A 115,343-nucleotide genomic window follows, 5' to 3' on the forward strand; every position below is an offset into this window, starting at 1 on the left:
CGACCTCGGGCGCACGGTGCTCAGCCTGGTCGTGGCGATCGTGGTGGTCGGCGTCGGCGTGTACATCGTGGGCTACCGGGGAGCGACCGGTCCGGCCCTGGCGTCGGCGGGGCTGATCACCGGTCTGGGCGTGGCCGCGATGCACTACATCGGCATGGGCGGCATCCGCGTCAACGGCCGGATCGAGTACGACCCGGTGTCCGTCACCCTGTCCGTGGTGATCGCGGTCGCCGCGGCGACGGCCGCACTGTGGGCCGCCGTGTCGGTCCGCGGTTTCCTGCCGAGCCTGGGGGCCAGCCTGATCATGGGTGTGGCCGTCACCGGCATGCACTACATGGGCATGCGCGGCATCGCCGTGCATCTGCACACCATCGACGTCACGCAGGCGGACCTCGGCCGGTCCCCCTCCTCGCTCCTGCTGCCGATGCTGATCGGCCCGGTGGTCTTCCTGCTGCTGGCCGGTGTGGTCGTGATGTTCGACCCGCTCCTGGTGCTGGGCGAGGGCGAGTGGTCGGCCCCCGCGAGCGGTGCGGGCCACCGGGGCGTGTCCCCGGCGCCCCCGGCGTCCCCCTCCCCCTTCGTCGGCCGGACCCGCACCGGCCGGACGCCTCCGGGAGAGCCGTCGTCCTGGAACGACGGCCGCGACGAGCGGACCTGGTGAGCGGACCTGGTGAGCGGACCTGGTGAACGGACCCGGTGAGCGGACCCGGTGAGCGGACCCGGTGAGCGGCGGCGTCAGGCGCCGGTGGCGCCGGACTCCTCCGCCGACCGCTCGGCGATCCGCTCGTGGTGCCGGATGACCTCGGCGACGATGAAGTTGAGCAGCTTCTCGGCGAACGCCGGGTCGAGCTTGGCGCTTTCGGCGAGCTGGCGCAGCCGGGCGATCTGACGGCTCTCGCGGGCCGGGTCGGCGGGCGGCAGGTGGTGCCGTGCCTTGAGGAGGCCCACCTGCTGGGTGGCCTTGAAGCGCTCGGCGAGCATGTGGACGACCGCGGCGTCGATGTTGTCGATGCTTTCGCGCAGGCGGTTCAGTTCCGCTCGTACGGGCTCGTCGATGTCGTTCATGGTCATGGTCCGGAGCTTAGACGCAGTGGCCGGGGCGCGGTCACGGGTGTCCGGGGTACGGGGCGCGGCCGGGCGGCCCGTCCGGGGCGCCGCGTCCCTGCTGTTCGCGGAAGCGGACCGGGGCGATGCCCACGCGCCGGGCGAACAGCCGGGAGAAGTAGGCGGGGTCGTCGTAGCCGACCCCGCGGGCCACGGCGGCCACCGGGAGGTCGGTGGCGGCGAGGAGTTCCTTGGCGCGGCCGAGGCGGATGTTCAGCAGGTACTCCTTGGGGCCGACTCCGGCTCCGCGGCGTACGGCGGTGCGCAGCGCGGCGGGTGTCATCCCGTGCCGGGCGGCGTGTTCGGCGACGGTGAGCGGGCGGAACGCGTCGCGGGCGAGGGCTCCCAGGACCGGGTCGCCGTCGGGTGCGACGTCGGCGCGGGAGCGGCGCAGGGAGACCAGCAGTTCGTGGACGGCGGCTCCGGCCTCGACCTCTTGCAGGGGGCGGGCGCGGTGGGCGGCCTGGACGATGCGGCCGATGGCGGCGCGCGGGGCCGAGGTGTCGGTGAGGGGGACGAGGGGGCGGTCGGGTTCGATGTAGCCGAGTTCGGTGTAGGTGGTGGTGGCCGGGCCGGTGAAGTCGACGAAGTTCTCGTCCCATCCGGACGGGCCGGGACCGTAGTGGTGCGGGGTGCCGGGGGTCAGCCAGATGAGGCTGGGGGCGGTGACGGCCAGCCGGCGGCCGTCCGGGGCGGCGAACCAGCCGCTGCCGGAGTTGATCACGACGGCCACGTGGTGGTCGAGGGTGCGGGGCCCGACGGTCGGCAGCGCGCCGTGCTGGAGGCCGACGCCGAGACAGGCCAGGCCCAGGCGCTGGTGGAGTGCGCTGGGGGTGAAGAAGCGCATCCAGATGTGGTGCACCGGTGGTACCCCTTCCTGCGGGACTCTGTGTGTCCAAGCAGGGGTGATCTTTCTCCATGGACGGGCGGGACGCCAGGGGCGAGCCTGGGCACCTGGCAGGCGAGCGGACACAGGAGCGTGGGCACGATGACCGGTTTCTCGGTGGTGGACGACCGTTTCGCTCTCGACGGCAGACCGGTGCGGCTGTTGTCGGGGGCGATGCACTACTTCCGGGTGCACGAGGCCCAGTGGGGGCACCGGTTGTCGATGCTGCGCGCGATGGGCCTCAACTGTGTGGAGACGTACGTGCCGTGGAATTTCCACGAGCGTTCGCCGGGGGTGTTCCACGACGTGGGGGCGCTGGGCCGGTTCCTGGACGCGGCGCACGCCCTGGGGCTGATGGCGGTCGTCCGGCCGGGTCCGTACATCTGCGCGGAGTGGGAGAACGGCGGGCTGCCGTCCTGGGTGACGGGGCGGTTCGGGCGGCGGGTACGGACCCGGGACGCCGGGTACACGGCGGCGGTGGAGCGCTGGTTCGGTGAGCTGCTGCCGCAGGTGGTGGGGCGTCAGATCACGGCCGGCGGTCCGGTGGTGATGGTGCAGGTGGAGAACGAGTACGGGAGTTACGGCTCGGACCAGGCGCATCTGCGGGAGCTGGCGGGGCTGTTGCGGCGCGGCGGGGTGAGTGTGCCGCTGTTCACGTCGGACGGCCCGGAGGACCACATGCTGACGGGCGGTTCGGTGCCCGGGGTCCTGGCGACGGTGAACTTCGGTTCCGGGGCGCGGGAGGCGTTCCGGGTGCTGCGCCGGCACCGGCCGAAGGGGCCGTTGATGTGCGCGGAGTTCTGGTGCGGCTGGTTCGAGCACTGGGGTGCCGGGCCGGTGGCGCGCGATCCGGCGGACGTGGCGGGCGCGTTGCGGGAGATCCTGGAGTGCGGGGCGTCGGTCAATGTGTACATGGCGCACGGGGGGACGAACTTCGGCGGCTGGGCGGGGGCGAACCGGTCGGGTCCGCTCCATGAGGGGCCGCTCGCGGCGACGGTGACCTCGTACGACTACGACGCGCCCGTCGACGAGTACGGGCGGGCCACCCCCGCGTTCTGGGCGATGCGGGAGGTGCTGGCCGGGTACGCGGACGGTCCGCTGCCCGATCCGCCGCCGTCGCCGTCCGGGCCCGCGCGGTCGGTGCGGGTCGCGTTGACGGAGGGGGCGTCGCTGGCGGCGACGCTGGAGGCGCTGGGTGATCCGGAGGGCGGGCCGTACGGTGTTCCGCCGACGTTCGAGGAGTTGGGGGTGGACCGCGGTGTGGTGCGCTACCGGGTGGCGGTGCCGGGTCCCCGGCAGCCGTATCCGCTGACCGTGGCGGGGTTGCGGGACCGGGCCGTGGTGTACGTGGACGGGGTGCGGGCGGGGGTGCTCACCGAGGAGGACCGCACGCTCCCGGAGCCGGTCGCGGGTCCGGCGGAGGTGGAGCTGTGGGTGGACGCGCTGGGGCGGGTCAACTACGGGCCCCGGCTGGGCGAGGCGAAGGGCGTCACCGGCGGTGTGCTGCACGAGCGGCAGTATCTGCACGGGGTGCGGGCGCGGGCGCTGCGGCTGGACGCGTTCGAGGAGCCGGGCGCGGTGGCGGCCCGGGTGCCGTTCGGGGAGGTGCCCGGGCCGGGTGGCACGGGGCTGTTCCGGGGGTTCTTCGAGCTGGCGGACCTGGTGGACGGGCCGGAGACCGGTCACGCGGGGCTGGAACTCCCGGGCTGGACGAACGGGTTCGTCTGGGTCAACGGTTTCTGTCTGGGCCGCTACCGGTCGGTGGGGCGGCGGCGGACGCTGTACGTCCCGGGTCCGGTGCTCCATGAGGGCGCCAACGAGGTGTGGGTGCTGGAGCTGGAGGGGGCGGGAGCACCGTGGGTGGAGCTGGGCCCGGGGGCGCCGGTCAGGACGGGCGCCCCCGGGCCCGGGGCCGGGTGAGCGGTCAGAGGGTCGCGGCGGCCGACGCGATGGCCGAGGCGAAGGTGGAGACCTCGGTGTAGACACCGGGGTACCCGGGGCGCGCGCAGCCCTGGCCCCAGCTGACGATGCCGACCTGTATCCACGCTCCGGCGTCGTCCTTGCGGAACATGGGGCCGCCGGAGTCGCCCTGGCAGGTGTCGGTGCCTCCGGTGCTGACGTATCCGGCGCAGAGTTCCTCGGCGGGTACGAGGTCGCTGCCGTAGGCCTGCCGGCAGACGGCGTCGGAGACGTAGGGGACGGTCGCCTTGAGGAGGTAGCGCTGCTGGCCGCCGCCCTCGGTGGCGGCGCCCCAGCCGGCGATGGTGAAGGTGCCGGTGTTGTACGCGGTGGTGGTGGCGGTCTTCAGGGTGGGCTGGTTGATGGGCTGGGCGAGCTTGATCAGCGCCCAGTCCTTGCCCCAGCCGTTGTAGCCGGGTGCCTGGAGGACCTTGGTGGACTTGACCTTGACGGCGCTCGGGGACTGGAGGTCGACGGCTCCGGCGGTGGCGGTGATGGAGGTGTTGGTGCCGGAGCCGTCCACGCAGTGGGCGGCGGTCAGCACGATGTTCGGCGCGTAGAGGGCGCCGCCGCAGCCCATCGAGAGGCGGACCATGAACGGGAACTCGCCCTGGGCGGCCCGGGTGCCGCCGACGACGGGGGCCGGGGCCGCCGAGGCGGAGGGCTGGAGGCTCAGCGCGGCGAGGGCGACGGCGGCGACGACGGAGTATCTCTTGAGGGCGCGGAGAAGCTTCATCTGACTGCCTGCTTTCGGGTGGGGGGTGACCGGAGGGCGCCGCGAGCACGACGGGTGCCCGGAACCGGGAAACTAGTCATGCTCGCGACAAGTCCGGTCCGATTATCGGGATCGGATCACCGCTGTCACAAGGCCTGCGTTCCGGCCAAGATCGGCACCCGGCCAACCCCCACGCCTCCGCCCGCGTCCCCCTTTACAGTGAGGTGCGCGCCTTGCGGTCGAAGGGGGTCCGGACATGAGCGGAGCCGGTGGCGGCGGCGGCCCGGTCGAGCGTGGTTTCCCCCACCTGGAGACCGTACGGGCCGCGATCACCGCGCTCTACCGGCGGCTGTCGCCCGACGGGGTGCGCGCGTACGCCACCAGCCTGGCCCCGGCCGACGCCGCCTTCGCGGACACCGACGACCTGTACCCCGGCGCCCAGCGGGTGGCGGGCGCCCTGGTCGAGCACCTCCGGCTGCCGAGGGCCCGGATCGTCGTCGGCTTCCGGCGGATGGAGCACGCCGCCGCGGTCGAACTCACCGCGGGCCCGGAGTACTTCGTCGAGCTGAACGACCGGTTCCGTACCCACCGCAGAGACATCGCGGCCGCGCTGTCCCACGAGATCACCCATGTCCTGCTGCACCGGCTGGGCCTGGAGTTCCCCGGGACCCGGGCCAACGAGATCCTCACCGACACGGTGACGGCCTATCTGGGCGCGGGCTGGCTGCTGCTGGACGCCTTCCGGCAGGACGCGCTGTCCAGTCAGAAGCTCGGCTACCTCACACCGGAGGAGTTCGGATACGTCCTCGCCCAGCGGGCGCTGGACTTCGACGAGGACCCCTCGGTGTGGTTCACCAGCCCCCAGGCGTACACGGCGTACACCGAGGGCCGGGCCAGGGCGCTGGCCGACCGACGCCGCCCGCCGCTGGCCGGAGCGGGCTGGACGGCCCGCCACCGCTACGCCCGGGACCGGCGCCGCGCCCTGGAGCACCCCGGCGCTGTCACCGGACCGGGTGACGGGTACGCCTTCCGGGACGGCCCCGGCGGCCCGCGCGTCGAATTCCCCTGCCCGGTCTGCCACCAGCGGATCCGGGTGCCGGTCCGAGGCCGGACGCGGGCCCGGTGCGGGCTGTGCCGCACGGTGCTGGAGTGCGACACCTGACCTGCGGGGACCGCTCCGGACCGCCGTAGGGTCGTTGCATGAACAACGAACCTGCTGGTGACGCGGCCGGCCTGGTCGAGGCGCTGTACGAGGGCGAGAGCGCCGTCGTACGGGCGTTGCGCGCGGGCGCGCCGGTGGAGGGCCGCGCCGGGGACGGGACGACCGTCCTGTACCTGGCGGCCGTCGAGGATCTGCCCGGTACGGTGCGGCTGCTGCTCGCCGCGGGGGCCGACCCGGACCGGCCGAGCGGGCCGGACGCGGCCGATCTGCCGTTGTGCGGGGCGGTCTGCGGCGGCCACACCGAGGTGGTGGAGGCGCTGCTGTCCGCAGGGGCCCGGCCGGACCTGCGGGAGGGCTTCGGTTTCACGGCGCTGCGCTGGGCGGCCGGGCTGGGGCACGCCCGGATCGCGGAACTGCTGCTGGCCCGGGGCGCGGATCCCGGGCTGCCGGGCCCGGAGGGCGAACCGCCGCTCGTGGTCGCGGCCCGGCGCGGTTCCGCCGGGACCGTGCGGGCGCTGCTGCGGTACGGGGCGCCGGGGCTCGACGGGGCGCTGGAGGAGGCCCACCGGATGCTGGCGGTGGACGTGGTGGCGGAGCTGCGCCGCGCCCTGGAGGCGCTGCACGGTCCGGGCCACCCGAGCGTGGTACGCCGTACACCGGTGCCGGGCGGGGTGCTCGTCACGGTCGAACTGCTGCGGGACGGGCGCCCGTTCGCGGGTCAGGACCGGGAGACGGGGCACGCCGCGGTCGCCACGCTGCTGGAGGAGGCGCTGGGGCTGGTCACCCCGTCCGAGCACCTGGCCGTCCGGGCCCTGCGCGGCCGGGACCCGGGCCGGGACGCCTGGCGGGAGTCGGTGCGGGTGCTGCGGCTGCGCGGCGACGAGGAGACGTTCCGGGCGGCCGCGGCGTGGACGGCGAGCGGGGACACGCTGCGGCGGGCGCTGGGCGCCGACGTGCTGGCGCGGCTCGGCTTCCGTGACGGGGTGCGGCCGTTCAGGGTCCGGACGCTGCCGCTGCTGCGGGAGCTGGCCGGGGACGCCGCCCACCCGGTCGCGGCCGAAGCGGCGGTCCGCGCCCTGCGCGAGCACGAGGCACCGGCCTCCCCGTCCTGACGCGGGTGGGGTGCGGGAACGCCCGAAGGGCCCGGCCGGGTGCGGCCGGGCCCTTCGGGGCCGTGCGGGATGCCGGGGCGCCGGTCAGGCGGCCCTGCGGCCACGCGTGGGAGCGCCGTCGGCGCGCCCGGAACCGGCGCGGCGGGCGGAGCCGCCCGCCCCGCCGCGAGCCGCGCCACCACGGCCCGTACCGCCCGCGGCGCCGCCGCGGCCCGTAGCGCCGCCGGTGCGGGGGGCGCCGGCGGCCTGGGCGGTGGAGCCGCCCGTACCGGTGCCCGTGCCGCTCGTACGGCGGCGGCCGCGGCCCCGGCTGCCCGAGCGGGCGGCACCGGACGCGCCGGAGGCCCCGCCCCGGGTGCGCGGTGCCGGCTGGGCCGGCTGCGGCACCTCGATGACGATCGCGACGCCGGACGGCTCACGGGCGCCCGTGATCCGGCTCAGCTCCTCGTCGCTGGACCTGACCCGGGTGGTGCGCGGCGCGATGCCCGCGTCCGCCATCAGCCGGGTCATCTCCCGCTTCTCCTCCGGCAGCACCAGGGTGACGACGCTGCCGGACTCACCGGCGCGCGCGGTGCGCCCACCGCGGTGGAGGTAGTCCTTGTGGTCGGTCGGCGGGTCCACGTTGACGACCAGGTCCAGGTCGTCGACGTGGATGCCGCGTGCCGCCACGTTGGTCGCGACCAGCGCGGTGACCTGGCCGTTCTTGAACTGGTCCAGGGTCCGGTTACGCTGCGGCTGGGACCGGCCGCCGTGCAGGGCGGCGGCCCGGACACCGCTGGCGAGCAGCCGCTTGGCGAAGCGGTCGGCGGCGCGCTTGGTGTCCACGAACATGATCACCCGGCCGTCGCGGGCGGCGATCCGGGTGGCGACGGCCTTCTTGTCGGTCTCGTCCGCCACGTGCAGCACATGGTGCTCCATGGTGGTGACGGCACCGGCGGACGGGTCGACGGAGTGCACGACCGGGTCGCTGAGGAACATCTTGACCAGCCGGTCGATGTTCTTGTCGAGGGTCGCGGAGAACAGCATCCGCTGTCCGTCCGGCTCGACCTGCTTGAGCAGGGCGACGACCTGCGGCATGAAGCCCATGTCGGCCATCTGGTCGGCCTCGTCGAGCACGGTGATCGCGACCTCGTCGAGCCGGCAGTCGCCGCGCTCGATGAGGTCCTTGAGCCGGCCCGGTGTGGCGACGAGCACCTCGGCGCCACGGCGCAGCGACCCGGCCTGGCGGCTGATCGACATCCCGCCGACGACGGTGGCCACCCGGAGGTTCACGGACGTCGCGTACGGCGTCAGCGCGTCGGTCACCTGCTGGGCCAGCTCACGGGTGGGGACGAGGACCATGGCCAGCGGGGCGTGCGGCTGGGCGCGCCGGCCCGCGGTACGGGCGAGCAGGGCCAGGCCGAAGGCGAGGGTCTTGCCGGAGCCGGTGCGGCCCCGGCCGAGGATGTCACGGCCGGCCAGCGAGTTCGGCAGGGTGGCGCCCTGGATCGGGAACGGCTCGGTCACCCCCTGCGCGACGAGGGTCTTCAGGAGCGCGGCCGGCATGTCCAGCTCGTCGAACAGGCCGACGGCGGGCAGCGCGGGGGTGAGGGTCTCGGGCAGGGCGAACTCGCCGCCCTGGGCGGGCGCGGCCTTCCGGCGGGGGGTGCCCCGGCCGGATCCGCGGGGGTTCGACGCGGCCCGGTCCGTGCCGCGGCCCTTGGCCGGGCGGTTGCGGTTCGGTCGGTCCTGGCGTTCGAAACGGGTCATACGGAATTACCCTCCTGGGGGATTCCTGGGTTTCTGCCGACTGCTGCGGACTGCTGGATGTGCGCCCCAGGATGCGAGCACGGAGCAGTTGTCCCAGGGCGCGAGGGCACCGGGACGGGAGTGAGCCGGGAGACAGCACAAACCGGGGCCCGCACCGTGAAGGTGCGAGCCCCGGTTGCGAGGTACGCGTCCGGAGATCAGGCCGGGACGATGTTCTCCGCCTGCGGGCCCTTCTGGCCCTGCGTGACGTCGAAGGAGACCTTCTGGCCCTCCTGGAGCTCACGGAAGCCCGAGGTGGCGATGTTCGAGTAGTGGGCGAAGACGTCGGCGCCGCCGCCGTCCTGCTCGATGAAGCCGAAGCCCTTTTCCGAGTTGAACCACTTCACGGTTCCAGTAGCCATGTCATTCTCCTAAAAGAGGTGCAGTGCCGGAAATCCGCACTTCACGGATTCCAAGTCGCCGCATTGAGCCCCATCCGGAGAAAGCCGGAAAACAATAAAGCGCCTGAAGGAGGTTCCCGTCAGGCGCACATAAAGTTCATGGGTACCAAAACTGCAACTCGGCAACCGTAGCACGTTCTGCGGCCGTGCGGTGGATCATGACGCGCCGGGTGCGGCGCGGCGCGGTGTCCGGCCGCGCGCCACGGGCGTCAGACCTCGCGGGGCGGCGTGTCGTCCCCGGTCCTGCGCAGAGTGCGCAGGGGGCGTCCGGGGCGCCACACCTGGAGGACGATCTCCTCGCCGTCGAGCCCCGTGCGGACGACCTCGTCGGGTTCGGCGCGGAAGAGGAGGAAGGGCTCCGGGGGCGAGGTGTCCTCGGCGTAGCCGGCCCGTACGGCGGGGTCGGTCACCTCGAACGCCCGGCCGGAGACCCGGACGTCCCCGTCGGCCATCTCGGCACCGGCGCCGGGGTTGGCCTGGAGGGAGAAGCGGGGGTCGCGGCGCAGGTCGAGCGCCTTGCGGGAGTTCGGCATCATGCCGAGCCACAGCTCTCCCCGCCCGAAGGCCACCTCCAGACCGGTGACCCTGGGCGAGCCGTCCTTGCGCAGGGTGGCCAGGACGTGGTGGCGGTACTGCTGGAACCGCTCCCGGGCGGTGTCGGCGAAGGCCGGCTGCTCGGTGCGGAAGTCTTCCCACGAACGCGTTGTCATGGGTCCATGGAACCCGGTAATCCAGACACCTTCTGTCGGTGTTTCCGGGCGTGTCACGGCGGCCGGGAGGGGCCGGGGGCGGCGCGCGGGGTCAGCGGACGATTCCGGCGGCCCTGGCGGCCGCGAGCCAGTGCGGGAACTCGGCGACGATCCGGTCGTACAGTTCGGCGTCGGGCAGGGCGCGCGGGTCCCGGCCCGCGGCGAAAAAGCCCGCGTTGTCGACCTGGCGCGCGGCGGGGACGGCGAGTTCGTCGAGTCTGCGCAGGAAGTCGAACTGGTGGCCGCGCTCGCTCCCGAAGCCGACGAACTGCCAGAACAGGGGCAGTCGCGCCGCCTTGCAGAGGTAACGTTCCGCCGCGTGCCTGCTGAGCGGCCCGCCGTCGGTCTGGAAGACGACGAGCGCGGGCGCGGTCGCACCGCTGTCGAGGTAGTGGTCGATGACCGCGTCCATGGCCACGTGGTAGTTGGTCCGTCCCATGTGCCCGAGGCCGTCCACGATCGCCCCGACGCGCCCGTGGTGGTCGTCCAGGCCTATCTCGTCGACCGCGTCGATGTCCGTGGAGAAGAACACGACGGGTACCCGGCCGTCGTCGTCGAGGTGGGCAGACAGCCCCAGCACCCGGTCGGCGAACGCCTGCATGCTGCCGTCGCGGTAGTACCGCCGCATGGAACCGGACCAGTCCAGCACCAGGTAGACCGCCGCCCTCTCCCCGCTCATCCCGTGCCGCTCCAGGGACGCCTCGGCGCTCTTGTAGAGGCTGACGAGCGCGGGGGCCCGTTCGCGCACCTTGGCCAGGCTGATGGCCGGGCCGGCGGAGGTGGACGGTGTGCGGGCCATGGCTGTACCCCGATCAGCTCGACGGACAAGCGGCTGGGGACCGAGGGTACGTGCCGGGCGTACGGGAGACCCAGGTGCGGGCCCGTCCACCGCGGTTCGCTATCTTGAGCGCCGCCGCCCCGCGGCCCCTTCCAGCCCGTCCACGAATGAAGGAGACGGCCATGGAGGCCGCCGCCACCATGTGTTACCGCCATCCGTCGTACGAGACGTATGTGCGGTGCGTCCGTTGCGACCGCTACATATGTCCGGACTGCATGCGGGAGGCCTCCGTCGGCCACCACTGCGTGGAGTGCGTGAGGGAGGGTCAGCGCTCCGTCCGCCAGGCGCGTTCGCTGTTCGGCGGCACGGTGCCGCGGGCCGCGGCGCCCGTGGTGACGTATGTGCTGATGGCGCTGAACATCGTCGCGTACGTCGTCGAGGTGGTCCGGTCCGAGACGGTGGACCGGTTCGGCATGGTGGGCGCGGTCCTGGTCGATGTCTCGGGCGAGCGGTACTACTACCCGGGCGAGACGTATCCCGGGTTCGAGCTGAGCGGGGTCGCGGACGGGGAGTGGTACCGGCTGCTGACCGGGGCGTTCCTGCATCTGCCGCCGGACACCTCGTTCGGCGTGATGCACCTGGTGTTCAACATGCTCGCGCTCTGGAACCTGGGCCGGGCCGTGGAGGGCCAGCTCGGCCGGGCGCGGTACCTGGCGCTGTACCTGCTGTCCGCGGTGGGCGGTTCGGTGCTGGTGTACCTGATCTCGCCGGAGACACCGGTGGTCGGCGCGTCCGGCGCGATCTTCGGCCTCGCCGCCTCGTTCTACGTGATCAACCGCCGTCTGGGCCGGGACATGCGGGCGGTCAACCGCTTCCTGGCCGGGTTCCTGCTGTGGATGGTGATCTCCGCGGTGTTCACCTCGTGGGAGGGCCACCTCGGCGGTCTGCTGACCGGTGGCCTGGTGACGTACGGACTGGCCTACGCGCCGGCCCGGTTGCGTACCTCGGCGGCACAACTGGCGGGCGGGGCGGTCCTGGTCGTGCTGCTGGCGGTGGTGGTGGCCGTGCGTACCGCCGCCCTGGCCGGGGGCGGCTGACCGCCCCCGGCGGCCGCCCGGTGTCCGGGCGGCGCGGCCGGACACGCCGCGGCGCCCGCCGGTCCTTGGTCGGGGACATGGCGGGCGCCGTGTTCAGTTCCGTACGCCGTTGTACGGGACGTCTGTGTGGCCCGGGTCAGACCATGAGCGACCGGTCCGTCGGGCGGATGGGGGCGTGCAGCGCGCTGGCGCCGGTGAGGTAGCGGTCCACTCCGCGGGCGGCGGACCGGCCCTCGGCGATGGCCCAGACGATGAGGGACTGGCCGCGCCCGGCGTCGCCGGCGACGTAGACGCCCTCGACGTTGGTCGCGTACTCCTCGTCCCGGGCGATGTTACCGCGTGCGTCGAGCTCCAGGCCGAACTGCTGGACGAGGCCGTTGGCCTGGTCGGTGCCGGTGAAGCCCATCGCCAGGGTGACGAGCTGGGCGGGGACGCGCCGCTCGGTGCCGGGCTTCTGCTCCAGCTTTCCGTCCGTGAACTCCACCTCGATCAGGTGCAGGGCCTGGACGTTGCCGTCCTCGTCGCCCTCGAAGTGGGTGGTGGAGACGGAGTAGATCCGTTCGCCGCCCTCCTCGTGCGCGGAGGTGACCTTGTAGAGCATCGGGAACGTCGGCCAGGGCTGCCCGGCGTGACGCTCCTCGCCCGGCCGGGGCATGATCTCCAGCTGGGTGACGGAGGCCGCGCCCTGCCGGTGGGCGGTACCGACGCAGTCGGCGCCGGTGTCGCCGCCGCCGATGACGACGACGTGCTTGCCCTCGGCGGTGATCGGGGAGACCGTCAGGTCGCCCTCGCGCACCTTGTTGGCGAGCGGCAGGTACTCCATCGCGAAGTGCACGCCGTTCAGTTCACGGCCGGGGACCGGCAGGTCCCGGGAGACCGTGGCACCGGCGGCGATGACGACCGCGTCGTGGCGGCGGCGCAGCTTCGTGGCGTCGATGTCCCGGCCGATCTCGGTCTCGGTGCGGAACTTGGTGCCCTCCGCGCGCATCTGCTCGATGCGGCGGTTGATGTGCGACTTCTCCATCTTGAACTCGGGGATGCCGTAGCGGAGCAGGCCGCCGATGCGGTCGGCGCGCTCGTAGACGGCGACGGTGTGGCCCGCCCGGGTGAGCTGCTGGGCCGCGGCCAGTCCGGCGGGGCCGGAGCCGATGACGGCGACGGTCTTGCCGGAGAGCCGGTCGGGCGGCTGCGGGGTGACGTCGCCGTTGTCCCAGGCCTTGTCGATGATGGAGACTTCGACGTTCTTGATGGTGACGGGCGGCTGGTTGATGCCGAGCACGCACGCCGATTCGCAGGGCGCCGGGCAGAGCCGCCCGGTGAACTCCGGGAAGTTGTTCGTGGCGTGCAGGCGCTCGGACGCGGCGGTCCAGTCCTCGCGGTAGGCGAAGTCGTTCCACTCGGGGATGAGGTTGCCGAGCGGGCAGCCCTGGTGGCAGAACGGGATGCCGCAGTCCATGCAGCGGCTCGCCTGCTTGCTGATGATCGGCAGCAGGGAGCCCGGGACGTAGACCTCGTTCCAGTCCTTGACGCGCTCGGCGACGGGGCGGGTCCGCGCGACCTCGCGTCCGGTGGTCAGGAAGCCCTTGGGGTCAGCCATGGGTCGCCGCCTCCATCATCTTCTCGGTGGTCTCCTGCTCGGAGAGACCGGCGAGCTCGGCGGCGTCCTTGGCGGCGAGCACTGCCTTGTACGTGGTCGGGATGATCTTGCTGAACCGGGTCACCGCGGTGTCCCAGTCGGCGAGCAGCTTCTCGGCGACCGTGGAGCCGGTCTCCTCGTGGTGGCGGCGCACGACGTCGTGCAGCCACTGCCGGTCGGTGGTGTCGAGGGGCTCGACGGCGCCGAGGTTGCCGGTGTTGACGTTGTCGGGGTCGAGGTCGACGACGTAGGCGATGCCGCCCGACATGCCGGCGGCGAAGTTGCGGCCGGTCTCGCCGAGGACGACGGCGTGGCCGCCGGTCATGTACTCGCAGCCGTGGTCGCCCACGCCTTCCGAGACGACCGTGGCACCGGAGTTGCGGACGCAGAAGCGTTCGCCGGTCCGGCCGCGCAGGAAGATCTCGCCGCCGGTGGCGCCGTAGCCGATGGTGTTGCCGGCGATGGTGGAGTACTCCGCGAGGTGGTCGGCGCCCCGGTCCGGGCGGACGACGACGCGGCCGCCGGAGAGGCCCTTGCCGACGTAGTCGTTGGCGTCGCCCTCCAGGCGCAGGGTCACCCCGCGCGGGACGAAGGCGCCGAAGGACTGGCCCGCGGAGCCGGTGAAGGTGAGGTCGATGGTGTTCTCGGGCAGGCCCGCCCCGCCGAACTTCCTGGTGACCTCGTGTCCGAGCATCGTGCCGACGGTGCGGTTGATGTTGCGGATGGCGATCTGCGCGCGGACCGGCTGGGCCCTCTCGGCGCTGTCGGCGCCGAGCGCGTCGGCGGCGAGCCTGATCAGCTCGTTGTCGAGGGCCTTGGCCAGACCGTGGTCCTGCTCGGCGATCCGGTGGCGGACCGCGCCTTCGGGCAGTTCCGGCACGTGGAAGAGGGGCGCGAGGTCGAGTCCCTGGGCCTTCCAGTGGGTGACGGCCCGCTCGGTGTCGAGGAGTTCGGCGTGGCCGACGGCCTCCTCGATCGTACGGAAGCCGAGCTCGGCGAGGATCTCGCGGACCTCTTCGGCGATGAACTCGAAGAAGTTGACGAGGTGTTCGGCCTTGCCGGAGAACCGCTCGCGCAGGACGGGGTTCTGGGTGGCGATGCCGACCGGGCAGGTGTCCAGGTGGCAGACGCGCATCATGACGCAGCCGGAGACGACGAGCGGCGCGGTCGCGAAACCGAACTCCTCGGCGCCGAGCAGTGCGGCGATGACGACGTCCCGGCCGGTCTTGAGCTGGCCGTCGGTCTGTACGACGATGCGGTCGCGCAGGCCGTTGAGCAGCAGGGTCTGCTGGGTCTCCGCGAGGCCGAGCTCCCAGGGGCCGCCCGCGTGCTTGAGCGAGGTGAGCGGGGAGGCGCCCGTGCCGCCGTCGTGGCCGGAGATCAGGACGACGTCCGCGTGGGCCTTGGAGACGCCGGCGGCGACCGTGCCGACACCGACCTCGGAGACCAGCTTCACGTGGATGCGGGCCGCCGGGTTGGCGTTCTTGAGGTCGTGGATCAGCTGGGCGAGGTCCTCGATGGAGTAGATGTCGTGGTGCGGCGGGGGTGAGATCAGGCCGACCCCGGGGGTGGAGTGGCGGGTCCTGGCGACCCACGGGTAGACCTTGTGGCCGGGCAGCTGGCCGCCCTCGCCGGGCTTGGCACCCTGGGCCATCTTGATCTGGATGTCGTCCGCGTTGACCAGGTACTCGCTGGTGACGCCGAAGCGGCCGGAGGCGACCTGCTTGATGGACGAGCGGCGCGCCGGGTCGTACAGGCGCTCGGCGTCCTCGCCGCCCTCACCGGTGTTGGACTTGCCGCCCAGCTGGTTCATGGCGACGGCGAGCGTCTCGTGCGCCTCCTGGGAGATGGAGCCGTACGACATGGCGCCGGTGGAGAAGCGCTTGACGAGGTCGGCGACGGGCTCGACCTCGTCGAGGGGGACCGGTGTGCGGCCCGAGGCGAAGCCGAACAGTCCGCGCAGCGTCATGAGGCGCTCGGACTGCGCGTTGACCCGGTCGGTGTACTTCTTGAAGATGTCGTACCGGCGGGTGCGGGTGGCGTGCTGGAGGCGGAAGACGGTCTCCGGGTCGAACAGGTGCGGTTCGCCCTCGCGGCGCCACTGGTACTCGCCGCCGATCTCCAGCGCGCGGTGCGAGGCGGCGATGCCGGAGACGGGGTACGCCTTGGCGTGCCGGGCGGCGACCTCCTCGGCGACGACGTCGAGTCCGGCGCCGCCGATCTTGGTGGGGGTGCCGCTGAAGTACCGGGCGACGAAGGTCTCGTCGAGGCCGACGGCCTCGAAGACCTGGGCGCCGCGGTAGGAGGCGACGGTCGAGATGCCCATCTTGGACATGACCTTCAGGACGCCCTTGCCCAGCGCGTAGATCAGGTTGCGGATGGCCTGCTCGGTGTCGACGCCCTCGATGAAGGTGCCGGCCCGGACGAGGTCCTCGACGGACTCCATCGCCAGGTACGGGTTGACGGCGGCGGCGCCGTAGCCGATCAGCAGGGCGACGTGGTGGACCTCGCGGACGTCACCGGCCTCGACCAGCAGGCCCACCTGGGTGCGCTGCTTGGTGCGGATGAGGTGGTGGTGGACGGCCGAGGTGAGCAGCAGCGAGGGGATCGGCGCGTGCTCGGCGTCGGAGTGCCGGTCGGACAGGACGACGATGCGGGCGCCGTCCTCGATGGCGGCGTCGGCCTCGGCGCAGATCCGCTCGATCCGCTCGGCCAGCGCGTCGGCGCCCCCGCCGACCCGGTAGAGGCCGGCCAGGGTGGCGGCCTTCATCCCCGGCATGTCGCCGTCGGCGTTGATGTGGATCAGCTTGGCCAGCTCGTCGTTGTCGATCACCGGGAACGGCAGGGCGACGCTGCGGCAGGACGCGGCGGTCGGCTCCAGGAGGTTGCCCTGGGGGCCCAGCACGGAGCGCAGCGAGGTGACGAGCTCCTCGCGGATGGCGTCCAGCGGCGGGTTGGTGACCTGGGCGAAGAGCTGGGTGAAGTAGTCGAAGAGGAGCCGGGGGCGCGCGGAGAGGGCGGCGATCGGCGAGTCGGTGCCCATGGAGCCCAGCGGTTCGCCGGCGGTGCGGGCCATCGGGGCGAGGATGACGCGGAGCTCTTCCTCGGTGTAGCCGAAGGTCTGCTGACGGCGGGTGACCGAGGCGTGGGTGTGGACGATGTGCTCGCGCTCGGGCAGGTCCTCCAGCTCGATCTCGCCGGTTTCCAGCCACTCGGCGTAGGGGTGCTCGGCGGCGAGGGACGCCTTGATCTCCTCGTCCTCGACGATGCGGTGCTCGGCGGTGTCGACGAGGAACATCCGGCCGGGCTGGAGGCGGCCCTTGCGGACGACCCTGGCCGGGTCGATGTCCAGGACGCCGACCTCGGAGGAGAGGACGACGAGGCCGTCGTCGGTGACCCAGTAGCGGCCGGGGCGCAGTCCGTTGCGGTCGAGGACCGCGCCGACCTGGACGCCGTCGGTGAAGGTGACGCAGGCCGGGCCGTCCCAGGGCTCCATCATCGCGGAGTGGTACTGGTAGAACGCGCGCCGGGCGGGGTCCATGGAGGCGTGGTTCTCCCATGCCTCGGGGACCATCATCAGCACCGAGTGCGGCAGCGAGCGGCCGCCGAGGTGGAGCAGTTCCAGGACCTCGTCGAAGGAGGCGGAGTCGGAGGCGTCCGGGGTGCAGACGGGGAAGATCCGGTCGAGCCGCGTCCCGTCGTCCGGTCCGCCGTCGGCGGAGCCGAACAGGCCGGAGGCGAGCTGGGACTCGCGGGCCTTCATCCAGTTGCGGTTGCCCTTGACCGTGTTGATCTCGCCGTTGTGCGCGACGAAGCGGTACGGGTGGGCGAGCGGCCAGCTCGGGAAGGTGTTGGTGGAGAAGCGCGAGTGGACCAGGGCGAGGGCGGTGGCGAAGCGGCCGTCGGAGAGGTCCGGGAAGAACGGCTCCAGCTGCCCGGTGGTGAGCATTCCCTTGTAGACGATCGTGCGTGCGGAGAGGGAGGGGAAGTACACCCCGGCCTCCCGCTCGGCGCGCTTGCGCAGGACGAACGCCTTGCGGTCGAGCGCGATGCCGGTGCTCCCGCCCTCCCCCGCGCGGGCGCCTCCCGCGACGAAGAGCTGGCGGAACTCGGGCATGGTGGCGCGGGCGCCCTTGCCGAGGATGTCCGGCGCGACCGGCACCTGGCGCCAGCCGAGGACGTCGAGGCCCTCTTCGGCGGCGATCTCCTCGATCCGCCGGACGGCCTGGGCGGAGTCGTCCGCGGGCAGGAAGGCGATGCCCACGGCGTAGGAACCGGCCTCGGGCAGGGCGAACGCGGCCTCCTCACGGAGGAAGGCGTCCGGGACCTGGAGGAGGATGCCCGCGCCGTCACCCGAGTCGGGCTCGGATCCGGTGGCACCGCGGTGTTCGAGGTTACGCAGCACGGTCAGCGCCTGCTCGACCAGCTCATGGCTGGCGATGCCGGTCAGAGTGGCCACGAACCCGACACCGCAGGCGTCGTGCTCGTTACGGGGGTCGTACATCCCCTGCTGGGCGGGGCGACCGTCCATGGGCGACCAGGCGTCGAAACGCATCGGCTCTCCCGTCGTCGTCGTGGCATGTGCGGTGCCGAGGGACGACGTTGGCCCTCTGCGAAAGTTGCTGAAGATTACATGATGGAGCGCTTCTCACACAGCGGATAGGCCGTTCCATCATGCGGACGCCATGGAAGCGTGGCGACGGGGTCGTGACCGGACGATCCGGGTGGCGGATGACTGTCCGGGAGACCGCAGGGAGCAGGCGTCGTTGCCTGCGGTGTCTACGGCTCTTGCCCGGCGGCCAGGAAATTGAAACCGCCGAGTAATGACTACTTATGCGCATTCCTGCATGGCGGCTCATCCTAGGGCCGCACCGCCGTGCCCGCCCAGAGGCGCGCGCCACGACGAATGTCACATCCGCGCACCGGCGGGCGGGGGCCTCCGCACCGTGGGACGGGGGCCGCCTCGCCGTAGGGCCGGGGCCGCCGCGCCGTAGGCCGGGGGCCGTCAGCCGCCCACCGCCACGCCGAACAGCGTGCCCAGACCGTAGGTGAGGGCGGCGGCCGTCCCGCCGAGGACGAGTTGCCGCAGTCCGCTGAACCACCAGGTCCGCGCGGTCACCCGGGACACGATCGCGCCGCAGCCGAACAGTCCGAGCAGGGCGAGCAGCACGGCGGGCCACAGCTCGGTGGCGCCGAGCAGGTAGGGCAGTACGGGCAGCAGGGCGCCCAGCGCGAAGGCGCCGAAGGACGAGACGGCCGCGAGGAGCGGCGAGGGCAGGTCTCCGGGGTCCACGCCGAGCTCCTCGCGGGCGTGTATCTCCAGCGCCTGCTCGGGGTCCTGCGAGAGCTGCCGGGCCACCTCCCCGGCGAGCTCGGGTTCGACGCCGCGGGTCACGTACAGGGCGGCCAGCTCGTCCATCTCGTCCTTGGGGTGCTTGCGCAACTCCTGTCGCTCGACGGCGAGTTCGGCCTCGACGAGTTCACGCTGCGAGGCGACGGAGGTGTACTCGCCGGCCGCCATGGAGAACGCGCCCGCGGCCAGTCCGGCGAGGCCGGTGATGACGATGGTCTGCTGGGAGACGGCCCCGCCCGCGACGCCCGTCATCAGGGCGAGGTTGGAGACGAGCCCGTCCATGGCCCCGAAGACCGCCGGCCGCAGCCAGCCGCCGGTCACATCGCGGTGCGTGTGGTTGTCACGGTGCGCCTCGTGCAGGTCGGCGCCGGTCTCGACGACGGACACAGTTCTCCCCCTCCTCCGGGGGCGGACTCCTTGTGCCGTACCCCCGCTCCAGGCTCGAAAGTACGCGCGGAAAACATTGCCCGCCAGCAAGGAAGGCCGTACTTACCGGTGGTTTGGAGCCCTTTCGGCGGTGTCCCCCGAGTGGCCCTTTTGTCAGCGTTGTCCGCCAGGCACGGGAAGCCGCGTGGGAGAGATCGCAGCGGGGTCCGGGGCAGCGGCGGACGGCCGGGCGGACGGCGCGGCACGAGCGGGAGGTCGACGCGATGGAGCGGAAGACGGACGAGGGGACGGAGCCCGGCGAGGGCATCCGGCCCGGTGGGGGCACCCGGCCCGGCGGACCGGAGGTGCGCCGCGGGCCGGCGGGGGACGGCGGCCCGGCGGGGCGCGGCGGGCCCGCCGGGGGCGGGGGTTCGCCCGCCGAGATCGCCGACCGGGCTCGGGGGGCGCTGCTGGGGCTGGCGGTCGGGGACGCGCTCGGCGCCCCGGCGGAGAACATGAGACCGTCCGAAATCCGCCGTCGCTGGGGCCGGATCACCGGGTTCGTCAGCGACGACCCGGCGGGGACCGACGACACCGAGTACGCGATCTTTTCGGGGCTGCTGCTGGCCCGGCACGGTTCGGCGCTGACGGTCTCCCATGTGGAGCGGGCGTGGCACCACTGGATCGCGGATCTGGACGAGGGCCCGTTCCGGGGCGCGGGTTTCAGTGAGCGCGGGACGCTGGAGAACCTGCGGCGCGGCCTGGCCGCCCCGATCTCGGCCCAGCACCGGCACGCGTGGAGCGACGGCCTGGCGATGCGGGCCGCGCCGTTCGGGGTCTTCGCGGCGGGCCGGCCCGCCGAGGCGGCCCGGCTGGTGGCGGTGGACGGCACGATCAGCCATGACGGGGAGGGCATCTACGGCGGCCAGGCGGTGGCCGCGGGGGTGGCCGCCGCGATGGTGGGCGCCGGGCCGGCCTCGGTGGTGGCCGCCGCGCTCTCGGCCGTACCGATGGACTCCTGGACGGCGCGTTCGCTGCGGCGGGCGGTCACCGCCGCGCGGCGCTCGTACCCGGACCGGCTGACGGCGGAGCGCGCGGTGCGCTCGGCGGTGGTGATCGGCGGCTACCCGTGGACGGACCTGGCACCGGAGGCGGTGGGCCTGGCCTTCGGCGCGTTCGCGGCGGCGGGCGGCGACTTCCGTACGGCGGTGCTGACGGCCGTGAACATGGGCCGGGACGCCGATACGACGGCCGCGGTGGCGGGAGCGCTGGCCGGGGCGCTGCACGGGGCGTCCGCGATCCCGGCGGACTGGGCGGCGGCGATCGGCCCGGTACGCGGCAGCTGCCTGCCGTCGATGCGGGGGTACCACGTCCTGGACATCGCCGGACTGCTGACGCCGGACACCCCTGACGCCCCGGACACCCCGGGCGTGCCGGAGGAGGCGCGGGCCCTGCCCGGCGGGGACCCGTCCGGGGAGCCCTCGTGGGAGCCCGCCGGCGCGTCCTTCGCCGAGCCCGGACCACGGACCGGCGCGGCGGGGACGACCGTGCCGGTCACCGCTCCGGGGACCGCCCGATGAGCGCCCTGGGCCCGCCCTCCGCCTCGGGATCCGAGGCCGTGCCGGGGGCCGCGCCCTCCGGCCCGGCGGCCGGACGCGCCACCCGCCCCGACCCCGTGGCCCCGCCTGCGGGCTCCCCCGGACGCCTGGCCGCCCCGGGGCTCCCCGGGACCCAGCACCCCCTGGTCGCCCCGGCTCCCCCGGCCGCCGCCCCCGGACGCCCCGCCCGGATCGAGGGGCTGCTGCTGGGACTGGCGGCCGGGGACGCCGCCGGGTGGCCCGCCGCGCGGCACCGGGCGGCGCGGATGCCCGAGTGGACCCGGCGGCTCACCCGCGAGCTGGACACCTTCGCCGAGCAGAACGCCACCACCACGCTCCCCGTGCCGATCGCGCTGAACCAGCCGCCCGAACCGCTCCGGCTCGGGCCCTCGGACGACGCCGAGTGGGCCGCGTTCACCGCCAGGACCGTGCTGGCCGCCGCGGCCGACGACACCCCGGGCCTGCCGCCCGGACGCCGCGTGCGGGACGCGATCGACCGGTCCTGGAACGCGCTGGCCGCGACGGTCGCCGCCGCCAGCGCACGGGCCCCCGAGGTGGAGTCCGCCGTACTGCCGCTCCGGGCCCGGATCTCCGTACGGGCCGGACTGGGCAACCTCGCCGCGGGGCTGCGCCCGCCCGCCACCGGCCACGACAATCCGCACTACTTCGACGACGCGGCCTGTGTGCGGGCCGCCGTCCTCGCGGTCCTGCACCCCGGGGACCCGGTCGCCGCCGCCAGGCTCGCCGAGTTCGACGCCCGGTACACCCAGGACGGTGACGGGGTGCACGGTGCCCGCGCGGTCGCCGCCGCCGTCGCGCGGGCGCTCGCGGGGGCGGACGTGGACACCGTCGTGAACGCCGCGCTCGAACAGCTCCCCGAGGGCACCGAGATCGCCCGCAACGCGGCCCACGCGGTGCGGCTGGCACGGGAGTTCGCGGGCGAGGCATGGGGCGCGTTCGCCCTGGTCCCCGTGCTGGAGCACCAGATCGTCGACCATGTGTACAGCTACGGGATCGCCGCCGCCGAGACCGTGCCGGTCGCCCTCGCCCTGACGACCGCCGCCCGGGGCGAGATCGCGCAGGCCGTGCCCGCGGCGGCCTGCCTCTCCCGGGTCGCCGACTCGGCACCCGCCCTGGCCGGGGCGCTCACCGGCGCGCTGGGCGGGAGCGGCGGCGTGCCGGCGGGCTGGCGCGAGGCCTGCCGCACCCTGGCCGGCTGCGCGCTGCCGCGCCTCGCCGGGACCGACCTCATCGAACTCGCCGGGCGGCTGGCAGCCACGGAACCGGCCCCACCGGAGGGACAATTCAGTCATGACACCCAAAACATCCACAGCGACCGGACCGGACACCGTCACGGCACTCACCCTGGATGACCGCGTCACCGGCGCCCTGGTCGGGGCCGCGGTCGGCGACGCGCTCGGCGGCCCGGTCGAGGGCTGGACCCCGAAGCAGATCGCGGAGCGCCACGGGGGCCGGGTGACCGGTGTGGTCGGCCCCTGGTACGGCGACGACTGGCGCACCGCGCGCCCGATCGCCCCGTACCACAAGGGCGACGGGCACGTCACCGACGACACCCTGATGACCCATGCGCTGGTGCGGGTGTACGAGGCCGTGCGCGATCACCTCGACGCGTACGCGGTCGCCGACCACCTCGTCCCGGACCTGATGTCCCGCCCCCGCTGGATTCCGGAACTGGAGGCCGAGGCGCTGCCGCTCCAGCGGATCTTCCTGGCCGAGAAGTGGATCGTCACCCGGCTGCACTACGGCCACGCGGACCCCCGCGAGGCGGGCTGCGGAAACATCGTCAACTGCGGGGCCGCGATGTACATGGCGCCGGTCGGCCTGGTCAACGCGGCCCGCCCGGAGGCGGCGTACGCGGAGGCGCTGGACGTCGCCGGGGCCCACCAGTCCTCGTACGGACGGGAGGCGGCCGGGGTCCTGGCCGCGGCGGTGGCCGCCGCCTGCGCACCCGGCGCGACGCCCGCCTCCGTCGTGGAGACCTGCCTGGCGCTCGCCAAGGACGGCACCCGTACGGCGATCGAGGCGGTGTGCGAAGTCGCCGTACGCCACCAGGACTTCGAGTCCGCGCTCGGCCCGCTGCGCGCCGCCGTCGCCCCCTTCGACACGGTCGGCCCGCACTACCGCGACCCCTCGCTGGGTGCCCGGCGGCCCTCCCGGCTGCACGCGATCGAGGAGTTGCCCATCGCGCTCGGCATGCTGCTGGTCGGCGGCGGCGACTACCGGCGGACGGTGCTCGGCGCGGTCAACTACGGCCGGGACTGCGACTCGATCGCCACCATGGGCGGGGCGATCGCGGGCGCGCTGCACGGCGAGGGGGCCGTCCCCGGCGCCTGGGCGAAGACGGTCGCCGACGCCAGCCGTCTCGACCTGCACGCACCGGCCCGCGCCCTGGCGGAGGTGGCCCGCGAGGTCTTCGTACGGGACACCGCCCGCCGCCGGATCCAGGACGCGGCGTTCGCCGAACTGGCCGGCCCCCGATGACCGTACGGCTGACCTGGGCGCAGCCCGAGGACCTGGTGGGCCATGAGCTGCGCCAGGCCGAGCAGGACGGCCGGGACGCCCGTGCCGTCGCACGCCGCTGGTCGGATGCCGGTGGCGCCCCGGCGCCGGAGCGCGCCGGAGTCTCGAAGGCGCCCGCGCCGCCCCGGCTGCGGGCCCTTGCCGAGCGCCTGCTCGACGAACTCGCGCTGATCGAGAGCCCGTCGGCGCGGGACGAGCCGACGGACCTGGCCGCGATCCGGGCCGCGTGCCCCCGGTGGCCGGCCCCCCGCGCCCGGCCGGTGGCCGTCGGCCCCGAACGGCTGCACGCCGCCTGGCTGGGCCGGGCCGCGGGCTGCCTGCTCGGCAAGCCCGTCGAGAAGCTGCCCCTGGACGGCATCCGCGCGCTGGCGCGGGCCACCGGCAACTGGCCGCTCACCACCTGGTTCACCGCCCGAGGGCTGCCCGCGGACCTGGCCGCCGCCCATCCGTGGAACCGCCGTTCGGCCGCCACCTCGCTGGCCGAGAACATCGACGGGATGCCGGAGGACGACGACCTGAACTTCCCCGTGCTGGGACTGGTACTGCTCCGCCGCCACGGCCGGGACTTCTCCACGGACGACGTCGCCCGCCTCTGGCTCGGCACACTGCCCGCCGGGCGGATCTTCACCGCCGAGCGGATCGCGTACCGCAATCTGCTCGACGGGGTCGAGCCGCCGCACACCGCCCGGCGGCGCAACCCGTTCCGCGAGTGGATCGGCGCCCAGATCCGGGCCGACGTGCACGGCTGGACCCGTCCGGGCGACCCGGCCGCCGCCGCCGAACAGGCGCACCGGGACGCGGTGCTCAGCCACACGGCCAACGGGGTGTACGGGGCGATGTTCACCGCCGCAGCGCTCGCCGAGGCGGCGGGCGGCGAGACCGATGTGCACGGCTGCCTGGCGGCCGGTCTGCGCGTGGTACCGCCCCGCTCCCGCTACGCCCGCGCGGTGCGCCTCGGCATCGAGGCGGCCCGCGCGGAAGGGGACTTCGACCGGGTGGTGGACCGGCTGCACGCCGTCTACGCCGGCACCCACCACTGGGTGCACGTCCTGCCCAACGCGGCGCTGCTGGCCGCCGCCCTCACCCACGCGGACGGTGACTTCGGCCGCTCGCTCTGCGCCACGGTGTCCGGCGGCTGGGACACCGACTCCAACGGCGCCACCGCCGGTTCGCTCGCGGGCCTGCTGGCCGGGCGGCCCGCCGCGCTGCCTGAGCACTGGACCGCGCCGCTCAAGAACCGGCTCACGACGTCCGTGCCCGGTTTCGACGGCGTCGGCTTCGACACCCTCGCCGAACTGACCCACCAGGAGGTACACCGCCCATGACAGCGATCGCGGTGCTCGGCAGCACCCACATGGACCTGGTCGCCTACACCTCCCGGGCACCCGGGCGCGGGGAGACCGTCACCGGGCGCGCGTTCCTGACCGTGCCCGGCGGCAAGGGGGCCAACCAGGCCGTCGCGGCGGCCCGCGCGGGCGGCGAGGTGGTGATGATCGGCGCGGTCGGCACCGACGCCTACGGACCGCTGCTGCGGGCGAACCTGGAGGACGCGGGCGTCGGCACCGGCCTCCTGCGCACGGTGGACGGCCCCAGCGGCACGGCGCACATCGTCGTGGAGGACGGGGGCTCCCACGCGATGGTGGTGGTCCCCGGAGCCAACGCCACCCTCACCGCGATCGGGCCGGACGAGCGGGCCGCCGTCGCCGCGGCCGGACTGCTCCTGCTCCAGCTGGAACTCCCGCTGGGCGTGGTGACCGAGGCGGCACGCGGCGCGCGGTCGATGGGCGTACGCACGATCCTCACCCCCTCCCCCGCGCGACCGCTGCCGGACGCGCTCCTGGACGCGGTGGACCTGCTGGTCCCCAGCGAGCACGAGGCCGCCGCGCTCTGCGGCCACGACGACCCGCACGCCGCGGCCCACCTGCTGCTGCGCCGGGTCCCGGAGGTCGTCATCACCCTCGGCCCGAAGGGCTGCCTGTACGCGGCCCGGGGCGGCGGGGCCGTGCTGTTCCCCGCGCCCGAGGTCACCGCCGTCGACACGACCGGCGCCGGGGACACCTTCGTCGGCACCCTGGCCGTGGCGCTGGCCGAGGGACGGGCGGTCCCCGAGGCGCTGGCCTGGGCGTCGGCGGCGGCGGCGCTCAGCGTGCAGAGACCCGGGGCCTCGACGTCGATGCCCTACCGCGGCGAGATCGATGCCGCATGAACACACCGACCGCGCCCCCGGACCCCTCCGCCGTCCCCGCTCCGGCCGGACCGCTGCACGGCCTGCGGGTCCTGGATCTCGCCACCCTGTTCGCCGGGCCCCTCGCGGCCACCATGCTCGGGGACTTCGGCGCCGAGGTCGTCAAGATCGAGCACCCGCGCAGGCCGGACCCCTCACGGGGCCACGGCCCCGCGAAGGACGGCGTCGGGCTGTGGTGGAAACTGCTCGGCCGCAACAAGCGGACGATGACCCTGGACCTGTCCGGGCCCGGCGGCCGGGAGGTTCTGCTCCGGCTGGCCGCCGGGGCGGACGTGGTCGTCGAGAACTTCCGGCCGGGGACACTGGAGCGCTGGGGCCTGGGCTGGGAGGAGCTGAGCGCCGCCAACCCCCGGCTGGTGCTGGCCCGGGTCACCGGCTTCGGCCAGTTCGGCCCGTACGCGCACCGGCCCGGCTTCGGCACGCTGGCCGAGGCGATGAGCGGGTTCGCCGCCGTCACCGGGGAGCCGGACGGTCCGCCGACCCTGCCGCCGTTCGGGCTCGCGGACTCGATCGCGGCGCTCGCCACGGCGTACGCGGTGATGACGGCCCTGTCCGGGCGTGAGCGCACCGGCCGGGGGCAGGTGGTCGACCTGGCGATCATCGAGCCGATCCTGACCGTGCTGGGGCCGCAGCCGCTCTGGTACGACCAGCTCGGTTACGTCCAGCCGCGCACCGGCAACCGCTCCCGCAACAACGCCCCGCGCAACACCTACCGGACCTCGGACGGCCACTGGGTGGCGGTCTCCACCTCGGCCCAGTCGGTCGCGGAGCGCGTGATGCGCCTGGTGGGCCGCCCGGAGCTGACCGAGGAACCGTGGTTCGCGGCCGGGACCACCCGCGCCGAGCACGCCGACGAGCTGGACGAGGCCGTCGGCCACTGGATCGCCCGGCGCACCCGGGAGGAGGCGGTGTCCGCGTTCGAGAAGGCCGAGGCGGCGATCGCCCCGATCCAGGACGTACGGGACGTGCTGGAGGACCCCCAGTACCGGGCGCTCGACACCGTCACCGAGGTGGCGGACCCGGAGCTGGGGCCGCTGCGGATGCAGAACGTGCTCTTCCGGCTCTCGGAGACACCGGGGTCGATCCGCTGGGCGGGCAGACCGCACGGCGCGGACACCGAGGAGATCCTGACGGAGCTGGGCCTGTCGCCGTCCCGTATCGCCGCGCTGCGCGCCGAGGGCGCCCTGTGAGCGGCCCGTCCGTGGCGCGGAAACCGGACAGCGGCGGGACGGCGGTGGCGCTGACCTGGCTGTACGCGCCCGGAGACCGGCCCGAGGTGGTACGCAAGGCGCTGGAGGCGGGCGCGGACGCGGTGATCGTGGACCTGGAGGACGCGGTCGCCCCGGACCGCCGGGAGTACGCCAGGGCGGCCACGGCCGAGCTGCTCGCCGGTCCCCCCGCCCCGGACGGGGCCGGTGTCCCGGTGCACGTCCGGGTGCACGGGGAGGCCGACGTACGGGCCCTGGCGGGGCTGCCCGGACTGGCCGGGATACGGCTGCCGAAGATCACCCACGCGGCGTCGGTGCACCATGTCGCCGCGCTGGCCCCGGGCGTGCCGCTGTACCCCCTGCTGGAGTCGGCCCTGGCGATCGAGCACGCGTACTCGATCGCCGGGGCCCACCCCGAGGTGCGGGGCATCGCCCTGGGCGAGGCCGACCTCCGCGCCGATCTGGGGGTACGGGACGACACCGGGCTGGACTGGTCGCGCGGCCGGGTGGTGGTGGCCGCGCGGGCGGCCGGGCTCGACCCGCCCGCGATGTCGGTGTTCCCCGACGTACGGGACCTGGCGGGGCTCTCGGCCTCCTGCGCGCACGGCCGGGGGCTGGGCCTCCTCGGCCGGGCGGCGATCCATCCCCGGCAGCTACCGGTCATCGAGCGGGCGTTCCGGCCCACGCCCCGGGAGGTCGAGGCGGCGCGGGAGGTCGTCGAGGCGGCCCGGTCCGAGGAGGGCGCGCTGGCCCTGCCGGACGGGCGGTTCGTGGACGCGGCGGTGGTGGCCACGGCCCGCCGGACCCTGGCCCTGGCACACCGCGACGACTGACTCCCCGGCGCACCGGGAGGGCCGGCGGGCGGGCCCGGGAAGGGGCGGGCGGGAACGGAGAAGGCGGGCGGGTCCGGTGCGTCGTACCGGACCCGCCCGCCTCGAAAACCCGTGGGTCAGCTCTTCTCGGCCTTCTGCGGGGTGGCGTCGGCGTCGTCCTCCGGCGCCTTCGCCTCCGCACCGGGAGCGTCCGGGACGGAGGCCTTGGTCTCCTCGGAGGCGGCGGATCCCGTGGAGTCCGTGGCGTCCGTGGAGCCCTTGGCGTCCGTGGAACCCTCGGATGCCTTGCCGTCCTCGCCGTCCTTGCCGTCGGCGCCCGCCGCCTCGTCCTTCGGCGCCTCGACCGCGGCCGGTTCGACGACCTCCTCGCGGCCGGGCCGCAGCTTCGCGGAGATGACCATGTAGACGACCGCCAGCACGAAGACGACGATCGCCGTCCAGACGTTCAGCCGGAGGCCCAGCACGTGGTGCGCCTCGTCGACCCGCAGGTACTCGATCCAGCCACGGCCCGCGCAGTACGCGGCGACGTACAGCGCGAACGCCCTGCCGTGCCCGAGCTTGAAGCGGCGGTCCGCCCAGATGACCAGCAGGGCCACGCCGACGCACCACAGCGACTCGTACAGGAACGTCGGGTGGTAGGTGCCCGCGACCCGGTTCGCGCCCTCGCTGATCTTGACCGCCCACGGAAGGTCCGTCTCCTTGCCGTAGAGCTCCTGGTTGAACCAGTTGCCCCAGCGGCCGATCGCCTGGGCGAAGGCGATTCCGGGCGCCAGCGCGTCGGCCCAGGCCGGCAGCGGGATCCCGCGGCGGCGGCAGCCGATCCAGGCACCGACCGCGCCGAACGCGACCGCGCCCCAGATGCCGAGGCCGCCCTGCCAGATCTTGAAGGCGTCCACCCAGTTCTCACCGTCGCTGAAGTACAGCTGGTAGTCGGTGATGACGTGGTAGAGCCTGCCTCCGACCAGGCCGAAGGGGACCGCCCAGACGGCGATGTCGGCGACGGTGCCGGCTGTGCCGCCCCTGGCGACCCAGCGCTTGTTGCCGAACCAGACGGCGACGAAGACACCGATGATGATGCAGAACGCGTAGCCGCGGAGCGGGATCGGGCCGAGCTCGATCACGCCGGTCGACGGGCTGGGAATGTAGGCAAGATTCATGACGAGGTCGACGCTACCCTGCCGGACGGGACGTACGGCAAGCCGTCCGGCAACTTCTGAGTAACGAGCCCCGGAAAGGGCGCCCGCTCACCCGCCCTTCCGCCCGGTCTCACGAGCTGCTCACCGTGCCCGGCTTCTTGCCCTTGTTGGCGTCGGCCACCCACTTCTTGATGTTCTCGGCCGAGATCTCCTCGTCCCCCTTCTTCGGGAAGATCGACTCGCCGTTGAGCAGGGCGGTGGGGGTGCCCTGGAAGCCGCCGTCGCGGAAGGCCCGGTCGGACTTCCCGACCCAGCTGTCGTGCGTGCCGTCGTTCACACAGGTGCGGAAGGCGGACGTGTCCAGGCCCTTCACCTCCCCGGCCAGGTCGATCAGCTTGCTGTTCTTGGCGAAGGCGTCGTCGTTCTCGGCGGGCTGGTTGCGGTAGAGGACGTCGTGGTACGCCGGGAACTTGCCGAGGTCCTGGGCGCACGCCGCCGCGTTCGCCGCCCGCAGGGACCCGCTGCCGCCGAGGTTGCCGTCGATGATCGTGGCCAGGTGGTACTCGACCTTGATCTGGCCGTTGTGGGCCAGGTCCGCGATCGTGTCCCGGAAGGCGTTCTCGAACTGGGCGCAGACCGGGCAGCGGAAGTCCTCCCAGATGGTGAGGGTGGACGGGGCGTCGTCGGCGCCGACCTGGAGGGCGAGGCCGTCCTTCCCGGTCGCCCCGGAGGGGGTGACGACCGGAGCGGCCTCGCTGTCCCGCCCGCTCTCCCCGACGTCGATGGCGACCAGGCCGACGACCGCGGCCAGCGCCAGCACCCCGACGACCGCGGCCGAGACGATCAGGGTGCGGCGGCGGCGGTCGCGTGCCCGGTCCTGCTCACGCTGCTGGGCGAGCCGCTCACGCGCGGCCCTCTTCGGCTCTTGGTTCTCGCTCACACCCGCGCAAACGAACCAGGGAGGCGCCTCAGCGCCTCCCCGGTCCCAGGTCCACCCGTACGGGTGACGATCATGGTCAGCGCTTTCGAACACCTTCGGCGAGTTCGGCCGCGAGCGCGCGGACGGCCTCCAGGCCCGCGGCCTCGTCCGGCGCGTCCAGCATCCGCTTGACGAAGGCCGAGCCGACGATCACGCCGTCGGCGAAGCCGGCGACCTGCCGGGCGTGCTCCCGGGTGGAGACGCCGATGCCGACGCAGACGGGCAGCTCGCTGGTGGCACGGGTGCGCCGCACCAGCTCCTGCGCCTGCTCGCCGACGGACTCCCGGGTTCCCGTGACGCCCATCAGCGAGGCGGCGTACACGAAGCCGGAACCGGCACCGGTGATCTCGGCGAGCCGGGCGTCCTTGCTGCTCGGCGCGACGACGAAGACGGTGGCCAGGGCGTGCTTCTCGGCGTGCTCGCGCCACAGCGCGGACTCCTGGACCGGCAGGTCGGGCAGGATGCACCCGGCGCCGCCCGCCTCGGCCAGCTCGGCGGTGAAGCGTTCCACGCCGTAGCGGTCGATGGGGTTCCAGTAGGTCATGACGAGGATCGGGGCGCCCGTGGCCTCGTGCGCCTCGCGGACGGTGCGCATGATGTCGGCGATCCTGACGCCGCCGCGCAGCGCGATGTCGTCGGCGGTCTGGATGACCGGCCCGTCGAGCACCGGGTCGCTGTGCGGCAGACCCACCTCGACGACGTCGGCGCCGCCCGCGACGGCCGCCTTGACGGCCGCGATGCCGCCGTCCACGGTCGGGAAGCCGCCGGGCAGGTAGGCGATGAGCGCCGCCCTGTCCTCGGAGGCCGCCTTCGCCAGGGTCGTACTCAGCAGTTCACGGTTGCCGCTCACTTGGTGACCTCCACGTCTCCGTCGGCCACGTCGGCCTCGACGACCGCGTCGGCACCGTCGTACAGGCCGAAGTACCGGGCGGCGGTGTCCATGTCCTTGTCGCCCCTGCCGGACAGGTTGACCAGGATCAGCCCGTCCTCGCCGAGCTCCTTGCCGATCTCCAGGGCCCCGGCCAGCGCGTGGGCGCTCTCGATGGCCGGGATGATGCCCTCGGTGCGGGACAGCAGACGCAGGGCCCGCATGGCGGCGTCGTCGGTCACCGCGCGGTACTCGCCGCGCCCGCTGTCCTTGAGGTAGGCGTGCTCGGGCCCGATGCCCGGGTAGTCCAGGCCGGCCGAGATGGAGTACGGCTCGGTGATCTGGCCCTCGTCGTCCTGGAGGACGTAGGAGCGCGAACCGTGCAGGATGCCGGGCTCGCCCGCGGTGAGGGTCGCCGCGTGCTCGCCGGTCTCCACCCCGTGTCCGGCGGGTTCGCAGCCGATGAGCCGCACACCGGCGTCGGGGATGAAGGCGTGGAAGAGGCCGATGGCGTTGGAGCCGCCGCCGACACAGGCGACCGCGGCGTCGGGCAGCCGGCCGGCGCGTTCGAGGATCTGACGGCGCGCCTCGACGCCGATCACCCGGTGGAAGTCGCGGACCATCGCCGGGAAGGGGTGGGGGCCCGCGACGGTGCCGAAGAGGTAGTGGGTGCGGTCCACGTTGGCGACCCAGTCGCGGAACGCCTCGTTGATGGCGTCCTTGAGCGTCCGGGAGCCGGACTTCACGGCGACGACCTCGGCGCCGAGCATCCGCATCCGCGCCACGTTCAGCGCCTGCCGCTCGGTGTCGATCTCACCCATGTAGATGGTGCATTCGAGGCCGAAGAGGGCGCAGGCGGTCGCCGTGGCGACGCCGTGCTGGCCCGCTCCGGTCTCCGCGATGACCCGGGTCTTGCCCATGCGCCGGGTGAGGAGCGCCTGGCCGAGCACGTTGTTGATCTTGTGGGAACCGGTGTGGTTCAGGTCTTCGCGCTTGAGGAAGATCCGGGCCCCTCCGGCGTGTCCGGCGAAGCGCGGGACCTCGGTCAGCGCGCTGGGCCGGCCGGTGTAGTCGGCCATGAGCGCGTTCAGCTCGGCGGCGAAGGAGGGGTCGGCCTTCGCCTTGGCGTATTCGACGGCGACCTCGTCCACGGCGGCGACCAGCGCCTCCGGGATGAACGCGCCACCGAACGCGCCGAAGTAGCCTTCGGCGCTGGGGATCAGACCCTCGGGGTCCGGGATGAAGAAGTCGGACGACATGGTTCGGCGTGCTCCTTGGGCGTGCGGCGGATGGCTTCACCGTATGCGCCGTGCGCGGAGCGCCGCACCGGCCCGGAACGGTCGGTGCGGCGGGACGTGCGGGGCCCGCCGGTCACCAGGAAGGTGGTCACCGGAGGGCGGTGCGACGGCCGGGGCTCGCTACGGCGCGGACCCCGTGCGCCATCGCATGCCGTTGACCTGTCCCGGCTCGTCCCCGATCACGTACCGCACGCGCCGCCCGTGCACCCGCCGGGCCGGGGCGCGGCAGCCACGGGGGCGGCAGCCACGGGCCAGCGGGGCGTGCGGGTCCGGGGCCGGTGCGGGGCACAGGCCGCGGATCCGGGGCGCGGGGCGGACGGTGGGCACGGTGCGGGTCAGCCCCGTCCGTGCCGGAGCGCGGGGTGGGCGCCCGCGGCGACCAGGTCGGCGACGGCGGTGCGGGGGGTGCGGCCGGTGACCAGGGACTCGCCCACCAGCACCGCGTCGGCGCCGGCGTTGGCGTACGCGATGAGGTCGTGCGGGCCGCGGACACCGGACTCGGCGACCTTGACGATGTGGTCGGGGATCTCGGGGGCGACCCGCTCGAAGGTGGAGCGGTCCACCTTGAGGTCCTTGAGGTTGCGCGCGTTGACACCGACGATCTTCGCCCCGGCGTCGACGGCGCGCTCCGCCTCCTCCTCGTCGTGCGCCTCGACGAGCGGCGTCAGGCCGATCGACTCGGCGCGCTCGATCAGCGAGACCAGGGCCTCCTGGTCGAGGGCGGCGACGATCAGCAGCGCGAGGTCGGCGCCGTACGCGCGCGCCTCCCACAGCTGGTACGAGGTGACGATGAAGTCCTTGCGCAGGACCGGGATGTCCACCTTGGCGCGGACGGCCTCCAGATCGGCGAGCGAACCGCCGAAGCGGCGCTCCTCGGTGAGGACCGAGATGACGGAGGCGCCGCCGGCCTCGTAGTCCGCGGCGAGCGCGGCCGGGTCGGCGATGGCGGCCAGGGCCCCCTTGGAGGGGCTGGAACGCTTGACCTCGCAGATGACGGTCACGCCCTCGCCGCGCAGCGCGGCGACCCCGTCCTTGGCCTCGGGAGCGCGCGCCGCGCGTTCCTTGAGCTCGTCGAGGCTGACGCGCGCCTGTCGCTCCGCGAGGTCGGCGCGGACGCCGTCGATGATCTCGTCGAGCACACTCACGCGAGAGGCCCCCTTCCGGAACGGTGATGGAACAGGATCAGCCCTGCCGATGGTATCCGCAGGAGGGCCCTGGGCCCGCATCCGGCGTCGGTACGTCCCATCAGCTGGGCGTTCACGGGGCCAGCGCGGACCCGAACGGCAGGTTCCGGACGACGGAGAAGACCAGCAGCAGCGCGCCGACGCCCCACCAGTAGCCGGGCGCGAGGCCGATGCGCGGGGGCGGGCCGCCGCGCGCGGCGCGGACCGTCCAGAGCAGCCACACGGCGGCGAACACCAGGTATCCGGCGACGGCCACGGCGTTGGCGCCGAGGGCCGTGACGAGGTCGCCGTGGGCGAAGGCGTGGGCGCTGCGCAGTCCGCCGCAGCCGGGGCAGAGCACACCGGTCAGCCGGAGCATGGGGCAGACCGGGTAGTGGCCGGGCTCGTTCGGGTCCACCGTGGCCACGTAGCCGAACGCCGCCACGACGGCCGCCATGACGCCGACGGGCGTGAGCAGGCGCCGGAGGCGGGAGGCCGGTACGGGGGCGGCGGGGAGGCCCGGGCCGCCCGGCCGCGGCGGGCCGTCCTCCACGGCGGCGGGCGTGTCCGGCGTACGGGGCGCGGGCTCCCGGGCGTCGGGCGCGGCCGCCTTCACGGCGGGGCCGTGTGCACGGCGCGCGGGGTCCGGGGCGGCGGGGGGAGGGGCTGAGGCGTCCACCCGGTGATTGTCCCCGCTGACGTGGAAAGGCGCAGCCCGCCCGGGGCTGCGCCTTGTGCGCGTCGTGTCGTACCGGCGCGGTCCTCGTGCCGTCAGGTCGTGATCTGGGCCTCGCCGGCCCGGGACCGGGCGCCGGCCATCTCGTCCGACTCCTTCGGCATGCCGAGGCCCGCGGTCTTCATGGCGAAACCGACGATCCCGCCGAGGAACACCACGCCGAGACCGGCCCAGAAACCGACCGGGTTCGCGGCGACCATGAAGACTCCGGCGACACAGAAGCCGATGAAGGAGATGATGACACCGGTCCAGGCGGCCGGGGTGTGTCCGTGGCTGCTGCCCGCCATGAGTTGCTCCTCGTTGGTGTTGCGCTGAAGGTATCGCTGTACAGAAAGCTCACCGCCATTGTCCCGTACGGGCCGGTAGGGCGTGAGGTGGGGGTCATACCTCGCGCGTCGGGTCCTCGCCGCGGTCGAGTGCCTTCCAGAGGTCCTCGGGGCGGTCGGGGTCCGGGGCGGTGCGGGGGGCCTTGCGGGGGCGCGGGGTCCCGTCGCGTTCGTACCGTCCCGACATGGCGGGCCAGTGACGGCCGTAGCGCAGGGCGAGCAGCCCGGCGAGCAGGATCAGCAGTCCACCCGCGGCGGTGAGGTAGGGCCAGGCGGTGTGGCTGAGGGCCTCGACGGTGGCGGCCGTGTTGCCCGTGGTCTGCGCGGCCTTCTCGTCCAGGGCGGCGCTGTCCGAGGCTCCGGCGAAGGCGCTCAGTCCGGCGCCGAGACCGCTGACGGCCAGGAGACCGGCCACCAGCAGACGGCCGGCGCCCCGGACGGCGAAGACGGCCACGAGGGCGGCGAGGCCGACCACGGCCAGGGCGGCGGGCAGGCCGGTGACGTCCCGGCCGTCGGCGCTCAGGGGCAGCGTGCCGCCGCCGACGGCCGCCCTCCCCTCGGCCCAGGTCCGGCCGGAGGCCAGGAGGACGACGGTGGCACCGGCCGCGCCGAGCAGCAGGCCCGCGGCCAGGCTGCGGCGGCTTCCGGCGCTGTCGGGCGCCGAGGCGGCTCGGGTACGGGGCTGGGGTACGGGGACGGCACTCACGTACTCCACTATCCCTCACGGCCTCCGCCGGAGCGGAGGCGGTTCGCCGTGTGCACCGCGCGCAGGACCGCCGCGGCCTTGTTGCGGCACTCGGTGTCCTCGGCGACGGGGTCGGAATCGGCGACGACACCGGCCCCGGCCTGGACGTATGCGGTGCCGTCGCGCAGCAGTGCGGTCCGGATGGCGATGGCGGTGTCGGAGTCCCCGGCGAAGTCGAGGTAGCCGACGCAGCCGCCGTAGAGCCCGCGGCGGGTGGGTTCGAGCTCCTCGATGATCTGGAGGGCGCGGGGCTTGGGGGCGCCGGAGAGGGTGCCGGCGGGGAAGCACGCGGTGAGCACGTCGAAGGCGCTGCGGCCTTCGGCGACGCGGCCGGTGACGGTGGAGACGATGTGCATCACGTGCGAGTACCGCTCGACCGACATGAAGTCGACGACCTCGACGCTGCCGGGCGCGCAGACGCGGCCCAGGTCGTTGCGGCCGAGGTCCACGAGCATCAGGTGCTCGGCGCGCTCCTTGGGGTCCGCGAGCAGTTCCTCGGCGAGCGCCTGGTCCTCCCGCGGGGTGGCGCCGCGGTGCCGGGTCCCGGCGATCGGGTGGACCATGGCCCGGCCGTCCTCGACCTTCACCAGCGCCTCGGGGCTGGAGCCGACGATGTCGAACCCGTCGAGCCGCAGGAGGTACATGTACGGCGAGGGGTTGGTGGCGCGCAGCACCCGGTAGACGTCCAGCGCGCTTGCCGTGCAGGGGGTCTCGAAGCGCTGGGAGGGCACCACCTGGAAGGCCTCGCCGGCCCGGATGCGCTCCTTGACGTCCTCGACGGCGTCCTGGTAGTCGGGGCCGCCCCACCGGGCGGTGTACGGGGGCAGCTCGGAAGGCGGCAGGGCGGCGGGGGCGTTCTCCACCGGCCGGGACAGGTCGCGCTCCATGGCGTCGAGCCGGGCGACGGCGTCCGCGTACGCCTCGTCCACGCCGGTGTCCGTGTCGTTGTGGTTGATCGCGTTGGCGATCAGCAGGACCGTGCCGTCCTGGTGGTCCAGGACGGCGAGGTCCGAGGTGAGCAGCATGGTCAGTTCGGGGAGCCCGAGGTCGTCGCCGCCGTGCTCGGTGATCTTCTCCAGCCTGCGGACGACGTCGTATCCGAGGTAGCCGACCATGCCCCCGGTGAAGGGCGGCAGCCCCGCGTCCGCGACGAGGTCGCGGGGGGTGTGGAAGGTCTCCACCGTGGCGCGCAGGGCGTGCAGCGGGTCCCCGTCGAGGGGGACGCCGACGGGCGGGGTGCCCAGCCAGTGGGCCTCGCCGTCGCGGACGGTGAGGGTGGCGGCGCTGCGGACCCCGATGAAGGAGTAGCGGGACCAGGTGCGGCCGTTCTCGGCGGATTCGAGGAGGAAGGTGCCGGTGCGCTCGTCCGCGAGCTTGCGGTAGAGCCCCACCGGGGTGTCGCCGTCCGCCAGGAGCCGGCGGCTGACGGGGATGACGCGCCGGTCGACGGCGAGCTTGCGGAAGGTCTCCAGATCCATGGCGGCAGACCTTACCGGGGCCCGGTGAGGGGGAGGACGTCCTCGTCGAAGCAGGTGCGGTCGCCGGTGTGGCAGGCGGCACCGGTCTGGTCGACCTTCACCAGGACGGTGTCGGCGTCGCAGTCCAGGGCGACGGACTTCACCGTCTGGGTGTGACCGGAGGTGTCGCCCTTGACCCAGTACTCCTGACGGCTGCGGGACCAGTAGGTGCAGCGGCCCGTGGTCAGGGTGCGGTGCAGCGCCTCGTCGTCCATCCAGCCGAGCATGAGCACCTCACCGGTGTCGTACTGCTGCGCGATGGCCGGTACCAGTCCGTCGGGGCCGCGCTTGAGGCGGGCGGCGACGGCCGGGTCGAGGCTGCTGGCGGGCGTGGGGCCGGGCGTGCTGGTCATGCGTCCATTGTGCCGCGCCCGGGAGTTCCCTCCGGGCGCGCGTCCACTGGGCGGACGGCGGCCCCCGGCCGTACGCTGGCGGGCATGTCGACCCATGCGAAGCGTGAACGTCTTCTGCTCGCCGACCTGTTGGAGGCGGCGGGCCCCGAGGCCCTGACCCTGTGCGACGGCTGGAAGACCCGGAACCTGGCGGCCCATGTCGTGGTGCGCGAGCGCCGGGCGGACGCGGCGGGCGGGATCCTGCTGGGCGCACTGAAGAACCGGCTGGAACGGGTGCAGGCCGAGTTCGCCGAGAAGCCGTACGAGGAACTGATCCAGCTCATCCGCACCGGCCCGCCGAGGATGTCGCCCTTCGGGCTGAAGCAGATCGACGAGGCGGCCAACACGGTGGAGTTCTACATCCACACGGAGGACGTGCGCCGGGCCCAGCCCGACTGGTCGCAGCGGGAGCTGGACCCGGTCTTCGCCGATGTGCTCTGGTCGCGTACGGAGAAGACGGCCCGGCTGATGGGGCGCCGTGCCCCGGTGGGCCTGGTGCTGCGCCGCCCGGACGGCCAGACGGCGGTGGCCCACAAGGGCACCCCGGTGGTGACGGTGACCGGGGAGCCGGGTGAACTGCTGCTGTTCGCGGCCGGCAGGCAGGACGCGGCACGGGTGGAACTGGACGGCGACAAGGACGCGCTGGCGCGGCTGCACACGGCGGAACTCGGGCTGTAGGCGCCGCGGGGCCCCCGGCCCGGTCGCCGGGCGCGGTACGGGCCCCCTTCGGGCGGCGGCCGGGACGGTGCACGGTCCCGGCCGCTCCCCCCGGGCCGTCAGCGCACCGGGTGACCGGCCTCCCGCAGCGCGCCCTTCACCTCGGAGATCCGCAGGTCACCGAAGTGGAAGACGGACGCGGCCAGGACCGCGTCGGCGCCCGCGGCCACGGCTGGCGCGAAGTCCTGGAGACGGCCGGCGCCACCGGAGGCGATGACGGGGACGGTGACGCGTGCCCGTACCGCCTCGATCATCTCGGTGTCGTAGCCGTCCTTGGTGCCGTCGGCGTCCATGGAGTTGAGCAGGATCTCCCCGGCGCCGAGCCCGGCGGCCCGGTGCGCCCACTCGACGGCGTCGATCCCGGTGCCCCGGCGCCCTCCGTGGGTGGTCACCTCGTAGACGCCCTCAGGGGTGCGGCGGGCGTCGACGGAGAGCACGAGGACCTGGCGCCCGAAGCGTTCGGCGATCTCCCGGATCAGCTCGGGGCGGACGACGGCCGCGGTGTTGACGCCGACCTTGTCGGCCCCGGCCCGCAGCAGTTTGTCCACGTCGTCCGAGGTGCGGACGCCGCCGCCGACGGTGAGCGGGATGAACACCTGCTCGGCGGTGCGCCGCACCACGTCGTAGGTGGTCTCGCGGTCGCCGCTGGACGCCGTGATGTCCAGGAAGGTCAGCTCGTCGGCGCCCTCGGCGTCGTACAGCTTGGCCATCTCGACGGGGTCGCCCGCGTCGCGCAGGTTCGTGAAGTTGACGCCCTTGACGACGCGTCCGCCGTCCACGTCCAGGCACGGGATGACCCGTACGGCCAGGCTCATCGTGTCTCTCCCCGGTAGGCCTCGACCTCGACCTCGACGACCAGGCCCGGGTCGACGAACCCGGACACGATGATCATGGAGGCGGCGGGGCGCACGTCGTCGAACTGCTCCTTGTGGGCGCGGCCCACCTCGTCCACGTCCCGGGCGTGCGTGAGGTACATCCGGGTGCGGACGACGTCCTCACGGCCGAGTCCGACCTGCTTCAGGGCGTCGAAGGCGAGCTGGAAGGAGGCGACGGCCTGCTCGTACGGGCCGCCCGCGGCGATCTCGCCGTCGACCACGGACGTACAGCCCGAGACGAGGACGAGTCCGTTCGGCAGCCGCACCGCGCGGGAGTAGCCGAACTTCTCCTCCCAGGGCCCGCCCGAGGAGACGCGGCGTACGGAGTCCGTCATCCGGAGACCGCCTTGAGGGCCTCTTCGAGGGTGAACGCCTTGGCGTACAGCGCCTTGCCGACGATCGCGCCCTCGACGCCCTGGGGGACGAGTGAGGAGATGGCGCGCAGGTCGTCGAGCGAGGAGACGCCGCCGGAGGCGACGACCGGCTTGTCGGTGGCGGCGCAGACGTCCCTCAGGAGCTCCAGGTTGGGGCCCTGGAGCGTGCCGTCCTTGGCGATGTCGGTGACGACGTAGCGGGCGCAGCCCTCGGAGTCGAGGCGGGCGAGCGTCTCGTAGAGGTCGCCGCCGTCGCGGGTCCAGCCCCGGCCGCGCAGGGTGGTGCCGCGCACGTCGAGGCCGACGGCGATCTTGTCGCCGTGCTCCGCGATGACCTTGGCGACCCACTCGGGGGTCTCCAGGGCGGCGGTGCCGAGGTTGACGCGCCGGCAGCCGGTGGCGAGGGCGGCGGCGAGCGAGGCGTCGTCGCGGATGCCGCCGGAGAGCTCGACCTTGATGTCCATGGCCCCGGCGACCTCCGCGATCAGCGCGCGGTTGTCGCCCGTCCCGAAGGCGGCGTCCAGGTCGACCAGGTGCAGCCACTCGGCACCGGCGTTCTGCCAGGCGAGGGCGGCCTCCAGCGGGGAGCCGTAGGAGGTCTCGGAGCCGGACTCACCGTGCACGAGGCGGACGGCCTGGCCGTCGCGGACGTCGACGGCGGGGAGCAGTTCAAGCTTCGGCATTACAGCGTCTCGATCCAGTTGGTCAGCAGCTGGGCGCCGGCGTCGCCGGACTTCTCGGGGTGGAACTGGGTGGCCCACAGCGCGCCGTTCTCCACGGCGGCCACGAACCGCTCTCCGTGTGTCGCCCAGGTGACCTTGGGGGCACGGATCTTGGCGTTGGTGACTTCGAGGGACCAGTCGTGCGCCGCGTAGGAGTGCACGAAGTAGTACCGGGCGTCGGCGTCGAGGCCCGCGAAGAGCTGGGAGCCCTCGGGGGCTTCGACGGTGTTCCAGCCCATGTGCGGGACGACGTCGGCCCGGAGGGGGCCGACGGTGCCGGGCCACTCGTCCAGGCCCTCCGTCTCGACGCCGTGCTCGACGCCGCGCTCGAAGAGGACCTGCATGCCGACGCAAATACCCATGACGGGGCGCCCTCCGGCCAGCCGGCGGCCGATGATCCATTCGCCGCGTGCCTTCTTCAGTCCCTCCATGCAGGCGGAGAAGGCGCCGACGCCGGGGACGAGGAGCCCGTCGGCGTTCATCGCGGTGTCGAAGTCGCGGGTGATCTCGACGTCCGCGCCGACCCGGGCCAGGGCCCGCTCGGCGGAACGGACGTTGCCGAAGCCGTAGTCGAGGACGACGACGGTCTTCTTCTTGTCGCTCACAGGTGTGGCCTCAGTCCCAGAGTCCCTGGATCCGCATGATGCCCGCCACGAGGCACATCACGGAGCCGATGGAGAGGAGCACGACGACGCCCTTGGGCATGCCCTGCTTCCAGAAGGAGTAGACGCCGCCGGCCAGGAAGAGGCCGACGACGATCAGCACGGTGTTCAGGCCGGTCACAGCGCGCCCTTCGTGGACGGGATGATGCCGGCCGCGCGCGGGTCGTGTTCGCTGGCGTAGCGCAGGGCACGGGCCAGCGCCTTGAACTGGCACTCCACGATGTGGTGGGCGTTGCGCCCGTACGGCACGTGGACGTGCAGGGCGATCTGCGCCTGGGCGACGAAGGACTCCAGGATGTGGCGGGTCATCGTCGTGTCGTACTCGCCGATCATCGGCGCCATCTTCTCCGGCTCGGTGTGCACCAGGTAGGGGCGGCCGGAGAGGTCGACGGCGACCTGGGCGAGCGACTCGTCCAGCGGGACGGTGCAGTTGCCGAAGCGGTAGATGCCGGTCTTGTCGCCGAGCGCCTGCTTGAAGGCACCGCCGAGTGCGAGGGCGGTGTCCTCGATGGTGTGGTGCGAGTCGATGTGCAGGTCGCCGTCGGTCTTGACCGTGAGGTCGAACAGCCCGTGCCGGCCGAGCTGGTCGAGCATGTGGTCGTAGAAGCCGACACCGGTCGCGACATCGACCTTGCCGGTGCCGTCGAGGTCGATCTCGACGAGTACGGAGGTCTCCTTGGTGGTCCGTTCCACCCTGCCTACGCGGCTCATGCGTCGTGCTCCTTCTTCAGTTCGCGCACCGCATCGAGGAACGCGTCGTTCTCTTCCGGGGTCCCCGCGGTCACCCGCAGCCACCCCGGTACGCCGTTGTCCCGGACCAGGACGCCCCGGTCGAGGATGTGCTGCCAGGCGGTGTGGCTGTCGGCGAAGCGGCCGAACTGGACGAAGTTGGCGTCCGAGTCGGTGACGTCGAAGCCGAGTGCCCGCAGTCGGTCCACCAGCCGGTCGCGCTCGCCCTTGAGGCGCTCGACGTACCCGAGCAGCGTATCGGTGTGCTCCAGGGCGGCGAGCGCGGTGGCCTGGGTGACGGAGGAGAGGTGGTACGGCAGCCGCACCAGCTGGACCGCGTCGACGACGGCCGGGTCGGCGGCGAAGTAGCCGAGGCGCAGTCCGGCGGCGCCGAACGCCTTGGACATGGTGCGCGAGAGCACCAGGTGGCGGCGGCCCTCGGTCAGCGGGAGCAGCGAGGGGCGGTGGCTGAACTCGCCGTAGGCCTCGTCCACGACGACCATCGACGGGCCCGCGGCCTGCGCGGCGTCGTACAGCTCCACGACGGTGTCCGCGTCCACGGCGGTACCGGTGGGGTTGTTGGGCGAGGTGATGAAGACCACGTCGGGGCGGTGCTCGGCGACGGCCTTCTTCGCCGCCTCGACGTCGATGGTGAAGTCCTCGTGGCGGGGCCCGGAGATCCAGCCGGTGCCGGTGCCGCGGGCGATGAGGGCGTGCATCGAGTACGAGGGTTCGAAGCCGATCGCGGTGCGGCCGGGGCCGCCGAAGGTCTGGAGGAGCTGCTGGAGGACCTCGTTGGAGCCGTTGGCGGCCCAGACGTGCTCCGGTCCGACCGGGCGCCCGGCGGTGCGGGTGAGGTAGCGGGCCAGCTCGGTGCGGAGCTGGACGGCGTCCCGGTCGGGGTAGCGGTTGAGGCCGCGGGCGGCCTCGCGGACCCGTTCGGCGATGCGGTCGACGAGCGCGTCGGGCAGCGGGAAGGGGTTCTCGTTGGTGTTGAGCCGGACCGGTACGTCGAGCTGGGGCGCCCCGTACGGGGACTGGCCGCGCAGTTCGTCGCGGATGGGCAGCTCGTCCCAGGGGTTGTCGTACGTCACCGCTGCGGCACCTTCCACCCGAACCTGGCCTTGATCGCGGCGCCGTGGGCGGGGAGGTCCTCCGCCTCGGCGAGGGCCACCACGTGGTGGGCGACGTCGGCGAGCGCGTCGCGGGTGTAGTCCACGACGTGGATGCCGCGCAGGAAGGACTGCACGGACAGGCCCGAGGAGTGGCAGGCGCAGCCGCCGGTGGGCAGGACGTGGTTGGAGCCGGCGCAGTAGTCGCCGAGGGAGACGGGCGCGTACGGGCCGACGAAGACCGCGCCGGCGTTGCGGACCCGGTCGGCGACGGCGGCGGCGTCGGCGGTCTGGATCTCCAGGTGCTCGGCGGCGTAGGCGTCCACGACCTTCAGGCCGTCCTCGACGCCGTCGACCAGGACGATCGCGGACTGGCGGCCGGCCAGGGCGGGTGCGATCCGGTCGGTGACGTGCTTGGACGCGGCGACCTGGGGGGCCAGCTCGGCCTCGGTGGCGGCGGCCAGCTCCTCGGAGTCGGTGACGAGCACGGCGGCGGCCATCGGGTCGTGCTCGGCCTGGCTGATCAGGTCGGCGGCGATGTGCACCGGGTCGGCGGTCGCGTCGGCGAGGATCGCGATCTCGGTGGGTCCGGCCTCGGCGTCGATGCCGACGCGGCCCTTGAGGAGGCGCTTGGCGGCGGCGACGTAGATGTTGCCGGGGCCGGTGACGAGGTCGGCGGGCGGGCACTCCTCGGTGCCGTACGCGAACATCGCGACGGCCTGGGCACCGCCGGCCGCGTACACCTCGTCCACGCCGAGCAGGGCGCAGGCGGCGAGGATGGTGGGGTGCGGGAGGCCGCCGAAGTCCTTCTGCGGCGGGGAGGCGACGGCGACGCCCTCGACCCCGGCCTCCTGGGCGGGGACGACGTTCATCACGACGGAGGAGGGGTAGACCGAGCGTCCGCCCGGGACGTACAGCCCGACACGGCCGACCGGCACCCACTTCTCGGTGACCGTGCCGCCGGGGACGACCTGGGTGGTGTGTGTGGTGCGGCGCTGGGCGCGGTGGACGAGGCGGGCGCGGTGGACCGACTCCTCCAGCGCCGCGCGCACGGCCGGGTCGAGCTCCGCCAGGGCGGCGGTGAGCGCGGCGGCCGGGACGCGCAGCGCCTCGACGCGGACGCCGTCGAACTTCTCTCCCCACTCGATCACTGCCGCGGAGCCTCGATGGCGTACGTCCTCGCAGATGGGCCGCACCGTCTCCAGGGCGGCTTCCACGTCGAACTCGGCACGGGGCAGCAGGTCGCGCAGGTCGCCGCCCTCGGGGAGGGCGGTGCCGCGCAGATCGATTCGAGAGATCACACGCCAATTCTCTCAGACCGCCCATGCCGCCCGGCCGCCCGTATCACTGGCTGATACATCTCCCGGGGGCCCTTGCTGACCAAGAGTGTTCAGTTCGTCACACAAAGGGAAGAACGGCTCTACGGGGCGCGGGAGGTTCCGCGCACGTGGAGGTGAGGCAGTGACCGAGCCGCACGACGGAGAGATCCCCAACGGCCTCAGCGCGGCTGAGCTGGGCATGTGGCAGTCCTTCCGGAACGGTACGACCTACGACCTGCGCGCGAACGACCCGGTGCGCGACGATCCGTTCACCCCGCACATCTGGGGCCCCGAGCGCAGTGTCGGCGCGCGCACGGTGGCCCGCCTGCTCCTGGACGGTCCGCCCGCGCGTCCGGGCCGGGTGGCCGCGCTCAAGCTCCGGGGCGTGCGGATCACCGGGAAGCTGGACCTGGCGGGCGGCAGGGTGGCGCCGTACGTGGAGCTGACGGGGTGCCGTTTCGAGCAGGAGGTCGTCCTGCCCGAGTGCCACTTCACGACCCTGCGGCTGGTGGGCTGCGCGGTGCCGAGGCTGGACGCCGCCCGGCTGCGCACCGAGGGTGACCTGCATCTGCCGCGCTGCCGGGTCGAGCGGGGCATCCGGCTGACGGACGCCCAGATCGGCACGGATCTGCTGCTCAACCAGCTGGTCGTGGGGCCCGACCGGCGGGGCCGCGCGTTCGTCGGGGACGGGATGTCGGTGGCGCAGGACCTCCAGGCCGAGATGGTCGAGGCCCGGGGCGAGCTGAGCCTGCGCGGGACCACCGTGGGCGGCTCGCTGAGTCTGCGCGGCAGCAGGCTGCGGGCCACGGACGGGCGGCGGGCGCTCAACGCCCCGCAGCTGACCGTGGAACGCACGCTGTACATGACCGAGGCCTGGGTGAGCGTGGAGACCGGGAACCAGGGCACCACTCCCCCGTACGGCATCGCCCACGGCGGGGGTCCGGTCCCCGGGACGCGCGCCCAGATCTTCGAGTGCCGGGGCGCGGTGCGGCTGGACGACGGGCGGTTCGGGGACGCGGTGGACCTCCACAAGGCCCGGTTCGTCCTGACCGGTCCGGAGGAGCTGTCGATGCGCCGGATCGTCACACCGGAGCTGCGCTTCAACGCGGAGCGCCCGGAGCAGGGACGGGTGGTGCTCAACGGGGCGCGGGTGGTGACGCTGATCGACGTCTCGACCAGCTGGCCGGGTCCGGGCGGGCTGGCCATGGGCGGTTTCGTGTACGAGAACCTCGTCCCGTACGGCCACTTCCCGCTCTCCCGCCGCCTGGAATGGGTACTGGCCGCGACCCCGGAGTACGTGCCGGAGCCGTACGAGCGCCTGGCGACCGTCCTGCGCAACTGCGGGGAGGACGCGGACGCCCGGGAGGTCCTGCTCGCCAAGCAGCGCCGCCGCCGCGAGACCCTGCCGGCGGCGGGCCGGGCCTGGGGCTACCTCCAGGACTGGGCGGTGGCGTACGGCTACCGGCCGGGGCGGGCGCTGGTGTGGATGGCGGTGCTGTGGGCGGCGGGCACGGTGGCGTTCTCCCACTACCACCCGGCGGCGATCAAGGGGGACGAGCATCCGCAGTGGAATCCCGCGCTGTACGCGCTGGACCTGCTGATCCCGGTGATCGATCTCGGTCAGGTCCCCTACTGGCGGGTGGAGGACGGCTGGCAGTGGACGGCGTCCGGGCTCGTCCTGGTGGGGTGGATACTGGCCACCACGGTGGCGGCGGGCGCCTCCCGGCTGCTGCGCCGGAGCTGACCGGGTCCCCCTGGCCTCCCTCCCGGGAGGGAGGCCACGGCCCTCGAAAGGCTGGTCGAGGCCCGGCCGGCAGACCGGGCCGGGGCGGCGCGAAGGTCGGATTCAAGCCAGCGGACGCCGCTTCCTTTGCCCTTTCTTGAATCTTTCCAGGGCAACCCTCGTACTCGCCACAGAAGCTTCACAGAGGCCCCCTGGCGCCGCCTCCACCAGCGCTTTTCAATGGTCTGCACCATGGCATTCCTCCGTGCACTGCTGAGCCGCGCGCGCACGTTCCGGTACGGGCCGGGGCTGGCGGCCGCGCTGCCGGCCGACGACGCCGTGCTGCTCGACGCCCCGGACGAGCGGCTCTCCCCCGCGCTCGTGGCGGCCGCCCTGGGGGACTTCGAACCCGCCGCCAAGCTGCTGGCCACCACCCGGGACGCGGCGGACTGGGAGGCCCGCGACCGTGGCCTGACCCGCCTGGTGGCGTTCGCCGACAGCCGCGAGGACTGGCTGACCCACTGGCTGGCGGCGGCCCCGGCCGACCCGGACGCCCTGCTCGTCAAGGCCGAACTGGCCGTCCGGCGGGCCTGGTCCTCGCCCGCCCACGCCGAACTCCTGCGCGAGGTCGGCCCGCTGATCACGGCCGCGGCGGAGGCCGATCCCCGGGACCCGGTGCCATGGCGGCTCGCGCTCGACCACGCCCGCGGCACGCACGCCTCGCACACCGTCTTCGAATCGCTGTGGGAGCAGGCCCTGCTCCGCTCCAGGCACCACTACGGCTGCCATGTGGCGGCGCTCCGGTACCTCTCCGCCGCCTGGTACGGCTCGCACCGCGAGTGCTTCGACTTCGCCGAGCGGGCGGCCGAGGACTCCGCCGCCGACTCCCTGGTGCAGGCGCTGCCCGTACGGGCGGCGTTCGCCCTGCTGAGCGACGCCGGTGCCGCCGGGCGGACCACGTCCGTGCAGGAGGACCGGATCGACGCGGCCGCGGACCTCGCGATCACCCTCTCGTCGGGCTTCCCCGCCGGGGACCCGTGGCCCGCCGAGGTCCGCAACCTGCTCGCCTGCGTGCTGGCGGCACGGGGGCGCACGCACGAGGCGCTGGAGCAGTTCCGGCTGATCGGGCCGTACGCCACCTCGTTCCCCTGGGCCTCGGTGGCCGACGACGCGCTGGGCGGATTCCTCGACACCAGGGCGTCGGTACGCCTGCGGGTGGCCTCTTCCACCCCCTTGCGCGGGCGGGCCGGACACGGCGAGCCGCGAGGCCATTACGCTTGAGCGTTGTGACCACCGCTCGACTGCCCCTCTTCCCGCTGAACGCGGTGCTGTTCCCCGGCCTCGTGCTGCCGCTCGACGTCTTCGAGGAGCGCTATCGCGCCATGATGCGCGAGCTCGCGGCGACCGACGAGGACGAGCCACGCCGCTTCGTGGTCGTCGCGATCCGCGAGGGCCGCCAGACGGCCCGTACGGGCAGGGGGATGCCGGACACCGCCCCCGCTCCGGACGCCGGCGAACGCGCCCCGGGCGACGGTTTCGGCCCCGACCCGGCCCAGGCCTTCCACCGGGTGGGGTGCGTCGCGGACGCGGCGAAGATCCGCGAGCGCGCCGACGGCAGCTTCGAGGTCCTGGCGACCGGCACCGTCCGGGTCCGGCTGCTCTCGGTGGACGCGAGCGGCCCGTATCTGACCGCCGAGGTGGAGGACCTCCCGGAGAACCCCGCCGCCGAGGGCGACGAGACCGGGCGGACATCGGCGGACGAGGAGGCGGCGGCCCTCTCCGAGGGCGTCCTGCGGGCCTTCCGCAGCTACCAGAAGCGGCTCGCCGGGGCCAGCGAGCGCTCCCTGACCACCGGCGCGGACCTGCCGGACGACCCGTCCGTGGTCTCGTACCTGGTGGCGGCGGCTGCCGTACTCGACGTGCCGACGAAGCAGCGGCTCCTCCAGGCGCCGGACACCGCGACGCGGCTGCGGGAGGAGCTGGCGCTCCTGCGCAAGGAGACGGCCGTCATCCGGCATCTCCCGTCGCTGCCGGCCATCGACCTGACCCGCGCCCCCACCCACCCCAACTGACCGAGGACCCCGGCCGTGGCGAAGAAGCCGAAGAAGCACCAGCAGCCCGGCGGCACCCCGGCGACGGTCGCGCTGACCGCGTCGGGCACCGCCTTCACGGTGCACTCCTACGACCACGACCCCTCGTCCCCGTCGTACGGCTCGTACGGCGAGGAGGCCGCCGAGGCGCTCGGTGTCTCCCCGGACCGGGTGTTCAAGACGCTGGTCGCCGACGTGGACGGCGAACTGGTCGTCGCGGTCGTCCCGGTGGCCGGTTCCCTGGACCTGAAGTCCCTGGCCTCCGCGGTGGGCGGCAAACGGGCCGCGATGGCGGACCCCGCGGCCGCGGAACGCACCACGGGATACGTCCGGGGCGGCATCTCCCCCCTCGGCCAGCGCAAACGCCTGCGCACGGTCCTGGACGCCTCGGCGGAGAAACACCCCACGATCTGCGTCTCGGCGGGCCGCCGCGGCCTGGAGGTCGAACTCACCCCCACCGCCCTGACCACCCTGACCCAGGCCACCCTGGCCCCGATCGGCCGCACGTGACCGGCGGCGCCCCTCCCGGCCGGTCCGGCGACTGAGGACCGGGGGCCAGGGCCGGACACACGTTCCGGAGGGCCCACTCCAGCCCGTCCGGCGCTTGAGAACCGGGACCCGGGGCGGAGCCCCCCACTCCAGCCCGTCCGGCGTTTGAGGACCGGGGCCCGGGGCGGAGCCCCGTTCCGGAGCCCCCACTCCAGCCCGTCCGGCGATTGAGGACCGGGGCCCGGGGCGGAGCCCCCCACTCCAGCCCGTCCGGCGATTGAGGACCGGGGCCCGGGGCGGAGCCCCGGTTACGGGAAGGGGCGGGTAGGGGACAAGCCCGCCGCAGGCGCCCCCCGCACCGCTAGGACCGCCGCGGCGGCCACCCCTCCGCCCCACCCTTCTCGCCCGCCCCGGACCCGGACCCGGACTCGGACCCGGACCCGGCCTCGGCCCCCGACCCGCCCAGGAACCCTGAACCGTGCCCGGACCCCGGCACCGCCCCCGGACCGGACCCGGCCCCCGACACCGCCCCGGCCCCGGAACCGGCCCCCCAGAACTCCTCCCAGTCCGGCTCAGGATCCCGCGGCCCCCACACCCACGTCAGCACCAGATGCGCGAGCATCGCCGCGATCGGCCAGGCCAGCACCGCGGCACCCACCGCGTGCAGCTCCAGCGGCGCGTCGAACGTCACGCCCTTGCCGGCCTGCTTGGCGTGGGCCACCACGTCCGACGTGGGCCCGAGCCACGTCCCGACCCGCCACGCGAGCAGCGAGCCGAGGAGTCCGCCCACGGCGAGACCCACCACGAGCGAGATGCCGCCGCGCCGGCGGAGCAGGAAGACGGCCACGGCCGAGAGCAGACCGAAGGCGAGGGCCAGCAGCACGAACGTGCCGTCCGCCCCGATCGCCTCCTCGCCCTCGCTGTTCTTGAGGAAGACGGCCGTGTCGTCGGAGACCAGGGGCACACGCGGCGCCAGCCACAGCCACAACAGGCCGAGCAGGAACCCGGTGACGGCGACCAGCACGGCCGTCGCGGCTCCCTGCGCCAGCTCCGCGCGGCGCTCCGCCGCCGTCGGCGGGGAGGCGGGGCCGCCGGGCGCGAGACGGGACCCGGAGGGCGGGGCCGCCCACGGGTCGTGGGGGTCGGGCTCATGCGGCGGAGTCAACGGTGCGGTCACTGTGACATGGTGCCAGGCCGCCCCGGCCCCCGCCTCACCGGACCGGCGCCACCCCCGGCACGGCGCCGGAAGCCCACCGCAGACACACCCCACTCAGCGCACCGCACGGCGCCGCACCGCACGGCGCCGCACCACCCGGCTCAGCGCACCGCGCCGCCCCACCCCCGCTCAGCGCACCGCGGCCCGCCGGTACGCCCACGTGGCCACCGCCAGCGACAGCACCCCCACCGCCGCGCACACCCCGAGGTCGAGGGCCACCACCGCCCAGTCCGGGTGGGCGTCGAACGACCGGGACAGCGCCTCCACCCCGTACGTCGAGGGCAGCAGGTCCCGGGCCCATCCCACCGGCCCCGGCAGCCGCTCGGCCGGCAGGACGCCCAGCAGCAGGGCTGCCGACATCCCCAGCTGGCCCAGCAGCGTCGCCAGCTCGGCCCGCGGCGCCAGCAGCCCCAGCGCCGCCCCCAGGCCGGACAGCGCGGCCCCGGACAGCGGGATGACGGCGACGAGCACCCAGAGGTGGGTCAGCGGCAGGCCGAACAGCACGCTGCCCGCCACCGCCGTGACCACCGTCCCGGGCACGGTGAAGGAGGCGTACGCGCCCGCCGCCCCCAGCACCACGGCGGCCGGCGGCACCGGCAGCGTGGCGTAGTGGTCGAGGCCGCCGCCCGCCCGGAGCTGGCCGAAGTACTGCGCGAGCAGGTTGAGCGCGACGAAGGCCACGACCAGCACGCTGGAGCCCGCGACGACGGCCCGTGCCTCGTTGCCGCCGTCCACGACCCCGCGCATCAGGACCATGATCCCGACGGACTGGAAGGTCGCGACGAACAGCAGGGGGATCCGGGCCACCCGTGCCCGGGAGAGCTGCGCCCGGTAGACCGCCGCCAGTGACGGCAGCAGCCTGGCGCGGGGGGCGAGGGGCGCGGGCGCGGTGGCGGAGGAGGGACCCGGCCGCCCGGAGGTCCGGGCCGGGCCGGACGCCTTCCGCGCGGCCTCCGCGGAAACGATGCTCGTCACCTGGCGCTGCTCCCCTTCGACTTCGGACACTTCGTGTTCACGCCTTCACCAGTCCTCCGGCGGTCCCCGCCGCCCGTGCCGCGTCCCCGCCGAGCGCCAGGTAGACGTCCTCCAGGCTGGGTGTGGCCAGCGTGAAGTCGTCCAGCGAGGAGAACGCCGCCCCGCCGGTCACCGCCGCGACCGCCGCCCGCGCCTCGTCCGGCCCGAGCCGCAGCACCCAGCGGCGCCCCGACTCGCGGGCCGACGCGCGGAGCGCCGCCACCTCCGGCACGTCCAGCGGCGCCCGCTCGCGCCACACCAGCTCGACCCGGACCTCTCCCGCCACCCGCTCCTTGAGCCCGGTGGGGGTGTCGCAGGCGATGACCTTGCCGCGCTCCATGACCGCGACCCGGTCGAGCACGGTCTCGGCCTCGATCACATTGTGGGTGACGAGCAGGACCGTCGTACCGTGTTCGGCCCGGCGCCGGTCGACGGCGGACCAGACGGCACGCCGGGCGACCGGGTCCATCCCGGTCGTCGGTTCGTCCAGGACCAGGAGAGGCCGTTCCCCGACCAGCGTGGCGGCGAAGCAGGCGAGCCGCCGCTGGCCGCCGGACAGCTTCTTCAGGGGGCGTCCGGCCAGCTCCGTGAGGCCCAGCTCCTCCAGCACCGCGTCGCGGGCGGCCCGCGCCTCACCGGCCGGCAGCCCGCGCAGCCGCCCGGTAGTCTCGGCGGCGAGGGACACGGTCAGTTCGTCGAGCGCGGTGGACTCCTGCCCGAGGTAGCCGAGGAGCCGGGAGGCCCGCTCGGGGTGGCGCACGAGGTCGTGCCCCAGCACCTCGACACTGCCGGAGTCGGGCCGCATCAGACCGGTGAGCTGCCGTACGAGCGTGGACTTCCCGGCGCCGTTGGGTCCGAGCAGCCCGAAGATCTCACCGCGCCGGACGTCGATGCTGATCCCGTCGGTGGCACGCACCTCGGGAGTGGCGACACGACCGCGCCGGCCACGGACGCCGGGATAGGTCTTGACCAGATCACGCACCGCGCACACGGTCCCGGTCCCCGCCTGTGCCTGTGCTGTGCCCGTACTCACGAGGTACTACCCTACAGGCCGTCTTTTGGCGTCCGTAGGCGTCCAGGGTTTACGTGTCTTCCCAGGTCAGCACCACATTTTCCCTACAGTCCCCGACATTCCGCGAGAGCGGCGTGAGAGGACGTGAGACGGCGAAGCCCCGGCCGAGTGAGGTTCACCGGCCGAGCTTCACCCATCCCTGGGTCAGCTCCGCTCCCCGTCCTCCGGCTCGTCACCGCCGGGAGCGGCGTCCAAGGCTTCACCGGCTGTGGCGGGGTCGTGGGTGGTCCTGACCTGTAGCCACCCGTCCGTACCGAACATCTCGATCAACCGCGACAGGTGGGCTCGGGCCATGCTGCGGCCGGGCATCTCCGCGGTGGTCACCCTCGCTCCTCCAGGTCCGCCCACACGTGCTTGCCCCACGGCAGCGGGTCGGTACCCCAGTCCGCCGCCAGCTTCTCCACGAGCGCGAGGCCACGCCCGCCCTCGTCCTCGGGGCCCGAGTCCCTACGTACGGGGTATCGCTGGGAGAAGTCCAGGACGGCAACACGTACCCGGTCCTCTGCGGGCCGATCGATCGTGATCCGGATGGATTCCCGCCGAGCGTGCCGCACGGCGTTCGCCACCAGCTCGGTGACGATGAGGGCCCCGTCGTCGGCCAGCTCCTCCAGGCCCCAGACGGATAAGGCGACGCGGACCAGACGGCGCGCGGTGGCGGCGCTTCCCGGCTCGCGCGGCAGGGTCTCGGTGTACCCGGGGTGCCCGGTCGGGCGTGGAGAGGCGGCCATGCTCACCGGACACCCTCCCCCTGCCTGTGCCCCCGGCCCGGGGCTCTGCGAGGCGGGGGCGGGCAGACGGCGCGGCGTACGAAAGGGGTCATGGTCTCAACCGTGACGGCACCGCTCCGCCGGTTCAATGACAGTCTGGCGGGCCGTCAGCCCGAAGTGTCAAAGGTGTAGTTCAGAGCGGTAGACCCACCAGGTCGGCAAGTTGACGCGTCTCGGTGGTGAGGGTGCGCCGACGGGTGATCGTGTCGGCCAACGTGTCCCGGGCGTAGGGCTGCTCCGCGATCCACTCCGGGGCCTCGGCCGCGACCTCCCCCAGCACGTCGAGCGCGCGGCCGTGCTGACGCGTCATGGTGTACGCCTTCGCCACATCGAGCCGGTGACGGTGGTACTCGGACCCGGTGCCGCCCTTCAGTCGGGGGGCGATCTCCAGCACCTCGTCCGGCCGGTCGGTCACGACGCCCTGTTCGGCGGCCTTGTACGCCACCGTGGACGGCCCCCAGGTGGCGATCCGTACGTCGCCGTGGCGGAGCGGTCCCGTGGCGACAGCCGCCGACCGGGCAAGGCGCAGCATGTCGGCGGCCTCCCCTCCCCGGTTGTCCCGGAGGGCCGCCGCGTGCCCCTGGATCAGCAGCCACCCCCACGCGGCGATCTCTTCGGCGGTCGCCCGGGACATGCGGGGCTCGGCGTCGTCGGCCCACTTCACCGCCATGGCGCGGGCGGCGTCGAAGCGTCCCTGACGCACCAGCAGCCACGTCCAGGTGGTGACGACGCTGGCGGCCCGCAGGCGGTCCGGGGCTTCGTCCAGGGCCCGGCGCAGCGCGGTCTCGGCGGCGGAGAACTGCCGGGCCCCGGTCAGGGTCGATCCGGCGATCTGGAGCAGTTGAGCGCGGGCCGCCCGTGCGGCCGGGGTGTCTCCGAGGGCTTCGGCGTCTCGCAGCAGCGGCACCAGGAGGTCCACGGCCTCCCGCATCCGCTTGCCGAAGTGGGCCGCCCTGACGGCTTCCAGACCGTCCTGGACTCCCCGGGTCGTCGGTTCCTCGTCGGGCTGCTCGGCGGGGCGCTCCACGGCACGCTGAAGGGCTTGCCACGGCTCGGGCGCGGGGTGGGGCTCGGCGGGCGCACGCTCCACCAGCGTTGTGGTGGGCACCCGGAGGGCGGCGGCCAGCTTCCGGGCGGTCTCCATGCGGGTATCGGCCACCACGCCTTGTTCCAGCTTCGTGATCAGCGAGTGGCTGACCTTCGACGCTTTCGCCAGTTCACGCTGCGAGAGGCCGCGCCGCTTGCGGATCTCCCGCAGTCGGTCCCCGAGGCCGTGTTCGTCGGACATGGGCCCTCCTTCGGTGCTCCCTCCCGACGATACCCAGGCCGCATGGCCCCCGTACGGGGTCCGCCGCCCCGTACCGCCTCCGGGTCCGGCGGGCACCGTCACGCCCGGGGCCGTGCTACTCGCCCGCGGGGGCGTGTTCGGCGGCCGCCGTCACGTCGATCTCGCGCCAGAATCCCGCCCGGATGGCATAGCGGTCGTGCTCGTCGATCTGGTCGTCCTTGTGCGCGAGCAGCCCGAACCGGGCCGCGTAGCGCAGGAGTTCGCCGTCGATGCGGTGCGGGATGCGGGGGTACATGGTGGACAGCCGCTGGAGGTGGACCGCTTCCGGGAGGCGTTCCATCCAGCGCCGGGCGAAGACCTGGCCCACCTCGAAGGGGTCGCCGCCGACGGTGGTGATGTCCTCCTCCCGGTCCGCCCAGCGCTGTTCGGCGCTGGTGAGCTGCGCCAGGGTGGGCAGGGACGCGGTCTCGGACGGTTCGCCGAGCGGTCCGCCGCGCTCCACCCATCCCTTGTCGGACGACCAGCGCAGGGTGGCGTTGCCGGCGGGCTGCTGCTGTACGGCGGAGGGGGCGGCGCGGTCCACGGGCGCGCGCAGGGCGGCGAGGTCCTTGGGGGTGGGGACGCCCTTGGGGCCGGGGGCGGGCTGCGGGGGCGCGGTGGTGCGGGCGGCCGGTTCCACGGTGCCGTTGCGGGCGGCGGCCTGCGCCTCGGACGCCCGTTCGACCGAGGCGGCGAGCGCGGCCTCGGGCAGCGGGGCGGAGAGGATCGCGGCGATCTCCGGGCGCGGGACGGGCGCGGGCGCGCAGACGGCCCCGGTGTCCTTGGCGCGTACCGCCTGGGTGATCCACGCCCGGTCAAGCACCCGCCGTTCGTCGGCCTCGGCGACCAGGTCCTCGGACTGGTTGTAGTCGCCGTCGGCGGCCTGGACCGCCCAGAGGTGAACGGCCACCCCGTGTTCCTTGGCGGACATCAGTCCGGGCAGCAGATCGCCGTCGCCGGTCACCAGCACCACGTCGGAGCAGGCGCGGTTCCTGGCCAGTTCGGTGAGTTCGGCGTGCATCGCCGCGTCGACGCCCTTCTGCGCCCACCGTCCGTCACTGCGGGTGAGGGCTCCGAGCCGGACGGTGACCCGGGGCATCACGCGCAGCCGCCGGTGTTCGGGCTGCGGTACGCGGTCGGGGGCGCCGTCGAACCAGTAGATGCGGAGGAGGGGTTGTTCCGTGTCGGCCTCGGCGCGCAGCCGCAGGCCCCGGATCAGGGCGGCGTGATCGACGGTGATGCGGGACCGGGCGGGCTCCCCGGCCAGCAGGCTGGCGGCTGCGCCCAGCAGATAGCCGGCGTCCACCAGGACGACGCAACGGTCCACGCGTTCCACCCTCTTCCAGGAATTCGGGAACGGATCAGCGGACCTGGTCGTGGGGGGTGGGTCCGCTTGTTCGGGGTTCGCTTACTCAGGGTTTCCTTCGAGTCTGCCCGACGGAACGGGCGTTAACGTCCGGAACTCGATCATCGGCGTGGCGGATCGGGAAAATGGCGCATGATACAACCCGAATCACACTGAGTGATGATCCAACATGCGGCTTATCGGGTGCTATGTGAATCTGACAGCGGTCCTGGCCCGCACGATTCCGCACAGGAGGCACCACCGATGGCCAAGAACAAGAACCGTAAGCAGGGCAGTCGGCATGATCGCGTGTCCACCGCCGAGCGCGGCAACGAGGACGCCAAGTCCACCTCGTTCGAGGCGCGGGCGCAGGACAGGGCGCAGACCCAGGACACCTCTTCGGACGTCTCCCGCAAGCACCAGCGCCGCTTCGGCCACAACTGACCCGTCCCGCCCGCACGAGAGGGGCGCCCCGCTGTCCGCGGGGCGCCCCTTTCGTGGTGGTGCGGTACGGGGCCGGGCTCAGCCGGCCAGGCAGGACGGCCCGAGCAGCACCTTCAGATCGCCGAAGAGGGCCGGGTCGGGCTTGACCCGGTGGCGGTCCAGCCGCAGGACGGTGGTCTTGCGGGGGCCCTGGAGCCTGATGCGCACCTCGGTGTCGCCCCGGTGGTTGCCGAGGACCTCGCCGAGCCGGCTCACCATGGGCGGGGTGACCCGGACCGTGGGGATGGTCAGCACGACGGGCGCGTTGGTCCCGGCGTTGGAGATGTCGGGGACCTGCATCTCCATGGCGACCAGGCGCGGCACGTCCTCGCGCTTGTCGAGGCGTCCCTTGACGAAGACGACGGTGTCCTCGACGAGCTGGGTGGAGACCAGCTGGTAGGTGGCCGGGAAGAACATGCACTCGATGGAGCCCGCCAGGTCCTCGACGGTGGCGATGGCCCAGGCGTTGCCCTGCTTGGTCATCTTGCGCTGGAGGCCGGAGATGATGCCGCCGACGGTGACGATGGCGCCGTCGGCGTGCTCGCCGCCGGTGAGCTGGGAGATCGAGGCGTCCGACTTGTCGGAGAGCACGTGCTCCAGCCCGAAGAGCGGGTGGTCGGAGACGTAGAGGCCGAGCATCTCCCGTTCCTGGGCGAGCAGGTAGGACTTCTCCCACTCGACGTCGGAGAACTCCACGTCGAGTCCGAAGCCCGGCTCGTCGCTCTCCTCCTCGCCCATGCCGCCGAAGAGGTCGAACTGGCCCTCGGCCTCCTTGCGCTTGACCTGGACCACGTTGTCAATCATCGGCTCGTGGTGGGCGACGAGACCCTTGCGGGTGTGGCCCATCTCGTCGAACGCGCCCGCCTTGATGAGCGATTCGACGGTGCGCTTGTTGCAGACGACCGCCTCGACCTTGTCCAGGAAGTCCGGGAAGGAGGAGTACTTCCCCTTGGCCTTGCGGCACCGGATGATCGAGTCGACGACGTTCTGCCCGACGTTGCGGACGGCCGTGAGCCCGAAGAGGATCACGTCGTCACCCTGGGCGGCGAAGTTGGACTCGGACTCGTTGACGTTCGGCGGGAGGACCTTGATGCCCATGCGGCGGCACTCGTTGAGGTAGACCGCCGACTTGTCCTTGTCGTCCTTGACGGAGGTCAGCAGCGCCGCCATGTACTCGGCCGGGTAGTTGGCCTTGAGGTACGCGGTCCAGTAGGTGACCAGGCCGTACGCCGAGGAGTGCGCCTTGTTGAACGCGTAGCCCGCGAAGGGCACCAGGACGTCCCAGAGCGCCTGGATCGCCGTGTCCGAGTAGCCGTTCTTCTTGGCGCCGGCCTGGAAGAGGACGAAGTTCTTCGCCAGCTCCTCGGGCTTCTTCTTGCCCATCACGCGGCGCAGGATGTCGGCTTCGCCGAGCGAGTAGCCGGCGATGATCTGGGCGGCCTTCTGGACCTGCTCCTGGTAGACGATGAGGCCGTACGTCAGGCCCAGCGTCTCCTTGAGCGGCGCCTCCAGCTCCGGGTGGATCGGGGTGATCTCCTGGCGGCCGTTCTTGCGCTCGGCGTAGTTCGTGTGCGAGTTCATGCCCATCGGGCCCGGCCGGTAGAGGGCCGAGACGGCGGAGATGTCCTCGAAGTTGTCGGGCTGCATCTGGCGCAGCAGCGAACGCATGGGGCCGCCGTCGAACTGGAACACCCCGAGCGTGTCACCGCGGCAGAGCAGTTCGTAGGTCTTGGGGTCGTCCAGCGGCAGGGAGAGCATCTCCAGGTCGATGCCCTTGTTGGCCTTCACCATCTTGATGGCGTCGTCCATGATCGTCAGGTTGCGCAGGCCCAGGAAGTCCATCTTGAGCAGGCCGAGCGACTCGCACTGGGGGTAGTCCCACTGCGTGATGGTGACGCCGTCGGTGTGCCGCACCCAGACCGGGGCGTGGTCGACGATGGGTTCGCTGGACATGATCACGCCTGCCGCGTGCACGCCCATCTGCCGGACCAGGCCCTCGACGCCCTTGGCGGTGTCGATGACCTTCTTGACGTCCGGTTCGCTCTCGTACATCCCCCGGATCTCGCCCGCCTCGCCGTAACGCGGGTGCTTGGGGTCGGTGATGCCGCTGAGGTCGATGCCCTTGCCGAGGACGTCGGCGGGCATGGCCTTGGTGAGCCGGTCGCCCATCGCGTACGGGTAGCCCAGCACACGCGCGGAGTCCTTGATCGCGTTCTTGGCCTTGATCTTGCCGTAGGTGCCGATCATGGCGACCTTGTCGGCGCCGTACTTCTCGGTGACGTACCTGATCACCTCGACGCGCCGGCGCTCGTCGAAGTCGATGTCTACGTCGGGCATGGAGACGCGCTCGGGGTTGAGGAACCGCTCGAAGATCAGACCGTGCGTGATCGGGTCGAGGTCGGTGATGCCCATGGCGTACGCCACGATCGAGCCGGCCGCCGAGCCTCGCCCGGGGCCGACCGCGATGCCGTTGTTCTTGGCCCACATGATGAAGTCGGCGACGACGAGGAAGTACCCCGGGAACCCCATCTGGATGATGATGTCCATCTCGTACTCGGCCTGCTTCTGCCGGTCCTCGGGGACACCGCCGGGGTAGCGGCGGCCCATGCCGACCCGGACCTCCTCCTGGAACCAGGTGACCTCGGTGAAGCCCTCCGGGATCTCGAACTTCGGCATCAGGTCGCGCTTCTCGAACATCCCGGTGGTGTCGATCTGCTGCGCGACCAGCAGGGTGTTGTCGCAGCCCTGCTGCCAGGCGTCCGAGGAGTCGACGGCGTACATCTCTTCCGTCGTCTTCAGGTAGTAGCCGGTGCCGTCGAAGCGGAAGCGGTCCGGGTCGGAGAGGTTCTTGCCGGTCTGGATGCAGAGCAGGGCGTCGTGCGCGGTGGCCTCGTGGGCGTACGTGTAGTGCGAGTCGTTGGTGACGAGCGGCGGGATGTCCAGCTTCCTGCCGATCTCCAGCAGCCCGTCGCGGACCCGGCGCTCGATCTCGATGCCGTGGTCCATCAGCTCCAGGAAGTACCGGCCCTCGCCGAAGATGTCCTTGTAGTCGGAGGCCGCCTGGACCGCCTCGTCGAACTGCCCGAGCCGCAGCCGGGTCTGCACCTCACCGGAGGGGCACCCGGTGGAGGCGATCAGGCCCTCGGACCACTGGGAGATGGTCTCCTTGTCCATACGCGGCCACTTCTGGAGCCAGCCCTCGGCGTACGCGTCGGAGGAGAGCTTGAAGAGGTTGTGCAGACCGGTGCTGTTCGCCGCCCAGATCGTCTTGTGGGTGTAACCACCCGAACCCGAGACGTCGTCGCGCTTCTGGTGCGGCTGCCCCCACTGGATCTTCCGCTTGTGCTTGCGCGACTCGGGGGCGACGTACGCCTCGATCCCGATGATCGGCGTCACCCCGGCCTTCTGCGCCGAGTGGAAGAAGTCGTAGGCGCCGTGGAGGTTGCCGTGGTCGGTCATCGCGATGTGCGACATGCCCATCGTGTTCGCCGCCTCGAACATGTCCTTGAGCCGCGCGGCACCGTCCAGCAGCGAGTACTGGGTGTGGACGTGCAGGTGCGTGAAGGGCGGCTTGCTCACGGCGCTGTGCCTCCGGGGAGAACGGGCGAGGGCGGAGTGGGGGGACAGCGTCGAAGTCTACGTCCTGGCACCGACAGGCGGCGGGCCCTGGTGAGGCGACCGCGCGCCGGGGGGACGGGACCGGCCGCCCCGTCCGTCGTGCCCGGCCGGGCCCCCGGATCGACGGTCCTTAGGGCCGGTTTACAGGTTCACATGGCACACTCTGCGGCGATGGACGTATCAGGGACACCGATCAGAGCGGTACGCGCGGCGCTGTTCACCGCGCTCGTCGTCACGCTCTCCTCCGCGTCCCACGTACTGCTCTCCCGGGTCCCGCTGCCGGCGGCGTCGATAGCGCTGCTCGCGGCCGTGGTCTTCGCCATGGCGTTCGCGCTGGCCGGCCGGGAGCGGGGCTTCGGTGCCATCGCCGGACTGCTGGTTCCGCTGGAGCTGGCCGCCGACACCGTCTTCACCACCGGACAGCACCTCTGCTACGGGGCGGCGGGCGGCCCGATCGCCGGTCCGCTGCGCTCCGTGGGCGTGGACGTGCTCTGCGGCGGCGGCGCCCACACGGGCCCCGACGCGCTCTCCGGTGTCGCCACGGTGGGCACCCCGCTGGCGGGGGTGACCGGCACCGGCGACCGCGCCGCGGCCCTGCTGGCCTCGCCCGGTCCGGCCGTGCCCTGGCTGCTGCTCGCCGCCCACGTGGCGGTGGGGCTGCTGGCGGCCGCCTGGCTGCGGCACGGCGAGTCGGCCCTGGCCGCCCTGCTGCGCGCGGCGGCCGCCGTCGCCTTCCGGCCGCTGCTCACCGCGGTCGCCGCGGTGGGCGCCACCGCCCGTCCCGAGCGGCCGGGCCCCCGCCCGGCCGGACGTCCGGGCCCGCTCGGCCCGGCCCGCCTCCTCGTGCACTGTGTGGGACGGAGGGGACCTCCGCGCTCGGCCCGTGCCTTCGCCTGAGTACGCGGTATCCCCGCTCCACACCCCCACGCACCTACGGAGAACACCCATGAGCAAGCGCAACAGCCAGGCCAACAAGTCCGCCGCGCGCGAGCGGCTGCGCGCCGAGCGCGAGCGTCAGGCCAAGAAGGACAAGACGCGCAAGCAGCTCGTCGTCGGCGTCTCGGTGGTCGCCGTCCTGGCGATCGCGGGCGGTGTCAGCTACGGCGTCATGCAGCTGAACAAGCCCTCCGCCTGGGAGGCCGCCGCGGACGCGAAGAACGTGACCGCCCCGAAGAACACCTCGGGCGACGACGGCACGACCGTGGTCATCGGCAAGGACAGCGCCAAGAAGACCCTGGAGCTGTACGAGGACTCCCGCTGCCCGGTCTGCGCCACGTTCGAGCAGGCGGTCGGCGAGAAGGTCGCCAAGGACGTCGAGGCCGGCACGTACAAGATCAAGTACGTCGGTGCCACCTTCATCGACAACATGTCCAACGGCGAGGGCTCCAAGAACGCCCTCAGCGCCCTGGGTGCCGCGCTCGACGTGAGCCCGGAGGCCTTCCTCGACTACAAGGCCGCGCTGTACTCGGCCGAGTTCCACCCCGAGGAGACCGACGACAAGTTCGCCAAGGACGACTACCTCATCGAGGTGGCGAACTCGGTCGACGCCCTCAAGGGCAACAAGGCGTTCGAGAAGGCCGTCAAGGACGGCACGTACGACGCCTGGGCGATGAAGATGTCCAAGGCCTTCGACAAGAGCGGGGTGCAGGGCACCCCCACGCTGATGATGGACGGCAAGAAGATCACCGCCGAGGGCAGCGACAACTCCCCCATGACGGAGGCCGAGTTCACCACGGCGATCACCGCGGCGCTGAAGGGCTGACCGGGGCGCCCCCGGGACCGGGGGCGGAATTCCGGCCGTCGAACGGCCGACAGGCGGGCGAACTTCCTCTGTTCGCCCGCCTGTTCGCTCTACTCGCCAGTAGTGTCATGGGCCGTGACCAGACGACACCTTTCCGCACCCACCCGCCGCACGGTCGTCAAGGCAGCCGCCGCCACCGCGGTCGCCGGCCCCGTGCTCGTCGCCGCGACCGGCGCCCGCGCCGCCGACGGCCCGGCCTTCCTGCACGGGGTGGCCTCCGGTGACCCGCTGCCGGACGGCATCCTCCTGTGGACCCGCGTCACCCCCTCCCCGGACGCCGTGCCCGGTTCGGGCCTCGGGGCCGACACGGCGGTCTCCTGGGAGGTCGCCGAGGACAAGGAGTTCACCCGGATCACCGCCCGGGGCACGGCGCTCGCCCGCGCCGCCTCGGACCACACCGTCAAGGCGGACGTGCGCGGGCTGAGCCCGGCCACGGCGTACTGGTTCCGCTTCTCGGCGGCCGGCGGACAGGTCGTCTCCCCCGCCGGACGCACCCGCACGGCACCCGCGGCCGGAGCGGCGACGCCCGGAATCCGCTTCGGCGTGGTCTCCTGCGCCAACTGGGAGGCCGGCTGGTTCTCCCCGTACCGGCACCTGGCGGCCCGCGCCGACCTGGACGCCGTGCTGCACCTGGGCGACTACGTCTACGAGTACGCCTCGGGCGACTATCCCACCCGGGGCACCGTCGTACGCCCCCACGCCCCGCTCCACGAGATCGTCACCCTGGCCGACTACCGCACACGCCACGGCGCGTACAAGACGGACACCGACCTCCAGGCGCTGCACGCCGTCCACCCGGTGATCGCGATCTGGGACGACCACGAGTTCGCCAACGACGCCTGGTCGGGCGGGGCCGAGAACCACACCCCTCAGACCGAGGGCCCCTGGGCGGCCCGGGTGGCGGCGGCGAAGCAGGCGTACTTCGAGTGGATGCCCGTCCGCGCCTCCACCGAGGGAACCGTCTACCGGCGGCTGCGCTTCGGGAACCTGGCCGATCTGCTCCTGCTGGACCTGCGCAGCTTCCGCTCGGAGCAGGTCTCCGTCGGCGACGGCGCGGTCGACGACCCGGGGCGTTCGATCACCGGGCGGGCCCAGCTGGACTGGCTGAAGGCCCAGCTGGCCGGTTCGGACGCCGCCTGGAAACTGGTCGGCACCTCCGTGATGATCTCACCGGTGGCCTTCGGGTCGGTCCCGGCCCATCTGCTGGGGCCGCTCACCGGGCTGCTGGGGCTGCCGGCGGAGGGGCTCGCGGTCAACGTCGACCAGTGGGACGGCTACACGCACGACCGCAAGGAGCTGATCACCCATCTCCGGGACCGGGCGGTCACCAACACGGTCTTCCTGACCGGTGACATCCACATGGCGTGGGCCAACGACGTACCGGTGAAGGCGGCCACCTACCCGCTGTCGGCCTCCGCGGCCACCGAGTTCGTGGTGACGTCGGTGACCTCGGACAACCTGGACGACATCCTGCGGGTCGCGCCCCAGACGGTCTCGGTGGTCGCGGCCGCCGCGCTCAGGGCGGCGAACCGGCACGTGAAGTGGGTGGACCTGGACTCGCACGGCTACGGCGTCCTCGACGTGACCGCCGAGCGCTCGCAGATGGACTACTACGCGGTCTCCGACAAGACCCGCCGGGACGCGACGTCCTCGTGGGTCCGCTCGTACCGCACGCGCAGCGGCACCCAGAAGACCGAACGGGCCGACGCCCCGGTGCGCTGAGCGGTCACGGGAGGGGCCGGACGGGAGGGGTCGGGCGGGAGGGGCCGGGCGGGCCCGTGCGCGCCTTGCCGGGGCGCCCCGTGCGCGCCTCCGCCCCGGCGCTCCCTACAGCGTGGCGAGGAAGCCGAGGGCGACCCTCCAGGTCAGGTCCGCGGCGGGCTTGTCGAAGTCGGGCAGGTCCGGGTCGGTGTACAGGTGCCCGGCCCCCGGGTAGCGGTAGACCTCCACGTCGGCGCCGGTCCGCTTCATCTGGAGGTACCAGCTGTTCAGCCAGTCCGCCGGCTCGAACGCGTCCGGGTCCGCGACGTGCAGCTGGACCGGCAGCTCCTCCACCGACGCGTTCTCCGCGATGTCGGAGGTACCGTGGAGCAGCAGCAGCCCGCGCGCCTTCGCGTCGCCGAGCGCCAGCGTCTGTGCCACCGACGCCCCGAACGAGAACCCGGCGTACACCAGGCCCTGGTCCGAGTAGGGCGCCGCCGCCAGCACGGCGCGCCTGAGCAGCTCGTCCTTGCCGACCTCGTCCTTGAAGGCCATTCCCTCCTCGACCGTGTCGAAGGTGTGGCCCTCGAAGAGATCGGGCACGCGCACCTCGTGCCCGGCTGCGCGCAGCCGGTCGGCCGCCATGTGCACGGCCGGCCGCAGACCGTAGGTCGAGTGGAAGAGCATGATGTTCATGCCTCCATCGTGCCAGCTGGGCCCGAAGACTTGGAGGAAGAGTTCGATGGAGAACGTACTGCGACCGCTGCTCGTGGTGGGCGGGTCGCTGGTGTTGACGCTGGTGCTGGGCTGGCTGGTCGACGTGCTGCTGCGTCGGGCCGACGCCCGGCACAGCGAGACACCGCTCTGGGGTCTCCTGCGCCGCTGCCGGCCGCCCTTGCAGGTGGTGCTCGGCACGGCGCTGCTCGGGGCGACCTACACGCAGATACGTGTCGACGCCGTACGGGACCACCGGGCCGTGATCGGTCAGACCCTCACGCTGGTGCTGATCGCGGCGTCCGCGTGGCTGGTCCTGCGCGTGGCGGCCACGATCGTGGAGTCCTCGTACGCCCGTTACGCCGCGGCGTCCCGCGACGCGGCCCGGGTCCGCCGGGTCCGCACCCAGGTGACGCTGATCCAGCGGGTGGTGACGGCGGTGGTGGCGACGGTCGCGATCGCGGCGATGCTGCTGACGTTCCCGGAGATGCGTACGGTCGGTACCTCGATGCTGGCCTCGGCCGGTGTCGTCGGCATCGTCGCCGGTGTCGCCGCCCAGTCGACGCTCGGCAACCTCTTCGCCGGGTTCCAGATCGCCTTCGGGGACATGGTGCGGCTCGGGGACACCGTGGTGGTGAACGGCGAGTGGGGCACGGTGGACGAGATCACCCTGACCTTCCTCACCGTGCGTACGTGGGACGAGCGGCGCATCACCATGCCGGTCTCGTACTTCACCAGCCAGCCGTTCGAGAACTGGTCGCGGGGCGGAGCCCAGATGTCGGGCACCGTCTACTTCCAGCTCGACCACTCGGCGCCGGTCGCGGAGATGCGGGACGCGCTGCGCGACATCCTCGGCGAGTGCGCCGCCTGGGACGGCCGCAACTGGTCCCTGGCCGTGACGGACACCACCCCCACGACGATGGAGGTCCGGGCGGTGGTCACGGCCAAGGACGCGGACGACATCTGGACGGTGCGCTGCGCGGTGCGCGAGCAGCTGATCGTCTGGCTGCGCGCCCACCACCCGTACGCGCTGCCGCGGGTCACCACGGCCCCCGCCTCGCTGCCGCCCCAGGAGCACTGGGCGGCGCTGACCGGTGCGGACGCGGTCCGGAGCCCGGCCGGCAACGGCAAGGTCCCCGACCGGGACAGGAACCCGCGCACGGGCCGCGGCTGACCCGGTAGGCGCCTCGCGCCGCGTACGTCAGCGCAGGCTGCGTACGTCCAGGTACCGCAGCACCCGGTCCACGACCTCCGGGTCCGCGCCCGGCTCGTTGCGGGCGGACAGCACCTCGTGGCGTGCGGCCGACAGCATGTCCCGCTGGACGCGGCTGACCGCCGCGAAGCGCTCCGCGCGCCGGGCGTACGCCGCGCGCCTCTCCTCGTCGACCATGTCGGGGCTGATCCGCGCCCCGATGTCGTAGGCGGCGCGGTGGAGGCGTTCGAGGACCTCGTCGGGGAAGTCCTCCCGCTCCTCGATCTCCTTGAGGCGGCGTTTGGCCGCCCCCGCCGCGCGCATCGCGAGGTCCCGCTCCAGGGCCTGGTCGGCGTCGGCGTCCGCGCGGACACCGAGCTTGCGCACCAGCCAGGGCAGGGTCAGTCCCTGGATGACGAGGGTGGCCATGATGACGACGAAGGCGATGAAGACGATCTCGTCCCGCCCGGGGAACGGCTTCCCGTCGTCGGTCTTCAGCGGGATGGCGAGGGCCAGCGCGACCGAGGCCACTCCGCGCATGCCCGCCCACCACATGACGACGGTCTCCCGCCAGCTGGTGGGGATCTCCTCGTCGTAGTCGCGCCGGGTGTGCAGCCGCTTGGCGAGCCAGGTCGCGGGCAGCAGCCACATCAGCCGGACGCCGACGACGACGGCCACGACCGCGAGCCCCCAGCCCAGCAGTTCCGGCAGCCGTTCCCCGGCCGTGCCGAAGACGTTGTGCAGTTCGAGCCCGATGAGGCCGAAGGCGACCCCGGTGACGAGGGTGTCCACGATCTCCCAGAAGGAGCGGCCGGTCAGCCGCCCCTGGACGTCGTCGGCGTCCGCGGTGTGCTCGGCGAGGAAGAGGGCCGTGGTCAGGACGGCCAGGACGCCCGAGCCCATCAGCTCCTCGGCGAGCACGTAGCTCACGAAGGGCACCAGCAGGGTCAGGCCCACCTGGAGGGTGGCGTCGCCCAGCAGGCCCATGAGCTTGATGGTGAGCCAGCCCAGCACCAGCCCGACGACCACGGCCACGACGGCGGAGAGGACGAGCAGCCCGAAGGCCTCGGGCAGCGAGAAGGTCCCGCTGACGGCCGCGGCGATCGCCACGTGGTAGAGGACGATGGCGGTGACGTCGTTGAACAGGCCCTCGCCCTCCAGGATGGAGACCAGCCTGCGGGGCAGACCGAGGGAGCCGGCCACGGCCGACGCGGCGACGGGGTCGGGCGGGGCGACCAGGGCGCCGAGCGCCACGGCGGCGGCGATGGGCAGCCCCGGGACGATCGCGTCGGCGACGGCGGCGACGGCGGCCGTGGTGACGAAGACCAGGGCGACGGCCAGCAGGAAGATGGGCCGTTTGTTGGCCGCGAACTGCCGCCAGGAGGTGCGTTGCACGGAGGCGTAGAGCAGCGGGGGCAGCAGGGCGGGGAGGATGATCTCCGGCGGGATGTCCACGTCGGGGACGAAGCTGGCGAAGGCCATCGCGACCCCGACGAGGGTCATCAGCACCGGCGCCGGCAGTCCGAGCCGCTCCCCCAGGGGCACCGTGACCACCGCTCCGAGCAGCAGCAGGAGCAGCAGTGCCATCTGGTCCACGAGGGTTCGCCTTCCGCAGCGGGCCGGGCCCGGTGATCAGCCGATGAGGGCGTCCAGCCTGCCACGCGGATCCCCCGGCCGGTGCGGCGCCCCCGCGCGGCACACGGTCAGAACGTCCGCCGCATGGCCCGGTGCGGAATGCCGGCGTCCGGGAATTCGGGCCCGTACGCCACATAGCCGAGGCGTTCGTAGAACCCGAGGGCGTGGGTCTGGGCGTGCAGGTCGACGCCGGTCAGGCCCAGCGCGCGCGCCTCGTCCTCCACGGCCCGTACGAGCGCGGCGCCGACCCCGAGCCCGCGGGCCTCGCGGGTCACGGCGAGCCTGCCCAGCGAGCCGACGGTGAGGTCCCCGCCGGTCCGGCCGGCCGCGTCCGGGCCGTGCAGCAGCCGTCCGGTGCCGAGCGCGGAGCCGTCCGCCGCGACGGCGAGGACGTGCACGGCCGTGGCGTCGTGCTCGTCGTACTCGATCTCCTCGGGGACGTTCTGCTCACCGACGAAGACGTCCTTGCGGACCTGGAAGCAGGCGGCGCGGTCGTCCGCGCCGACGGCCCTGCGGGTGCCGCCGAGGACGGGCGGGGTCACCGGCTCTCCGCGGCGATGGTCTCCAGGGCGTGCCGCAGGTCGTCCGGGTACGCGCTGGAGAACTCGACCCAGCCGCCGTCGGCCGGGTGCTCGAAGCCGAGGCGGACGGCGTGCAGCCACTGCCGGGTGAGCCCGAGCCGCTTGGCCATCGTGGGGTCCGCGCCGTACGTCAGGTCGCCGACGCAGGGGTGGCGGTGGGCGGCCATGTGCACCCGGATCTGGTGGGTGCGCCCGGTCTCCAGCTTGATGTCGAGGAGGCTGGCGGCGCGGTAGGCCTCGATGAGGTCGTAGTGCGTCACGGAGGGCTTGCCCTCGGCGGTGACGGCCCACTTGTAGTCGTGCTGGGGGTGGCGGCCGATGGGGGCGTCGATGGTGCCGCTCATCGGGTCCGGGTGGCCCTGGACCAGCGCGTGGTACTTCTTCTCGACGACCCGGTCGCGGAACTGGGCCTTGAGCAGGGTGTAGGCGCGCTCGGACTTGGCCACCACCATCAGGCCGGAGGTGCCGACGTCCAGCCGGTGCACGATGCCCTGGCGCTCGGCGGCGCCCGAGGTCGAGATGCGGTAACCGGCCGCGGCCAGCCCGCCGATGACGGTGGTGCCGGTCCAGCCGGGGCTGGGGTGGGCGGCGACCCCGACCGGCTTCATGATGACGACGATGTCGTCGTCGTCGTGGACGATCTCCATGCCCTCGACGGGTTCGGCGACGATCTGGACGGGAGCGGGCGCCTGCGGCATCTCCACTTCCAGCCAGGCCCCGCCGTGCACCCGCTCGGACTTCCCGGCGACCGCGCCGTCCACCTGGACCTTCCCGGCGGCGGCCAGCTCGGCGGCCTTGGTGCGGGAGAAACCGAACATCCGGGAGATGACGGCGTCGACTCGCTCGCCCTCCAGGCCGTCGGGTACGGGCAGGGTGCGGACCTCGGGATACGTACTCACCTGTCGAGTATGCCTTGCGGCACCTAGTCCTTGTGAACGGTCCCGTCGGGGTCCAGGCCCTTGAAGGAGAGGATCACGACCAGGAAGCCGCCGCAGACGATGGCGGAGTCCGCGAGGTTGAAGACGGCGAAGTGCGCGGGGGAGATGAAGTCCACCACCGCGCCCTGGAACATGCTGGGCGCCCGGAAGATCCGGTCGGTGAGGTTGCCGAGCGCCCCGCCGAGGAGCAGCCCGAGGGCGATGGCCCAGGGCAGGCTGTAGAGCTTGCGGGCGAGGCGGATGATCACGATGATCACGACCGAGGCGATGGCCGTGAAGATCACGGTGTACGCCTCGCCGAAGCTGAACGCGGCACCCGCGTTGCGGATCACCTCCAGCTTCAGCCAGTCGCCGAAGATCTCGACGGGCGCCCGGTGCTCCAGCTCCGCGACCACGATCGTCTTGCTGACCAGGTCGAGCAGATAGGCGAGGACGGCCACGCAGAGGAGGACGAGGATCTTCTTCCGGCGCCGCCCGCCCACCGCCGCGTCACCGCCGGTCGCGGCTTCGCCACCGGTCGCGGCGTCACCGGTCGCCGCGTCACCGGTTGCCGGGCCGCCCTCGGCCGGCTCCGCGCCTTCCGCGTCACCACGGGCCGGCCCGGCGCCCTTCGCGTCGCCACGGGGCTGCTCGGTGCCCTCGGAAGGCCGCTGGGGCTCCGCCCCGTCGGCCCCCTCGGCATCGGGGATGTCCGGCGTACCGATGATGCGCTCCGCCTCTGCCACGTGAGTCCCTCAACCTAGGTGCCTGATTGAGGACGAGGGTACGACAACCCCGGGACGCTCAGCCTCGCCGCTCCTGCTTCTGCTTGTCCTCCACGCAGAGTGTGGCCCTGGGGAAGGCCTGCATCCGTGCCTTGCCGATCGGCTTGCCGCAGATCTCGCAGAGTCCGTAGGTCCCGGAGTCGAGCTTCGCGAGCGCGCGCTCGGTCTGCTCCAGCGTCTCCTGGGCGTGGGCCGCGAGCGACAGTTCGTGTTCCCGGGTGATGTTCTTGGTGCCGGTGTCCGCGTCGTCGTCGCCCGCGCCGTCCCCGGAGTCCCGCATCAGACCGGCCAGCGCCGCGCCCGACGTCTCCAGCTCGCTGCGCAGCCGCAGGACCTCCCCGGTCAGCTCCGTCCGCGCCTCGGCGACCTCCTCCGGGGTCCAGGGGTCCTCCCCGGGCCTGACCGCGAGGTCTGCCGGATCGGCGGCGCTGGCCGGGGGCGCCGTCGTGGCGACGCCCTCCCCCGCGGCCGTGTTCCGGTCCGCGCTCTTCTTGGCTACCACCGTGTGGGCTCCTGTCTGCTCGGCGGACTGTGCCGCCCCTGTGGCCTTCGACGCCCTCGCGACCCGCTCCGGGGGCGTCCCGGCCGTGCTCCTGCCGGCCGCGCTCTGCTCAGCCGTACGTCTTGCGCGCCGTGCTCTTCCGAGCGGCACCCCGTCTCCGCGGCACCCTTCCGCGCGGTCACAAAGCGTGCTCTTGCACCCGAATCGTCCTGGGACGATAAATCGACTCCGGCTCCGCGGCAACGGGGCACGCCGCCGGACGGCCCCTCCCCGTGCCGGGCGGCGCGGCGCCCGCAGAGGTTGTGCCCAGCTCCCCGCCGGGTAATCCGCCCGGTCACCCGCCCGGCGGCCCCGCTCCCCGGCCGCCCGGCGTTCCGGGGCGCGGGCGGCCCCGGAACAAACCGGTCGGCCGTCGCCCGTACGGGCCCGTACAATGAGCGCAGCGAAAGGCATGGATGGGACGAGTAGCGTCGTACGCAGCCGGCAGCGACCCGGGGACGGTGGAAGCCCGGGGGCGAGCGCGTCGTGAAGATCACCCCGGAGCCGCCGGAAGAACGCTTTGCGCCCGTGGGGTCCGCCCGGGGGCGCAAGGCCGGTAGACCCGGTGTCGCGACCCCAATGAGGGGGCCACGGGCGTGTGCCCGGGGCCAAGGAGGGTGGTACCGCGGGAGCCGGCCGGTTCTCGTCCCTCCGACGGAAGTGGAAGTCGTCCGCCGGAGGAAGCCCGCACATGACATCGCCGCAGTACCGCCAGGTACCCGCCCAGGTCGACCTGCCCGCCCTCGAGCACGCCGTGCTCGACTTCTGGCGCGAGAGCAAGGTCTTCGCCAAGAGCCTCGACCGGTCCGAGGGGCGCCCCGAGTGGGTGTTCTACGAGGGCCCGCCCACGGCCAACGGCATGCCCGGCGCCCACCACATCGAGGCCCGCGTCTTCAAGGACGTCTTCCCGCGCTTCCGCACCATGCAGGGCTACCACGTCGGCCGCAAGGCGGGCTGGGACTGCCACGGCCTGCCGGTCGAGCTGGCGGTGGAGAAGGAACTCGGCTTCAACGGCAAGAAGGACATCGAGGCGTACGGCATCGCGGAGTTCAACGCGAAGTGCCGGGAGTCGGTGACCCGCCACACCGACGCGTTCGCCGAGCTGACGACCCGCATGGGGTACTGGGTCGACCTGGACGACGCCTACCGCACGATGGACCCGGAGTACGTGGACTCCGTGTGGTGGTCGCTGAAGGAGATCTTCAAGAAGGACCTCCTGGTCCAGGACCACCGGGTCGCCCCCTGGTGCCCGCGCTGCGGCACCGGCCTCTCGGACCACGAACTGGCCCAGGGCTACGAGACGGTGGTGGACCCCTCGGTCTTCGTCCGCTTCCCGCTGACGAGCGGCCCGCTGGCCGGCGAGGCCGCGCTGCTGGTCTGGACGACCACCCCGTGGACCCTGGTCTCCAACACCGCCGTCGCCGCGCACCCGGACGTCACCTACGTCGTCGCGACGAACGGCGAGGAGAAGCTGGTCGTCGCCGAACCGCTGGTCGGGAAGGCGCTCGGCGAGGGCTGGGAGCTGACCGGCCGGACCTTCACGGGCCGCGAGATGGAGCGCTGGACCTACGAACGCCCCTTCGACCTGGTCGACTTCCCGAGCGAGGCGCACTACGTCGTCAACGCCGAGTACGTCACCACCGAGGACGGCACGGGTCTGGTCCACCAGTCCCCCGCCTTCGGCGCCGACGACCTCACCGTCTGCCGCTCCTACGGCCTCCCCGTCGTCAACCCGGTCCGCCCCGACGGCACCTTCGAGGAGGATCTGCCCCTGGTCGGCGGCGTCTTCTTCAAGAAGGCCGACGAGGCGCTGACCGAGGACCTGGCCGCGCGGGGCAAGCTCTTCCGCCACGTCCCGTACGAGCACAGCTACCCGCACTGCTGGCGCTGCCACACCGCGCTGCTGTACTACGCGCAGCCGTCCTGGTACATCCGTACGACCGCCGTCAAGGACCGGCTGCTCCAGGAGAACGAGAAGACCAACTGGTACCCGGACTCGGTCAAGCACGGCCGGTTCGGCGACTGGCTCACCAACAACGTGGACTGGGCGCTCTCACGCAACCGCTACTGGGGCACCCCGCTGCCGATCTGGCGCTGCGAGGACGGCCACCTCACCTGTGTGGGCTCCCGCGCCGAGCTGACCGGGCTCACCGGCACCGACCAGTCGGACCTGGACCCGCACCGCCCGTTCATCGACGAGATCACGTTCACCTGCTCGCACGAGAACTGCCAGCTGGAGGCGTACCGCGTCCCGGAGGTCATCGACGCCTGGTACGACTCGGGTTCGATGCCGTTCGCGCAGTGGGGCTACCCGTTCAAGAACAAGGAGGTCTTCGAGAGCCGCTACCCGGCGCAGTTCATCTCGGAGGCCATCGACCAGACCCGCGGCTGGTTCTACACGCTGATGGCCGTCGGCACCCTGGTGTTCGACAAGTCGTCGTACGAGAACGTGGTCTGCCTGGGCCACATCCTCGCCGAGGACGGCCGGAAGATGTCCAAGCACCTGGGCAACATCCTCCAGCCGATCCCGCTCATGGACCAGCACGGCGCCGACGCGGTGCGCTGGTTCATGGCGGCGGGCGGCTCCCCCTGGGCGGCACGCCGGGTGGGCCACGGCACGATCCAGGAGGTCGTCCGCAAGACGCTCCTGACCTACTGGAACACGGTCGCCTTCCAGGCCCTGTACGCCCGTACGTCGAACTGGGCGCCCTCCGCGGCCGACCCGGCCCCGGCCGAGCGCACCGTCCTGGACCGCTGGCTGCTGAGCGAACTGGGCACCCTGGTCGAGCAGGTCACCGAGGCGCTGGAGGGGTACGACACCCAGCGCGCCGGCAAGCTGCTCTCCGCGTTCGTCGACGACCTGTCCAACTGGTACGTCCGCCGCTCCCGCCGCCGCTTCTGGCAGGGCGACAAGGCGGCCCTGCGCACGCTGCACGACGTGGTGGAGACGGTGACCCGGCTGATGGCGCCGCTGACCCCGTTCATCACGGAGCGCGTCTGGCAGGACCTGGTCGTCCCGGTGACGCCGGACGCCCCGGAGTCGGTGCACCTGTCCTCCTGGCCGAAGGCGGACCCGGCCTCCGTCGACCCGGCGCTCTCCACTCAGATGGCGCTGGTCCGGCGCCTGGTGGAGCTGGGCCGGGCCACCCGCGCCGAGTCGGGGGTCAAGACCCGCCAGCCGTTGTCGCGCGCCCTGGTCGCGGCCTCCGGCTTCGCGTCCCTCTCGCCCGAACTGCGCGCCCAGATCACGGAGGAGCTCAACGTCTCCTCCCTGGCCTCGCTCTCGGAGGTCGGCGGCTCGCTGGTCGACACGACGGCCAAGGCCAACTTCCGGGCGCTGGGCAAGCGGTTCGGCAAGGGCGTCCAGGCGGTGGCCAAGGCCGTCGCGAACGCGGACGCGGCCGCGCTCTCCCTGGCCCTGCGCGAGGGCACGGCGTCGGTCGAGGTGGACGGCGAGCGGATCACCCTCTCCCCGGAGGAGGTCATCGTCACGGAGACCCCGCGTGAGGGCTGGTCGGTGGCGTCCGACTCCGGCGCGACGGTCGCCCTGGACCTGGAGATCACCCCGGAACTGCGGGCGGCGGGCCTGGCCCGTGACGCGATCCGGCTGATCCAGGAGGCCCGTAAGAACAGCGGCCTGGACGTGGCGGACCGGATCGCGGTCCGCTGGACGTCGGCGTCCCCCGCCACGACCGAGGCCCTGACCGCACACGCCTCCCTGATCGCGGAGGAGGTCCTGGCCGTGGACTACGCCCAGGGCGAGGCGGATTCCACATACGGCGCCCCCTTCGAGGACGAGGGCCTGAACCTCACGTTCCGCCTCCGCAAGACCCACGCCTGACCACCCCGGAGGCCCGCCCGGACCAACGGTCCCGGCCGGGCCTCCGGCATATACGGAGCACCCCGCCCCCAGACACGCAGGCCACCCCTCCCAGACACGCAAGCCGCCCATTCCAGCCCCTCCGGCACCCCCATTCCAGCCCCTCCGGCGCTTGAGGAGCGGGGCCCGGACCGACAGGCCGCCCATTCCAGCCCCTCCGGCGCTTGAGGAGCGGGGTCCGGGGCGGAGCCCCGGTTACGGGAAGGGGCGGGTAGGGGAACAGGCCCCGCGCAGCGGCACCCCACCCGCAACCCCCACCCGCCCACGGCAAAGGGCCGGGCCCCAGGAAAACCCCGGGGCCCGGCCCTTTGCCTGCCGACGGCTACGCGCTCAGCGAGCGCACACCGCTCAGTTGTCGTCCTCGTCGATCAGGAACCCCCGCATCGGCGACGGCGCCTGCTGCATCGGCTGCGGCGCCTGCGGCCGCACCGGTGCCATCGGCTGCGTCATCGCGGGCGACATCTGCTGCTGCCCGCCGTACGACGGCGCACCGCCCATCGGCTGGTTGCCGCCACCCATCTGCTGGTTGCCGTGACCGCCGTGGCTGCTCCCCATGGAGTGCCCCATCGCACCCGCGCCGGCCGGGGCCAGCGAAGGCGACGGCGGCAGGGAAGCGGCCGCGGGCGTACGCGGCGGGGCCAGCGAGTCGTCGGCCTGGGTCTCCAGCTGACGCAGCTGGCTCTCCAGGTACGACTTCAGACGGGTCCGGTACTCGCGCTCGAAGCCGCGCAGGTCCTCGACCTTGCGCTCCAGCGTCGCGCGGGCCGACTCCAGCGAGCCCATCGCCACGCGGTGCTTCTCCTGCGCGTCCCGCTCCAGCGCGTCCGCCTTGGCACGGGCGTCACGCTCAAGACCCTCGGCACGGCTGCGCGCCTCGCCGACGATCTTGTTGGCCTCGGAACGCGCCTCCGCGATCGCCTGGTCGGCGGTCTGCTGGGCGAGCGAGAGGACACGGGCGGCGCTGTCGCCACCAGGTCCCTGACCGGGCTGCTGCATCTGCTGCTGCTGCATCTGCGGGGGCATCTGCTGCTGCTGCGGAGCGTGACCACCGGGGCCGCCCATCGGGCCGCCCATGGGTCCGCCCTGCATCGGGCCGGGGCCGTGCGGGCCCTGCGGACCGGGGCCGTGACCGCCCTGCATCGGGCCGGGGCCGCCCTGGGGACCATGGCCACCCTGGGGGCCGTGCCCGCCCTGCGGACCGTGGCCGCCCTGCGGACCGTGCGCGCTGGGACCGGCAGGCAGCTGCGGAGCACCACCGGGCAGTTGGGGGGGACCCATCTGCGGGGGCTGCTGCTGCACCGGCGGGCCCGATATGGCGGCGGGTACCGGAGCGCCGGGCCGTTCCTGCTGCTCCGGTGGTTTGCGCATACCCTGCTGCTGTTGGTTCTGCTGGTTCTGCGCGGCCGCGCGCGTGGCGGCGGCCAGCTTGGCCCGCAGGTCCTCGTTCTCACGGAGGAGACGGGTCAGTTCCGCTTCGACCTCGTCGAGAAAGGCATCGACCTCGTCCTCGTCATAGCCTTCTCGGAGGCGGACGGTCGTGAACTGCTTGTTCCGCACGTCCTCAGGGGTCAACGGCATCTCTTCTTCACCTCTACGTAGTCGTCGGCAGTCGGCAAGACCGTATCGTTCACACGCTGCTCGCTAGCTTGCCCACGATGTTGAGCAGAATGTAGACGATGATCATCAGAACGAAGAAGGACAGGTCAAGTGCCACGCCCCCGAGACGCAACGGCGGTATGAACCGCCGCAGAAGCTTCAGCGGTGGATCGGTGACAGTGTAAGTGCCCTCCAGGACGATCACCATCGCCTTGCCTGGCTGCCATGAACGTGCGAACTGGAAGACGTAGTCCATGACCAGCCGGAAGATCAGCACGATGAGGAAACACATCAGCGCGATATAGACCACATCCAGTGCGACGCCCATGTCCCGCGCTTCCCTCTCCCCTGGCTTCCGTAAGCCCCGGCCTCCCGGCCGGTTTGTACCCGGTGTCCTGTATCTCAGCTCTGGTTGAAGAACCCGCCCTCTGCGATGCGAGCCTTGTCCTCCGCCGTGACATCGACGTTAGCAGGCGACAACAGGAACACCTTCTGCGTCACGCGCTCAATGCTGCCATGGAGACCGAAGACGAGTCCCGCGGCAAAGTCGACAAGTCGCTTCGCGTCGGTGTCGTCCATCTCCGTGAGGTTCATGATCACCGGAGTGCCCTCGCGGAAGTGTTCCCCGATGGTACGGGCCTCGTTGTACGTCCTGGGGTGCAGCGTGGTGATGCGGTACGGCTCCCGCTCGGACACGACCTTGGGCATGATCACCGGTGCGTTCTTCTCCAGGTTCGGGCGGTCAGGTGTGATGGATGCCACGGGCGCGATCCGGGCGGGTCGCCCGCTGTCCGCCGGCAGCTGAACCGGCTCGCGCGGCGCGGGCGGCTGCACCGCGCGCACCGGCTCGTCGCGTTCCCGCTCCACCTGGTGCGCGGGCTGGTGCCGCCGCCGGTCCCGCTCGGGCTCCGGCTCGGGTTCGAATTCGTCGTCGGGGTCGAACCCCGGACCGTCGTACCCATCGTCCTCCACGAGGCCGAGGTAGACCGCCATCTTGCGCATCGCGCCGGCCATGCTCCGAGTCCTCCGCTCTGTGGTGGATCGGCATTCGCGTCACCAAGTGCCCGAGATCCACTTCGGTCTTGCCCGCATCGGGCGGCAATGACCATATTTTCTGCTGTGGTCCGACCTGCTTCGCGACGTTACCCGAGCCGGGGTCGGTCTCCGAGCACCGCCGTACCGACGCGTACATGTGTCGCTCCGGCAGCCACGGCGTCCTCGAGGTCCCCGCTCATTCCTGCGGAGACCATGTTCGCAGCCGGATGGTTCCCGCGCAGGCGGGATGAGAATTCCATCAGCCGGTCGAAAGCGGCGCGTTGGCGTCCGGCGTACGGGCCGGCGAGCGGGGCGACGGTCATCAGGCCGTCGAGCCGGAGACCGGGCGCGGCCTCCACCGCGGCGGCCAACTCCTCGATGTCACCGGGCGCGACGCCTCCGCGGCCACCGCGTTCGCCGCTCTCCGCGTCCAGGGCCACCTGAAGCAGGCAGCCCAGTTCGCGACCGCGGCGCCCGGCCGCCGCCGAGAGGGCGGTGACCAGCTTGACCCGATCCACCGACTGTACGACATCGGCATAACCGACCACAGAACGGACCTTGTTGGTCTGCAACTGGCCGACAAAATGCCATGTGAGCGACAGATCCGCGCACGCGGCGGCTTTCGGCGCCGCGTCCTGGTCGCGGTTCTCCGCGACGTGACGTACACCCAGTTCGTGCAGGATCCGCACATCGCTCGCGGGATAGGTCTTGGTGACCACGATGAGGGTCACCTCGTCCCGCCCACGTCCGGCCGCCGCGCAGGCGGAGGCGATACGCTTCTCCACCCGCGCCAGATTCGCGGCGAGTTGTTCCCTACGGTCCGTCATGTCCTATCCGTCCAACCAGACATATCCCGCGAGCCGACCCGTGGTGCGGTCGCGGCGGTACGAGAAGTGGTCGCCGGACTCCCGGGTGCAGTACGGCGAACTGTGCCGGTCCCGCACCCCCAGCGCCTCCAGTTGGGCGTGGACCCCGGCGACGACGTCCACGGCCGGAGTGCCCCAGCCGGTGGTGGCCCACGACTCCGGGACGGTCCGGGCCACCTCGGCCCGCATCGCCTCGGGGACCTCGTAACACCGGCCGCACACCGACGGTCCGGTGTGCGCGGTGATCCGGGACGGTTCGGCGCCCAGCGCCACCATGGCCTCGACCGCGGCCGGTACGACCCCGGCGACCAGGCCGGGCCGGCCCGCGTGGGCGGCGCCGGCCACACCGGCCACCGGGTCGGCGAGCAGGACGGGGACGCAGTCGGCGGTGAGCACCGCGAGCGGCAGTCCGCGCCGGGCCGTCACCACCGCGTCCACGGCCGGGATGTCGCGGCCGTCGCCCCACGGGGCGTCGACCACGGCCACGTCACGGCCGTGCACCTGGTTCATCCAGACGACCCGCTCCGCGCCCAGGCCGAGGTGGCGGGCGACGAGAGCGCGGTTCGCGAGGACGGCGGCGGGGTCGTCACCGACCGCGCCGCCGAGGTTGAGCCGCTCGTACGGAGCGGCGCTCACCCCGCCCCACCTGTCGGTGAAGGCGAAGTGGGCGCCGCCCGCCGAAGCCACCGCGGTCCGCACCGCGTGCTGCGGAACTATCACTTCAAGAAGTCCGGTACATCCAGCTCTTCGGCCTGGGTGTCCTGGTAGGGACGGGCCGTCGGGACGTGCGGCGGGCTGACCGGCGGGAGCGAACTCTCGCTCGCCACCGGTGCGGGCTGCTCGGCCGGGGCCTGCGAGGACTCCTCGCGCGAGGGCACGGAGCCCAGCGGACCGGACGAACGCACCGGCTCGGTGTTCCGCTGCGGCGCGGCCGACTCCTCACGCTTGCCGGCGCTCGCCCCGAGGACGTTCTCGCGGCGGGTCGGCGGCTGACCGCCGTCGAAACCGGCGGCGATCACGGTGACCCGCACCTCGTCGCCCAGCGCGTCGTCGATGACCGCGCCGAAGATGATGTTGGCCTCCGGGTGCGCCGCCTCGCTCACCAGCTGCGCGGCCTCGTTGATCTCGAAGAGACCGAGGTCGCTGCCGCCGGAGATGGAGAGCAGGACACCGCGGGCGCCGTCGATGGACGCCTCCAGGAGCGGCGAGGAGATCGCCATCTCCGCGGCGGCCACCGCGCGGTCGTCGCCGCGTGCCGAGCCGATGCCCATGAGCGCCGATCCGGCCTCGGACATGACCGACTTGACGTCGGCGAAGTCGAGGTTGATCAGCCCGGGGGTGGTGATGAGGTCGGTGATGCCCTGGACGCCCGAGAGCAGCACCTGGTCGGCCGACTTGAACGCGTCGAGCACGCTCACCTGGCGGTCCGAGATGGACAGCAGCCGGTCGTTGGGGATGACGATGAGGGTGTCGACCTCTTCGCGGAGCTCGGCGATGCCGTCCTCCGCCTGGTTCGCCCGGCGCCGGCCCTCGAAGGTGAACGGGCGGGTGACCACACCGATCGTCAGGGCGCCCAGCGAGCGGGCGATGTTGGCCACGACGGGCGCGCCGCCGGTGCCGGTACCGCCGCCCTCTCCGGCGGTGACGAAGACCATGTCGGCCCCCTTGAGGACCTCCTCGATCTCCTCACGGTGGTCCTCCGCCGCCTTCCGGCCGACGGCCGGGTTGGCCCCGGCGCCGAGGCCGCGGGTGAGTTCACGGCCGACGTCGAGCTTGACGTCGGCGTCGCTCATCAGCAGTGCCTGCGCATCGGTGTTGATCGCGATGAACTCGACGCCCTTGAGGCCGACCTCGATCATTCGGTTGATGGCATTGACACCACCGCCGCCGACACCGATGACCTTGATGACTGCGAGGTAGTTCTGCGGTGCTGCCACGTCGAAGGCCTCTCGCCTCGAGTTACGTGTCGTCGCTCTGCGGTGGCTCCGCCGCGACGACGAATGTCGATGGGGACGGTCCGAACGCCGACCCAAACCCTAACGTTCAACTTTAGGGTTACCAGTGTGTCTGCTTCATGGACTCTTCCGAACAGGACACTAAGTCGACAAGCGGCGCACGTTCAACGAACACGCCGAACCTCCCGTTTTTCTTTTCACCCTATGTGATCACCCGTAGCGCTGACCAACCAGGGTGCTGGCCAGGCCATATGACCGTCAACTCTTCGAAGCGGCCGGGGCGGTGGGGGCACTCACGTCGAAGTGTCCCGCTTTGGGGGCGGCTTTCATGAGCGCCGTGAGCACCCGCGCCTTCACGGGCCCGCGTTCACCACTGCCCCACATCACCGTGCGCCCCCGTGTCAGTTCCAGGACGACGGAGTCGTACGAAGTGATCCGTACCGTCTCCGTCTCCCTGGCCACCTTCCCCGGGAGATCGCCCGCAACCCGAACCGCTTCCCGCAACAGACGGTCACTTCCGTAGCGTTTCAGGCTCGCCGATCCCTCGGGCGTCAGTTCCAGCAGCGGGACATGACCGGGGCGTTTGTCCACCGTGGCGAAACGCACACCCTTCGCGTCCACTTCGATGAACTTCCCGCCCTTTTCCACCACCAGGACCGGCTTTCGTTCGGTCACTTTAAGGCCGATACCGTGCGGCCATGACCGTACGACATCCACGGAGTCGATACGGCGCACCTTCTGGCGCAACCGGGCCTCGATCGCGTCGGTGTCCACGGACACCAGCGGGGAGCCGACCGGGACCGCCGCGACGGCCTCCACCTCGGCCCGGGTCAGGACCTCGGTGCCGGTGGTGGTGACGTGTTCGACCCGGAGCCAGGACGACCCGTAGAGCACCCACACCGTGGCGGCGGCGCACAGGACCATGGCAACCGCGGCCAGAACCAGTCGTGTACGACCGGTCAGCCGGCGCCCCTCGGGGCGGATGCGGGGAGGTCCGGCAGGGGTGTCGGCCCGCTTGGCTGCGCCGCGCTGGGCGGTCGTCGGTCCGGCCACGCTCGCTCCTTCACCGGGCCCGGGGCGCACGCCCCGGGCCCGCACCGCCTCACGCCTGGCGGCGTGCGGCAATCGCCTCGTACACCATGCCGACGAGCAGGTCGTCGGCGTCGCGCCGCCCGAACTCCGCGGCGGAACGGGACATCTCGTACAGCCGGTGCGGATCCGACAGCACCGGCAGGACGTTGCCCTGCACCCATTCCGGGGTGAGCGCCGCGTCGTCCACCAGCAGGCCGCCGCCCGCGTTCACCACCGGCTGGGCGTTGAGCCGCTGTTCGCCGTTGCCGATGGGCAGCGGGACGTACGCGGCGGGAAGCCCGACGGCGGAGAGCTCGGCGACGGTCATCGCGCCCGCGCGGCAGAGCATCATGTCGGCCGCCGCGTACGCGAGATCCATCCGGTCCACGTACGGTACCGGGATATAGGGCGGCATCCCGGGCATGTTGTCGATACGCGGCAATTCGTTCTTCGGTCCGACCACGTGCAGGATCTGGATCCCGGACCGCTGGAGCACCGGCGCGACCCGCTGGACGACCTCGTTGAGGTGGCGGGCGCCCTGCGAACCGCCGGAGACCAGCAGGGTCGGCAGGTTGGGGTCCAGACCGAACGTGTCGCGTGCCTCCGGGCGCACCCGGGCGCGGTCGAGGGTGGCGATGGTGCGGCGCAGCGGGATGCCGATGTAGCGGGCGCCGCGCAGCTTGCTGTCGGGGGTGGAGACGGCGACGCCGTGGGCGTACCGGGAGCCGATCTTGTTGGCCAGGCCCGGGCGGGCGTTGGCCTCGTGGACCACGATCGGGACGCCCGCGCGCTTGGCGGCGAGGTAACCGGGCAGGGCCACGTATCCGCCGAAGCCGACCACGCAGTCGGCCTTGGTGCGTTCGAGCACCTGCTCGGCCGCCTTGATGGTGCCGCGCAGCCGTCCGGGCACGGTGATCAGCTCGGGTGTGGGCTTGCGCGGCAGCGGTACGGCGGGGATCAGCGCCAGTTCGTACCCCCGCTCGGGTACGAGCCTTGTCTCGAGTCCGCGTTCCGTGCCGAGGGCAGTGATTCCCACGGCCGGGTCCTGCCTGCGCAGGGCGTCTGCGAGGGCAAGCGCGGGCTCGATGTGGCCGGCGGTCCCCCCGCCGGCGAGTACGACATGCACCGAAATTCACCGCTCTCCGGACGGACGCTTCGTGATGCGCCGTCTCATCGTCTTCCATCTGACCCCGGGCCTCCGCATGGCCAGGGCCGCTTTCGCGGCGGGATCCTCTCGCGCGAAGGCGATCAGGAGCCCGACCGCGAACATGGTCGGCAGCAGGGCCGAACCTCCGTAGGAGAACAGCGGGAGCGGGACTCCGGCGATCGGCAACAGGCCGAGCACCGCACCGATGTTGATCACGGCCTGCACCATGATCCAGGTGGTCACGCCTCCCGCTGCGTACCTCACGAAGGGGTCCTCCGTGCGTCCGGCCACGCGGATACCCGCATAGCCTAGAGCCGCGAACAGGGCGAGCACCGACAGCGTCCCCGCCAGGCCCAGTTCCTCCCCGGTGATGGCGAAGATGAAGTCGGTGTGAGGTTCCGGCAGTTGCCCCCATTTTTCCACACTCGCGCCGAGCCCGGAACCGAACCATCCGCCGGAGGCCAGCGCGTAGATTCCGTGCACGGCCTGCCAGCAGCCGCCGTCGGCGGTCGGTTCGCTGGCGCCCATGCACGCGAGCCGGCCCATCCGGTTGGGGCTGGTCTTGATCAGCAGGAAGGCGATGGCCGCGGCGATGCCGAACACCCCGGCGAACAGCCGGGTGGGCGCTCCGGCCAGCCAGAGCAGCCCGAACAGGATCGCGGTGAGGATGATCGCGGTGCCCATGTCGCCGCCGAGCATGATGAGCCCGAGCAGCAGGAAGGCGCCCGGGACCAGCGGCACCAGCATGTGCTTCCACTGGGTGAGCAGCCGTTTCTCCTGTTTACGGGCGATCAGGTCGGCGCCCCAGAGGATGAGGGCGAGCTTGCCGAACTCACTGGGCTGGAGCTGGAAGGGGCCGCCCAGGTAGATCCAGTTCTGGTTGCCGTTGACCGACATCCCTATCCCCGGCACCTGGACCAGGACCATCAGGAAGACGGTGGCCAGGAGCAGCGGATAGGCGAGCGCCCGGTGGAGCTTCAGCGGCATCCGGCAGGCCAGCAGCATCAGTCCGGCCCCGATGACGGCGGCGAGGAACTGCTTGCGGAAGAAGTAGGTGCTGGGCCGCGAGAGTTCCAGCGCCTTGATCATGGAGGCGGAGTAGACCATCACGAGGCCGAGCACGGTGATCAGCAGGCCGGCGCCGAGGATCAGGTAGTACGCGGTCAGCGGGCGGTCCCAGGCCCGGCGTGCCCGCTCGTAGGCGCGCCGGAAGGCGGCGCCGCGGGGCGGCCGGGACGGCGGCCTGGCGGCGCGGGCGGAGCTGCGGGGGGCCGCCGCCGGGGGTCTGTGGGGCCCGGTGGCGGGGCGGCCGCGCAGGGCGATGCCCGCGTGGGCCGGCCGGGCGAGCGGACCCGGGCTGAACGCCCGGCCGATCGCCGCGGCCGCCCGTGAGCGGCCCGCCGCGCATGTGGCCGGGCTCTCGTCGGCCGGCATTGTCGCTGTCCCCTCCACTGCTCGTGCCCGGGGGCTGGTGCCGGGTCCCGGGGCCGACGGCGGGCACCGCTCTCGTGCCCGTCCGCCGCACGGTTGTGTGGCCGGGGCCGTCAGCCGCTCTCGCCGGCGAGTTCGCGGACCGCGTCCGCGAACGCCTCGCCCCGCTTGTTGTAGTTGACGAACATGTCCATCGAGGCACAGGCCGGTGCCAGCAGTACGGTGTCGCCGGGCCGGGCGAGGCGCGCGGCTTCCCGGACCGCTTCGGACATCGCCCCAGTGTCGGTCCGGTCCAGGTCGACCACCGGTACCTCGGGGGCGTGTCGCGCCAGTGCTTCGCGGATCAGCCCCCGGTCGGCGCCCATCAGCACGACGCCCCGCAGCCTCTTCGCCGCCCCGCTCGCGAGTGCGTCGAAGGTCGCGCCCTTGGCGAGGCCCCCGGCGATCCACACGATCGGGTCGTAGGCGGCGAGGGAGGCCTCGGCGGCGTGCGTGTTGGTGGCCTTGGAGTCGTCGATGTACGCCACCGCGTCGATGTCCGCGACGTGTTCGATGCGGTGGGCGTCGGGGCGGAAGGCCCGCAGCCCGTCCCGTACCGCCGCGGGCGGCACCCCGAAGGCGCGGGCGAGCGCGGCGGCGGCCAGGGCGTTGGCGATGTTGTGCGGGGCCGGCGGGCTGACGTCCCCGACCTCGGCGAGTTCCTGGGCCTGCTTCTGCCGGTCGGGGACGAAGGCCCGGTCGACGAGGATGCCGTCGACCACGCCGAGCTGGGAGGGCCCGGGGGTGCCGAGGGTGAAGCCGATCGCCCGGCAGCCCTCCTCGACGTCGGCCGCGCGCACCAGGTCCTCGGTCGCCGTGTCCTGCGCGTTGTAGACGCAGGCGACGCGGTTGCCCTCGTAGACCCGGCCCTTGTCGGCGGCGTAGGCGTCCATGGAGCCGTGCCAGTCGAGGTGGTCCGGTGCCAGGTTGAGGACGGCCGCGGAGTGGGCGCGCAGCGAGGGTGACCAGTGCAGTTGGTAGCTGGACAGCTCGACGGCGAGTACGTCGTACTCCTCCCCGCCGAGCACCGCGTCCAGCAGGGAGACCCCGATGTTGCCGACCGCGGCCGTGCGCAGGCCCGCCGCTTCGAGGATCGAGGCGAGCATCCGTACGGTCGTGGTCTTGCCGTTGGTGCCTGTGACCGCGAGCCAGGGTGCGGCGTCCGGCCCCCGGAGCCGCCAGGCGAGTTCGACGTCGCCCCAGACGGGGACGTCCGCCTCGGCGGCTGCCCGGAAGAGCGGTTTGCCGGGCTTCCAGCCGGGGGCCGTGACGACCAGTTCGGTTGACTCGGGCAGGGTGTCGCCGTCCCCGAGGCGCACGGTGAGGCTCCCCCGCCGTTCGCCGCCCCCGGAGGCGCCGCGCGCGGCGGCCCATTCCTCCAGTTCGGCGGCCTGGGCGCGGGAGCGCTCGTCGTCGCCGTCGTTGACGACGGTGACCAGCGCACCGCGCTCGTACAGGGCCCGGGCCGCGGGGATTCCGCTGACGCCGAGCCCGGCGACCGTGACGTGCTTGCCCTGCCAGTCCACGTCGTTCACTTCTTGGCTGCCCATCCCGCGTAGAAGAGGCCGAGTCCGACGATCACGCACATGCCCTGGATGATCCAGAAGCGGACCACCACAAGGACTTCGGACCACCCCTTGAGTTCGAAGTGGTGCTGGAGCGGTGCCATCCGGAAGACCCGCTTGCCGGTCATCTTGAACGAGCCGACCTGGATGACCACGGACATGGTGATCATCACGAAGAGGCCGCCGAGGATGGCGAGCAGGAACTCGGTGCGGGAGCAGATCGCGAGGCCGGCGAGCGCGCCGCCGAGGGCGAGCGAACCGGTGTCCCCCATGAAGATCTTCGCGGGCGAGGTGTTCCACCACAGGAAGCCGAAGCAGGCGCCCATGAGGGCCGAGGCGACGACCGCGAGGTCGAGTGGGTCACGTACCTCGAAGCAGGCGCTGGGGTTGGTCAGCGTCTGCGCGTTGGCACAGGACTCCTGGAACTGCCAGAGACCGATGAAGGTGTAGGCGCCGAAGACCATCACCGAGGCGCCGGTGGCCAGGCCGTCCAGGCCGTCCGTGAGGTTCACGCCGTTGGACATGGCGAGGATCATGAACAGCGCCCAGACGCAGAACATCACCGGGCCGATCGACCAGCCGAAGTCCTCGACGAACGAGAGCCGGGTGGAGGCGGGGGTGTTGCCGCTGGAGTCGGCGAACTGGAGCGAGAGCACCGCGAAGGCGATACCCACGATCAGCTGGCCCGCCATCTTGGCCTTGGCCCTCAGGCCCAGCGACCGCTGCTTGACGATCTTGATGTAGTCGTCGAGGAAGCCGACGAGCCCCATGCCGGCCATCAGGAACAGCACGAGGACGCCCGAGAAGCGCATGTCCTCGCCGGTGATCACCTTCGCCAGGACGTACGCGATGATCGTCGCCAGGATGAAGGCGATGCCGCCCATGGTGGGCGTGCCCTTCTTGCTGCCGTGCGTGCGCGGGCCGTCGTCCCGGATGAACTGCCCGTAGCCCTTGCGGGCCAGAAGTTTGATCAGCAGCGGAGTGCCGACCAGGGTCAGGAAGAGCCCTATGGCTCCCGCGAAGAGGATCTGCCTCATCGGACGGCGACCTCGCCCTCGGTCGCGTTCTCCAGCAGTGCCAGGGCGACCTTCTCCAGGCCGACCGACCGGGACGCCTTCACCAGCACGACGTCTCCCGGGCGCAGTTCACTGCGCAACAGGTCGACGGCCGCCTGTGCGTCGGACACGTGCACCGACTCCTCACCCCACGAACCCTCGTTATATGCGCCCAGTTGCAGCCAGGAGGCCTCTTGCCCTCCGACCGCGACGAGCTTGCTGACGTTGAGCCGGACGGCGAGCCGTCCGACCGCGTCGTGCTCGGCGAGCGACGCGTCACCCAGCTCGGCCATCTGACCGAGCACCGCCCAGGTGCGCCCCCCTGTTGCCCGTGCGGCTCTGCCCATGGCGGCCAGCGCACGGAGTGCGGCCTTCATGGATTCGGGGTTCGCGTTGTAGGCGTCATTGACGACCGTCACACCGTCCGGACGCTCGGTGACCTCCATGCGCCAGCGGGAGAGGGTGCCCGCTTCGGAGAGCGCCTCGGCGATCTCGGTCACGGACATGCCCAACTCATGGGCGACGGCGGCCGCGGCGAGCGCGTTCGACACGTGGTGCTCACCGTACAGGCGCAAGGTCACGTCGCTGCACCCGGTGGGTGTGTGAAGCGCGAACGCGGGCCGTCCGTCGTCCGTCAGCCGGACGTTCTCTCCCCGTACGTCCGCATCCGCGGCCTCTCCGAAGAGGACGACCCGCGCACGCGTGCGGGAGGCCATGGCCCGCACCAGCGGGTCGTCGGCGTTGAGCACGGCCACGCCGTCCTCGGGGAGCGCCTCGACCAGCTCGCCCTTGGCCTGGGCGATCGCCTCGCGGCTGCCGAACTCCCCGATGTGGGCGGTGCCGACGTTCAGCACCAGCCCGATCCTCGGCGGGGTCAGCTCGGCGAGGTAGCGGATGTGGCCGACGCCGCGGGCGCCCATCTCCAGGACCAGGTGCCGGGTCTCGGCGGTGGCGCTCAGCGCGGTGAGCGGCAGGCCGATCTCGTTGTTGAGGGACCCGGGGGTCCAGACCGTGGGTGCCTTGTGCGCCAGGAGCTGGGCGATCAGGTCCTTGGTGGAGGTCTTGCCCGCCGAGCCGGTGAGCGCGACGACGGCGGTGCCCAGGCGCTCGACGACGGTGCGCGCCAGGGCGCCGAGCGCCGCCACGACGTCGTCCACGACGATCGCCGGGACTCCGACGGGGCGGGAGGCGAGCACGGCCGTGGCGCCCGCCTCGACGGCGCGGCGCGCGTAGTCGTGGCCGTCGACGCGCTCGCCCGCGAACGCCGCGAACAGGGAGCCCTGCCGCACCTCCCGGGAGTCGATGACGACGGGGCCGGTGACGGTGAGGGACCGGTCCGGCATGTCGTGCGGCTGCCCGCCGACGATGTCGGCGATCTCGGCGAGGGAAAGGGCGATCACTTGGTCATCCCTGACTGTTGTTCTCGTGGGTGTGTGCGCGGTGCCCGGCGCCGGTGCGCTCCAGGGAGCGCTCGATGGCCTCGCGCAGGACCTGGCGGTCGTCGAAGGGGCGTACCACGCCGTGGACGTCCTGGCCCTGCTCGTGCCCCTTGCCGGCCACCAGCACGACGTCGCCGGGTTCGGCACGGGCCACCGCGGCGGCGACGGCCGCGGCGCGGTCCGCGTCGACGAGGACGTCCCCGCGCTCGTGGACGGGCACCTCGGCGGCGCCGGAGAGCATCGCGGCGAGGATCGCGAGGGGGTCCTCGGAGCGTGGGTTGTCGGAGGTCAGTACGGCCGTGTCGGCGAGCCGTGCGGCCGCGGCGCCCATCGCGCCGCGTTTGGTGGTGTCACGGTCGCCGCCGCAGCCGAGCACGATGTGCACCCGGCCCTCGGTGACCTTGCGCAGCGAGCGGAGCACCGATTCGACGGCGTCGGTCTTGTGCGCGTAGTCGACGACCGCGAGGTACGGCTGTCCGGCGTCCACGCGTTCGAGCCGGCCGGGGACGCCGGGGACGGACGCGACGCCGTCGGCGGCGGTCTGCGGGTCCACTCCGGCCACGGCGAGGGTGACGATCGCGGCCAGCGTGTTGGCGACGTTGAAGGGGCCGGGCAGCGGCGCGCGGGCGGCGATCCGCTCGCCCTGGGGGCCGAGGACGGTGAAACGGCTGTCCCGGGGGCCCACTTCGACGTCCGCGGCCCGCCAGTCGGCGTCCGGGTGGCCCTCGGCGGAGAAGGTGACGACGGGGACGGTGGCCTCGTCGACGAGCCTGCGGCCGTACTCGTCGTCGAAGTTGACCACACCGAGCCGGCTGCGCCGCGGGGTGAACAGCTGCGCCTTGGCCTGGAAGTAGTCCTCCATCCCGGAGTGGAACTCCATGTGCTCCGGGCTGAGGTTGTTGAAGACGGCGACGTCGAAGACGCAGCCGTCCACCCGTCCCAGCACCAGGGCGTGGCTGGAGACCTCCATGGCGACCGCCTCGACACCGCGTTCGCGCATCACCGCGAACAGGGCCTGGAGGTCGGTGGCTTCGGGCGTGGTGCGCTCGGACTTGATGCGCTCGTCGCCGATCCGCGTCTCGACCGTGCCGATCAGCCCGGTGCTGCGGCCCGCTCCGCGCAGGCCGCCCTCGACGAGGTAGGCGGTGGTGGTCTTGCCGGACGTCCCGGTGATGCCGATCTGGAGGAGGCCGGCGCCGGGCTGTCCGTAGATCTCGGCGGCGAGTTCGCCCATGCGGCCGCGCGGGTCGTCGGTGACGAGCACCGGGACGCCGGTGGCGGCGGCGCGTTCGGCGCCCGCCGGGTCGGTGAGGACGGCCACGGCTCCGAGGCCCGCGGCCTGGGCGGCGAAGTCGGCGCCGTGGAGGCGGGCTCCGGGCAGGGCCGCGTAGACGTCCCCCGGGCGCACGGCCCGCGAGTCATGGGTGATTCCGGTGACCTCGCCGGTCTCCCGCGGTGCGGCGCCGAGCCGGGCCGCCAGCTCTTCGAGGGGTGTCGGCCGGAGCCGATCCGGCCGAGGCGCTCCTGGGTAGGTCACAGGCGCGTCCTTCTGCGTGGTTTGGAACTGATCAGCGTGGGGCACGGCGGTGAGCGTACCGGGCCGGGGCCGCCTCTCGCGAAGCGAGGGGCCGGGGTCGCGGTACTTCTCGTTCCGGTTCCCGGGATCGGGGGTGATGGTGGTCACTGAGGTTCCCCCGAGTCACTCGCCGGGCTTGAAGGAGACCGGCAGCCGGGCGGGATCGCTGCCGGACGGCGGGGTCTGGAGGGTCTTCAGGGCGAACTCCATGACCTCCTTGTAGATCGGGCCGCAGATCTGGCCGCCGAAGTAGCTGCCCTGGGTGGGGTTCTGGATCGCGCAGTACACGGTGATCTGCGGGTCGTCGGCGGGGGCGAAGCCGGCGAAGGAGGCGGTGTAGCCCTTGTAGACGCCGCGTACGGGATCGACGCGGTTGGCCGTGCCCGTCTTGCCCGCGACCCGGTAGCCCTCGATGTGGGCCTTGGTTCCGGTGCCCTCCTGGTCGTCCACCACGGACTCCAGCATCTTCGCCAGGGTCTTGGCGGTCTTCTCGCTGACCACCCGGGTCTTCTTCGGTTCCTCGGCCGCCGAGTACCGGCCGTCGGCGTCCTTGGTGCCGCGCACGAGGCTCGGTTCGATCCGGACCCCTCCGTTGGCGATGGTCTGGTAGACCGAGGCCGCCTGCATGGCGTTGAGGGAGAGGCCCTGGCCGAACGGGATGGTGTACTGCTGCGAGGTCGACCAGTCGCCGGGCGCGGCGAGGATCCCGGGCGACTCCCCCGGGTAGCCGAGCCCGGTGGTGCTGCCCAGACCGAATTTGCGCAGGTAGGAGTAGAGCACCTTGTTGGCCTCGGGCTGGGTCTTGCCGAGCTGGCCGGTGGCCAGGATGGTGCCGATGTTGCTCGATTTGGCGAGTACGCCGTTGAGCGTGAGGTACCAGGTGGGGTGGTCGATGTCGTCCTGGAACTGCCGGTCGCCCCGGTGCAGCCGGTTGGGGACGACGACGTGCGTGGCGGGGGTGGCGGCGCCCTCCTCCAGGACCGCGGCCATGGACATGACCTTGCTGGTGGAGCCGGGCTCGTAGACGTCCTGGAGCGCCGGGTTGCCCAGGGTGGCCGCGTCGGCCTTGGAGAGGTCGTTGGGGTCGTAGCCGGGGGCGTTGGCCATGGCCAGCACCTCGCCGGTCTTCGTGTTCTGGACGATCACATAGCCCCGGTCCGCCTTCGACTTCTTCACCTGGTCGGCGATGGCCCGCTGGGCCGCCCACTGGATGTCGCGGTCGATGGTCAGCTCGACGTCGGTGCCCGCGACGGCCGGGATCTCCTTGGAGCCCGCGGTCGGCACCGGCCGTCCGCCGGCCTGGGCGTACCTGATCGTGCCGTCCTCGCCTTCCAGCCGGCTGTTCAGCTGCGCCTCCAGGCCGCCGCCGCCCTTGCCCTCGGCGTTGACGAATCCCAGTATCCCGGCGGCGAGGTCGCCGTTGGGGTAGACGCGGGTGGTGGTGGGTTCCTGGAGGACCCCGGCCAGCACGTTGGCGCCCGGTCCGCCACGGGCCTTGTCCGCGGCCGCCTTCTCGGCGAAGGCGGACTTGAGGTCCTTGATCTGCCGCCAGACCTGCGGGGTCTGACGCCGTGCCAGCACGGTGTAGCGGCTGTCGGGCGTGGAGAGCTGTTTCGTCAGTTCCGCCGCGTCCTTGCCGAGGATCGGGGCGAGCAGCGCGGCGGCCTGCTGGGGGGCGTCGGGGGCGTTGCTCTCCTCGGGGGTGAACAGCTTCGGGTCGGCCGTGATGTCGTGCGCGTCGACGCTGGTGGCCAGGGCGATGCCGCTGCGGTCGGTGATCTCCCCGCGCTCGGCGGCGATCGTGTACTCCAGGTAGCGGTTCTTCTCGGCCTTGGCGGTGTACGCGCCGGCGTCGACCGCCTGTACCTGGAGGAGCCGGACGACGAACGCGATCATCACGAGCGTCAGGCAGAGGCTGACCAGGCGCAGTCTGGGGCGCGGGTTGCCAAGCCGGAGGGACTGCCGGGAGCCGCCGCGTGGCGCGCCCTGGCGCGGCCGCGACGACGGGCGGGGGCGCCGGGCGTCGGGGCGTCCGGCGGACCGGGGGCGCCCCGAGCCGCCGGCCGCGTTACGGGGGCGCGCCGGGCCGGGTACGCGACGGCGCGGCGGTTCCTTGGACGGCACTGCGTCACCTGCCGGGGCTGGTCGGGGTCGATGGGGCGCCGGGCGCGGGCGAGGCCGTACCGGTGGGCGGGGCCGCCGCGGAGGCGGTGGGCGAGGGGGTCGCGGAGGGGTCGGCCCCGTCCTCTCCACCGGCCTCGGGACTCGTTTCGGGTGCGGGACTCGTTTCGGGCGCGGTGGGGGTGGGCGACGGTTCGGCGGTCGCCCGCTCGGGCACTCCGCGTACCGTGCCGTCCGGGTCCAGGAAGGCGGGGCTGCCGCCGGGCACCATGCCGAGCTGCCGGGCGCGGCGTTCCAGGGCGTCCGGCTCGGAGTAGCTGTCGACGTCGTGCTGGAGGGCCTGCTGCTCGTCGGTCAGCTCGGTCGTCTCGCGCTCCAGCCGGCTCAGCTTGAACGAGCCCTCGTTCAGGGCGGAGTTCAGCAGGAGGAGCGAGATCAGGCCACCGGCGAGGAGCAGCACGACCAGCAGGACGAAGGGGGTGCGGGCCGCGGTGCTCGGCCCCGACGGCATCAGCCGGGCGAGCCGCCCGGCCCGCCCCTTCGCCTGCTGCCCGGCCGTACCCGTCACCTCGGCGCCCCTGCTTTCCCCGGCTTCCGGCCGGCCCGTCGGCGGGTGTTCACCGTTCGTCCTCGCGGATCCGCTGGGCACCGCGCAGCCGGGCGGGGGCGGCCCGGCGGTTCTCGGCCACCTCCTCCTCGGTGGGGAGTTCGGCGCCGCGGGTGAGCAGCTTCAGCCGGGGCTGGTAGCGCTCGGGCACCACGGGCAGTCCGGGGGGTGCGGTGTTGGCCGCGCCGGCCGCGAGGACCTGCTTGACCAGCCGGTCCTCCAGCGAGTGGTACGAGAGGACGGCGATCCGGCCTCCGACGGCGAGGCTGCGCACGGCGGCCGGGATCGCCCGTTCCAGGACGGTGAGTTCGCCGTTGACCTCGATGCGCAGGGCCTGGAAGGTGCGCTTGGCCGGGTTGCCCCCGGTGCGTTTGGCGGCCTGCGGCAGGGAGTCGCGGATGAGCTCGACGAGGCGGGCGCTGTTGCTGAACGGCTCCTTCTCGCGCTCGCGGACGACGGCGGAGACGATGCGCTTGGCCTGCTTCTCCTCGCCGTACGCGCGCAGGATCCGGACGAGCTCGCCGGGCGGGTAGGTGTTGAGGACCTCGGCGGCGCCGATGCCGGCCGTCTGGTCCATCCGCATGTCCAGCGGGGCGTCCTGCGCGTACGCGAAGCCGCGGTCGGCCTCGTCCAGCTGCATGGAGGACACACCGAGGTCGAACAGGACGCCCTGCACCGCGGGGATCCGGAGCCGGTCGAGCACCTCGGGGAGCTCGTCGTAGACGGCGTGCACCAGGGTGGCCCGGTCGCCGTACGGGGCGAGGCGTTCACCGGAGAGGCGCAGCGCCTCCTTGTCGCGGTCGAGCGCGACCAGCCGGACGTCGGGGAAGGCGGAGAGCAGGGCCTCGCTGTGCCCGCCGAGCCCGAGGGTGCAGTCCACGACGACCGGGGGCGGCCCTCCCGTCGTCTCCAGAGCCGGGGCCAACAGGTCCAGGCACCGCTGGAGCATCACCGGGACATGTCGGGTCTGACTCAAAGCGCCCTCTCAGGCTCAGTCCCGTGAGGCCGCACACGCGGTCTGGTCCCCGCCCGCTCGGAAGGGGAGGTCCGCCGGCGCCGGGGAAGGGGCGTCGGCCGACCGACGAGCGGGCAAGGGCCGGGCCGCGTGTACGCCGCACATCACGGGGAATTCGATACATGCAAAAATATGCAGAATGTACAGGCGTGTCGGTAACTTCGTGTCACTTTAGTCCACCCTGCCATTCGATCGATTCCCGATCAACGAACCGGGCAGCGCGTACCACCACGGACCCCGACATCACCCGAGCAGGGGAGGCCGTGTGAGGCTTGTGGGTTAGCTCACAACAAGTCTCGTTGACGTTCTTTGTCCCCTTCCATGACACGCCTGGGGCCCTCGCGAGGTCTAACGTCATATCCATGCCGACTTCCGCGAAGCCTTCCGCCGAGACCGATTCCGCCTCCGCCGGGTCCCGCCCCGCCGGCGCGGTCACCGACCGGCTCGTCCGGGCCAACACCCACTACGCCGAAGAGTTCACCGACCCGGGCATGGACGCGCGCCCGGTGCTCCAGGTCGCCGTGGTCGCCTGTATGGACGCCCGCCTCGACCTCCACGCCGCGCTCGGCCTGGAACTCGGCGACTGCCACACCATCCGCAACGCCGGCGGAGTCGTCACCGACGACGTCATCCGCTCGCTGACCATCAGCCAGCGGGCGCTCGGCACCCGCAGCATCGTCCTCATCCACCACACCAACTGCGGCCTCGAAAGCATCACCGAGGAGTTCCGGCAGGAGCTGGAGCACGAGGTGGGCCAGCGGCCGGTCTGGGCGGTGGAGGCGTACAAGGACGCGGACCAGGACGTGCGGCAGTCGATGCAGCGGGTGCGCACCTCGCCGTTCCTCCTGCACAAGGACGACATCCGCGGTTTCGTCTTCGACGTGACCACCGGCCTGCTGCGTGAGATCACCCCCGCGTCCTGACTTTCCACAGGCCCCGTCCTCCGATTTCCCCTCGACATAGGGGCTGGAACCGACATTTCGCCCTCACTTGTCCACAGGCGAGTGACACGAAGCGGTAACGGCAACCAGAATGCGTGAGTGACATCTCCCCGGGCTCTCCGGGGAGTGTCCGCATTTCGGGGCGGACCGGGGCATCTGTGTGCCGCCGGTCCGTGCACAAGGGGCTGAGGAGGGCCGGGTGACGACCTATGACGAGCGAGCGAGCCTCACAGATCTGACGACCACAGCGGAGCGGGTGCGCAGGTCGGTCGAGGGTGTGATCGAGGGCAAGCCCGAGGTCGTACGGCTTTCGCTGACCGTACTGCTGGCGGAGGGGCACCTCCTCGTCGAGGACGTGCCCGGAGTCGGCAAGACCATGCTGGCCAAGGCGCTGGCGCGATCGATCGACTGCTCGGTGCGGCGCATCCAGTTCACGCCGGACCTGCTGCCGTCGGACATCACCGGGGTGTCGATCTTCGACCAGCGGCGGCGCGAGTTCGAGTTCAAGCCGGGAGCGATCTTCGCCCAGATCGTGATCGGTGACGAGATCAACCGCGCCTCGCCGAAGACCCAGTCCGCGCTGCTGGAGTCGATGGAGGAGCGGCAGGTCACGATCGACGGCCGGACGTACGAACTGCCGGACCCGTTCATGGTGGTGGCCACCCAGAACCCGGTGGAGATGGAGGGCACCTATCCGCTGCCCGAGGCCCAGCGGGACCGTTTCATGGCCCGGGTGTCGATGGGCTACCCCAGCGCGGAGGCCGAGCTCAGGATGCTCGACGTCCACGGCGGCCTCCCGCCCCTGGACGACCTCCAGCCGGTGGCGCACGCCCACGACATCGCGAAGCTGATCGACGCGGTGCGCACCGTGCACGTCGCCGAGTCCGTGCGGCGGTACACGGTGGAGCTGGTGGGGGCCACCCGGCACCACCCGGAGCTCAGGCTCGGGGCCTCGCCGCGCGCGACCCTGCACCTGCTGCGCGCGGCCAAGGCCTCGGCCGCCCTCAGCGGGCGCGACTACGCGCTGCCCGACGACGTGCAGGCGCTCGCGGTGGCGGTGCTCGCCCACCGGCTGCTGCCGACGGCGCAGGCCCAGCTCAACCGCCGTACGGCGGAGCAGGTCGTCCTGGACATCCTCCAGCACACCCCGGTCCCGACGTCGGGCACCGCCGCGGCCGCCCCGGCAGCCCCGGCGCGGCCGCGGCACCCGGGCCACCCCCCGGTGCACGGCGGTGGCCCCGGCGTACGGCGGCTGTGATGGCCACCGGGGCGCCCGGCCCCGTGGACAGCGGCGACCGTCCGGGCGGCCTGCGGGTGGCCCTGGGCGGGCTGACGACCCGGGGCAGGTCCTTCCTCGCCGCCGGTGTCGCCGCCGCCGTCTGCGCCTATGTGCTGGGGCAGGGGGACCTGTTGCGGGTCGGGCTGCTGCTCGCGGCGCTGCCGCTGGTCTGTGTGACCGTGCTCTACCGCACCCGCTACCGGGTCGCGGGCAGCCGGCGGCTGTCGCCGTCCCGGGTGCCGGCGGGCTCCGAGGCGCGGGTGCACCTGCGGACGGACAACATCTCCCGGATGCCCACGGGACTGCTGATGCTCCAGGACCGGGTGCCGTACGTGCTGGGCTCCCGGCCGCGGTTCGTGCTGGACCGGGTGGAGGGGGGCGGCAGCCGCGAGGTGTCCTACCGGGTCCGCTCCGACCTGCGGGGCCGCTATCCGCTGGGGCCGCTGCAACTGCGGCTGAGCGACCCCTTCGGGATGTGCGAACTGACCCGGTCGTTCAGCGCGTACGACACCCTGGTCGTCGTACCGCGCACCCACGCGCTGCCGACGCTGCGGCTCACGGGCCAGGCCTCCGGGTACGGCGACGGCAGACGGCGTTCGCCGGCGCTGGCCGGTGAGGACGACATCATTCCGCGCGCCTACCGCCACGGGGACGACCTGCGCCGGGTCCACTGGCGCTCCACGGCCCGCCACGGGGAGCTGATGGTGCGCCGTGAGGAGCAGCCGCAGCGGGCCCGGTGCACGGTGCTGCTGGACTGCCGACGCGTCGCCTACCAGGGCGACGGGCCGGACTCCGCCTTCGAGTGGGCGGTGTCGGGCGCGGCGTCGGCCCTGACGCACCTGCTGGAACGCGGCTTCTCCGTCCGTCTGCTGACCGACGACGGGAGCGTGGCGCCGGGCGGCGGCTCGGACGGGTACGCCGCGCCGGCCCAGGAGTCCGCGGACTCGGCGGCCCTGATGATGGACACCCTCGCCGTGGTCGAGCACTCCGCGGGCGGCGGCCTCTCCCGGGCGTACGAGGTGCTCCGGGCGGGCGCGGACGGGCTGCTGGTGGCGTTCTTCGGCGACCTCGACGAGGAGCAGGCGGTGCTGGCGGCCCGGATGCGGCGGCGCAGCGGTGCCGCCGTGGCCTTCGTGCTGGACGGCGCCGCGTGGGCGCGGGGTGACGAGGCGCGGGCCTCCGGTCGCGCCGACGACCGGCTGCGGACGCTGCGCGAGGCGGGCTGGACGGCGGTGGCGGTTCCTCAGGGTGCCGCGCTGACGGATGTGTGGCAGCAGGCGGGCGAGGCGCACTCCGGCGCACTGCCCGGGGCGGCGAACGGGTTCTCGGGGGGTTGGTCGTGAGCGGGCGTACCCGGCTGGCGCTGTGCGCCTTCGTGGCGACGATGTCGGCGTCCTGCGCCCTGCTGCCCCTGGTCGGGACGTCGCGGTGGATCGCGCAGGCCGCGTTCCTGCTGGCGGTGCAGGGCGGGGCGGGAATGCTGGCCCGACGGCTGTGGTCCGGCCGGGTCCTGACGGTGGCTCTCCAGGCGCTGGTCACACTGCTCTCGCTGACCGTGGTGTTCGCCAGGGAGGAGGCTCTGTTCGGTGTGCTGCCCGGCCCCCGGACGGTCCGGTGGCTGGCGGAGCTGCTGACGGCCGGCTCCGAGGACATCGGCCACTACGCCACCCCCGCGCCCGCGACGGACGGCATCCAGCTGATCCTGGTCGGCACGGTGCTGCTGGTCGGCCTGGCCGTGGACGCCCTCGCGGTGACGTTCCGCGCCGCGGCCCCGGCGGGGCTGCCGCTGCTCGCGATGTACTCGGTCGCGGCGGGGCTGGCCGAGGAGGGATCGGGCTGGCTCTGGTTCCTGCTCGCGGCCGCCGGGTACCTGCTGCTCCTGCTGGCCGAGGGCCGGGACCGGCTCGCGCGGTGGGGCCGGGTCTTCGGCGGGGCGTCCCGGTCGTCGGGCGGACTCGCGGCGGGGCTGGACGGAGCGCCGGGGCGTGCCCCGGTCCGTACCGGGCGTCGCATCGGAGCGGTGGCACTGGGGGTCGCGCTGGTCGTCCCCGCCGTGCTGCCCGCCATGGACGGCGGACTGCTCGGGGACGCGGGCGGCGGGGGGAAGAAGGGCGGCGGGGGCACGATCTCCGCGGTGAACCCGCTGGTCTCGCTCCAGAACAACCTGAACCAGCCGGAGAACCGGGAGGTGATGACGTACTTCACCAACTCCTCGGCCCCACGGGACTTCTATCTGCGCATCCTCGCCCTGGACGAGTTCGACGGCACCGAGTGGCGGCCCTCCACCCGGCGGCTGCGGGACGTGCCCGACCGGCTGCCGCGACCGGAGGGCCTGGGTCCGGACGTGGCCGTCACCGAGATCCGGACGAACATCTCGGCCGCCGCTTCCTACGGCCAGACCTATCTGCCGCTCCCCTATCCGGCCAGCGAGGTGGACATCAAGGGCCGCTGGCGGTTCGAGCCCGAGGGGCGCACCCTCGTCGGCGACGGCGGCCAGACGACGAGCGGCGTCCGGTACGAGGTCGGCAGCCTGGTGGTCGAGCCGACGGCCGACCAGCTCGCGGGGGCGGCGCCGCCGCCTGGGGACCTGGCCCGTGAGTACACCCGGGTCCCCCGTTCGCTGCCGCGTGTGGTCCTGGAGACCGCCGAGGAGGTGACCGCCGGGGCCCGCGACGACTACGAGCGGGCCGTGGCGTTGCAGGACTGGTTCTCCTCCGGGGGCGGCTTCCGCTACGACACGACGGTGGCGTCGGGGACGGGGACGGAGGCGATCGCGCGGTTCCTGAAGGACCGTGAGGGTTTCTGCGTCCACTTCTCGTTCACGATGGCCGCGATGGCCAGGACGCTGGGCATTCCGGCCCGGGTGGCGGTGGGCTTCACCCCGGGCACGGCGCAGGCGGACGGGTCCGTGTCGGTCGGGCTGCGCGACGCCCACGCCTGGCCGGAGCTGTATTTCGAGGGTGTCGGCTGGACGCGGTTCGAGCCCACGCCGTCCCGGGGCAACGCCCCCTCGTACACCCTGCCGGACACCCCGTCGCCGGACGTGAGCGGTCCGGCCCTGCCGGCACCGGGCGACAGCGCGGAGCCCTCGGCCGTTCCCTCGGCCTCGGAGAGCTGCCCGGTGCAGATGCGGCGCCAGGGCGAGTGCGGGGAGACGGCCGCTCCGGGCCTGGCCGCCCCGTCCGGCCCGAAGACGTCGGCGGGCACGGTCACGCTGTGGGTGCTCGGCGCGCTGCTGGTGCTCGTGCTGCCGCCGCTCCCGATGCTCTGGCGGGCACGCGTCCGCGGACGGCGGCTGGGCTCCTCGGGCGGTCGTACTCCGCCCGACGCGTCGGCCCGGGTGCTGGCGGCCTGGCGGGAGGTCTCCGACACGGCCTGGGACCACGGGATCGCGCCGGACGAGTCGCGGACCCCTCGTAAGGCGGCGGAGCGGCTCGTGCGGCTGGGCGGTCTGGACGGCACCGCGTCGGCGGCGGTCCACCGGCTGGCGGGCGCCGTGGAGCAGGTGCTGTACGCGCCCGAGCCCCGGCCGGTCGTCGGGCTGTCCGACGACGTGGCGGTGGTGCGCGCGGGCCTGCGGGCCTCGGCGGGCCGGTCGGGCCGGCTGCGGGCGACGGTGGCGCCGCGTTCGGCCGTCCGGGTGATGTGGGCTCTTTCGGACCGCCGGGCGCGGATGGCCCGGCGCTGGACGAACCGCCTCGGCCGTGCCCGGTGGACCGCGCTCGCCACCCGCCTGCGGCGACCGCTCCGACGGGCCTGAGCCGCCGTGCCGTCACGGCGCGGTGTCATGAGACCGGTCTCACGACACCGCGCCGTGAGGGCAGGTCCGGGACCGGGCCCCTCGGAGCGGTCTGCGGGACGCCCCTGCGGGCGGAGGCAACCACCGGGTCCCCGGCACGGCCCGACGGGCGACCAACCGAAGGGACGACAAGCCGGACGTCTGACCGGCCGAGACGGGTGACCAGCCGAGACCGGTGACCAGCCGAGACGGGTGACCAGCCCGAAGCGGGCCGGACGGGCGACCCGCCGGACCAGCCGAGGCGGACAGCCGACCGGACGACCGGCCGGACAGCCGCCCGGACGAGCAGCCGACCGGACGGTCAGCTAGACGTGCAGCCGGACCGAACGGTCAGCCGGGCAGGTGGCTCGAAGGGCGACGGGCCGGGCAGAAGCCCGGACAGACAGGCAGCCGGACAGACAGGCAGCCGGCCGGACAGAGAGTCGGCCGGACCGGCAGTCGGCCGCAGGGGTGACACCCGTAAGCAGGCGGCCGGTCGGGCGAGACGCGGCCGGGCGGATGACGGCGGGCGGATGACGGCGGGCGGCGGACCAGGGACGGCGGCGGACAGCGGCGGCATGCAGCAGGCGGTATGCGGTCGGCGGCAGCAAGCGGCAGGCCCGAGGCGACGGCGGGCGGCTGCGGGCATGGGTGAGGGGCGGTCGCACACGTGCGACCGCCCCTCACCCATGAGGTCTGCGATGTACGGCCCGAGCCGCCAGGGCCGACCGGTGCCACCAGGGCGGCGGCACCGTGCTTACTGGCCCTGTCCGTCCCGACGGCGCTGCCACCGCTGCTCGATGCGGTTCATCATCGAGCGGCGCTGCCGGGGATGTCGGCTGTCGCCGCCGCCCCCGCTCGCGGCCGGCTGCGGCTGCTCACCCGGCTTGGGCGCCTTGCGCCACCCGGTGACCGCCAGCACGGCACAGCCCAGCATGACGAGGAACCCCACCACGCTGATCCAGATCTGCTGGGCGACCATTCCGGCCATGAGGAGCGCGATACCCACCAGAAAACCGGCCACCGCCTGGTAGACCCGTCGCCGGGTGTACCTGCGCAGCCCGCTTCCCTCAAGCGCTGTCGCGAACTTGGGATCTTCGGCGTACAGCGCTCGCTCCATCTGCTCGAGCATGCGCTGCTCGTGCTCCGAGAGCGGCACGGAGTCCTCCTCGTCGTCGGCCGCGGGGGGCGACCGTTATGCGGCCTTTCCAGGATAGGCAGGGATTCGCCCCCGTGAAACCCGCCCTCTAGCCCAAGCCAGCCCGGACCGTCATGTCGGCGCGGCTGCTGAGGCGTAGATTCCCCGACCGCCGATCCGTCATGCCGGATGGTGTCCTCCGATCATACGGGGCCCGAGCGCCGATCGGGTGTTCCGGACCGTACTCCGTCTGCGGCTGCGTCGCTGATCAGCCGCGCTCCCGCCGTCCCGTGGCCACACTCCGGCCGTCCCCTCGGAAGGGATCAGGCGCGCTTCTCCCCCAGAACGTGCAGCTGGGTCGCCACCGAGTGGAAGGCGGGCAGTTCCGCGACCGCCGCCTCCAGCGCGAGGAGCGCTTCCACCGCACCCGGTTCGGTGTCCACCAGGACACCCGGAACCAGGTCGGCGAAGACCCGGACGCCGTGCACGGCTCCGACCTCGACGCCCGCGGCGTCGACCAGTTCGGACAGCTGCTCGGCGGTGAACCTGCGGGGCACCGGGTCGCCCTCGCCCCAGCGCCCGGCCGGGTCACTCAGCGCCTGCCGGGCCTCCACGAAGTGGCCGGCCAGCGCCCGCGCCAGGACGGCACCGCCGAGCCCCGCGCCGAGCAGGCTGAGCGCGCCCGACGGACGGAGCGCGTCCACCGCGTTGCGTACGCCCTCGGCGGGGTCGTCCACGTACTCCAGGACGCCGTGGCAGAGCACCGCGTCGTACCCGGCGCGGTCGGCCACCTCGAACAGGCCCAGGATGTCCCCCTGGAGACCGCGGACCCGGTCGGCGACCCCGGCCTCGGCGGCGCGGCGCTCCAGGGCGAACAGGGCGTTGGGGCTGGGGTCGACGACGGTGACCCGGTGGCCGAGCCGGGCGACGGGCACCGCGAAGTTCCCGGTGCCGCCGCCCGTGTCCAGCACGTCCAGGGAGTCCCTGCCGGTCGCCTCGGCCCTGCGGTCGAGGGCCTCCTTGAGGACCTCCCAGACCACGGCGGTACGGAGGGAGGCTCGGGGGCGCAGCTGGTCCGACACGGCAGTTGACTCCTCGGCACGGTGCCGCCGGTACGGCGGAGCGTGAACGGTGCAGGTGGTAAGGGTGGCACTCCACCCTATTGCCTCCCACCGCCGCCCCGGCCCGCCGTGGCCGGACCGCGTCCCGGAGACGGGGTGCGGTTACGCGGGCCGGTCGTTCCGGGGCCTCGGCAGGACCGGCCGCAGCTCCAGCATCCGCTCGACGAGCCGCAGGAACATCGCCGCGTGGCGCACCAGCTCGTCCGCGTCCCGGCTGTCGGCGGCTCCCGGTATCCCCGCTTCCGCGCGGGCCCGCCGCTGGGCGCCGGAGGCGAACAGGGCGCTCCATTCCGCGAGTTCGGGTGCTATGTCCGGAAGCACCTCCCAGGCGCTGCGGATCCGCTCCCGGCGCCGGCCGGTCTCGGGCCGGCCCCGGGCGGCCAGCACGGCGGCGGCCGTGCGCAGGGCCGCGAGGTGGGCGGTGGCGTACCTCTCGTTGGGCACGTCGAGGGAGCGCGCCTCCTCGATGCCCGCGCGGGCCTGGGAGAGCAGGTCGAGCGCCGCGGGCGGTGCCGCGCGGCGCGGTACGGGGTGGACGTCGGTTGCCGGACCGTTCAGTGAGGGGGCAGGGCTGCCTGCGCGGCGCCGCGGGGCGGCGGCTGCGGACGAGCTGGCCATGACGAACCTCCTGTCGTCGGGTGACGGCCGCGTGGCCGTATGTGTCCATCGTGGGGGACACCACTGACAATCCCTCAGAAAACCGCGCTGACCTGCGCCTTTGCTTCACGGGCGAGTTGCCGCTAACTTTTTGAACTGACCAGTCAGTTCAAAGAAGGGGGTGGGGGCCGTGGACAGCCCGCACGGGGCGGCGGTGAGCGCGGAGGGCTTCGGGCTGAAGGGGCCGCGCGGCTGGGTCTTCCGGGGGGTGGGCCTGACGGCTCCTCCCGGATCGCTCGTCGCGATCGAGGGCCCCTCGGGCTCGGGCCGCACCTGCCTGCTGCTCGCGCTCACCGGCCGGATGCGGCCCACGGAGGGCCACGCCGAGGTGGCGGGCGCGCGCCTGCCCGGCCGGGCGGCCGCCGTCCGCGCGTTCAGCGCGCTGGGGCCGGTCCCCGGGGTCAGCGAACTCGACCCCGCGTTCACGGTCGCCGAGCACCTGCGGGAGCGGGCCCTGCTGCGACGCCGCTTCGACGGTTCGCCGCGCTCCCTGCTGCGTCCCGGTGCGGCACGCGCGGCGTCCAGGGCCGCGATCGACACCGCTCTGGACACGGTCGGACTGGACCTCGCCTCGCTGCCCAAGGCCGAGCGGACCTCCGTACGCGACCTGGAGCGCCTGGAGGCGCTGCGGCTCTCCCTGGCCCTGGCCCTGATGGGCCGTCCTCGGCTGCTGGCGGTCGACGACACCGACCTCAAGCTCTCCGGCCCGGAACGCGCCGAGGCCTGGCGGCTGTTGCGCGGCCTCGCCGACGGCGGCACGACCGTGCTCGCGGTGTGCAGCGAGGCCCCGGAGGGCGCGCTCACCGTACGGACCGAGGACCGCCAGGAGCGCGCGGACGCCACGGACGCTCCGGGCACCCCGGACACCTCCGTCACCGAAGACGCCCCGGCCACCACGGACACCCCGGCCGCCACCGCCACCACCACGACCGGCTCCACGACGAACGGGAAGGAGACGGCCGATGCGTTCACCGGGACTGGCCGCGCTTGAGCTGAAGCGGTTCGGCAGGGGGCGGATGCCGCGTGCCGCCCTGGTGGCGCTCCTCCTGCTGCCCCTGCTGTACGGCGCCCTGTACCTCTGGTCGTTCTGGGACCCCTACGGCCGGCTCGACCGGATACCCGTCGCCCTCGTCAACGAGGACAAGGGGACCCAGGCCGACGGCGAACGGCTGGCCGCGGGCGACGAGATCGCCGGCCGGCTGCTCGACTCCGAGGTCTTCGACTGGCACGAGGTCAGCGGCGACGAGGCACGGAAGGGCCTGGAGGACGGGACGTACTACCTGACGCTCACCATGCCGTCCGACTTCAGCGCCCGCATCGCGTCCAGCGGTGGCGACTCCCCCGAGACCGGCGCCCTCCAGGTCCGCACCAACGACGCCAACAACTACATCGTCGGGCAGATCTCCCGGTCGGTGTTCTCCGAGGTCCGCAGCGCCGCGTCGGCGAAGACCTCACGCGGCTTCCTGGACCGCATCTTCATCAACTTCTCCGATCTCCACGACGCCACGGCGAAGGCCGCCAAGGGGGCCGACGACCTCGAAAGCGGCATCACCAAGGCGAAGAAGGGGTCCAAGGATCTCGCCGACGGGCTCAAGGACGCCCAGGCGGGCAGCGACCGACTGTCCACCGGCCTGGACGGGCTCGGCAAGGGGGCCGCCGAGCTCAAGACGGGATCGCGGCAGGTGGCCGAGGGCACCGAGCTGCTCGCCGACAAGGTGAACCGGGCGGCCGCGGACGTACGGCCCTTCCTCAAGGACAACGGCAAGGCGATCGGGGACACCGCCCGGCTGGTCGCCGACTCCTCCAGGACCGTGCGGGACGACCTCGGCCGGCTCGTCGAGGCCGCTCCCACCGCCGCGGCCGCCGCCCGCACGGCCTCCGACGAGCTCACCGAGGTCCACCGGGTCCGCTGCGAGGCGGAGGCCGAGCCCGACGCCGCCGTCTGCCCGGACCTCGAACGCGCCAAGACCGCGGCCCAGGACGTCACGGCCGTGGCCGACGACGTGAACGCGCTGGTCACCGACCAGAACGGGAACCTGACCGAACTCCGCGCCCAGTTGGCCACCCTGGAGAAGCAGGCCGACGCCCTCGCGAAGCGTGCCCCGCACCTGGACGAGGACCTGGAGTCGGCCGTCGCGAAGATCAACGCGCTCGACACGGGCGCGAAGAAGGTCGCCACGGGCGCCGCCACCCTGCACACCGGGCTCGGCACCGCCAAGACCGGCGCCGGGAACCTGGACGACGGGATCACGAAGCTCAGGACGGGCGCCACCGACCTGGACGGCGGGCTGTACCGGCTGGGCGACGGTTCGGCCACGCTCGCCAAGGGGCTGAACGACGGCGTCGGACAGATCCCCGACTACGACGAGAAGGACCGCGACGCCCGCACCGGGGTCATGGCGGACCCGGTGCGGCTGGCCTCCTCCTCGCTGCACGCGGCCCCCAACTACGGCACCGGCTTCGCCCCGTACTTCATCCCGCTCTCGCTCTGGGTGGGCGCGATGGTGGCGTACATGCTGATCCAGCCGCTCAACCGGCGGGCGCTCGCGGCCGGGGCACCCGCCTGGCGGATCGCCTTCGCGGGCTGGCTGCCGGTCGTCGCGATCGGACTGCTCCAGGTCGTCGCCCTGATGTCCGTACTGCACTGGCGGCTCGGGCTGCAGATGACGCACGCGGCCGGGACGATCGGTTTCCTGGCCCTGGTGACCTGCTGCTTCGCCGCGATCGTGCAGTGGCTCAACGCCCGTTTCGGCGCGGCGGGCCGGATCCTGGTCCTGGCGGTGCTGATGCTCCAGCTGACCTCGGCGGGCGGGACGTACCCCGTCCAGACCAGTCCGGGCTTCTTCGAGGCGATCCACCCCTACCTGCCGATGACCTACGTCGTGGAGGGTCTGCGCAGACTGATCACCGGCGGCGGGCTCGGCCCGGTGTGGCAGGCCTGCGCCGTGCTGGCGGCCTTCACCGCGGGGGCGCTGGCGCTGACCGCCCTGGCCGCCCGCCGCAAGCAGATGTGGACCGTGGAGCGGCTGCACCCGGAACTCAGTCTGTGAGCGCGCCGCGACCTGTGAGAATCAGGCACATGGACAGCAGCAGCACCACGCGCCGCCAGGCGACCCGGCAGAAGCTCTACGAGGCGGCGGTGACCCTCATCGCGGAGAAGGGGTTCTCGACGACCACGGTGGACGAGATCGCCGAGCGCGCCGGGGTCGCCAAGGGCACGGTCTACTACAACTTCAAGAGCAAGACCGAGCTGTTCGAGGAGTTGTTGCGGCACGGCGTCGGGCTGCTCACCGAGTCGCTGCGCACCGCCGCCGAGGAGACCGACGCGCGGGGCGGCAGCCGGGTGGAGGCGCTGGACGCCATGATCAGGGCCGGTCTGGTGTTCATCGACCGCTACCCGGCCTTTACCCAGCTCTACGTGGCCGAGCTCTGGCGCACCAACCGCGCCTGGCAGTCCACGCTCCTGGTGCTCCGTCAGGAGGCGGTCGCCGTGGTCGAGGGCGTGCTCCGGGACGGCGTCGCCGGCGGGGAGCTGAGCGAGGAGATCGACATCCAGCTGACGGCCGCCGCGCTCGTCGGAATGGTGCTGGTGGCCGCCCTGGACTGGCAGGCGTTCCAGCCGGAACGCACCATCGACGACGTGCACTCGGCCCTGTCGCTGCTGCTGCGCGGGCGCGTCAGCGGCCACTGAGGCGAACGGCCCCCGCGCCCCGGACACTATGCCCCGGACACCGCAGCCCCGGGGCCGGTCACCGGCCGGGGCCACGACGACGCCGGGCCGGTGGTACCCGATCCCCCTCGGGTACCACCGGCCCGGCGTCCGTGCTCCCCGGAGAACCCTCCCCCGTGGCCCCGATTCCCCCGTGGCCCGCGGGCTCTCCGTCGTGCACCCCCGTTACGTCCGGGTCCGTGCCGTTCCGCCGCCCCGTGCCGGCGGTCCGGGCACCGCGCCCCGTCCGTGGCCTCCACTCTTCCCCCTCCACGGGCGGGGGCCCATCCGCTGACCTACTCATCTGTGTACCTAGGTAGGGATACTCAGGACCGGGCCCGAACGCGCCCCGAGCGCCGTTCGAGTGACTACGATCGCCTCCGTGTCCGTACTCCCCCTGGTGTTCACGAGCGGCTGGGCGAGCGGGATCAACGCGTACGCCGTGGTCCTGCTGCTCGGCCTCTTCGGAGCGACCGGTTTCGCCGACGACGTGCCCGACGCCCTCCAGCGCCCCGATGTCCTCGTGGTCGCCGGGGTGCTCTTCCTCTGCGAGGTGGCGGCCGACAAGATCCCGTACGTGGACTCCGCCTGGGACGCCGCGCACACCGTGGTGCGCCCGGTGGCCGGGGCGGTCGTCGCCGCCCTGCTGGCCGGGGAGAGCGGATCGCTGCCGGAGCTGGCGGCCGGGGCGCTGGGCGGTACGACCGCGCTGATCAGCCATCTGGTCAAGGCGGGCACCCGGATGGCGGTCAACACCTCACCGGAGCCCTTCAGCAACATCGGTGTCAGCATCGTGGAGGACCTCGGGGTCGCCGGGGTCATCACCTTCGCCGTCTTCCACCCGGTGGCGGCCGCCGTCGTCGCCGGGACGCTGCTGGTGCTCGGTGTCGTCCTCGTGCTCTTCCTGGCCTCCCGCATCCGCCGGTTCGTGCGCCGCAGGGCACGGCGGCGGGCGGAGAAACGGCCGGTGGCGGCGGGCGGCGGTCCGCCCCCGGTCTGAGCCGCCGGGGGCGCCCGTCCACCGCCGCCCCCGGTCACCGGACGGTCTAAAGTCACTGGCATGGCACGAATTGCGGTGATCGGCGCCGGTGCGGGCGCCATGGCGGCCGCCGCCCGGCTCGCCGTGGCAGGCCACCGGGTGACGGTGTACGAGCGGTCCGGGACCTACGGCGGCTCGCTCGGCAGGCACGCCCGCGACGGCTTCGTCTTCGACACCGGCCCCTCGCTGCTCCACCTCCCCGCGGTCTACCGCGACCTGTTCGTGAAGACGGGCAAGGAGCCGCTGGAGCGGTGCGTCACCCTCCGGCAGGTCGATCCGGCGAGCCGTCACCACTTCGCGGACGGCACCGCGGTGTCCCTGCCGAACGCCAGCCGGGCCGGGGTGGTCCAGGCCCTGGACGGGGCTCTCGGGTCGGGTGCGGGCACTCGCTGGGCCGCGTTCCTGGACCGGGCGGGCACCGCCTGGGACCGCTCGCGCCGCCCGCTGCTGGAGGAACCCCTGGACGAGGACCGCGGGGGGCTGGACCGCGACCCGTACCCGGCGCTCCGCCGGCGCCGGCTGCTGCGGCCGGCCCGGCAGGCGACGACGCTCGCGGAGGTCGGCGGGTGGGAGCTGGCCGATCCCCGTCTGGCGGCCCTGCTCGACGGGTACGCCCTGTCGTACGGTCTGGACCCGCGCCGCGCTCCGGCCGCCGCCGCCCTTCTGCCGTACATGGAGCAGACGTTCGGCAGCTGGTACGTCCAGGGAGGGATGCGGGAGCTCGCCGGTGCGATGTACGAACGGTGCCTGCTCCGCCGGGTGACGTTCGTCTTCGACGCCGAGGTGGTGCGGGTGGCGGAGAAGGACGGCCGGGCGTCGGGCGTCGAACTGGCGGACGGGACGTACGCCGAGGCCGACCACGTGGTCCTCGGCGCCCGGCCCGCCCCCGGGCTGATGCCCGGTCAGGCGTGGGGCGGGGACGGGGATCCGGCGGCCCGGCGGGCCCCGCTGCCCGGCCGCTTCGTCGTGCTGCTGTCGCTGCGCGGCGCCCGGGACGCCGGGGCCGCGCACCGGACCGTGGTGCACTGCGCGGACGGACCGGCCGAGCAGGCGGCGGTGTTCGGCGGCCGGATCGCCGACCGGCCCACGGTCACCGTCCTGCGTCCCGACGACCCCTCCACCCGCCCGGACGAGGCGCACGAGGCGGTGACCCTGACGGCGACGGTGGCCCCGCACGGGCCGGTGGACTGGACGGACCCGGCGCTCCGCAAGCGGTTCACCGGCACGCTGATCGACCGGGCGGCCGAGGCCGTCCCCGGACTGCGCGAGCGGATCCTTCGCACCGAGACGCGCACCCCGGCCGAGACGGCGGCCGAGACCGGCGCCGAGGGCGGCTCGGTGCCCGCGCCCGCGCTGGCCGGGGCGGGCGGAGCCTTCCTGCACCCGGGCAACCGCACCTCGCTGCCCGGCCTCTACCTGGCGGGCGGCTGGTCGCATCCCGGTGGCGGCCCCGCCCACGCCGGGATGTCGGGCGCGCTGGTCGCCGGACTGGTCGTGGAGGGCGACGGCTTCCGCGGCTCCCGCTGAGCCACGTCCGCCCGTCCGCCCGGCGGCCGTCCGGGGACGGGCCGGGCCGACGGGTGCGGTCGGACCAGGCCGGGCTCAGTAGCGGTACTGCTCGTTCGGCCCGGTGTTGTCGTAGCCGTGGGCGGGGCCGCCGCCGTAGGGGGCTTGGGCGGGTGCCTCCGGGGGCAGCGGCGCGTACGGGTCGCTCTCCCGCTGCTGGGGGACCCACACCCCGCCGGGCGGGGTGTCGGTGGCGTACTGGTTCGCGTAGGGGTCGCCGTAGGAAGCGGCCGGCTGCGCGTCGTACCCCCCGCCGTACCCGTCGCCGTGGGTGCCGCCGCCGTATCCGTCGTGCGCGGGGTACCCCCCGGCGCCCGTCGTGCCGCCGTTCGCCGCGTAGGGGTCCGCGTAGGCGGCGTACTCCTGCTGTCCGGCGGGGTGTTCGTACGGGCCCGGGTAGCCGCCCCCGCCCGGGTAGGTCTCCTGGCCCGGATAGCTCTCCTGGCCCGGATAGGCGCTCCGGCCGCCGAAGACGTCCTGCCCCTGGTCGGCGTACGGGTCGTACGCGTCGTACCGCTCCTGCTCGGGGGTGTCGGCGCTCCCGGCCGGGGCGGGGTCGGTGTAGACGCCGTACTGCCCGGTGTCGTCGGGCAGCGGCTGCGGTTCGTAGACCGCGAACGCGGGTTCCTCGGGGGCCTGTTCAGGGGTGTGGTCGGGAGCTTGCCCGGGGGCGGGCTCCTGGTACTCCAGGTCGGAGACCTCCAGCGTGGGTCCGGCGCTGCCGGAACCGCGCCGGCGCCGGCTCGCCCCCGGTTTGCCGCCGACCGCCCAGCCCGTCGAGAAGCCACGGCGGAAGGAGAGCGTCACATACGTCTGGCCGGTGGCGAAGGCGATCGCGCCGACCACGATCACCAGCCTGGAGGAGGTCAGCACCCCGAGGACCACCCCGAGGAATCCGGTGAAGGCCAGAAGTCTCCAGCGCAGCCGTGCCTTGTACTGCAGCAGCACCTCGCCCAGCAGCCACAGTGCCACCATGCCGAAAGCGATGTAGAGGACCGTCCAGCCCACGCCCGCCCCCTTCTACGGCCGACCCGGTCGGTGACGGGTACGGCCGGTCACGACTGCCTGTGCAGTCCGAGATTCTCGTAGATCTCAAGCGTTGCCGTGGAGTTGTTGAGCGTGATGAAGTGCAGCCCCGGGACACCCTCGGAGACCAACTCCGCGCAGAACTCCGTCGCGAACTCGATGCCAATGGAGCGTACAGCGGCCGGATCGTCCTTGGCCGCGAGGAGTCGCTCTTTCAGCGAGGAAGGCAGCGACGCGTTGCTCAGCTGGGCGAACCTTTCCAACTGCCGGATGCTGGTGATCGGCATCACCTCGGGAATGACCGGGGTGTCGCAACCCGCCGCGACCACGCGGTCACGCATCCGCAGATAGCTTTCCGGGTGGAAGAACATCTGGGTGATGGCGTAGTCGGCACCGGCCCGGCATTTGTCGACGAAATGCCGGATGTCGGAGTCCCAGTCGTCCGATCGCGGGTGCATTTCGGGAAAGGCCGCGACGCCGACACAGAAATCGCCGGATTCCTTGATGAGCCGGACGAGGTCGGCGGCGTACCGCACGCCCTGCGGGTGCTCGACCCACTCGCCCATCGGGTCACCCGGCGGGTCTCCGCGCACCGCGAGGATGTTCCTGATGCCCGCGTCGGCGTACTGCCCGACCATGTTGCGCAGTTGGGCGACGGAGTGGTCGACGGCGGTGAGGTGGGCGACCGGGGTGAGGGTGGAGTCGGCGGCGATCTGCTGGGTCGCGCGTACCGTCCCCTCCCGTGTCGAGCCGCCGGCCCCGTAGGTCACGGAGACGAAGCTCGGGCGCACGGCTTCGACCCGCCTCAGGGCGTTCCAGAGGTTCCGTTCGCCCTTCGCGGTCTTGGGCGCCCAGAACTCGAAGGAGTACGACGTCTTGCCGGTCGCGAGGAGTTCACGCACCGTGGGCGCGTGATCCGTCCAGGTGGAAGGTGTGCCAAGGGCCATACCGGGAGGTTAACCAGGGCCGGGCGGTACCCCAACCGGACCGCACGGTTTGCCCGGAATGCACCACTTCTTGTCCACCCCTCGGACATCCCGGCCCGGCGGTGGGACCGCCGCCTCCGCACCGGAGCGGAGGGACCCGTCGGCGGGGCGGGCAGACGCGTCAGAGGGAGCGGGCCCGGACGCGCTTCGCCAGCTCGGCGGTGGCCGCGGCGGGGTCGTCCGCCTCGGTGATCGCCCGTACGACCACGACCCGGCGCGCGCCCGCGTCCAGCACCTGGTCCAGGTTGCCCGTGTCGATGCCGCCGATCGCGAACCAGGGCCGGGAGGTGCCGAGCGAGGCGGCGTACCGCACGAGGCCGAGGCCCGGGGCGTGCCGGCCGGGCTTGGTGGGGGTGGGCCAGCAGGGGCCCGCGCAGAAGTAGTCGGTGCCCGCCTCGACGGCGGCGGCGTCCACCTCGGACTCGGCGTGGGTGGAGCGGCCGATCAGCACCTCGTCCCCGAGGATCGCGCGGGCGGCCCGCACCGGCAGGTCGCCCTGCCCGAGGTGCAGTACGCCGGAACCGGCCGCGTGGGCGACGTCGGCCCGGTCGTTGACCGCGAGCAGGGCCCCGTGGCGGGCGCAGGCGTCGGCGAACACGGCGAGGTGGTCCAGCTCCTCGGCGGCCTCCATGCCCTTGTCGCGGAGCTGGACGATGTCCACGCCCGAGGAGAGCACCGCGTCGAGGAACGCGGGGAGGTCGCCCTGGCGTGTGCGGGCGTCCGTGCAGAGGTAGAGCCGGGCGTCGGACAGCCGTGAGCGAGGCGTGGACATGAAGATTTCCCCCCAGGGATGCGTCGGTGGGCCCGTCGGTGGCGCGGCGGAGGTGCCGGCGGGTCCGGGCGGGAGCGGTCCGGTGACGGCGGGGTGCGGGCCGTGGGTCACGGCCCGCACCCCGGTCACGGTCGTCCGGTCAGACGGCGAGCGCCTGGGCGCGGCGCTTCACCTCCGTACCGCGATTCTCGCTCAGGGCCTGCGCGGGGGTGCCGGGCAGGGTCGGGTCGGGGGTGAAGAGCCAGTCCAGCATCTCTTCGTCGTTGTAGCCGTCGTCCCTCAGGAGGGTCAGGGTCCCGGAGAGGCCCTTGACCACCTTGTCGCCGTCGATGAAGGCGGCAGGCACCTGGAGCGTCCGGTTCTCACCACGTCGTACGGCGATCAGCTGGCCCTCCTTGACCAGCTGCCGGACGCGCGTCACCTCGACATCGAGCATTTCCGCGATGTCGGGAAGGTGGAGCCAGTCGGGGACGAGAGCATCGATCTTTGCGTCAATCTCGGTCACAGGGACAAGCGTGCCATCTGGGACCGACAGCCGGTAGCCGGGCCGACCGTACGGGGCGCGTCCCGTGTCCCGTACGGGGCCGTCGGCGGGTCCCTACAGGGCCGCCGACCGCAGGGGTACGGAGGGGTCCGCCGCCCGCGCCGGATCGATCCGCGCCCCGGCCGCGACGAGCTTGCGGCCCTGGGTGAGGTCACGCGGTCTGCCCACGGCCAGCACCGCGGTCAGGACGCCGTCACGCAGCCAGCACACGGTCCAGGCCGGGTCGTCGGGGGTGCCGCGCCACAGCGGCGTGTCGGTGGCGGTGTGGTGGCCGGCGTACTGCACGAAGCGGTCGAACTGCTCGGACCAGAAGTAGGGCACCGGGTCGTACACCGGCGCCCGGCCCGTCGTGATCGCGGCGGCGGCCGTGCTGGGGCCCTGGAGGGCGTTGTCCCAGTGGTGGACGAGCAGCCGCTCCCCGAAGCGGGCGGACGGGAAGGAGGCGCAGTCGCCGACGGCGTAGACGTCGGGCAGCGAGGTGCGCAGGGTGGCGTCGGCGGTGACCGATCCGTCCGGGCCGAGCGCGACCCCGGAGCCCTCCAGCCAGCGGGTGGCGGGCCTGGCGCCGATGCCGACGACCACGGCCCCGGCGGGGATCTCCCGGCCGTCCGCGAGGTGGACGGCGCCCGGCACGACCCGGTCGACCCGGGCGTCGGTGAGGAGTTCGGCCCCGCTCTCGGCGTACCAGGCGGCCATCGGGGCGGCGACCTCGGCGGGCAGGGTGCCCGCCAGGGGGTGGTCCGCCGCCTCGACCACGGTGACCGCGCAGCCGGCGGCGCGGGCGGCGGTGGTGAACTCCGCGCCGATCCACCCGGCCCCGACGACCACGACGTCGTGGCTCCGCTCCAGGACGGGCCGCAGCCGCGTGGCGTCGTCGAGGGTGCGCAGCAGGTGGACGCCGGGCACGTCGTGCGTGCCGGGCAGGACGACGGGTTCGGCGCCGGTGGCCAGCACCAGGGCGTCGTAGCCCACGGGCCCGCGATCGGTGTCCACCTCCCGCGCGTCGGCGCGCAGACCGGTCACCCGCACACCCAGGCACAGGGTGACGCGCAGTTCCTCGAAGTCGATGTCGAAGGCGGGGTCCTCGGCCGTGCCGAGCAGGACCGCCTTGGACAGCGGGGGCCGGTCGTAGGGCTGATGGGGTTCGGCGCCGATCAGGGTGACGGAACCCGCGAAGCCCTCTTCGCGCAGGGCCACGGCCGTCTGCGCCCCGGCCATGCCGGCGCCGACGACCACGACGTGCTGCGGCTGCGTCGGCCGCGTCTGCTGCTCGCTCACGCCTCCACCCTAACGAGATGACGGCCCTCGGTCGGCGGGCTCCTCCACCACGCTCGTCCCGCCACCCTCCCGGGACTCCCAGGTCCACCGTTCGGTCAGCCGTACCCGTCCGTCGGGAAGCTCGGTGACGGTGGACGGGCAGTGCCCCGGCGAGGTCGTCCCGTCGTGCCCGAGCTGGACGTACCTGAAGTCGAGGGTGTCGGCGTCCCGGGTGCCGACGAGGTGGCCGCGCGCGATGTCACCGCCCGCGTACCGGATGACCCGTCGGCGACGGGCGTCAGGACGAGTCCGTCGGGTGAACGGGCCACGGCGGAGGGCTCCCTTACAGGCGTGGGGCGGCGGGGCTTAGGGTGGCCGAGGTAAGGCACTCGCGGGAGCCCGGACGCACCGGGCTGAGAGGGAGGCTGACCGGCCTCCGACCGTCAACAACCTGATCCGGGTCATGCCGGCGAAGGGAGGGGCTGGACGCCCATGGGTAGAGCCGCGGACGGATCCGACGTCCTGGTCGTCGGTGGGGGCCTCATCGGTCTGGTGACGGCCTGGCGGTCGGCGCAGCGGGGGCTGCGCACCACGGTGGCCGACCCGGAGCCGGGCGGCGGGGCCGCCCAGGTCGCGGCCGGGATGCTGGCCGCCGTCACCGAGCTCCATCACGGCGAGCAGATGCTGCTCGGCCTCAACGTCGCCTCCGCCGCACGCTATCCGGCGTTCGTGGCCGAGCTGGAGGAGGCGAGCGGCCGGGGGACCGGGTTCCGGGCGTGCGGCACCCTGTCGGTCGCGCTGGACACCGACGACCGGGCCCATCTGCGGGAGCTGCACGCGTTGCAGCGGCGGTCGGGTCTGGCGTCGGAATGGCTGAGCGGGCGGGAGTGCCGCCGTCTTGAGCCGATGCTCGCCCCGGGGGTGCGCGGGGGGCTGCGGGTCGACGGCGACCACCAGGTCGATCCCCGGCGGCTGACCGCGGCCCTGGTCACGGCGTGCGAGCGGGCCGGGGTCGTCTTCCGGCGCGGCTGGGCGAAGCGGCTGTCCGTCACCGCCGGCCGGGCGGCGGGCGTGGTCCTGGCGGACGGCGCCCGGCTGGACGCGGACCAGGTCGTCCTCGCCGGGGGCAGTCTCAGCGGCCGGCTCGCGGGGCTGCCCGAGGAGGTGCTGCCGCCGGTCCGGCCGGTCAAGGGGCAGGTGCTCCGGCTGAGGGTTCCGCCGGTGTACGCCCCCTTCCTCAGCCGGACCGTGCGGGCCGTGGTGCGCGGCAGCCACGTCTATCTCGTCCCGCGCGCCGACGGTGAGCTGGTCGTCGGCGCGACCAGTGAGGAGATGGGCTGGGACGTCACGGTCACCGCGGGCGGGGTCTACGAGCTGCTGCGCGACGCCCATGAGCTGGTGCCCGGCATCACCGAGCTGCCGCTGACCGAGACCCGGGCCGGCCTGCGCCCCGCCTCGCCGGACAACGCCCCGCTGCTGGGTCCGACCGCCCTGCCGGGGCTGCATCTCGCGACGGGCCACCACCGCAACGGGGTGCTGCTCACCCCGGTCACCGGCGAGGTGATGGCCACGCTGCTGACGACGGGTGAGGTCCCGGAGCTGGCCCAGCCGTTCACACCGGCCCGGTTCGCCGCCACGGGCTCCCGTGAGCCCGTCCGTACGTCCGTACACCCATCCGCGCACCAGGAGCAGCCCGCATGACCGAGCCCGCCACGCCCGCCACGCCCGTCACGGCCACCACCTCGCCCGCCGACGTCTCCGTCTCCGTCTCCGTCTCCGTCAACGGGGAGCGCCGCGCCGTCGCGGCCGGTACCACGCTGGAGGCCCTGGTGGCCGGTCTGACCTCCGCGCACTCCGGGGTGGCCGCCGCGGTCAACGAGGCCGTCGTGCCCCGCGGCCGGTGGGCCGCCACCACGCTCGCCGAGGGCGACCGCGTCGAGGTCCTCACCGCCGTCCAGGGAGGCTGACCGTGTCCGACGACCTGTTCACGCTGGGCTCCACGGCGTTCTCCTCCCGGCTGATCATGGGGACCGGCGGGGCCCCCGGCCTGGAGGTGCTGGAGCGGGCCCTGATCGCCTCGGGCACGGAGCTGACCACCGTGGCGATGCGCCGTCTCGACCCGACGGTCCAGGGCTCGGTCCTCTCCGTCCTGGACCGGCTCGGCATCCGGGTCCTGCCGAACACCGCGGGCTGCTTCACCGCGGGTGAGGCCGTGCTGACCGCCCGGCTGGCCCGTGAGGCGCTGGGGACCGACTGGGTGAAGCTGGAGGTCGTGGCCGACGAGCGGACCCTGCTGCCCGATCCGGTCGAGCTGCTGGACGCGGCGGAGATCCTGGTCGACGAGGGCTTCACCGTCCTGCCGTACACCAACGACGACCCGGTGCTGGCCCGGAAGCTCCAGGACGTCGGGTGCGCGGCGGTCATGCCGCTCGGCTCCCCCATCGGTTCCGGGCTCGGCATCCGCAATCCGCACAACTTCCAGCTGATCACCGAACAGGCCCAGGTCCCGGTGATCCTCGACGCCGGTGCGGGGACCGCGTCGGACGCGGCGCTGGCGATGGAGCTGGGGTGCGCGGCCGTGATGCTCGCCTCGGCGGTGACCCGGGCCCAGGAGCCGGAGCTGATGGCGGCGGCGATGCGGCACGCGGTGGACGGGGGCCGTCTCGCGTACCGGGCGGGCCGCATCCCGCGCCGGTACTTCGCCGAGGCCTCCTCGCCCGTGGACGGCCGGGCGGTGCTGGACCCGGAGCGCCCCGCCTTCTGAGACCGCCTCCGGGACGCCGCCCCGGTCACGGCATCCATGTGTCCCTGTCACGGCTGCGTCGCAGAACGGCCCCGGAGCGCCACCGGGGCGTCCGGGGTGTCGGTGGCGGCTCGTAGACTCACCCCGTGGACACGACCCTCCAGGACCCCCTCGTCGGGCAGCTGCTCGACGGCCGCTACCGCATCGACGCACGCATCGCCGTCGGCGGTATGGCCACGGTCTACCGGGCCATGGACACGCGGCTCGACCGGGTGCTCGCCCTGAAGGTGATGCACCCGACGCTGGCGACCGACGTCGCGTTCGTCGAGCGCTTCATCCGTGAGGCCAAGTCGGTGGCCAGGCTCGCCCACCCCAACGTGGTGGGCGTCTTCGACCAGGGCGCGCAGGGCGCGTACGTGTATCTGGCGATGGAGTACGTCGCCGGGTGCACCCTGCGCGACGTGCTGCGCGAGCGCGGCGCGCTCCAGCCCCGGGCCGCCCTGGACATCCTGGAGCCGGTCCTGGCCGCCCTCGGCGCCGCCCACCGGGCGGGGTTCGTGCACCGCGACATGAAGCCGGAGAACGTCCTGATAGGCGACGACGGCCGGGTGAAGGTCGCCGACTTCGGTCTCGTACGGGCCGTGGGCACCGTGACGGACACCACCGGGTCGCTGCTGGGCACCGTCTCCTATCTCGCCCCCGAGCAGATCGAGCACGGTTCGGCCGACACCCGCTCCGACGTGTACGCCTGCGGTGTCGTGCTGTACGAGATGCTCACCGGTTCCAAGCCGCACACCGGGGACACCGCCGCCCAGGTCATCTACCAGCACCTCAACGAGGACGTCCCCGCCCCGTCCGGCGCGGTGCCGGGGCTGGCGGCCGGGCTGGACGCGCTGGTGGCCGAGGCCACCGCCCGGGACCCCGAGCTGCGGCCCTCCGACGCGGTGGCGCTGCTCGCCCGCTCCCGTGAGGCGCGGGCGGCCCTCACCGAGGAGCAGCTGGACGCGATGCCCCCGCAGGCCGTCGCCGGCACCCACGACGCCGCCGAGGACCGTACGAGTGTGATCCCCCGGGTGATCCCGGAGGGTCAGGGCACGGCGCACCACACCAGCCGGCTGGAGATGCCCCCGGACGGACCCCCGTCCCGGCCGCGCCGGGGCGGACGGTTCGCCCTCGACCGCCGCCGGGGGATGTTCGCCGCGCTCCTCGCCCTGCTGCTGGTGCTGGGCGTGGGCTCGGGTGTCTGGTACATCAACTCCGGGCAGTTCACCCAGGTGCCCTCCCTGCTGGGCCAGACCCAGAAGGCGGCGCAGGAGCGGCTCACCGACGCCGGTCTGGGCCTGAAGGGCGTCGAGCGCGCCTACAGCGACACGGTCGAGCGCGGGACGGTGATCAGCAGCGACCCCGCGTCGGGCGAGCGGATCCGGGGCAACGGCTCGGTGAAGCTGGTCATCTCGCGCGGTCCGGAGGTCCTGAAGGTGCCCGACGTCGAGGGGCTCCCGCTGCCCGACGCCCGGCGGCAGCTCAAGGAGGCGGGCTTCGAACAGGGGATGGTGACCCGGGAGTTCAGCGAGGAGGTCGCGCGGGGCGAGGTCGTCCGCACGGATCCCCCGGTCGGCACCGAGCGGCACGCCGGGTCGGGGGTCGCCCTGGTCGTCAGCAAGGGCGCCCCGGTCGACGTCCCCGACGTCACGGGCCTCGACGTCGAGGACGCCACGGCGGAGCTGGCCGAGGCCGGGCTGAAGGCGAAGGTCCTCCCCGACCGGATCGAGGCGCCCGAGGCCGCGGGCGAGGTCGCGAAGCAGGCGCCGGGCGGCGGGGCCGAGGCCGCGAAGGGCGACACCGTCGAACTGACGGTCTCCAAGGGGCCGCGCATGGTCGAGGTCCCCGACGTGACCGGCAGCGACGTGGACGAGGCCCGGGACACCCTGGAGGAGGCGGGCTTCGAGGTCAAGGTCGACCGCCCGCTGCTCTCCTTCAGCGACAAGGTCGCGAGCCAGTCCGTCAAGGGCGGCGAGAAGGCCGCCGAGGGCTCCACCGTCACGATCAGGACCAAGGCGTTCTAGTGCGGACCACACCCTCCACGCGCAACCCCGTCGGCGGCCATGTGCCGGTGGCCGGCGGCCTCGCGAAGACCGGCCTCGGCTACGCGCGGGAGCTGGCGGCCGAGGCCGTGC

At 73.0% G+C, this 115,343-nt stretch carries 104 protein-coding genes, 1 pseudogene and 1 riboswitch (2 of these 106 cut by a window edge); of the genes and pseudogenes, 37 read left to right on the forward strand and 68 right to left on the reverse strand.

The features are described from left to right. On the forward strand, positions 1-661 hold the 3' portion of the coding sequence (locus B9S64_RS06825; protein WP_103488783.1) for an MHYT domain-containing protein. Its footprint begins 236 nt before the window's first position; the window shows 661 of its 897 coding nt (coding positions 237-897); its start codon lies off the left edge, out of view; it ends in the stop codon at positions 659-661. Positions 662-735: 74 nt separating this feature from the next. Here the strand turns inward: B9S64_RS06825 and B9S64_RS06830 are convergent, their stop codons facing one another. Next, positions 736-1,071, reverse strand: a complete 336-nt coding sequence (locus tag B9S64_RS06830) for a chorismate mutase (RefSeq protein ID WP_103488782.1) — start codon at positions 1,069-1,071, stop codon at positions 736-738. A gap of 34 nt (positions 1,072-1,105) precedes the next feature. Then, on the reverse strand, positions 1,106-1,966 hold the full coding sequence (locus tag B9S64_RS06835; protein WP_103488781.1) for an AraC family transcriptional regulator: 861 nt from the start codon (positions 1,964-1,966) through the stop codon (positions 1,106-1,108). A gap of 126 nt (positions 1,967-2,092) precedes the next feature. On the opposite strand from B9S64_RS06835, the gene B9S64_RS06840 reads away from it, so the two are divergent. Further along, positions 2,093-3,910, forward strand: a complete 1,818-nt coding sequence (locus B9S64_RS06840) for a beta-galactosidase family protein (RefSeq protein ID WP_103488780.1) — start codon at positions 2,093-2,095, stop codon at positions 3,908-3,910. 4 nt (positions 3,911-3,914) lie between these two features. Here B9S64_RS06840 and B9S64_RS06845 read toward each other — a convergent pair whose 3' ends face one another. Continuing rightward, positions 3,915-4,685 carry a serine protease gene (locus B9S64_RS06845; protein ID WP_103488779.1) on the reverse strand — a complete coding sequence of 257 codons (771 nt, stop codon included), beginning with the start codon at positions 4,683-4,685 and terminating at the stop codon, positions 3,915-3,917. Positions 4,686-4,920: 235 nt separating this feature from the next. On the opposite strand from B9S64_RS06845, the gene B9S64_RS06850 reads away from it, so the two are divergent. Next, positions 4,921-5,826 (forward strand): hypothetical protein, encoded by a 906-nt coding sequence (locus B9S64_RS06850; RefSeq protein WP_103488778.1) that lies wholly within the window; start codon positions 4,921-4,923, stop codon positions 5,824-5,826. A gap of 38 nt (positions 5,827-5,864) precedes the next feature. Beyond that, positions 5,865-6,938, forward strand: coding sequence for an ankyrin repeat domain-containing protein (locus B9S64_RS06855; RefSeq protein WP_109491993.1), 1,074 nt, complete (start codon positions 5,865-5,867; stop codon positions 6,936-6,938). An 84-nt stretch (positions 6,939-7,022) separates the two neighbouring features. On the opposite strand, the gene B9S64_RS06860 is transcribed toward B9S64_RS06855, so the two are convergent. From B9S64_RS06860 to B9S64_RS06875, 4 genes are all read right to left on the reverse strand, one after another. Then, positions 7,023-8,687, reverse strand: a complete 1,665-nt coding sequence (locus tag B9S64_RS06860) for a DEAD/DEAH box helicase (protein WP_109491994.1) — start codon at positions 8,685-8,687, stop codon at positions 7,023-7,025. Positions 8,688-8,884: 197 nt separating this feature from the next. Further along, positions 8,885-9,088 (reverse strand): cold-shock protein, encoded by a 204-nt coding sequence (locus B9S64_RS06865; protein WP_003969786.1) that lies wholly within the window; start codon positions 9,086-9,088, stop codon positions 8,885-8,887. A 248-nt stretch (positions 9,089-9,336) separates the two neighbouring features. After that, on the reverse strand, positions 9,337-9,837 hold the full coding sequence (locus B9S64_RS06870; RefSeq protein ID WP_103489816.1) for a pyridoxamine 5'-phosphate oxidase family protein: 501 nt from the start codon (positions 9,835-9,837) through the stop codon (positions 9,337-9,339). A 91-nt stretch (positions 9,838-9,928) separates the two neighbouring features. Next, positions 9,929-10,675, reverse strand: coding sequence for a VWA domain-containing protein (locus tag B9S64_RS06875; RefSeq protein ID WP_103489815.1), 747 nt, complete (start codon positions 10,673-10,675; stop codon positions 9,929-9,931). A 161-nt stretch (positions 10,676-10,836) separates the two neighbouring features. Between B9S64_RS06875 and B9S64_RS06880 the strand changes: the two genes are divergently transcribed. Further along, positions 10,837-11,751 carry a rhomboid family intramembrane serine protease gene (locus tag B9S64_RS06880; protein WP_103489814.1) on the forward strand — a complete coding sequence of 305 codons (915 nt, stop codon included), beginning with the start codon at positions 10,837-10,839 and terminating at the stop codon, positions 11,749-11,751. A 136-nt stretch (positions 11,752-11,887) separates the two neighbouring features. Here the strand turns inward: B9S64_RS06880 and B9S64_RS06885 are convergent, their stop codons facing one another. From B9S64_RS06885 to B9S64_RS06895, 3 genes are all read right to left on the reverse strand, one after another. Beyond that, positions 11,888-13,348, reverse strand: coding sequence for a glutamate synthase subunit beta (locus B9S64_RS06885; RefSeq protein WP_103489813.1), 1,461 nt, complete (start codon positions 13,346-13,348; stop codon positions 11,888-11,890). Further along, on the reverse strand, positions 13,341-17,942 hold the full coding sequence (gene gltB, locus B9S64_RS06890) for a glutamate synthase large subunit (RefSeq protein ID WP_103489812.1): 4,602 nt from the start codon (positions 17,940-17,942) through the stop codon (positions 13,341-13,343). Before gltB ends, B9S64_RS06885 begins: the two co-directional genes overlap by 8 nt. A gap of 450 nt (positions 17,943-18,392) precedes the next feature. Beyond that, positions 18,393-19,127, reverse strand: a complete 735-nt coding sequence (locus tag B9S64_RS06895) for a VIT1/CCC1 transporter family protein (protein ID WP_103489811.1) — start codon at positions 19,125-19,127, stop codon at positions 18,393-18,395. A gap of 263 nt (positions 19,128-19,390) precedes the next feature. On the opposite strand from B9S64_RS06895, the gene B9S64_RS06900 reads away from it, so the two are divergent. From B9S64_RS06900 to B9S64_RS06930, 7 genes are read left to right on the forward strand one after another with little or no spacing between them, the layout of a single operon-like run. Continuing rightward, complete coding sequence (locus B9S64_RS06900) at positions 19,391-20,686, forward strand: ADP-ribosylglycohydrolase family protein (RefSeq protein WP_258317529.1); 1,296 nt, start codon at positions 19,391-19,393, stop codon at positions 20,684-20,686. Then, complete coding sequence (locus B9S64_RS06905) at positions 20,683-22,077, forward strand: ADP-ribosylglycohydrolase family protein (protein WP_258317530.1); 1,395 nt, start codon at positions 20,683-20,685, stop codon at positions 22,075-22,077. Before B9S64_RS06900 ends, B9S64_RS06905 begins: the two co-directional genes overlap by 4 nt. Then, positions 22,016-23,206, forward strand: a complete 1,191-nt coding sequence (locus B9S64_RS06910) for an ADP-ribosylglycohydrolase family protein (protein ID WP_181012130.1) — start codon at positions 22,016-22,018, stop codon at positions 23,204-23,206. Before B9S64_RS06905 ends, B9S64_RS06910 begins: the two co-directional genes overlap by 62 nt. Further along, the gene (locus tag B9S64_RS06915) at positions 23,203-24,570 is read left to right on the forward strand and encodes an ADP-ribosylglycohydrolase family protein (RefSeq protein ID WP_109491995.1); all 1,368 of its coding nucleotides are present in this window, start codon (positions 23,203-23,205) and stop codon (positions 24,568-24,570) included. The genes B9S64_RS06910 and B9S64_RS06915 overlap by 4 nt, the downstream gene beginning before the upstream one ends. After that, positions 24,567-25,451, forward strand: coding sequence for a ribokinase (locus B9S64_RS06920; protein ID WP_103488988.1), 885 nt, complete (start codon positions 24,567-24,569; stop codon positions 25,449-25,451). The genes B9S64_RS06915 and B9S64_RS06920 overlap by 4 nt, the downstream gene beginning before the upstream one ends. Next, positions 25,448-26,680 carry a CaiB/BaiF CoA-transferase family protein gene (locus tag B9S64_RS06925; RefSeq protein ID WP_103488987.1) on the forward strand — a complete coding sequence of 411 codons (1,233 nt, stop codon included), beginning with the start codon at positions 25,448-25,450 and terminating at the stop codon, positions 26,678-26,680. The genes B9S64_RS06920 and B9S64_RS06925 overlap by 4 nt, the downstream gene beginning before the upstream one ends. After that, on the forward strand, positions 26,677-27,531 hold the full coding sequence (locus B9S64_RS06930; protein ID WP_258037694.1) for a CoA ester lyase: 855 nt from the start codon (positions 26,677-26,679) through the stop codon (positions 27,529-27,531). The genes B9S64_RS06925 and B9S64_RS06930 overlap by 4 nt, the downstream gene beginning before the upstream one ends. 116 nt (positions 27,532-27,647) lie before the next feature. On the opposite strand, the gene lgt is transcribed toward B9S64_RS06930, so the two are convergent. The 11 genes from lgt to hisI form a co-directional block, all read right to left on the reverse strand. Then, positions 27,648-28,688 (reverse strand): prolipoprotein diacylglyceryl transferase, encoded by a 1,041-nt coding sequence (gene lgt / locus B9S64_RS06935; RefSeq protein ID WP_103488986.1) that lies wholly within the window; start codon positions 28,686-28,688, stop codon positions 27,648-27,650. Between the two features lie 109 nt (positions 28,689-28,797). After that, complete coding sequence (locus B9S64_RS06940) at positions 28,798-29,607, reverse strand: thioredoxin domain-containing protein (RefSeq protein ID WP_103488985.1); 810 nt, start codon at positions 29,605-29,607, stop codon at positions 28,798-28,800. Positions 29,608-29,683: 76 nt separating this feature from the next. After that, positions 29,684-30,496 carry a tryptophan synthase subunit alpha gene (trpA, locus tag B9S64_RS06945; protein ID WP_103488984.1) on the reverse strand — a complete coding sequence of 271 codons (813 nt, stop codon included), beginning with the start codon at positions 30,494-30,496 and terminating at the stop codon, positions 29,684-29,686. Next, a complete protein-coding gene (gene trpB / locus B9S64_RS06950) occupies positions 30,493-31,773 on the reverse strand; it encodes a tryptophan synthase subunit beta (protein ID WP_103488983.1) in 1,281 nt (426 codons plus the stop codon). Before trpB ends, trpA begins: the two co-directional genes overlap by 4 nt. Before the next feature lie 159 nt (positions 31,774-31,932). Next, positions 31,933-32,112 (reverse strand): tryptophan biosynthesis modulator TrpM, encoded by a 180-nt coding sequence (gene trpM / locus B9S64_RS34900; RefSeq protein ID WP_256075560.1) that lies wholly within the window; start codon positions 32,110-32,112, stop codon positions 31,933-31,935. A gap of 35 nt (positions 32,113-32,147) precedes the next feature. After that, positions 32,148-32,957 (reverse strand): indole-3-glycerol phosphate synthase TrpC, encoded by an 810-nt coding sequence (gene trpC, locus B9S64_RS06960; protein WP_103489337.1) that lies wholly within the window; start codon positions 32,955-32,957, stop codon positions 32,148-32,150. A gap of 112 nt (positions 32,958-33,069) precedes the next feature. Next, positions 33,070-33,654: a DUF2752 domain-containing protein gene (locus B9S64_RS06965; protein ID WP_109491996.1), complete on the reverse strand. Its 585-nt coding sequence runs from the start codon at positions 33,652-33,654 to the stop codon at positions 33,070-33,072. Between the two features lie 92 nt (positions 33,655-33,746). Further along, positions 33,747-33,998, reverse strand: a complete 252-nt coding sequence (locus B9S64_RS06970) for an HGxxPAAW family protein (protein WP_103489714.1) — start codon at positions 33,996-33,998, stop codon at positions 33,747-33,749. Between the two features lie 94 nt (positions 33,999-34,092). Beyond that, a complete protein-coding gene (locus B9S64_RS06975; protein ID WP_103505300.1) occupies positions 34,093-34,752 on the reverse strand; it encodes a TIGR02234 family membrane protein in 660 nt (219 codons plus the stop codon). Further along, on the reverse strand, positions 34,752-36,260 hold the full coding sequence (locus B9S64_RS06980; RefSeq protein ID WP_103489379.1) for an anthranilate synthase component I: 1,509 nt from the start codon (positions 36,258-36,260) through the stop codon (positions 34,752-34,754). Before B9S64_RS06980 ends, B9S64_RS06975 begins: the two co-directional genes overlap by 1 nt. An 11-nt stretch (positions 36,261-36,271) precedes the next feature. Continuing rightward, positions 36,272-36,652 (reverse strand): phosphoribosyl-AMP cyclohydrolase, encoded by a 381-nt coding sequence (hisI, locus tag B9S64_RS06985; protein WP_103489378.1) that lies wholly within the window; start codon positions 36,650-36,652, stop codon positions 36,272-36,274. 84 nt (positions 36,653-36,736) lie between these two features. Between hisI and B9S64_RS06990 the strand changes: the two genes are divergently transcribed. Beyond that, positions 36,737-37,369: a TIGR03085 family metal-binding protein gene (locus tag B9S64_RS06990; protein WP_103489377.1), complete on the forward strand. Its 633-nt coding sequence runs from the start codon at positions 36,737-36,739 to the stop codon at positions 37,367-37,369. A 98-nt stretch (positions 37,370-37,467) separates the two neighbouring features. Here B9S64_RS06990 and hisF read toward each other — a convergent pair whose 3' ends face one another. The 8 genes from hisF to hisD are packed head-to-tail and all read right to left on the reverse strand — an operon-like array spanning position 37,468 to position 43,183. Continuing rightward, positions 37,468-38,223, reverse strand: a complete 756-nt coding sequence (gene hisF, locus B9S64_RS06995; protein ID WP_103489376.1) for an imidazole glycerol phosphate synthase subunit HisF — start codon at positions 38,221-38,223, stop codon at positions 37,468-37,470. Then, complete coding sequence (locus tag B9S64_RS07000; protein ID WP_103489375.1) at positions 38,220-38,618, reverse strand: RidA family protein; 399 nt, start codon at positions 38,616-38,618, stop codon at positions 38,220-38,222. Before B9S64_RS07000 ends, hisF begins: the two co-directional genes overlap by 4 nt. Beyond that, the gene (gene priA / locus B9S64_RS07005) at positions 38,615-39,340 is read right to left on the reverse strand and encodes a bifunctional 1-(5-phosphoribosyl)-5-((5-phosphoribosylamino)methylideneamino)imidazole-4-carboxamide isomerase/phosphoribosylanthranilate isomerase PriA (RefSeq protein ID WP_103489374.1); all 726 of its coding nucleotides are present in this window, start codon (positions 39,338-39,340) and stop codon (positions 38,615-38,617) included. Before priA ends, B9S64_RS07000 begins: the two co-directional genes overlap by 4 nt. After that, the gene (hisH, locus tag B9S64_RS07010) at positions 39,340-39,984 is read right to left on the reverse strand and encodes an imidazole glycerol phosphate synthase subunit HisH (RefSeq protein WP_103489373.1); all 645 of its coding nucleotides are present in this window, start codon (positions 39,982-39,984) and stop codon (positions 39,340-39,342) included. Before hisH ends, priA begins: the two co-directional genes overlap by 1 nt. Positions 39,985-39,994: 10 nt before the next feature. After that, the gene (locus tag B9S64_RS34350; RefSeq protein WP_181012156.1) at positions 39,995-40,162 is read right to left on the reverse strand and encodes a hypothetical protein; all 168 of its coding nucleotides are present in this window, start codon (positions 40,160-40,162) and stop codon (positions 39,995-39,997) included. Next, positions 40,159-40,752 (reverse strand): imidazoleglycerol-phosphate dehydratase HisB, encoded by a 594-nt coding sequence (hisB, locus tag B9S64_RS07015; RefSeq protein ID WP_103489372.1) that lies wholly within the window; start codon positions 40,750-40,752, stop codon positions 40,159-40,161. Before hisB ends, B9S64_RS34350 begins: the two co-directional genes overlap by 4 nt. Beyond that, entirely contained in the window at positions 40,749-41,864 is a 1,116-nt protein-coding gene (locus B9S64_RS07020; RefSeq protein ID WP_103489371.1) for a histidinol-phosphate transaminase, read from the reverse strand. The genes hisB and B9S64_RS07020 overlap by 4 nt, the downstream gene beginning before the upstream one ends. After that, on the reverse strand, positions 41,861-43,183 hold the full coding sequence (hisD, locus tag B9S64_RS07025) for a histidinol dehydrogenase (protein ID WP_103489370.1): 1,323 nt from the start codon (positions 43,181-43,183) through the stop codon (positions 41,861-41,863). Before hisD ends, B9S64_RS07020 begins: the two co-directional genes overlap by 4 nt. A gap of 160 nt (positions 43,184-43,343) precedes the next feature. Between hisD and B9S64_RS07030 the strand changes: the two genes are divergently transcribed. The 4 genes from B9S64_RS07030 to ybaK all read left to right on the forward strand — a co-directional run bounded on the left by B9S64_RS07030 (position 43,344) and on the right by ybaK (position 47,524). Beyond that, on the forward strand, positions 43,344-44,945 hold the full coding sequence (locus tag B9S64_RS07030; RefSeq protein WP_103489369.1) for an oxidoreductase: 1,602 nt from the start codon (positions 43,344-43,346) through the stop codon (positions 44,943-44,945). 219 nt (positions 44,946-45,164) lie between these two features. After that, positions 45,165-46,205, forward strand: coding sequence for a hypothetical protein (locus B9S64_RS07035; protein ID WP_103489368.1), 1,041 nt, complete (start codon positions 45,165-45,167; stop codon positions 46,203-46,205). Positions 46,206-46,210: 5 nt separating this feature from the next. After that, positions 46,211-46,996: an LON peptidase substrate-binding domain-containing protein gene (locus tag B9S64_RS07040; protein WP_103489367.1), complete on the forward strand. Its 786-nt coding sequence runs from the start codon at positions 46,211-46,213 to the stop codon at positions 46,994-46,996. 15 nt (positions 46,997-47,011) lie between these two features. Next, the gene (gene ybaK / locus B9S64_RS07045; RefSeq protein WP_103489366.1) at positions 47,012-47,524 is read left to right on the forward strand and encodes a Cys-tRNA(Pro) deacylase; all 513 of its coding nucleotides are present in this window, start codon (positions 47,012-47,014) and stop codon (positions 47,522-47,524) included. A gap of 340 nt (positions 47,525-47,864) precedes the next feature. Here the strand turns inward: ybaK and B9S64_RS07050 are convergent, their stop codons facing one another. The 7 genes from B9S64_RS07050 to B9S64_RS07080 form a co-directional block, all read right to left on the reverse strand. Next, complete coding sequence (locus tag B9S64_RS07050; protein ID WP_109491997.1) at positions 47,865-48,680, reverse strand: ABC transporter permease; 816 nt, start codon at positions 48,678-48,680, stop codon at positions 47,865-47,867. A 168-nt stretch (positions 48,681-48,848) separates the two neighbouring features. Next, positions 48,849-49,694: an ABC transporter permease gene (locus B9S64_RS07055; protein WP_028440206.1), complete on the reverse strand. Its 846-nt coding sequence runs from the start codon at positions 49,692-49,694 to the stop codon at positions 48,849-48,851. A gap of 37 nt (positions 49,695-49,731) precedes the next feature. Then, complete coding sequence (locus B9S64_RS07060) at positions 49,732-50,724, reverse strand: ABC transporter ATP-binding protein (RefSeq protein WP_103493131.1); 993 nt, start codon at positions 50,722-50,724, stop codon at positions 49,732-49,734. 225 nt (positions 50,725-50,949) lie between these two features. Continuing rightward, entirely contained in the window at positions 50,950-51,129 is a 180-nt protein-coding gene (locus tag B9S64_RS07065) for a hypothetical protein (RefSeq protein ID WP_103493130.1), read from the reverse strand. After that, positions 51,126-51,533, reverse strand: coding sequence for an ATP-binding protein (locus B9S64_RS07070; protein WP_103493132.1), 408 nt, complete (start codon positions 51,531-51,533; stop codon positions 51,126-51,128). The genes B9S64_RS07065 and B9S64_RS07070 overlap by 4 nt, the downstream gene beginning before the upstream one ends. Before the next feature lie 172 nt (positions 51,534-51,705). Further along, complete coding sequence (locus B9S64_RS07075; protein ID WP_103493129.1) at positions 51,706-52,860, reverse strand: helix-turn-helix domain-containing protein; 1,155 nt, start codon at positions 52,858-52,860, stop codon at positions 51,706-51,708. A gap of 115 nt (positions 52,861-52,975) precedes the next feature. After that, the gene (locus B9S64_RS07080) at positions 52,976-54,235 is read right to left on the reverse strand and encodes an NYN domain-containing protein (RefSeq protein ID WP_103505047.1); all 1,260 of its coding nucleotides are present in this window, start codon (positions 54,233-54,235) and stop codon (positions 52,976-52,978) included. 273 nt (positions 54,236-54,508) lie between these two features. Here B9S64_RS07080 and B9S64_RS07085 point away from each other — a divergent pair, with 273 nt between their 5' ends. After that, a complete protein-coding gene (locus B9S64_RS07085) occupies positions 54,509-54,688 on the forward strand; it encodes a hypothetical protein (RefSeq protein ID WP_103489641.1) in 180 nt (59 codons plus the stop codon). Between the two features lie 78 nt (positions 54,689-54,766). On the opposite strand, the gene dnaE is transcribed toward B9S64_RS07085, so the two are convergent. Then, a complete protein-coding gene (gene dnaE / locus B9S64_RS07090) occupies positions 54,767-58,306 on the reverse strand; it encodes a DNA polymerase III subunit alpha (protein WP_103489640.1) in 3,540 nt (1,179 codons plus the stop codon). A gap of 210 nt (positions 58,307-58,516) precedes the next feature. Between dnaE and B9S64_RS07095 the strand changes: the two genes are divergently transcribed. The 3 genes from B9S64_RS07095 to B9S64_RS07105 all read left to right on the forward strand — a co-directional run bounded on the left by B9S64_RS07095 (position 58,517) and on the right by B9S64_RS07105 (position 61,868). Continuing rightward, positions 58,517-59,242 (forward strand): hypothetical protein, encoded by a 726-nt coding sequence (locus B9S64_RS07095; RefSeq protein WP_109491998.1) that lies wholly within the window; start codon positions 58,517-58,519, stop codon positions 59,240-59,242. Positions 59,243-59,291: 49 nt separating this feature from the next. Beyond that, positions 59,292-60,107 carry a DsbA family protein gene (locus B9S64_RS07100; protein ID WP_103491476.1) on the forward strand — a complete coding sequence of 272 codons (816 nt, stop codon included), beginning with the start codon at positions 59,292-59,294 and terminating at the stop codon, positions 60,105-60,107. 114 nt (positions 60,108-60,221) lie between these two features. Continuing rightward, a complete protein-coding gene (locus B9S64_RS07105; protein ID WP_103491477.1) occupies positions 60,222-61,868 on the forward strand; it encodes an alkaline phosphatase in 1,647 nt (548 codons plus the stop codon). 105 nt (positions 61,869-61,973) lie between these two features. Here B9S64_RS07105 and B9S64_RS07110 read toward each other — a convergent pair whose 3' ends face one another. Next, positions 61,974-62,543, reverse strand: coding sequence for a dienelactone hydrolase family protein (locus B9S64_RS07110; protein WP_037876319.1), 570 nt, complete (start codon positions 62,541-62,543; stop codon positions 61,974-61,976). A 46-nt stretch (positions 62,544-62,589) separates the two neighbouring features. Here B9S64_RS07110 and B9S64_RS07115 point away from each other — a divergent pair, with 46 nt between their 5' ends. Next, a complete protein-coding gene (locus B9S64_RS07115) occupies positions 62,590-63,735 on the forward strand; it encodes a mechanosensitive ion channel family protein (protein ID WP_103491478.1) in 1,146 nt (381 codons plus the stop codon). 27 nt (positions 63,736-63,762) lie between these two features. Here the strand turns inward: B9S64_RS07115 and B9S64_RS07120 are convergent, their stop codons facing one another. The 5 genes from B9S64_RS07120 to B9S64_RS07140 form a co-directional block, all read right to left on the reverse strand. Then, the gene (locus tag B9S64_RS07120) at positions 63,763-65,349 is read right to left on the reverse strand and encodes a Na+/H+ antiporter (RefSeq protein ID WP_103491479.1); all 1,587 of its coding nucleotides are present in this window, start codon (positions 65,347-65,349) and stop codon (positions 63,763-63,765) included. A 107-nt stretch (positions 65,350-65,456) separates the two neighbouring features. After that, positions 65,457-65,930, reverse strand: coding sequence for a GNAT family N-acetyltransferase (locus tag B9S64_RS07125; RefSeq protein ID WP_103491480.1), 474 nt, complete (start codon positions 65,928-65,930; stop codon positions 65,457-65,459). Next, on the reverse strand, positions 65,927-66,868 hold the full coding sequence (locus B9S64_RS07130; protein WP_103491481.1) for an RluA family pseudouridine synthase: 942 nt from the start codon (positions 66,866-66,868) through the stop codon (positions 65,927-65,929). The genes B9S64_RS07125 and B9S64_RS07130 overlap by 4 nt, the downstream gene beginning before the upstream one ends. A 23-nt stretch (positions 66,869-66,891) precedes the next feature. Then, complete coding sequence (gene lspA / locus B9S64_RS07135) at positions 66,892-67,632, reverse strand: signal peptidase II (protein WP_103491482.1); 741 nt, start codon at positions 67,630-67,632, stop codon at positions 66,892-66,894. Positions 67,633-67,690: 58 nt separating this feature from the next. Beyond that, positions 67,691-68,470 carry a TraR/DksA family transcriptional regulator gene (locus tag B9S64_RS07140; RefSeq protein WP_374936071.1) on the reverse strand — a complete coding sequence of 260 codons (780 nt, stop codon included), beginning with the start codon at positions 68,468-68,470 and terminating at the stop codon, positions 67,691-67,693. A 433-nt stretch (positions 68,471-68,903) separates the two neighbouring features. On the opposite strand from B9S64_RS07140, the gene ileS reads away from it, so the two are divergent. Beyond that, complete coding sequence (ileS, locus tag B9S64_RS07145) at positions 68,904-72,053, forward strand: isoleucine--tRNA ligase (RefSeq protein ID WP_103491484.1); 3,150 nt, start codon at positions 68,904-68,906, stop codon at positions 72,051-72,053. A gap of 387 nt (positions 72,054-72,440) precedes the next feature. Here ileS and B9S64_RS07155 read toward each other — a convergent pair whose 3' ends face one another. The 16 genes from B9S64_RS07155 to rsmH form a co-directional block, all read right to left on the reverse strand. Then, the gene (locus B9S64_RS07155) at positions 72,441-73,670 is read right to left on the reverse strand and encodes a DivIVA domain-containing protein (protein WP_103491486.1); all 1,230 of its coding nucleotides are present in this window, start codon (positions 73,668-73,670) and stop codon (positions 72,441-72,443) included. 49 nt (positions 73,671-73,719) lie between these two features. Continuing rightward, positions 73,720-74,016 (reverse strand): YggT family protein, encoded by a 297-nt coding sequence (locus B9S64_RS07160; RefSeq protein WP_028440189.1) that lies wholly within the window; start codon positions 74,014-74,016, stop codon positions 73,720-73,722. 74 nt (positions 74,017-74,090) lie between these two features. Further along, positions 74,091-74,702, reverse strand: a complete 612-nt coding sequence (locus B9S64_RS07165) for a cell division protein SepF (protein WP_028440188.1) — start codon at positions 74,700-74,702, stop codon at positions 74,091-74,093. Positions 74,703-74,830: 128 nt separating this feature from the next. Further along, positions 74,831-75,550 carry a YggS family pyridoxal phosphate-dependent enzyme gene (locus B9S64_RS07170; protein ID WP_103491487.1) on the reverse strand — a complete coding sequence of 240 codons (720 nt, stop codon included), beginning with the start codon at positions 75,548-75,550 and terminating at the stop codon, positions 74,831-74,833. Between the two features lie 3 nt (positions 75,551-75,553). Continuing rightward, complete coding sequence (gene pgeF / locus B9S64_RS07175; protein WP_375153026.1) at positions 75,554-76,309, reverse strand: peptidoglycan editing factor PgeF; 756 nt, start codon at positions 76,307-76,309, stop codon at positions 75,554-75,556. Further along, positions 76,306-77,526: a cell division protein FtsZ gene (gene ftsZ, locus B9S64_RS07180; protein WP_103491488.1), complete on the reverse strand. Its 1,221-nt coding sequence runs from the start codon at positions 77,524-77,526 to the stop codon at positions 76,306-76,308. Before ftsZ ends, pgeF begins: the two co-directional genes overlap by 4 nt. 276 nt (positions 77,527-77,802) lie before the next feature. Then, positions 77,803-78,597, reverse strand: coding sequence for a cell division protein FtsQ/DivIB (locus B9S64_RS07190; protein ID WP_103491490.1), 795 nt, complete (start codon positions 78,595-78,597; stop codon positions 77,803-77,805). Between the two features lie 49 nt (positions 78,598-78,646). Then, on the reverse strand, positions 78,647-79,741 hold the full coding sequence (murG, locus tag B9S64_RS07195) for an undecaprenyldiphospho-muramoylpentapeptide beta-N-acetylglucosaminyltransferase (RefSeq protein WP_028440183.1): 1,095 nt from the start codon (positions 79,739-79,741) through the stop codon (positions 78,647-78,649). 6 nt (positions 79,742-79,747) lie between these two features. Further along, a complete protein-coding gene (gene ftsW, locus B9S64_RS07200) occupies positions 79,748-81,196 on the reverse strand; it encodes a putative lipid II flippase FtsW (protein WP_181387621.1) in 1,449 nt (482 codons plus the stop codon). 110 nt (positions 81,197-81,306) lie between these two features. Next, positions 81,307-82,767, reverse strand: coding sequence for a UDP-N-acetylmuramoyl-L-alanine--D-glutamate ligase (gene murD / locus B9S64_RS07205; RefSeq protein ID WP_103488703.1), 1,461 nt, complete (start codon positions 82,765-82,767; stop codon positions 81,307-81,309). After that, positions 82,764-83,834, reverse strand: a complete 1,071-nt coding sequence (gene mraY / locus B9S64_RS07210; RefSeq protein WP_103488702.1) for a phospho-N-acetylmuramoyl-pentapeptide-transferase — start codon at positions 83,832-83,834, stop codon at positions 82,764-82,766. The genes murD and mraY overlap by 4 nt, the downstream gene beginning before the upstream one ends. Continuing rightward, positions 83,831-85,252: a UDP-N-acetylmuramoyl-tripeptide--D-alanyl-D-alanine ligase gene (gene murF / locus B9S64_RS07215; protein ID WP_103488701.1), complete on the reverse strand. Its 1,422-nt coding sequence runs from the start codon at positions 85,250-85,252 to the stop codon at positions 83,831-83,833. The genes mraY and murF overlap by 4 nt, the downstream gene beginning before the upstream one ends. 4 nt (positions 85,253-85,256) lie before the next feature. After that, positions 85,257-86,975 (reverse strand): UDP-N-acetylmuramoyl-L-alanyl-D-glutamate--2,6-diaminopimelate ligase, encoded by a 1,719-nt coding sequence (locus B9S64_RS07220; RefSeq protein WP_103488700.1) that lies wholly within the window; start codon positions 86,973-86,975, stop codon positions 85,257-85,259. 15 nt (positions 86,976-86,990) lie between these two features. After that, positions 86,991-88,991, reverse strand: coding sequence for a penicillin-binding protein 2 (locus B9S64_RS07225; RefSeq protein ID WP_109491999.1), 2,001 nt, complete (start codon positions 88,989-88,991; stop codon positions 86,991-86,993). A gap of 4 nt (positions 88,992-88,995) precedes the next feature. Continuing rightward, positions 88,996-89,556, reverse strand: a complete 561-nt coding sequence (locus B9S64_RS07230) for a septum formation initiator family protein (RefSeq protein ID WP_103488664.1) — start codon at positions 89,554-89,556, stop codon at positions 88,996-88,998. Positions 89,557-89,605: 49 nt separating this feature from the next. Beyond that, complete coding sequence (gene rsmH / locus B9S64_RS07235) at positions 89,606-90,571, reverse strand: 16S rRNA (cytosine(1402)-N(4))-methyltransferase RsmH (protein WP_103488663.1); 966 nt, start codon at positions 90,569-90,571, stop codon at positions 89,606-89,608. A gap of 401 nt (positions 90,572-90,972) precedes the next feature. On the opposite strand from rsmH, the gene B9S64_RS07240 reads away from it, so the two are divergent. The 4 genes from B9S64_RS07240 (at position 90,973) to B9S64_RS07255 (ending at position 96,590) form a co-directional block, all read left to right on the forward strand. Beyond that, positions 90,973-91,533 (forward strand): carbonic anhydrase, encoded by a 561-nt coding sequence (locus B9S64_RS07240; protein WP_103488662.1) that lies wholly within the window; start codon positions 90,973-90,975, stop codon positions 91,531-91,533. Positions 91,534-91,750: 217 nt separating this feature from the next. Further along, entirely contained in the window at positions 91,751-92,809 is a 1,059-nt protein-coding gene (locus B9S64_RS07245) for a MoxR family ATPase (RefSeq protein WP_109492000.1), read from the forward strand. Continuing rightward, entirely contained in the window at positions 92,809-94,173 is a 1,365-nt protein-coding gene (locus B9S64_RS07250) for a DUF58 domain-containing protein (RefSeq protein ID WP_103488939.1), read from the forward strand. The genes B9S64_RS07245 and B9S64_RS07250 overlap by 1 nt, the downstream gene beginning before the upstream one ends. After that, the gene (locus B9S64_RS07255; RefSeq protein ID WP_109492001.1) at positions 94,170-96,590 is read left to right on the forward strand and encodes a DUF3488 and transglutaminase-like domain-containing protein; all 2,421 of its coding nucleotides are present in this window, start codon (positions 94,170-94,172) and stop codon (positions 96,588-96,590) included. Before B9S64_RS07250 ends, B9S64_RS07255 begins: the two co-directional genes overlap by 4 nt. 775 nt (positions 96,591-97,365) lie before the next feature. On the opposite strand, the gene B9S64_RS07260 is transcribed toward B9S64_RS07255, so the two are convergent. The 3 genes from B9S64_RS07260 to B9S64_RS07270 all read right to left on the reverse strand — a co-directional run bounded on the left by B9S64_RS07260 (position 97,366) and on the right by B9S64_RS07270 (position 99,485). Beyond that, positions 97,366-97,767 carry a DUF3040 domain-containing protein gene (locus B9S64_RS07260; protein WP_103490093.1) on the reverse strand — a complete coding sequence of 134 codons (402 nt, stop codon included), beginning with the start codon at positions 97,765-97,767 and terminating at the stop codon, positions 97,366-97,368. Between the two features lie 302 nt (positions 97,768-98,069). Further along, a complete protein-coding gene (locus B9S64_RS07265) occupies positions 98,070-98,828 on the reverse strand; it encodes a bifunctional 2-polyprenyl-6-hydroxyphenol methylase/3-demethylubiquinol 3-O-methyltransferase UbiG (RefSeq protein WP_103490092.1) in 759 nt (252 codons plus the stop codon). 141 nt (positions 98,829-98,969) lie between these two features. Further along, positions 98,970-99,485 (reverse strand): SAV_6107 family HEPN domain-containing protein, encoded by a 516-nt coding sequence (locus tag B9S64_RS07270; protein ID WP_103490091.1) that lies wholly within the window; start codon positions 99,483-99,485, stop codon positions 98,970-98,972. A gap of 169 nt (positions 99,486-99,654) precedes the next feature. Between B9S64_RS07270 and B9S64_RS07275 the strand changes: the two genes are divergently transcribed. From B9S64_RS07275 to B9S64_RS07295, 5 genes are all read left to right on the forward strand, one after another. Continuing rightward, entirely contained in the window at positions 99,655-100,515 is an 861-nt protein-coding gene (locus B9S64_RS07275) for an ATP-binding cassette domain-containing protein (RefSeq protein WP_103490090.1), read from the forward strand. Further along, the gene (locus B9S64_RS07280; protein WP_103490089.1) at positions 100,487-102,574 is read left to right on the forward strand and encodes a YhgE/Pip family protein; all 2,088 of its coding nucleotides are present in this window, start codon (positions 100,487-100,489) and stop codon (positions 102,572-102,574) included. The genes B9S64_RS07275 and B9S64_RS07280 overlap by 29 nt, the downstream gene beginning before the upstream one ends. Before the next feature lie 29 nt (positions 102,575-102,603). Further along, complete coding sequence (locus tag B9S64_RS07285) at positions 102,604-103,215, forward strand: TetR/AcrR family transcriptional regulator (protein ID WP_093530129.1); 612 nt, start codon at positions 102,604-102,606, stop codon at positions 103,213-103,215. A gap of 400 nt (positions 103,216-103,615) precedes the next feature. Beyond that, positions 103,616-104,233 (forward strand): DUF4126 domain-containing protein, encoded by a 618-nt coding sequence (locus B9S64_RS07290; protein ID WP_103490094.1) that lies wholly within the window; start codon positions 103,616-103,618, stop codon positions 104,231-104,233. A 60-nt stretch (positions 104,234-104,293) separates the two neighbouring features. Then, complete coding sequence (locus B9S64_RS07295) at positions 104,294-105,799, forward strand: NAD(P)/FAD-dependent oxidoreductase (protein ID WP_103505055.1); 1,506 nt, start codon at positions 104,294-104,296, stop codon at positions 105,797-105,799. A gap of 75 nt (positions 105,800-105,874) precedes the next feature. Here the strand turns inward: B9S64_RS07295 and B9S64_RS07300 are convergent, their stop codons facing one another. From B9S64_RS07300 to B9S64_RS34905, 6 genes and pseudogenes are all read right to left on the reverse strand, one after another. Continuing rightward, complete coding sequence (locus B9S64_RS07300) at positions 105,875-106,846, reverse strand: hypothetical protein (RefSeq protein ID WP_103491792.1); 972 nt, start codon at positions 106,844-106,846, stop codon at positions 105,875-105,877. 47 nt (positions 106,847-106,893) lie between these two features. Continuing rightward, positions 106,894-107,811 (reverse strand): methylenetetrahydrofolate reductase [NAD(P)H], encoded by a 918-nt coding sequence (metF, locus tag B9S64_RS07305; protein ID WP_051422127.1) that lies wholly within the window; start codon positions 107,809-107,811, stop codon positions 106,894-106,896. 160 nt (positions 107,812-107,971) lie between these two features. Then, entirely contained in the window at positions 107,972-108,622 is a 651-nt protein-coding gene (gene thiE, locus B9S64_RS07310; RefSeq protein ID WP_103491796.1) for a thiamine phosphate synthase, read from the reverse strand. Between the two features lie 139 nt (positions 108,623-108,761). Beyond that, positions 108,762-109,127 carry an Rv2175c family DNA-binding protein gene (locus tag B9S64_RS07315; protein ID WP_028440159.1) on the reverse strand — a complete coding sequence of 122 codons (366 nt, stop codon included), beginning with the start codon at positions 109,125-109,127 and terminating at the stop codon, positions 108,762-108,764. A 93-nt stretch (positions 109,128-109,220) separates the two neighbouring features. After that, on the reverse strand, positions 109,221-110,444 hold the full coding sequence (locus B9S64_RS07320) for an NAD(P)/FAD-dependent oxidoreductase (protein WP_103491791.1): 1,224 nt from the start codon (positions 110,442-110,444) through the stop codon (positions 109,221-109,223). Between the two features lie 9 nt (positions 110,445-110,453). Next, positions 110,454-110,750: pseudogene (locus B9S64_RS34905) on the reverse strand (hypothetical protein); the annotation flags it as partial. Positions 110,751-110,804: 54 nt separating this feature from the next. Next, positions 110,805-110,918, forward strand: a riboswitch (TPP riboswitch). Here B9S64_RS34905 and thiO point away from each other — a divergent pair. The 5 genes from thiO to B9S64_RS07350 form a co-directional block, all read left to right on the forward strand. Next, entirely contained in the window at positions 110,916-112,124 is a 1,209-nt protein-coding gene (thiO, locus tag B9S64_RS07330; protein ID WP_103491790.1) for a glycine oxidase ThiO, read from the forward strand. Its footprint overlaps the riboswitch before it by 3 nt. Continuing rightward, complete coding sequence (gene thiS / locus B9S64_RS07335; protein ID WP_103491789.1) at positions 112,121-112,390, forward strand: sulfur carrier protein ThiS; 270 nt, start codon at positions 112,121-112,123, stop codon at positions 112,388-112,390. The genes thiO and thiS overlap by 4 nt, the downstream gene beginning before the upstream one ends. Positions 112,391-112,392: 2 nt before the next feature. After that, entirely contained in the window at positions 112,393-113,187 is a 795-nt protein-coding gene (locus B9S64_RS07340) for a thiazole synthase (protein ID WP_103491788.1), read from the forward strand. Positions 113,188-113,312: 125 nt separating this feature from the next. Further along, positions 113,313-115,232, forward strand: coding sequence for a Stk1 family PASTA domain-containing Ser/Thr kinase (gene pknB / locus B9S64_RS07345; protein ID WP_103491787.1), 1,920 nt, complete (start codon positions 113,313-113,315; stop codon positions 115,230-115,232). Beyond that, a protein-coding gene (locus B9S64_RS07350) for a deoxyribonuclease IV (RefSeq protein WP_103491786.1) crosses the window boundary here: on the forward strand, positions 115,232-115,343 show its beginning. It continues 764 nt past the right edge of the window; the window shows 112 of its 876 coding nt (coding positions 1-112); its start codon is at positions 115,232-115,234; its stop codon lies beyond the right edge, outside the window. The genes pknB and B9S64_RS07350 overlap by 1 nt, the downstream gene beginning before the upstream one ends.

This window comes from Streptomyces sp. SM18, from assembly GCF_002910775.2.
Lineage (GTDB): Bacteria > Actinomycetota > Actinomycetes > Streptomycetales > Streptomycetaceae > Streptomyces > Streptomyces halstedii.

Bases quoted from the DNA above. Each gene is read 5' to 3' on its own strand.
- B9S64_RS07240 (WP_103488662.1), top strand. From the start codon at position 90,973: ATGCCGACTTCCGCGAAGCCTTCCGCCGAGACCGATTCCGCCTCCGCC.
- B9S64_RS07165 (WP_028440188.1), bottom strand. From the start codon at position 74,702: ATGGCCGGCGCGATGCGCAAGATGGCGGTCTACCTCGGCCTCGTGGAG.
- B9S64_RS06900 (WP_258317529.1), top strand. From the start codon at position 19,391: ATGGAGCGGAAGACGGACGAGGGGACGGAGCCCGGCGAGGGCATCCGG.
- B9S64_RS07285 (WP_093530129.1), top strand. From the start codon at position 102,604: ATGGACAGCAGCAGCACCACGCGCCGCCAGGCGACCCGGCAGAAGCTC.
- hisI (WP_103489378.1), bottom strand. From the start codon at position 36,652: ATGACCAGCACGCCCGGCCCCACGCCCGCCAGCAGCCTCGACCCGGCC.
- B9S64_RS06920 (WP_103488988.1), top strand. From the start codon at position 24,567: ATGACAGCGATCGCGGTGCTCGGCAGCACCCACATGGACCTGGTCGCC.
- ftsW (WP_181387621.1), bottom strand. From the start codon at position 81,196: ATGCCGGCCGACGAGAGCCCGGCCACATGCGCGGCGGGCCGCTCACGG.
- ileS (WP_103491484.1), top strand. From the start codon at position 68,904: ATGACATCGCCGCAGTACCGCCAGGTACCCGCCCAGGTCGACCTGCCC.
- B9S64_RS06880 (WP_103489814.1), top strand. From the start codon at position 10,837: ATGGAGGCCGCCGCCACCATGTGTTACCGCCATCCGTCGTACGAGACG.
- B9S64_RS07035 (WP_103489368.1), top strand. From the start codon at position 45,165: ATGGTCTGCACCATGGCATTCCTCCGTGCACTGCTGAGCCGCGCGCGC.
- mraY (WP_103488702.1), bottom strand. From the start codon at position 83,834: ATGAGGCAGATCCTCTTCGCGGGAGCCATAGGGCTCTTCCTGACCCTG.
- B9S64_RS06915 (WP_109491995.1), top strand. From the start codon at position 23,203: ATGACCGTACGGCTGACCTGGGCGCAGCCCGAGGACCTGGTGGGCCAT.
- B9S64_RS07270 (WP_103490091.1), bottom strand. From the start codon at position 99,485: ATGGCCAGCTCGTCCGCAGCCGCCGCCCCGCGGCGCCGCGCAGGCAGC.
- B9S64_RS06875 (WP_103489815.1), bottom strand. From the start codon at position 10,675: ATGGCCCGCACACCGTCCACCTCCGCCGGCCCGGCCATCAGCCTGGCC.
- thiE (WP_103491796.1), bottom strand. From the start codon at position 108,622: ATGTCCACGCCTCGCTCACGGCTGTCCGACGCCCGGCTCTACCTCTGC.
- B9S64_RS07170 (WP_103491487.1), bottom strand. From the start codon at position 75,550: ATGACGGACCGTAGGGAACAACTCGCCGCGAATCTGGCGCGGGTGGAG.
- metF (WP_051422127.1), bottom strand. From the start codon at position 107,811: ATGGCCCTTGGCACACCTTCCACCTGGACGGATCACGCGCCCACGGTG.
- B9S64_RS07075 (WP_103493129.1), bottom strand. From the start codon at position 52,860: ATGTCCGACGAACACGGCCTCGGGGACCGACTGCGGGAGATCCGCAAG.
- thiO (WP_103491790.1), top strand. From the start codon at position 110,916: ATGGGTAGAGCCGCGGACGGATCCGACGTCCTGGTCGTCGGTGGGGGC.
- B9S64_RS06905 (WP_258317530.1), top strand. From the start codon at position 20,683: ATGAGCGCCCTGGGCCCGCCCTCCGCCTCGGGATCCGAGGCCGTGCCG.
- B9S64_RS07280 (WP_103490089.1), top strand. From the start codon at position 100,487: ATGCGTTCACCGGGACTGGCCGCGCTTGAGCTGAAGCGGTTCGGCAGG.
- B9S64_RS06885 (WP_103489813.1), bottom strand. From the start codon at position 13,348: ATGGCTGACCCCAAGGGCTTCCTGACCACCGGACGCGAGGTCGCGCGG.
- thiS (WP_103491789.1), top strand. From the start codon at position 112,121: ATGACCGAGCCCGCCACGCCCGCCACGCCCGTCACGGCCACCACCTCG.
- B9S64_RS07110 (WP_037876319.1), bottom strand. From the start codon at position 62,543: ATGAACATCATGCTCTTCCACTCGACCTACGGTCTGCGGCCGGCCGTG.
- B9S64_RS07115 (WP_103491478.1), top strand. From the start codon at position 62,590: ATGGAGAACGTACTGCGACCGCTGCTCGTGGTGGGCGGGTCGCTGGTG.
- B9S64_RS06840 (WP_103488780.1), top strand. From the start codon at position 2,093: ATGACCGGTTTCTCGGTGGTGGACGACCGTTTCGCTCTCGACGGCAGA.
- B9S64_RS06970 (WP_103489714.1), bottom strand. From the start codon at position 33,998: ATGGCGGGCAGCAGCCACGGACACACCCCGGCCGCCTGGACCGGTGTC.
- priA (WP_103489374.1), bottom strand. From the start codon at position 39,340: ATGCCGAAGCTTGAACTGCTCCCCGCCGTCGACGTCCGCGACGGCCAG.
- B9S64_RS06860 (WP_109491994.1), bottom strand. From the start codon at position 8,687: ATGACCCGTTTCGAACGCCAGGACCGACCGAACCGCAACCGCCCGGCC.
- B9S64_RS07160 (WP_028440189.1), bottom strand. From the start codon at position 74,016: ATGGGCGTCGCACTGGATGTGGTCTATATCGCGCTGATGTGTTTCCTC.
- B9S64_RS07085 (WP_103489641.1), top strand. From the start codon at position 54,509: ATGGCCAAGAACAAGAACCGTAAGCAGGGCAGTCGGCATGATCGCGTG.
- B9S64_RS06990 (WP_103489377.1), top strand. From the start codon at position 36,737: ATGTCGACCCATGCGAAGCGTGAACGTCTTCTGCTCGCCGACCTGTTG.
- B9S64_RS07070 (WP_103493132.1), bottom strand. From the start codon at position 51,533: ATGGCCGCCTCTCCACGCCCGACCGGGCACCCCGGGTACACCGAGACC.
- B9S64_RS06830 (WP_103488782.1), bottom strand. From the start codon at position 1,071: ATGACCATGAACGACATCGACGAGCCCGTACGAGCGGAACTGAACCGC.
- hisF (WP_103489376.1), bottom strand. From the start codon at position 38,223: ATGAGCCTGGCCGTACGGGTCATCCCGTGCCTGGACGTGGACGGCGGA.
- B9S64_RS06850 (WP_103488778.1), top strand. From the start codon at position 4,921: ATGAGCGGAGCCGGTGGCGGCGGCGGCCCGGTCGAGCGTGGTTTCCCC.
- B9S64_RS06925 (WP_103488987.1), top strand. From the start codon at position 25,448: ATGAACACACCGACCGCGCCCCCGGACCCCTCCGCCGTCCCCGCTCCG.
- B9S64_RS07155 (WP_103491486.1), bottom strand. From the start codon at position 73,670: ATGCCGTTGACCCCTGAGGACGTGCGGAACAAGCAGTTCACGACCGTC.
- B9S64_RS06845 (WP_103488779.1), bottom strand. From the start codon at position 4,685: ATGAAGCTTCTCCGCGCCCTCAAGAGATACTCCGTCGTCGCCGCCGTC.
- trpB (WP_103488983.1), bottom strand. From the start codon at position 31,773: ATGTCGTCCGACTTCTTCATCCCGGACCCCGAGGGTCTGATCCCCAGC.
- B9S64_RS06865 (WP_003969786.1), bottom strand. From the start codon at position 9,088: ATGGCTACTGGAACCGTGAAGTGGTTCAACTCGGAAAAGGGCTTCGGC.
- B9S64_RS07095 (WP_109491998.1), top strand. From the start codon at position 58,517: ATGGACGTATCAGGGACACCGATCAGAGCGGTACGCGCGGCGCTGTTC.
- B9S64_RS06855 (WP_109491993.1), top strand. From the start codon at position 5,865: ATGAACAACGAACCTGCTGGTGACGCGGCCGGCCTGGTCGAGGCGCTG.
- B9S64_RS07295 (WP_103505055.1), top strand. From the start codon at position 104,294: ATGGCACGAATTGCGGTGATCGGCGCCGGTGCGGGCGCCATGGCGGCC.
- B9S64_RS07000 (WP_103489375.1), bottom strand. From the start codon at position 38,618: ATGACGGACTCCGTACGCCGCGTCTCCTCGGGCGGGCCCTGGGAGGAG.
- hisB (WP_103489372.1), bottom strand. From the start codon at position 40,752: ATGAGCCGCGTAGGCAGGGTGGAACGGACCACCAAGGAGACCTCCGTA.
- B9S64_RS07250 (WP_103488939.1), top strand. From the start codon at position 92,809: ATGGCCACCGGGGCGCCCGGCCCCGTGGACAGCGGCGACCGTCCGGGC.
- B9S64_RS06980 (WP_103489379.1), bottom strand. From the start codon at position 36,260: ATGGATCTGGAGACCTTCCGCAAGCTCGCCGTCGACCGGCGCGTCATC.
- B9S64_RS06870 (WP_103489816.1), bottom strand. From the start codon at position 9,837: ATGACAACGCGTTCGTGGGAAGACTTCCGCACCGAGCAGCCGGCCTTC.
- lgt (WP_103488986.1), bottom strand. From the start codon at position 28,688: ATGAATCTTGCCTACATTCCCAGCCCGTCGACCGGCGTGATCGAGCTC.
- B9S64_RS07100 (WP_103491476.1), top strand. From the start codon at position 59,292: ATGAGCAAGCGCAACAGCCAGGCCAACAAGTCCGCCGCGCGCGAGCGG.
- gltB (WP_103489812.1), bottom strand. From the start codon at position 17,942: ATGCGTTTCGACGCCTGGTCGCCCATGGACGGTCGCCCCGCCCAGCAG.
- B9S64_RS06910 (WP_181012130.1), top strand. From the start codon at position 22,016: ATGACACCCAAAACATCCACAGCGACCGGACCGGACACCGTCACGGCA.